This window comes from Thermoflexus hugenholtzii JAD2, from assembly GCF_900187885.1.
Lineage (GTDB): Bacteria > Chloroflexota > Anaerolineae > Thermoflexales > Thermoflexaceae > Thermoflexus > Thermoflexus hugenholtzii.
Window position 1 is genome coordinate 712 of the sequence record NZ_FYEK01000012.1, and the last position, 111089, is coordinate 111800.

Annotated in this window: 105 protein-coding genes, 1 tRNA gene and 1 pseudogene (1 of these 107 running past the window's edge); 52 read left to right on the forward strand and 55 right to left on the reverse strand. The window is 68.3% G+C overall.

Features of this window, described 5'->3' with window-relative positions; all coding sequences use genetic code 11:
• The 12 genes from CFB18_RS03180 to CFB18_RS03225 form a co-directional block, all read left to right on the forward strand.
• Positions 1 to 265, forward strand: a 265-nt coding sequence (locus CFB18_RS03180; protein ID WP_159461546.1) for a hypothetical protein, incomplete at its 5' end; no start/stop codon positions are given.
• Positions 266 to 407: 142 nt separating this feature from the next.
• Positions 408 to 854 carry a hypothetical protein gene (locus CFB18_RS03185; protein WP_088570364.1) on the forward strand — a complete coding sequence of 149 codons (447 nt, stop codon included), beginning with the start codon at positions 408 to 410 and terminating at the stop codon, positions 852 to 854.
• Between the two features lie 69 nt (positions 855 to 923).
• Positions 924 to 2483: a hypothetical protein gene (locus CFB18_RS15545; protein WP_200808059.1), complete on the forward strand. Its 1560-nt coding sequence runs from the start codon at positions 924 to 926 to the stop codon at positions 2481 to 2483.
• Positions 2480 to 3028 carry a hypothetical protein gene (locus tag CFB18_RS14895; protein ID WP_143597497.1) on the forward strand — a complete coding sequence of 183 codons (549 nt, stop codon included), beginning with the start codon at positions 2480 to 2482 and terminating at the stop codon, positions 3026 to 3028. The genes CFB18_RS15545 and CFB18_RS14895 overlap by 4 nt, the downstream gene beginning before the upstream one ends.
• Positions 3029 to 3044: 16 nt before the next feature.
• Positions 3045 to 6461, forward strand: a complete 3417-nt coding sequence (locus CFB18_RS16180; RefSeq protein ID WP_143597498.1) for an FtsK/SpoIIIE domain-containing protein — start codon at positions 3045 to 3047, stop codon at positions 6459 to 6461.
• 51 nt (positions 6462 to 6512) lie between these two features.
• Positions 6513 to 7466, forward strand: a complete 954-nt coding sequence (locus tag CFB18_RS15210) for an RcpC/CpaB family pilus assembly protein (RefSeq protein WP_159461547.1) — start codon at positions 6513 to 6515, stop codon at positions 7464 to 7466.
• A complete protein-coding gene (locus CFB18_RS03200; RefSeq protein ID WP_159461548.1) occupies positions 7463 to 8812 on the forward strand; it encodes a MinD/ParA family ATP-binding protein in 1350 nt (449 codons plus the stop codon). Before CFB18_RS15210 ends, CFB18_RS03200 begins: the two co-directional genes overlap by 4 nt.
• Positions 8813 to 8910: 98 nt before the next feature.
• The gene (locus CFB18_RS03205) at positions 8911 to 10209 is read left to right on the forward strand and encodes a BMP family lipoprotein (RefSeq protein ID WP_088570367.1); all 1299 of its coding nucleotides are present in this window, start codon (positions 8911 to 8913) and stop codon (positions 10207 to 10209) included.
• A 192-nt stretch (positions 10210 to 10401) separates the two neighbouring features.
• The gene (locus CFB18_RS03210) at positions 10402 to 11907 is read left to right on the forward strand and encodes an ABC transporter ATP-binding protein (RefSeq protein ID WP_200808060.1); all 1506 of its coding nucleotides are present in this window, start codon (positions 10402 to 10404) and stop codon (positions 11905 to 11907) included.
• Positions 11907 to 12938 carry an ABC transporter permease gene (locus tag CFB18_RS03215; protein WP_088570369.1) on the forward strand — a complete coding sequence of 344 codons (1032 nt, stop codon included), beginning with the start codon at positions 11907 to 11909 and terminating at the stop codon, positions 12936 to 12938. Before CFB18_RS03210 ends, CFB18_RS03215 begins: the two co-directional genes overlap by 1 nt.
• Positions 12935 to 13924 carry an ABC transporter permease gene (locus tag CFB18_RS03220; protein WP_088570370.1) on the forward strand — a complete coding sequence of 330 codons (990 nt, stop codon included), beginning with the start codon at positions 12935 to 12937 and terminating at the stop codon, positions 13922 to 13924. Before CFB18_RS03215 ends, CFB18_RS03220 begins: the two co-directional genes overlap by 4 nt.
• 103 nt (positions 13925 to 14027) lie before the next feature.
• Positions 14028 to 14924 carry a nucleoside hydrolase gene (locus tag CFB18_RS03225; protein ID WP_268808061.1) on the forward strand — a complete coding sequence of 299 codons (897 nt, stop codon included), beginning with the start codon at positions 14028 to 14030 and terminating at the stop codon, positions 14922 to 14924.
• A 12-nt stretch (positions 14925 to 14936) separates the two neighbouring features.
• Here the strand turns inward: CFB18_RS03225 and corA are convergent, their stop codons facing one another.
• The 6 genes from corA to CFB18_RS03255 form a co-directional block, all read right to left on the reverse strand.
• Entirely contained in the window at positions 14937 to 15899 is a 963-nt protein-coding gene (corA, locus tag CFB18_RS03230) for a magnesium/cobalt transporter CorA (protein WP_088570372.1), read from the reverse strand.
• A 40-nt stretch (positions 15900 to 15939) separates the two neighbouring features.
• Positions 15940 to 17010: a low-specificity L-threonine aldolase gene (gene ltaE, locus CFB18_RS03235; RefSeq protein WP_088570373.1), complete on the reverse strand. Its 1071-nt coding sequence runs from the start codon at positions 17008 to 17010 to the stop codon at positions 15940 to 15942.
• Between the two features lie 182 nt (positions 17011 to 17192).
• Positions 17193 to 17654: a KTSC domain-containing protein gene (locus tag CFB18_RS15550; protein WP_200808062.1), complete on the reverse strand. Its 462-nt coding sequence runs from the start codon at positions 17652 to 17654 to the stop codon at positions 17193 to 17195.
• Between the two features lie 18 nt (positions 17655 to 17672).
• Entirely contained in the window at positions 17673 to 18827 is a 1155-nt protein-coding gene (locus tag CFB18_RS03245; RefSeq protein WP_159461549.1) for a glycosyltransferase family 4 protein, read from the reverse strand.
• 46 nt (positions 18828 to 18873) lie between these two features.
• The gene (locus CFB18_RS03250) at positions 18874 to 19773 is read right to left on the reverse strand and encodes a lysophospholipid acyltransferase family protein (protein WP_159461550.1); all 900 of its coding nucleotides are present in this window, start codon (positions 19771 to 19773) and stop codon (positions 18874 to 18876) included.
• Positions 19754 to 20836, reverse strand: coding sequence for an inositol-3-phosphate synthase (locus CFB18_RS03255; protein ID WP_088570376.1), 1083 nt, complete (start codon positions 20834 to 20836; stop codon positions 19754 to 19756). The genes CFB18_RS03250 and CFB18_RS03255 overlap by 20 nt, the downstream gene beginning before the upstream one ends.
• 152 nt (positions 20837 to 20988) lie before the next feature.
• Here CFB18_RS03255 and CFB18_RS03260 point away from each other — a divergent pair, with 152 nt between their 5' ends.
• The 5 genes from CFB18_RS03260 to CFB18_RS03280 all read left to right on the forward strand — a co-directional run bounded on the left by CFB18_RS03260 (position 20989) and on the right by CFB18_RS03280 (position 25847).
• On the forward strand, positions 20989 to 21477 hold the full coding sequence (locus CFB18_RS03260; protein ID WP_088570377.1) for an EVE domain-containing protein: 489 nt from the start codon (positions 20989 to 20991) through the stop codon (positions 21475 to 21477).
• A 121-nt stretch (positions 21478 to 21598) separates the two neighbouring features.
• Positions 21599 to 22783 (forward strand): DNA double-strand break repair nuclease NurA, encoded by a 1185-nt coding sequence (locus CFB18_RS03265; protein WP_088570378.1) that lies wholly within the window; start codon positions 21599 to 21601, stop codon positions 22781 to 22783.
• Positions 22784 to 22795: 12 nt separating this feature from the next.
• Positions 22796 to 23434: a hypothetical protein gene (locus tag CFB18_RS03270; protein ID WP_088570379.1), complete on the forward strand. Its 639-nt coding sequence runs from the start codon at positions 22796 to 22798 to the stop codon at positions 23432 to 23434.
• A 160-nt stretch (positions 23435 to 23594) separates the two neighbouring features.
• On the forward strand, positions 23595 to 25301 hold the full coding sequence (locus tag CFB18_RS03275; RefSeq protein WP_088570380.1) for a helicase HerA domain-containing protein: 1707 nt from the start codon (positions 23595 to 23597) through the stop codon (positions 25299 to 25301).
• A gap of 93 nt (positions 25302 to 25394) precedes the next feature.
• On the forward strand, positions 25395 to 25847 hold the full coding sequence (locus CFB18_RS03280) for a DUF8738 domain-containing protein (RefSeq protein WP_088570381.1): 453 nt from the start codon (positions 25395 to 25397) through the stop codon (positions 25845 to 25847).
• A gap of 44 nt (positions 25848 to 25891) precedes the next feature.
• Here the strand turns inward: CFB18_RS03280 and CFB18_RS03285 are convergent, their stop codons facing one another.
• The 4 genes from CFB18_RS03285 to CFB18_RS03300 form a co-directional block, all read right to left on the reverse strand.
• Complete coding sequence (locus CFB18_RS03285) at positions 25892 to 26836, reverse strand: sugar ABC transporter permease (RefSeq protein WP_088570382.1); 945 nt, start codon at positions 26834 to 26836, stop codon at positions 25892 to 25894.
• Positions 26833 to 28197, reverse strand: coding sequence for a carbohydrate ABC transporter permease (locus tag CFB18_RS03290; RefSeq protein WP_200808063.1), 1365 nt, complete (start codon positions 28195 to 28197; stop codon positions 26833 to 26835). The genes CFB18_RS03285 and CFB18_RS03290 overlap by 4 nt, the downstream gene beginning before the upstream one ends.
• A gap of 85 nt (positions 28198 to 28282) precedes the next feature.
• Complete coding sequence (locus CFB18_RS03295; protein ID WP_088570383.1) at positions 28283 to 29602, reverse strand: extracellular solute-binding protein; 1320 nt, start codon at positions 29600 to 29602, stop codon at positions 28283 to 28285.
• A 72-nt stretch (positions 29603 to 29674) separates the two neighbouring features.
• Positions 29675 to 30685: a LacI family DNA-binding transcriptional regulator gene (locus CFB18_RS03300; RefSeq protein WP_088570384.1), complete on the reverse strand. Its 1011-nt coding sequence runs from the start codon at positions 30683 to 30685 to the stop codon at positions 29675 to 29677.
• A gap of 274 nt (positions 30686 to 30959) precedes the next feature.
• Between CFB18_RS03300 and CFB18_RS03305 the strand changes: the two genes are divergently transcribed.
• Positions 30960 to 31307 carry a hypothetical protein gene (locus CFB18_RS03305; protein WP_088570385.1) on the forward strand — a complete coding sequence of 116 codons (348 nt, stop codon included), beginning with the start codon at positions 30960 to 30962 and terminating at the stop codon, positions 31305 to 31307.
• A gap of 146 nt (positions 31308 to 31453) precedes the next feature.
• Here the strand turns inward: CFB18_RS03305 and CFB18_RS03310 are convergent, their stop codons facing one another.
• Complete coding sequence (locus tag CFB18_RS03310; protein ID WP_088570386.1) at positions 31454 to 31849, reverse strand: hypothetical protein; 396 nt, start codon at positions 31847 to 31849, stop codon at positions 31454 to 31456.
• 184 nt (positions 31850 to 32033) lie between these two features.
• On the opposite strand from CFB18_RS03310, the gene CFB18_RS03315 reads away from it, so the two are divergent.
• The 4 genes from CFB18_RS03315 to menC are packed head-to-tail and all read left to right on the forward strand — an operon-like array spanning position 32034 to position 35681.
• Entirely contained in the window at positions 32034 to 32435 is a 402-nt protein-coding gene (locus tag CFB18_RS03315) for a hypothetical protein (protein WP_088570387.1), read from the forward strand.
• A gap of 44 nt (positions 32436 to 32479) precedes the next feature.
• Positions 32480 to 32950 carry a D-aminoacyl-tRNA deacylase gene (dtd, locus tag CFB18_RS03320; protein WP_088570388.1) on the forward strand — a complete coding sequence of 157 codons (471 nt, stop codon included), beginning with the start codon at positions 32480 to 32482 and terminating at the stop codon, positions 32948 to 32950.
• A gap of 60 nt (positions 32951 to 33010) precedes the next feature.
• Positions 33011 to 34549, forward strand: a complete 1539-nt coding sequence (gene murJ / locus CFB18_RS03325) for a murein biosynthesis integral membrane protein MurJ (RefSeq protein ID WP_088570389.1) — start codon at positions 33011 to 33013, stop codon at positions 34547 to 34549.
• A gap of 22 nt (positions 34550 to 34571) precedes the next feature.
• Positions 34572 to 35681, forward strand: coding sequence for an o-succinylbenzoate synthase (gene menC / locus CFB18_RS03330; RefSeq protein WP_088570390.1), 1110 nt, complete (start codon positions 34572 to 34574; stop codon positions 35679 to 35681).
• Between the two features lie 7 nt (positions 35682 to 35688).
• Here the strand turns inward: menC and CFB18_RS03335 are convergent, their stop codons facing one another.
• Genes CFB18_RS03335 through CFB18_RS03350 form a run of 4 tightly spaced genes read right to left on the reverse strand, consistent with a single transcriptional unit; the run spans position 35689 to position 40973 of the window.
• Entirely contained in the window at positions 35689 to 37362 is a 1674-nt protein-coding gene (locus tag CFB18_RS03335) for an acyl-CoA mutase large subunit family protein (RefSeq protein WP_088570391.1), read from the reverse strand.
• 23 nt (positions 37363 to 37385) lie between these two features.
• Positions 37386 to 37883 carry an acyl-CoA carboxylase biotin carboxyl carrier protein subunit gene (locus tag CFB18_RS03340; RefSeq protein ID WP_088570392.1) on the reverse strand — a complete coding sequence of 166 codons (498 nt, stop codon included), beginning with the start codon at positions 37881 to 37883 and terminating at the stop codon, positions 37386 to 37388.
• On the reverse strand, positions 37880 to 39382 hold the full coding sequence (accC, locus tag CFB18_RS03345; RefSeq protein ID WP_088570393.1) for an acetyl-CoA carboxylase biotin carboxylase subunit: 1503 nt from the start codon (positions 39380 to 39382) through the stop codon (positions 37880 to 37882). Before accC ends, CFB18_RS03340 begins: the two co-directional genes overlap by 4 nt.
• A gap of 31 nt (positions 39383 to 39413) precedes the next feature.
• Positions 39414 to 40973: an acyl-CoA carboxylase subunit beta gene (locus CFB18_RS03350; RefSeq protein ID WP_088570394.1), complete on the reverse strand. Its 1560-nt coding sequence runs from the start codon at positions 40971 to 40973 to the stop codon at positions 39414 to 39416.
• A gap of 184 nt (positions 40974 to 41157) precedes the next feature.
• Between CFB18_RS03350 and uvrC the strand changes: the two genes are divergently transcribed.
• Both uvrC and hemW read left to right on the forward strand, forming a co-directional pair.
• Entirely contained in the window at positions 41158 to 43044 is a 1887-nt protein-coding gene (uvrC, locus tag CFB18_RS03355; RefSeq protein WP_088570395.1) for an excinuclease ABC subunit UvrC, read from the forward strand.
• Positions 43041 to 44225 carry a radical SAM family heme chaperone HemW gene (hemW, locus tag CFB18_RS03360; protein ID WP_088570396.1) on the forward strand — a complete coding sequence of 395 codons (1185 nt, stop codon included), beginning with the start codon at positions 43041 to 43043 and terminating at the stop codon, positions 44223 to 44225. Before uvrC ends, hemW begins: the two co-directional genes overlap by 4 nt.
• A 462-nt stretch (positions 44226 to 44687) precedes the next feature.
• On the opposite strand, the gene CFB18_RS03365 is transcribed toward hemW, so the two are convergent.
• Both CFB18_RS03365 and CFB18_RS03370 read right to left on the reverse strand, forming a co-directional pair.
• Positions 44688 to 44957, reverse strand: a complete 270-nt coding sequence (locus CFB18_RS03365; protein WP_200808064.1) for an anti-sigma factor family protein — start codon at positions 44955 to 44957, stop codon at positions 44688 to 44690.
• Between the two features lie 5 nt (positions 44958 to 44962).
• Positions 44963 to 45583, reverse strand: coding sequence for an RNA polymerase sigma factor (locus CFB18_RS03370; RefSeq protein ID WP_088570398.1), 621 nt, complete (start codon positions 45581 to 45583; stop codon positions 44963 to 44965).
• 367 nt (positions 45584 to 45950) lie between these two features.
• Here CFB18_RS03370 and CFB18_RS03375 point away from each other — a divergent pair, with 367 nt between their 5' ends.
• On the forward strand, positions 45951 to 48230 hold the full coding sequence (locus tag CFB18_RS03375; RefSeq protein WP_088570399.1) for a sensor histidine kinase: 2280 nt from the start codon (positions 45951 to 45953) through the stop codon (positions 48228 to 48230).
• Here CFB18_RS03375 and CFB18_RS03380 read toward each other — a convergent pair.
• The 20 genes from CFB18_RS03380 to CFB18_RS03475 all read right to left on the reverse strand — a co-directional run bounded on the left by CFB18_RS03380 (position 48199) and on the right by CFB18_RS03475 (position 67418).
• Positions 48199 to 49653 (reverse strand): lipid II flippase MurJ, encoded by a 1455-nt coding sequence (locus tag CFB18_RS03380; protein ID WP_088570400.1) that lies wholly within the window; start codon positions 49651 to 49653, stop codon positions 48199 to 48201. The genes CFB18_RS03375 and CFB18_RS03380 overlap by 32 nt on opposite strands.
• Positions 49654 to 49702: 49 nt before the next feature.
• Positions 49703 to 50533: an alpha/beta hydrolase gene (locus CFB18_RS03385; protein WP_143597499.1), complete on the reverse strand. Its 831-nt coding sequence runs from the start codon at positions 50531 to 50533 to the stop codon at positions 49703 to 49705.
• Between the two features lie 137 nt (positions 50534 to 50670).
• Positions 50671 to 51633 (reverse strand): NUDIX hydrolase, encoded by a 963-nt coding sequence (locus CFB18_RS03390; RefSeq protein ID WP_200808065.1) that lies wholly within the window; start codon positions 51631 to 51633, stop codon positions 50671 to 50673.
• Between the two features lie 62 nt (positions 51634 to 51695).
• A tRNA-Glu gene (locus CFB18_RS03395) sits at positions 51696 to 51771 on the reverse strand.
• Positions 51772 to 51791: 20 nt separating this feature from the next.
• Entirely contained in the window at positions 51792 to 52775 is a 984-nt protein-coding gene (locus tag CFB18_RS03400) for a metallophosphoesterase family protein (RefSeq protein WP_088570403.1), read from the reverse strand.
• A gap of 24 nt (positions 52776 to 52799) precedes the next feature.
• A complete protein-coding gene (locus CFB18_RS03405; protein ID WP_088570404.1) occupies positions 52800 to 54062 on the reverse strand; it encodes a T9SS type B sorting domain-containing protein in 1263 nt (420 codons plus the stop codon).
• Between the two features lie 39 nt (positions 54063 to 54101).
• Positions 54102 to 54368, reverse strand: a complete 267-nt coding sequence (locus CFB18_RS03410) for a YggT family protein (RefSeq protein WP_088570405.1) — start codon at positions 54366 to 54368, stop codon at positions 54102 to 54104.
• A gap of 124 nt (positions 54369 to 54492) precedes the next feature.
• The gene (locus CFB18_RS03415) at positions 54493 to 55236 is read right to left on the reverse strand and encodes a YggS family pyridoxal phosphate-dependent enzyme (RefSeq protein WP_088570406.1); all 744 of its coding nucleotides are present in this window, start codon (positions 55234 to 55236) and stop codon (positions 54493 to 54495) included.
• An 8-nt stretch (positions 55237 to 55244) separates the two neighbouring features.
• Positions 55245 to 56705 (reverse strand): RtcB family protein, encoded by a 1461-nt coding sequence (locus CFB18_RS03420; RefSeq protein WP_088570407.1) that lies wholly within the window; start codon positions 56703 to 56705, stop codon positions 55245 to 55247.
• Between the two features lie 58 nt (positions 56706 to 56763).
• On the reverse strand, positions 56764 to 57207 hold the full coding sequence (locus CFB18_RS03425; RefSeq protein ID WP_088570408.1) for an archease: 444 nt from the start codon (positions 57205 to 57207) through the stop codon (positions 56764 to 56766).
• Positions 57208 to 57257: 50 nt separating this feature from the next.
• On the reverse strand, positions 57258 to 58307 hold the full coding sequence (selD, locus tag CFB18_RS03430; RefSeq protein WP_268808062.1) for a selenide, water dikinase SelD: 1050 nt from the start codon (positions 58305 to 58307) through the stop codon (positions 57258 to 57260).
• Between the two features lie 109 nt (positions 58308 to 58416).
• Positions 58417 to 59235: an isopentenyl phosphate kinase gene (locus tag CFB18_RS03435; protein ID WP_088570410.1), complete on the reverse strand. Its 819-nt coding sequence runs from the start codon at positions 59233 to 59235 to the stop codon at positions 58417 to 58419.
• Positions 59236 to 59241: 6 nt separating this feature from the next.
• Positions 59242 to 60285 (reverse strand): histone deacetylase family protein, encoded by a 1044-nt coding sequence (locus CFB18_RS03440; protein WP_088570411.1) that lies wholly within the window; start codon positions 60283 to 60285, stop codon positions 59242 to 59244.
• A gap of 102 nt (positions 60286 to 60387) precedes the next feature.
• Positions 60388 to 61314 carry a ribokinase gene (gene rbsK, locus CFB18_RS03445; RefSeq protein WP_088570412.1) on the reverse strand — a complete coding sequence of 309 codons (927 nt, stop codon included), beginning with the start codon at positions 61312 to 61314 and terminating at the stop codon, positions 60388 to 60390.
• A complete protein-coding gene (locus CFB18_RS03450; protein ID WP_088570413.1) occupies positions 61311 to 62303 on the reverse strand; it encodes an ABC transporter permease in 993 nt (330 codons plus the stop codon). The genes rbsK and CFB18_RS03450 overlap by 4 nt, the downstream gene beginning before the upstream one ends.
• Complete coding sequence (locus CFB18_RS03455; RefSeq protein ID WP_088570414.1) at positions 62287 to 63789, reverse strand: sugar ABC transporter ATP-binding protein; 1503 nt, start codon at positions 63787 to 63789, stop codon at positions 62287 to 62289. The genes CFB18_RS03450 and CFB18_RS03455 overlap by 17 nt, the downstream gene beginning before the upstream one ends.
• Before the next feature lie 106 nt (positions 63790 to 63895).
• Positions 63896 to 64846 (reverse strand): ribose ABC transporter substrate-binding protein RbsB, encoded by a 951-nt coding sequence (gene rbsB / locus CFB18_RS03460; RefSeq protein WP_088570415.1) that lies wholly within the window; start codon positions 64844 to 64846, stop codon positions 63896 to 63898.
• Between the two features lie 116 nt (positions 64847 to 64962).
• On the reverse strand, positions 64963 to 65964 hold the full coding sequence (locus CFB18_RS03465; protein WP_088570416.1) for an ABC transporter permease: 1002 nt from the start codon (positions 65962 to 65964) through the stop codon (positions 64963 to 64965).
• A gap of 51 nt (positions 65965 to 66015) precedes the next feature.
• Positions 66016 to 66411 (reverse strand): D-ribose pyranase, encoded by a 396-nt coding sequence (gene rbsD / locus CFB18_RS03470; RefSeq protein WP_088570417.1) that lies wholly within the window; start codon positions 66409 to 66411, stop codon positions 66016 to 66018.
• A gap of 11 nt (positions 66412 to 66422) precedes the next feature.
• Positions 66423 to 67418 carry a LacI family DNA-binding transcriptional regulator gene (locus CFB18_RS03475; RefSeq protein ID WP_088570418.1) on the reverse strand — a complete coding sequence of 332 codons (996 nt, stop codon included), beginning with the start codon at positions 67416 to 67418 and terminating at the stop codon, positions 66423 to 66425.
• 128 nt (positions 67419 to 67546) lie between these two features.
• On the opposite strand from CFB18_RS03475, the gene CFB18_RS03480 reads away from it, so the two are divergent.
• Positions 67547 to 69202, forward strand: a complete 1656-nt coding sequence (locus CFB18_RS03480) for an OB-fold nucleic acid binding domain-containing protein (protein ID WP_088570419.1) — start codon at positions 67547 to 67549, stop codon at positions 69200 to 69202.
• Positions 69199 to 70512, forward strand: coding sequence for a DUF58 domain-containing protein (locus tag CFB18_RS03485; protein ID WP_088570420.1), 1314 nt, complete (start codon positions 69199 to 69201; stop codon positions 70510 to 70512). The genes CFB18_RS03480 and CFB18_RS03485 overlap by 4 nt, the downstream gene beginning before the upstream one ends.
• A 1-nt stretch (position 70513) precedes the next feature.
• On the opposite strand, the gene CFB18_RS03490 is transcribed toward CFB18_RS03485, so the two are convergent.
• The 4 genes from CFB18_RS03490 to CFB18_RS03505 all read right to left on the reverse strand — a co-directional run bounded on the left by CFB18_RS03490 (position 70514) and on the right by CFB18_RS03505 (position 75682).
• Positions 70514 to 71326 (reverse strand): ABC transporter permease, encoded by an 813-nt coding sequence (locus CFB18_RS03490; protein WP_088570421.1) that lies wholly within the window; start codon positions 71324 to 71326, stop codon positions 70514 to 70516.
• Entirely contained in the window at positions 71311 to 72642 is a 1332-nt protein-coding gene (locus tag CFB18_RS03495; RefSeq protein WP_088570422.1) for a glycosyltransferase family 4 protein, read from the reverse strand. The genes CFB18_RS03490 and CFB18_RS03495 overlap by 16 nt, the downstream gene beginning before the upstream one ends.
• 60 nt (positions 72643 to 72702) lie before the next feature.
• Positions 72703 to 73647: a prephenate dehydrogenase gene (locus CFB18_RS03500; protein ID WP_088570423.1), complete on the reverse strand. Its 945-nt coding sequence runs from the start codon at positions 73645 to 73647 to the stop codon at positions 72703 to 72705.
• Between the two features lie 145 nt (positions 73648 to 73792).
• Positions 73793 to 75682 (reverse strand): peptide ABC transporter substrate-binding protein, encoded by a 1890-nt coding sequence (locus tag CFB18_RS03505; RefSeq protein ID WP_088570424.1) that lies wholly within the window; start codon positions 75680 to 75682, stop codon positions 73793 to 73795.
• Positions 75683 to 76077: 395 nt separating this feature from the next.
• Here CFB18_RS03505 and CFB18_RS03510 point away from each other — a divergent pair, with 395 nt between their 5' ends.
• From CFB18_RS03510 to CFB18_RS03535, 6 genes are all read left to right on the forward strand, one after another.
• Entirely contained in the window at positions 76078 to 76566 is a 489-nt protein-coding gene (locus tag CFB18_RS03510; RefSeq protein WP_088570425.1) for an SH3 domain-containing protein, read from the forward strand.
• A gap of 36 nt (positions 76567 to 76602) precedes the next feature.
• Positions 76603 to 78003, forward strand: coding sequence for an MATE family efflux transporter (locus tag CFB18_RS03515; protein ID WP_088570426.1), 1401 nt, complete (start codon positions 76603 to 76605; stop codon positions 78001 to 78003).
• 22 nt (positions 78004 to 78025) lie between these two features.
• Positions 78026 to 78454 carry a tRNA (N6-threonylcarbamoyladenosine(37)-N6)-methyltransferase TrmO gene (gene tsaA / locus CFB18_RS03520; RefSeq protein WP_088570427.1) on the forward strand — a complete coding sequence of 143 codons (429 nt, stop codon included), beginning with the start codon at positions 78026 to 78028 and terminating at the stop codon, positions 78452 to 78454.
• 217 nt (positions 78455 to 78671) lie between these two features.
• Positions 78672 to 79175 (forward strand): MarR family winged helix-turn-helix transcriptional regulator, encoded by a 504-nt coding sequence (locus tag CFB18_RS03525; protein WP_088570428.1) that lies wholly within the window; start codon positions 78672 to 78674, stop codon positions 79173 to 79175.
• Positions 79176 to 79187: 12 nt separating this feature from the next.
• A complete protein-coding gene (locus CFB18_RS03530; protein WP_088570429.1) occupies positions 79188 to 80180 on the forward strand; it encodes an ATP-binding cassette domain-containing protein in 993 nt (330 codons plus the stop codon).
• A 3-nt stretch (positions 80181 to 80183) separates the two neighbouring features.
• Positions 80184 to 80966 (forward strand): ABC transporter permease, encoded by a 783-nt coding sequence (locus CFB18_RS03535; protein WP_088570430.1) that lies wholly within the window; start codon positions 80184 to 80186, stop codon positions 80964 to 80966.
• A 74-nt stretch (positions 80967 to 81040) separates the two neighbouring features.
• On the opposite strand, the gene CFB18_RS03540 is transcribed toward CFB18_RS03535, so the two are convergent.
• Positions 81041 to 82201, reverse strand: a complete 1161-nt coding sequence (locus CFB18_RS03540; protein WP_159461551.1) for a CPBP family intramembrane glutamic endopeptidase — start codon at positions 82199 to 82201, stop codon at positions 81041 to 81043.
• A gap of 237 nt (positions 82202 to 82438) precedes the next feature.
• Here CFB18_RS03540 and CFB18_RS16185 point away from each other — a divergent pair, with 237 nt between their 5' ends.
• The 8 genes from CFB18_RS16185 (at position 82439) to CFB18_RS03575 (ending at position 87857) form a co-directional block, all read left to right on the forward strand.
• Complete coding sequence (locus tag CFB18_RS16185) at positions 82439 to 82570, forward strand: hypothetical protein (RefSeq protein ID WP_268808063.1); 132 nt, start codon at positions 82439 to 82441, stop codon at positions 82568 to 82570.
• A 79-nt stretch (positions 82571 to 82649) separates the two neighbouring features.
• Positions 82650 to 83366: a hypothetical protein gene (locus CFB18_RS03545; protein WP_088570432.1), complete on the forward strand. Its 717-nt coding sequence runs from the start codon at positions 82650 to 82652 to the stop codon at positions 83364 to 83366.
• Positions 83367 to 83495: 129 nt separating this feature from the next.
• Positions 83496 to 84617 carry a threonine synthase gene (thrC, locus tag CFB18_RS03550; RefSeq protein WP_200808067.1) on the forward strand — a complete coding sequence of 374 codons (1122 nt, stop codon included), beginning with the start codon at positions 83496 to 83498 and terminating at the stop codon, positions 84615 to 84617.
• Between the two features lie 42 nt (positions 84618 to 84659).
• The gene (locus CFB18_RS03555; RefSeq protein WP_088570433.1) at positions 84660 to 85142 is read left to right on the forward strand and encodes a pyridoxamine 5'-phosphate oxidase family protein; all 483 of its coding nucleotides are present in this window, start codon (positions 84660 to 84662) and stop codon (positions 85140 to 85142) included.
• 1 nt (position 85143) lies between these two features.
• Positions 85144 to 86502, forward strand: a complete 1359-nt coding sequence (locus CFB18_RS03560) for a prenyltransferase (protein ID WP_088570434.1) — start codon at positions 85144 to 85146, stop codon at positions 86500 to 86502.
• 40 nt (positions 86503 to 86542) lie between these two features.
• Positions 86543 to 86962: an OsmC family protein gene (locus tag CFB18_RS03565; protein WP_088570435.1), complete on the forward strand. Its 420-nt coding sequence runs from the start codon at positions 86543 to 86545 to the stop codon at positions 86960 to 86962.
• A gap of 213 nt (positions 86963 to 87175) precedes the next feature.
• Entirely contained in the window at positions 87176 to 87445 is a 270-nt protein-coding gene (locus CFB18_RS03570) for a type II toxin-antitoxin system Phd/YefM family antitoxin (RefSeq protein ID WP_088570436.1), read from the forward strand.
• A 1-nt stretch (position 87446) separates the two neighbouring features.
• Complete coding sequence (locus CFB18_RS03575) at positions 87447 to 87857, forward strand: type II toxin-antitoxin system VapC family toxin (RefSeq protein ID WP_159461552.1); 411 nt, start codon at positions 87447 to 87449, stop codon at positions 87855 to 87857.
• Positions 87858 to 88226: 369 nt separating this feature from the next.
• Here CFB18_RS03575 and moeB read toward each other — a convergent pair whose 3' ends face one another.
• From moeB to CFB18_RS03605, 6 genes are all read right to left on the reverse strand, one after another.
• A complete protein-coding gene (moeB, locus tag CFB18_RS03580) occupies positions 88227 to 89384 on the reverse strand; it encodes a molybdopterin-synthase adenylyltransferase MoeB (protein WP_088570438.1) in 1158 nt (385 codons plus the stop codon).
• Positions 89368 to 89838: a thioredoxin family protein gene (locus tag CFB18_RS03585; protein WP_088570439.1), complete on the reverse strand. Its 471-nt coding sequence runs from the start codon at positions 89836 to 89838 to the stop codon at positions 89368 to 89370. The genes moeB and CFB18_RS03585 overlap by 17 nt, the downstream gene beginning before the upstream one ends.
• Positions 89835 to 90299, reverse strand: a complete 465-nt coding sequence (locus CFB18_RS03590) for a DUF4395 domain-containing protein (protein WP_088570440.1) — start codon at positions 90297 to 90299, stop codon at positions 89835 to 89837. The genes CFB18_RS03585 and CFB18_RS03590 overlap by 4 nt, the downstream gene beginning before the upstream one ends.
• 31 nt (positions 90300 to 90330) lie before the next feature.
• Complete coding sequence (locus CFB18_RS03595; RefSeq protein ID WP_088570441.1) at positions 90331 to 90621, reverse strand: MoaD/ThiS family protein; 291 nt, start codon at positions 90619 to 90621, stop codon at positions 90331 to 90333.
• A 75-nt stretch (positions 90622 to 90696) separates the two neighbouring features.
• The gene (locus CFB18_RS03600) at positions 90697 to 91128 is read right to left on the reverse strand and encodes a M67 family metallopeptidase (protein ID WP_088570442.1); all 432 of its coding nucleotides are present in this window, start codon (positions 91126 to 91128) and stop codon (positions 90697 to 90699) included.
• On the reverse strand, positions 91125 to 92081 hold the full coding sequence (locus tag CFB18_RS03605) for a PLP-dependent cysteine synthase family protein (RefSeq protein ID WP_088570443.1): 957 nt from the start codon (positions 92079 to 92081) through the stop codon (positions 91125 to 91127). Before CFB18_RS03605 ends, CFB18_RS03600 begins: the two co-directional genes overlap by 4 nt.
• 404 nt (positions 92082 to 92485) lie before the next feature.
• On the opposite strand from CFB18_RS03605, the gene CFB18_RS03610 reads away from it, so the two are divergent.
• The 10 genes from CFB18_RS03610 to CFB18_RS03655 all read left to right on the forward strand — a co-directional run bounded on the left by CFB18_RS03610 (position 92486) and on the right by CFB18_RS03655 (position 103007).
• Positions 92486 to 94075, forward strand: a complete 1590-nt coding sequence (locus tag CFB18_RS03610) for a hypothetical protein (protein WP_088570444.1) — start codon at positions 92486 to 92488, stop codon at positions 94073 to 94075.
• A 6-nt stretch (positions 94076 to 94081) separates the two neighbouring features.
• On the forward strand, positions 94082 to 96094 hold the full coding sequence (locus CFB18_RS03615; RefSeq protein WP_088570445.1) for a hypothetical protein: 2013 nt from the start codon (positions 94082 to 94084) through the stop codon (positions 96092 to 96094).
• Positions 96095 to 96133: 39 nt separating this feature from the next.
• Positions 96134 to 97018 (forward strand): NAD(P)-dependent oxidoreductase, encoded by an 885-nt coding sequence (locus CFB18_RS03620; protein ID WP_088570446.1) that lies wholly within the window; start codon positions 96134 to 96136, stop codon positions 97016 to 97018.
• A 40-nt stretch (positions 97019 to 97058) separates the two neighbouring features.
• Positions 97059 to 98474, forward strand: coding sequence for a helix-turn-helix domain-containing protein (locus CFB18_RS03625; RefSeq protein ID WP_159461553.1), 1416 nt, complete (start codon positions 97059 to 97061; stop codon positions 98472 to 98474).
• Between the two features lie 33 nt (positions 98475 to 98507).
• Positions 98508 to 99116: a 2-phospho-L-lactate guanylyltransferase gene (cofC, locus tag CFB18_RS03630; protein WP_088570448.1), complete on the forward strand. Its 609-nt coding sequence runs from the start codon at positions 98508 to 98510 to the stop codon at positions 99114 to 99116.
• Positions 99117 to 99712: 596 nt separating this feature from the next.
• On the forward strand, positions 99713 to 100033 hold the full coding sequence (locus tag CFB18_RS03635; protein WP_088570449.1) for a cyclic-di-AMP receptor: 321 nt from the start codon (positions 99713 to 99715) through the stop codon (positions 100031 to 100033).
• Between the two features lie 13 nt (positions 100034 to 100046).
• Positions 100047 to 100307: a cyclic-di-AMP receptor gene (locus tag CFB18_RS03640; RefSeq protein WP_088570450.1), complete on the forward strand. Its 261-nt coding sequence runs from the start codon at positions 100047 to 100049 to the stop codon at positions 100305 to 100307.
• 18 nt (positions 100308 to 100325) lie between these two features.
• Positions 100326 to 101330, forward strand: coding sequence for a trypsin-like serine protease (locus CFB18_RS03645; RefSeq protein ID WP_088570451.1), 1005 nt, complete (start codon positions 100326 to 100328; stop codon positions 101328 to 101330).
• 25 nt (positions 101331 to 101355) lie between these two features.
• Positions 101356 to 102660: an ammonium transporter gene (locus CFB18_RS03650; protein ID WP_088570452.1), complete on the forward strand. Its 1305-nt coding sequence runs from the start codon at positions 101356 to 101358 to the stop codon at positions 102658 to 102660.
• Positions 102661 to 102686: 26 nt separating this feature from the next.
• Positions 102687 to 103007, forward strand: a complete 321-nt coding sequence (locus CFB18_RS03655; RefSeq protein ID WP_088570453.1) for an EthD family reductase — start codon at positions 102687 to 102689, stop codon at positions 103005 to 103007.
• Between the two features lie 46 nt (positions 103008 to 103053).
• On the opposite strand, the pseudogene CFB18_RS16465 reads toward CFB18_RS03655, so the two are convergent.
• From CFB18_RS16465 to CFB18_RS03680, 5 genes and pseudogenes are all read right to left on the reverse strand, one after another.
• Positions 103054 to 103233, reverse strand: a pseudogene (locus CFB18_RS16465) (ribbon-helix-helix protein, CopG family); the annotation flags it as partial.
• A gap of 181 nt (positions 103234 to 103414) precedes the next feature.
• A complete protein-coding gene (locus CFB18_RS03665) occupies positions 103415 to 103708 on the reverse strand; it encodes a hypothetical protein (protein WP_088570455.1) in 294 nt (97 codons plus the stop codon).
• Positions 103659 to 104675, reverse strand: a complete 1017-nt coding sequence (locus CFB18_RS03670; RefSeq protein WP_088570456.1) for a ribonuclease Z — start codon at positions 104673 to 104675, stop codon at positions 103659 to 103661. The genes CFB18_RS03665 and CFB18_RS03670 overlap by 50 nt, the downstream gene beginning before the upstream one ends.
• Positions 104676 to 104678: 3 nt before the next feature.
• The gene (gene rtcA, locus CFB18_RS03675) at positions 104679 to 105758 is read right to left on the reverse strand and encodes an RNA 3'-terminal phosphate cyclase (RefSeq protein ID WP_407084001.1); all 1080 of its coding nucleotides are present in this window, start codon (positions 105756 to 105758) and stop codon (positions 104679 to 104681) included.
• A gap of 461 nt (positions 105759 to 106219) precedes the next feature.
• A complete protein-coding gene (locus tag CFB18_RS03680; protein ID WP_088570458.1) occupies positions 106220 to 108580 on the reverse strand; it encodes a penicillin acylase family protein in 2361 nt (786 codons plus the stop codon).
• A 115-nt stretch (positions 108581 to 108695) separates the two neighbouring features.
• Between CFB18_RS03680 and CFB18_RS03685 the strand changes: the two genes are divergently transcribed.
• Complete coding sequence (locus tag CFB18_RS03685) at positions 108696 to 109475, forward strand: ABC transporter ATP-binding protein (protein WP_088570459.1); 780 nt, start codon at positions 108696 to 108698, stop codon at positions 109473 to 109475.
• A gap of 11 nt (positions 109476 to 109486) precedes the next feature.
• Here CFB18_RS03685 and CFB18_RS03690 read toward each other — a convergent pair whose 3' ends face one another.
• Positions 109487 to 109966, reverse strand: coding sequence for an acyl-CoA thioesterase (locus CFB18_RS03690; protein ID WP_088570518.1), 480 nt, complete (start codon positions 109964 to 109966; stop codon positions 109487 to 109489).
• Between the two features lie 65 nt (positions 109967 to 110031).
• A protein-coding gene (gene tyrS / locus CFB18_RS03695; protein ID WP_088570519.1) for a tyrosine--tRNA ligase crosses the window boundary here: on the reverse strand, positions 110032 to 111089 show its 3' portion. It continues 163 nt past the right edge of the window; the window shows 1058 of its 1221 coding nt (coding positions 164–1221); its start codon lies off the right edge, out of view; it ends in the stop codon at positions 110032 to 110034.

Here is a 111089-nt window from a genome sequence, read left to right on the forward strand (position 1 = left end):
GATCGACAAAAAGACCGTGCGGGATGTCATCGGGACCCGGACGGATTGTGAGCCCCTGCCCCGGGAGCGGTGGGAGGAGTGGGACTGCTGGACAAGAACCCTTCGGCCGGGCAAGAGCCGGACGGAGACCTTCGTGGAGCGCAAGGAATGGGTGGCCGAGGAGCGGGAGGGGGTCCTGGATCTCACCCTGGATCCCTTCGGTCGACCCTATGCGTATCTGCATCCGGATCGGGGGCGGGTGCAGGGGCCGGAGGGGAAGGTGTAGTGGATTCCGCTGGTATGGCGGGGGAACATCCCCTGGCTGTGGCTGCCCCTGGCGATGCGGGAGGGCCAGGGGGTCGTCTGCTCCGACCCCACCTGCGGCGGCTACCTGAACGGGAACTCACCGTAAGCGGAGCTGTCCCCGGATGAGCGAGCTGAGCGAGAGCATACGCGTGGCGTTCCTCGCGGTGATGGTCCCCGGGATGCTCTGGGTGGATCGGCGGTGGGATCAGCCGGAGGGGCGGATCCCAGCCCCGATCGCCCTCACAGTGTTGGGGGTCGGGCTGGGATTGGCCCTGATGGCCCAGGATCTGACGGGCCTGATCCTGTGGCCGGCCTTCTTCCTGGGCTGGCGGGCCGGCGGGGTCGGCGCGGGGGACGCCAAGGTCTGGATGGGGCTGGCGGCGGCAGGAGGGATCGGGCCTTCGGCGGCGGGGCTGGCGGCCCTGGTGGTGCTGGCCCGCCTGCGGGCCTGGCGGATGGGCTGGGGATGGCAGGCGGGGCTCGCCCCACGCGTGCGCGTCCCGATGTCCGCCCCGACCGCCGGCTGGGCGCTGGCGGCTGCTCTAACTTGGATCGCCCTGGGGGGATAAAGGCCTCAGGACGGGTGGAGCGAACGGGAGATGTTTAGAGTCATTGCGCCCAGGAGGGTCTTCCTTTTTATGGCTGGGATCGGTGGGTTGCTCCTAGGATCCCTCTTCTCCGCCCGGGCCCAGTCGGGCTGGGTCGATGTGTTCTTTGACGACTTCGGCGGGAACACCGGGTGGAGCGTCTCGGCCTCCGGGGACGATCCGGACGCCTGCTACGGCCAGCCTCCCCTGGACGGCAACGCCTGGCCCGGAGAGATCCGCTTCGGCTTCGGCGACGGCGGCGCTTCCGTGCTGCGCCTGGCCCAGGACGGCGGGGTGACCTTCCCCCTGGTGGGGCGGGAGGGGCTGTTCGATGCGCTGCCCGCCGGCGCGCCCTGGGCCTTCGAGCTCCGCTTCCGGTTCCCCCAGTACACGGACTACGGGGTGTTCATCGGAATGGGGTCGGGAGCCTGGAGCGCGCAGCGCTTCATCGAATGCAAGCCGGAGCCCCATCCGGACTGGGGGGACGCCCTGGGGATCGGGGCGGGGGGCGGCGGGACCGTCCCGCCCCGGCTGGGGATCTCCGTCTTCGGGGTGGAGGTGTTTCGCGTGAACGCCGCGGACACCGGCTGGCACACGCTGCGGGTGGAGGTCCAGCCGGATGGGACCTGGACGGCCTTCGTGGACGGAAACCCTGTGGGAAGCGGGAGCGGGGCCTTCCGGCCGCGGCTGGTCTGGTTCGGCAACTACCGGGAGCAGCAGTTCTGGGGGAACTGGACGGATCTGCACGTGGACGACCTGCGGATCCAGACCTACGTGGCTCCCACACCCACCTTCACGCCCACGCCGTCGCCGACGCCGACCTTCACGCCCACCCCCACGGAGACGGCGACGCCCACGCCGACGAACACGCCTACCCCTACCCCCACGCCCACGGACACGCGGACTCCTACGCCGACCTTCACGCCCACGCCGACCGCTACGCCGACGCCTACGCCGACGAACACACCCACGCCCACACCCACACCGACGCCCACATCCACGCCGACGCCGATGCCAACCTCCACCGCGACGGCGATGCCGCCTCCGCCGCCTGCTCCCACGCCGACGGGGACGCCGACCTTCACGCCCACCGCCACCCGGATCCGGCCGACCCGCACGCCGACGCCTTCGCCTTCGCCGCCGACGGAGACGCCGGTCCCGACCGCCACGCCCACCCGGACGCCCGCTCCAACGCCCACGCCGACGCCTTCGCCGGCTCCCACCCCGACCCCGGCCTGGGTCTGGGGGATGGTCTTCCTGGACCGGGATGGGGACGGCCGCCCGGAGCCGGAGGAGCCCGGGATCCCGGGGGCCGTGGTGCAGGTGGGCGATCAGATCCGGGTCACCGGTCCCGATGGACGCTTCCCGCTGCCGCTTGCCTCAAAGGCCGCGCTGCTGCGCCTTCCGGTCCGGGGGCGGCTGACGGTGGCCGATGGGGTGGTGTTCGGGGTGCAGCCCCTGCGGCGGCCCCTGTGGCTGCTGGGGCTGGGGGTCGGGATGCTGCTTCTTTCGCTTTCCTGGGCCTTCAACCCCTGGGCGCGGGAGCTGCGGCGGCTGGCGGCGCGCCTGGAAGGGCTGGCGAAGTTTTTGGAGGAAGGAGGAGCGCGATGACCGAGGGAGATCTGATCCTGGGAACGATCCTGATCGCGGGCTTTGCCTGGTTGGGGCTGGTCACGACCTGGGGCTGGGCCCGGAACGCCCGGGAGACCCGACGGATCCGGGAGGCGCTGGAGGCCTGGGCGCTGCAGGAGCTGGCCCACCGCCGAGAAGCGGAGGCCCAGCAGATCCGACCGCCGGAGGACCTGCAGGCATATCTGGCGGATCTGCTGGCCCGGGCCGGGATGGAGGGGGTGCGGGTGCAGGAGGTGACGCCGCTTCCGGGAAGCCCCTCCTTCCGGGTGATCGCGGACGGGCGGGCCTGGATCCTTTCGCCGCATCTCCCGATGCGCGGGGAGGGGATCGCCCTGGATGCGCTCACCACCGGGGACCGGTGGGCGGCGGAGCGGCTGCGGCGGGCCCGGATGGCGGCGGAGCCGGGCCTGGCGGTCCCGCCCACGGAGCGCTGGTGGCTGGCACCGGAGATCCGAACCTTTGCGCCCCGGCGCGCCCCGCGGCGGTTTCCGATCCTCCTTCCGCTGCCGCGACGGACCTCCTGAGCGGAGCACGTTCCGAATGGGATGGATCGAGCGGGACGGGAAAGAGGTGCTGGACCCGGAGGCTCCGGTGCAGCGGATCTGGCCGGGGTTGCGGCGGCTGCCGGCGGCCCCGATGGGCCTCCCGGATCCTCCGGAGCTCCCTTCAGTGCCCCGGGCGCCCGAGCGGCCGCCTTTCTACCTCCACGCCCCCTGGGCGTTGATGGCCCTGGTTTACGGGCTGGTCGGCCCGCTGACCGGGATGCGATCGGGCTGGCTCTCGTTGCTCTTCCTTCCTCTGGCCCTGGGCTCCTCCTTCCTGGCCGCCGAGATCCAGCACCGGTGGAGCCTCTCCCGATACCGCCGGGAGCTTCAGGAGACTTTGGCTCGCTCCGAGCGTCGGCTCCGGCGTTTCCTCGAAGGGGTGGAGGCGTGGCGTCAGGCGATGGAGGCTTGGGAGCGCACGCTCTTCCCCCCATGGGAGGACCTAGAGGCCCGGCTGCGAAGCGGATCCGATCTCTGGTTCCGCCGGCCGGAGGATCCCGATTTCCTGCACGTTCGGCTGGGGCTTACGACCGAATCAATCCGTCCCCCTCAAGGGCGCTGGACCTTGCCCGACCCTGAGGAGGCGCCGCCACCGTTGCGAGGAGCCGCTCACGCTGTCCGGTCGGTCGCCGAAATGCACCGGGAGGTGCCTCTCGGGCTGGACTTGCGCCGTCCGGTGGTCCTTCGGGTTTTCCCGGGACAGGAGGGAACCCTCCGGCGGATCCTCCTGGAGGTGGCGCTTACCCATTCCCCCAGCGAGGTGGGGCTCTTCGCGGCCCTCGCCGATCCGGAGTGGTCCTTCCTGCGCTGGTTGCCCCACACGGGAGAGGAACGGGAGGGATGGGCGGATGGGCCCACCGCGGTCCGGGAGCGGATCTTCGAAGAGTTCTATCGCCGACGGGGACGGGGAGAAGGGATCCTCCCTCACATCTTTCTGTTGCTGGACGCGGACGCGCTGGGCGATCCCCGTTTGGGGGAGTTGCTCCGGGAGGGTCCTGTCCGGGGCATTCATCCGGTTTTGATCCTTTCGCCGGGGGAACCGGTTCCGGGGGAAGTGCGGACCGAGGCTGTCCTGTTCCCCGGGGGTGGGATCTGGATCTCCCGTCGGGATGGAGGGCCGCAGGAGGGGCGGGATCCAGGTCCTTTTCTGACCACGGAGCACGCGGAGGCCCTCGCCCAGCGGCTGGCCTCGCTGCGTCCGATGGGCATGCGCCCCTCGCCCCGTCCGGTGTCAGCCCCCGCCCTGTGGGGGATCCGGGAGCGGGAGACGGCGCCGGAGGACATCCGGCGCCTCCGAGTCCTTCACACAAAGACCCCCTCTCTGGCGGTCCCGCTCGGAACGGAGGAAAGCGGGGAGCCCTTCGTCCTGGATCTCCACGATCGCGCCCATGGCCCCCACGCGATGGTGATCGGGACCACCGGGTCCGGCAAAAGCGAGGCCCTGCGCACCCTGGCCCTGGCGCTGGCCCTCCACTTTCCTCCGGAGCGGGTGCAGCTGCTGTTCATCGACTTCAAAGGGGGCGGGGCCTTCGCGCCCCTGGAGCGGCTGCCCCACTGCGCGGGGCTGCTCTCCAACCTGGACGCCCGGGAGGCGGCCCGGGCGCTGCGGACCCTGGAGGGGGAGCTGGACCGGCGGCAGCGGCTCCTGGCGGCGCGGGGGGCGGACCACGCGGACCAGATCGGGCTGCCGCATCTGGTGGTGATGGCCGACGAGTTCGCCGAGATGCTGGAGGCGATCCCGGACGGGATGGCCCGCATGATCCGCCTGGCCCGGCTGGGCCGGAGTCTCGGGATGCACCTGGTGCTGGCCACCCAGCGGCTGGGGAGCGCGGTGCCCGCCGAGCTGCGGGCCAATCTTCGGGTGCGGATCGCCCTGCGCTGCGAAACCCCGGATGAATCCGCCGCGGTGATCGGGCGGCCGGACGCCGCCTATCTGGTCGGATCGGGGTGGGCCTTCGTCCAGGTGGGCCAAAATGAGGTGTTCCGGCGGATCCGGGTGGCCTACGCCTCCGGGCGCAGCCTGGGGGCCCAGGAGATCCTTTGGATGGACCCCGCCGATCCCGCCCGGCGGCTGCGTCGGGAGGTCCAGGGTGGGGACGGGCGGCGGGACCTGGACATCCTGGTGGAGGCGCTCGCCCGGATGGACCGTCCGGCCCCGCCACTTGCCCCGCCGCCGCTGCCGGCCGATCCGGGCTTCCCGGAGGGGGAAGGGGCCGATCGGATCGGGATCGGGGTGGCGGACTACCCGGAGGCCGGGGAGATCCGCTGGGTCTTCCTCACCCCTTCCGCGCCGGACTGGCGGCTGGTGGGGCAGGCGGGGACCGGGAAGACGGCGGCCCTGATGGCGGCGGCCGCGGCGGCGGCCCGGGCCGGCCGGCGGGTGGCGGTGGTGGATGGAGATGGCCGATGGAAGGAGTGTCCGTGGGCCCTTCGCGTTCTCCCGGAGGATCGGGAAGGGCTCCGCCGGCTGCTTCGAGGGCTCTCCATCGATCCCTCTCCGACTGTTCTCATCTTGGATGCCATGGAGCGGATCCCGGAGGCGGCGATGGGGGAACTGGAGCCGGGGCTGGAGGGCCTGACGGGACGGCCGGAGCTGTGGATCTGGACGGCCTCCCGCCGCGAGCTCCCCTTGCGTCCCTTGAGAGGCCGCCCGGCAGTGCGGGTGTTCCTCGCGCTGGATCCCCCAGAGTGGGAGGCCCTTGTGGGGCGACACCCAATCCCGGAGGGGCCCTTTCAGGGCTGGCTGGCCGATGGAGAGAGGGGACGGGAGATCCGGTTGCGACGGGCCATGGGACCGCCCCCTCCTCCCGCTCCGCCGCTGGCCCGCTCCTGGCCCGGGCGATGGTCAGAGCTCCCGCCTCCCACTCGGACGGAAGGCGGATGGTGGTGGCCCCTGGGCTGGCGCGATCTCGACCTGGAGCCCATAGGCGTCCTGCTCTCCAGCCGCCGCCCGGCGTTGCGCATCGCGCCCGAGCTGGTGGCGGCCCTGGATCTCTTGCGGCGTTCCCTGTCCCGCGTGGCGGGCGCCGGGATCGCCCTTCGGGCCTGGGATCCGGAGGGGGATCTGGAGGAGATCCCTGCGTTGAAGTGCCTCCAGGATCCGCAGAGTTTGCTGGAGGAGTTGGGGCGTCTGGAAGCGGAGGGGATCCCCTGGTTGGCGGTCCTTCCGGATACCGACGCCTTCCGGATGCGCCTGGGTTATACCGGGGAGATCCCGCCTGCCCTTCGTCGGCCCCGCTGGGGCGCTTACGTGCTGGTCGGGCGGGAGCGACTGGAGCTGCGGGCCTGGACGCTGAGCCGCTCCCCGGAGGAGCGCCCCTCCCAACCGCCCATTGCGGCGGATCATCCCGGACTGGCCTGGCTGAGCGCCCCCGGGGAGGGCGAATGGGTGTTGCTCCCATTGGGCGAATAGCAAGCGTTTGGAGTCCCCCCCGCCACGGAATTCGAGACCGTGGAGGAAACGATGCGAAGGATCCGACAGATGCTTCCCCTGTTAATCGGAGTCGGACTGGCCTTGTTCGTGGCGATGATCGCCCGCACGTTCGCGACCATGGGCGTCCCCCGGACGGTGTCGGTGGCGGTCGCCGCGATCCCTCTGCACCCAGGCCGGGTGATCCAGGAAGGGGATTTGCGGACGGTCACGGCCTATGAGAGCCCCGCCCTCTCCGGGATGATCCGCGAAGAGGAGATGCGGGGGCTGGTCGGAGGGATGGTGGTGATGTTCGTCCCGGCAGGGGCCATGGTCCCACGGACCGCCATCGTCCCGCCCCGCCAGATCACCGCGCCGGGCCGCCTCTCGACCATCCTCCAGGAGGGGGAGCGGCTCATGGTCCTGCCGGTTGGAGGGCGGATCAGCGGACCGCCTGTGGCTGCCTTGCGCCCTGGGGACTGCCTCGACCTCGTCGCTTTCTTCCGAGAGTCCAGCGAGGCCTCGGGCCGGGCGATCTCGCCGACCCCAGAGAGAGCCGAGGCGCCAGCTGAGATGGTCCCATCCGTGGTTCCTCTTACAGCCACGGTATCCATCACCACACCGACCCGTCCCCTGGCGAAATGGATCGCCCGGGTGGTGGTGCGCTCGGTGCTGGGGATCAGCGCACCGCCGGCGAGGCCGGAAGCGGGGGCCGTCGGCGGAGGCGGGGCGAGCGCTTCCGTATCCTCCGGCGGGTCCCCCCAGATGCTGGTCGCCATTCCGGAGACCGCGGCGGAAGGGATCGCTTACGCCCTGGGGTCCGCGGAGCAGGTGCATCTGCTGCTGGCGCCGCCGTGCGCCCGGGCGGAGATCCTCCCTTCCTCCGCCTTCTCCGAGTGGGACCTGGAGGAGTGGGTCCGATCCGGGCGGGCGGAGGCGGGGCCGCCGGCCTTCTTCCTCCCGATCTCCTCCACCCTGCCGACGAAGCCGAGCGGAGGTGCACCATGAAGGTCGTGGTGCTGGGGAACCTCACTGGGATCGCCGGTTCGATCGCCAACCGGCTCGCTGCCCTGGGCCACGAGGCGATCCCGTTGCCCGGTCAGCAACCCCCGGAGATCCTCATCGGGTTCCATCCCGAGCTGCTGGTGGTGGTGGCCTCGGAGACCGGGATGGAGATCATGACGGTGGAACGGGTGCTGAAAGACACCGGCGCCGCTGTGGTAGCGGTGGCCTCCGCAGGAGATCCGTGGTTCGCCTGGGCGGAGGCGCAGAAGTTCCCCATACTTTCCCCGGAGCGCGCGGCAGAGGAGCTCGCAAGCCGGCTGAGCCAGCTGGTGGAGCAAGCCCGGGCTGGGGATCGGGCGCGCTATCTGCAGCAGCTCTACCGGGGCCCGGTGATCGTGGGGACGGCCCCCCGGGTGATCGGCTTCGGCGGCCCCAAAGGAGGGACCGGGAAATCCTCCCTCGCCGCCAACGCCGCAGCCCTGCTGGCCGCCCTGGGCGTCCCCATCTGGGTGTTCGACGCGGAGTCCGACACCCGGGGCAACATGGTGGATTTCTTCCGTCTGGGGGAGGAGAGCACGGTCTACTCCGTGGTGGACCTGGCCGCGGCCGGGCCGCCGCCGGCGGCCTCCCCCGGGATCTTCCAGCCGGGCGCTCACGTGCCGACTTTCTGGACCTCGGTGCCTTCTCCGAAGGGTGTGCGCTGGGACCTTCGCCTGACGGCGGGGGTCCTGGTGGTGGACCAGATCCTGGGGGAGCGCTCCGGCCCGCTGATGGCCCGGGCGGCGGACTGGTTGGAGTTCGGGGTGCGCCGGGCGGCGAGCGAGGGCTACACGGTGATCCTGGACTCGGGCAACAACCTGTTGAGCCCCCTTTCCCTTCGCGCCCTCAACATCGCGGATGTACTGTTCATTGTCCTGGAGCCAGAGGACACCGGACTGATCGCCGGGGCCTCCTGGCTGGCGGCGGTGTATCGGATGGCCGGGCCTGCGGCCTTCGAGCGGATCCGCGTGGTGTTCAACAAGGTGCGCGCGGAGAGCGGGGATCTGCTGGTGAGCCGCCTGCGAGATCATGTGGAGGCCATCCTTCGTCAGCGGCTGCCCCGGGCGCTTCCCGTTCGGGTCCTGCCGCTGCTGGATGTGGACGTCGCCCGCGCTCAGGCCAACCTGAGGCTGGGGGTGGAGTTCCTGGCGGCGCTCCAGGCCCTCACCCAGGGCCGATACGCGGCGGAGACGGCTTCGTTCGCCGAGGCTTTGCGAGGCATGCTGGCGGAGTTCTTTCCGGCCATTGCCCAGGCCGCCTCCTCCCGCTCCGAGCCCCGCGGCGGCCTACGGCTCCCGTGGCGCCGGTGACGGTGGGTCGTTTGACAGAAATCGAGGTCCATAGATAATGAAACATGAAGCGTTAATTTGGTGCGCGGTTTTGCCCTTTAAAAGAAAGGAGCGCTGCCATGGGCCGTGGGCGTACCTTTCTGACGGCGCTGGGGCTCCTGGGGTTGGTTCTGGGGGCTTGTGCTCCGGCAGGGCCTGCTCCCACACCGGCGGCACCGACCCCTAAGCCCATCAAGATCGCCATCGTCTCCGACATCGGGGGGCGGGGGGATCTCAGCTTCAACGACATGGCCTTTAAGGGCGGCGACGATGCCAAGCGGGACTTCGGGATCGAAGTCGTCGAGGTGATCAGCAAGGTGGAAGCCGATTACGTCCCCAACCTGACCACCGCCGCCCGGGATCCCGATGTGCAGCTCATCGTGGGGGTGGGTTTCCTGCTGAGCGATGCCCTCGCGGAAGTCGCCCGTAAATTCCCCGACAAGAACTTCGTCGGCATCGATACCTTCGCTCAGTCCATCATCCAACAGAAATACCCCAATGAGTATCCGCTCCCTAATCTGATGGATGTGGTCTACGAGGAGCATAAGGGGAGCGCCCTGGTTGGTGCCCTGGCCACCTTCCTGGCTGCCGAATACAAGAAGCCGCACATCGGCGGGGTGTTCGGCATCGAGATCCCGGTCCTCTGGAAGTTCGAGATCGGCTACAAGTGGGGCGCGCGCTGGGCCACGGAGTGGCTGGCCCGGAACAAGCCGGACAAGGCCTTCCCCTACACTAAGGACTTCGTGCTCTGGACCTACACGGGCACCTTCAGCGACATCACCAAGGGCTATGAAGCCGCCAAGGCGATGTATGCCCGGGATGCCGTGGCGGTCTACAACATCGCCGGGCCGCTGGGCCTGGGCATCAACCAGGCTGTGGAGGAGATCGCCCGCGCCAAGGGCCTTCAGAGCGGCCCGCCTTTCTGGATTGGCGTCGATGCCAACCAGGACTGGATCAATCCGGGCTTTGTCATCGCCAGCATGATGAAGCGCGTCGACAAAGGTGTTTACTATGCCACCAAGCTGGTCCTGGATAAGAAGTTCCGGGACATCGTGCAGCGGAACAAAGGCGTCCTGGTCCTGGGCATCGGCACCCGGGTGGACGGCGAGCTGATGGAAGGGATCTCCGTCAGCACCCTGGCAGATCTGGACGAGTTTATCCGAATGGGGGAGACGGCGGAGAAGCTGACTGGGAAGAAAGTCCTCCCCGCGTCCCCGGATGAGATCCGCCGTCGGGTGAAGGCCATGCGGGACGCTCAGCCTGCCTGGATGTGGGAGGCCGTGGCGGAGCTGGAGCGGATGATCCGCAACGGCGAGGTCCAGGTTCCTATGGTGATGACGGAGGAGGAGATCAAGAAGTGGCGGGAGGAACTGGGGTGATCTTTCACCGGTGCTCCTGAAGTGAACCTGTGAATCGGGTGCGGGCCGGCCAGGGAGCTGCCCGCACCCCTTTTCCACAAGAATAGGAGGGTGTTCGAAGGTGTGGGGAGAGCTCTCCACACCCTCCGCGTGCAGGATGGCTCCTGATTCGATCCTCTGCGTTTCGGATCGCCGATGGAACCTTTCATTGAAATGAGGGGGATTCACAAAGTCTATCCCGATGGGACGGTGGCGCTACGAGGGGTGGACTTCCGTCTCTATCGGGGGGAGATCGTGGGGCTTCTGGGGGAGAACGGTGCTGGGAAAACCACTTTAATGAAAATCCTCTCCGGCCTCCTCCCCCCTACACAGGGGGAGATCCGGCTGGAGGGGCGCTCGGTTCGTTTCCGGAACCCCTCAGATGCCCTTCGGGCAGGCATCGGCATGGTCCATCAGATCTTCACCCTGGTCCCTCCCTACACCGCTTTGGAGAACATCCTCCTGGGCCAAGAAGGTTCGGCCCTCTGGCTTCGGAAAGAACAAGCCCGTCCCCGCGTGGAGCGCTTGCTTGAGGAAGTGGGATTATCCATCCCTCTGGATGTCCCGGTGGAGCTGCTCCCCATCGGTGTCCAGCAACGGGTGGAGATCCTGAAGGTGCTGTATCGAGGGACGAGGGTGTTGATCCTGGACGAGCCCACATCGGCCCTCACCCCTCTGGAGGTAGACGAGCTCTTCAAATTTATGAGGCGTCTGAAGGAGGATGGCCGTTCCATCGTCTTCATCACCCATAAACTCCGGGAGGTGCTGGAGATCTGCGATCGGATCGTGGTGTTGCGGAACGGCCTGGTGACCGGAGAGGTGCAGGCGGACAAGGCCACCCCTGAGCTGCTGGCCGAGCGCATGGTCGGTCACGCGGTTGTCCCCCGCGTGAGCCGCTCGCCCCGCCCGCCGGGCGAGCCCATCCTGGTTGTGCGGGATCTGGAGGTGATGGGCGACCTGGGGGTGCCGGCGGTGAGGGGCGTCTCCTTCGAGGTGCGGGCCGGGGAGATCTTCGGGATCGCGGGGGTGGAAGGAAACGGCCAGAGCGAGCTGGCCCAGGCCCTGGGCGGGCTGCGGCCGATCCGACGGGGAGAGATCCTCCTGGATGGGAAGCCGTTGCCACCGCTCGCCCCTATCGAGGCTTACCGGCAGGGGATCAGCCATATCCCTGAGGACCGCCTGCGGTTCGGGCTGGCCCTCCACTTCGACGTGGCGGAGAACAGCATCCTGAGTCGGCAATGGGAGGCCCTCTTCCTCCGGGGGTGGGGTCGTCTGGATTGGCCCCGGATCCTCGCCTTCGCAGCCGAACTGGTGCAGCGGTTCCAGGTGCTCACTCCAGGGGTGCGGGCGACCGCTCGCCACCTGAGCGGAGGCAATCAGCAGAAGCTGGTGGTCGGGCGGGAGCTCAGCAAAGAGCCCCGCCTGATCCTTGCTGTTCACCCCACGCGGGGTCTGGATGTGGCCTCCACCGCTTACATCCGGGAGCTGCTGATCCGGATGCGGGATCAGGGGAAGGCAGTGCTTCTGATCTCCGCGGATCTGGATGAGATCCTGGAACTGAGCGATCGGATCGCCGTGATGTATGAAGGGAAATTCCTCGGTGTAGGTCCTGCGGAAGCCTTCAGCCGAACAGAGATCGGCATGCTGATGGGGGGTATCCTTCCTCAGGAGCAGCGGTGATGGGCCGCGCACGGCCGTTGCTGGAATCCGCGCTGGCCATCCTGGTCGGGCTGATCGCCGGAGGCCTCCTGATGTTGCCCTTCCGGTATGATCCCCTGAGGGCCTACCAGGCTCTCTTCCAGGGCGCCTTCGGCACCACCCACGATATCCTCGAGACCCTGGCCTTCGCCACCCCGCTGATGCTCACCGCCCTCACTTTCGCTGTGGGCGTGCGGGCAGGTCTTTTCAACATCGGGGCGGAAGGCCAGATGTATGTGGGAGCCATCAGCGCGGTGTTCGCGGCCAGCCTCCTCCCCCTCCCTCCAGGGATCCACATCGCGGTGGCCACGCTGGCCGGGATGATCGGTGGCGCCCTGTGGTCCCTCGTCCCAGCCCTGCTGAAGATCTGGCGAGGGGTCCACGAGGTGATCTCCACCATCATGTTCAACTGGATCGCCTTCCATCTGGTCACTTACCTGGCCATTTACTATCTCGCCGAGCCCGGGCGAGCGGAGCGCACCCGGCCGGCGTTGCCCACCGCGCGCTACCCGGTGCTGGCCGAGGGATCCACTCTCACCACTGTGATCTTCGTCGCCGTTCTATTCTGCTTGGCGGTTTATTTCTTCCTCTGGGGAACACGCTTCGGGTATGAGCTGCGCCTGGTGGGCGAGAACCCGGATGCAGCCCGCTACGCAGGGGTGCGGATCGGTCAGGCCCTGCTGGGGAGCTTCCTGATCGGCGGCCTGGCTGCCGGCCTGGCCGGGGCCAGTCAGATCATCGGCCGCCCCCCCGCATGGTCCCTGTATGCCACACTGGGAAACGTGGCCACCCTGGGCTTCGACGGCATCGGCGTGGCCCTGGTCGGCCGCAATCATCCCCTGGGGGGGATCCTGGCCGCCATCCTGTTCGGAGCCCTTCAGCACGGCGGCCGGTTTATGGAATACCACGCCGGCGTGGTCTCCGAGCTGGTCCGTGCTGTGAACGGCCTGATCGTCATCACACTCTCCATCCCGGAGCTGTGGGCCATGCTCCGCAGGAGGCTGTCTCGATGAAAGCGAAGGGTCTCTGGCGGCGCATCGGATGGCTGGGCCTTGGCGTTCTGGCCCTAGGGATCCTGGGCTATGGGCTGGAGCATGTCGGGCTGGAGCCGCTTTCCCTGCTTGAGGCTGGCCTGCTGGCCATGACCCCTCTCGCCCTGGCGGCGATCGGGGAGTGCGTGAACGAGAAGGCAGGCGTGGTGAACATCGGTCTGGAGGGGATCCTGCTGATCTGCACCGTGGTTGGGGTGTGGGTGGCGGAACAGTTCGGAAGCGGGACGGCCGGGCTGCTGGGCGGGCTGATCGCAGGGGGGCTCATCGGCTTCATCCTGGGTTTGCTCAGCGTCTATGGGCGCGCGGATCAAATCATCGCCGGCATAGGCCTGAACCTGTTCGCCATGGGTTTCACTCCTTACCTCCTGATGAGCCTGTGGGCGTTCCCGGGAATTCATATCGTTCCCCGAGAGCTGATGGTCCCTCGCTGGATCACCCCTTTGGGACAGATCAGCCCGATCACTTTGCTCACTATCCTCCTCGCCTTCCTGGCGCACGTCCTGCTCCATCACACGGTCCTCGGCTTTCGCATCCGGGCGGTGGGTGAGCGGCCGGAGGCTGTGGACGTGGCCGGGGTGCGCGTGGATCGGCTCCGCCTGCTCACGAGCACCCTGGGCGGGGCGCTCTGCGGGCTGGGCGGTGCCTTCATGCCCCTGGCGTGGTTCGGCGGGGTGGTCAAGGAGATCTCCGCCGGGCGGGGCTTCATCGCCCTGGCCTGCGTGGTGTTCGCCGGCCTGGAGCCGCTGCTGGCGCTGGGGGCCGCTTTCCTCTTCGGCCTCACCGAGGGGATCGCCCACGCCGTGGCCATCACCCCCGGGGTGAAAGAGCGGATCCCCTTCTATTTCGTGAATATGCTCCCTTATCTCACCACCCTGCTCGTCGTCGCCCTGGTGATCGGACGCCGGCGGTTCCCCCGCACCATCGGACAGCCTTACCGGCGAGAATAGCTCTTTGACGTTCTCACGCTTGGCTTCCATCGGCGCGCGAACCAGAACCCCCAAAGGAGGCGCCCATGTCCCCTCCCAGCCGCCTGGTGCTTATGGAATGGATATGGATGGAGGGGTTGATGATCTCATGGCCCTGGCCCTTCTACTCACCATACCGAATGTGGAGGTCATCGGGGTCCTGGTCACGCCTGCGGATTGCTATCTCGAACCCGCCCTCTCGGCAACCCGAAAGCTCCTCGCTCTTCGACAGCGAACGGAGATCCCGGTGGCTGGAAGTCAGGTTCGGGGTCAGAACCCATTCCCGGCCCTCTTCCGGAAAGATGCTTTCATCCTCGATCTTCTTCCGGGTCTCAATGATCGGGATCGAGAGGGGCCCCCCCTCGCGTCCGAGGAGGGCTCTGCTTTCCTGATCCGGCGTCTACAGGAGGCTCGGCGCCCGGTGACCTTGCTGGTGACCGGCCCTCTCACCCATCTGGCCGAGGCGCTGGCCCAGGAGCCCGGGCTGGCCTATGCGGTGGAAGAGCTGCTCTGGATGGGCGGCGCGCTGGATGTGCCGGGGAATGTGGATCCCCTCCTGGAGCCGGGCCATGATGGGACCGCGGAGTGGAACGCCTACTGGGATCCGCCAGCTGTGCAAAAAGTGCTTCGCTCCTCTATCCCGATTCGTATGTTTCCGCTGGACGTAACGGAGAAAGTCCCGGTGACCCCCGACCTGGTGCGGCGTCTGGCCCGCCAGCGCCATTATCCTCTGTCTGACCTGGCCGCTCAGGCCTATGCGACGGTGGCCTGGTCTGGATATCGCATGTGGGATGTCCTGACCACGGCTTGGCTGGCCCGTCCGGAGCTGTTCACCTTTGAGGACATGGAGATCGAGGTGGAGCTCGAAGGCCGGAGTCAGGGCCGGATCCGACGCCGACCCGGTGGGCGCAGGGTTCAGGTCGCTACGCACGTGGATGTGGAGCGATTCTACGCCTTCGTGCTGGAGGCATGGGCGCGTTGACGCGTGATCTCATCACAGCCAGCCCCGCCGGCGGAAGAAGAGCGCCAGGCCGGCGCTGATCCCCGCCATCATCAGGAGGGCCATGGGATACCCCCATGGCCACTCCAGCTCTGGCATGTAGCGAAAGTTCATCCCGTAGATCCCGGCCACCAGGGCGTCGGCCATCAGGATGATGGAGGCGATGGTGAGGACCTTGACGATCTCGTTCAGGCGATTGGACTGGAGGGAGAGATAGCTCTCCAGAGCTCCTGAGAGCATATCCCGGTAAAGATCGATGCTCTCGATCAGCCGGACCAGCCGGTCGTAGAGGTCCTGGAAGTAGGCCATGTCCTCCGGGCGGAAGACGGGGAGCTCATGCCGCAGCAGAAGGTTGATCACCTCGCGCTCCGGGGCCACCACCCGGCGTAGCTCCAGCAGGGTCTTGCGCACCTGGAAGATCGCCTCCACCAGACGGCCGTCGCCTCCCGCAAACAGCCGCTCCTCCAGCTCCTCCACCTCCTCCGCGATCCGATCCAGGGCCGGGAAGTAACCGTCCACGACGGCATCGAGGAGATCATAGACCACGCTCCCGGACGTGGGCACCCGCTGTCGTTCCGGACCCTGCCAGCGAGCGATGACCTGCTCCACCTCCGGGATCGGCTGGGAGCGGATGGTGACCACATAGCGAGGGCCGGCGAAGATGTGGAGGGGGCGGAGGGACAGCCCGTCCTCCGTCTCATATCCCACCGCGTAAAAGGCGATGAAGTAGTGATCGGGGTAGGCATCGACCTTGGGCCGCTCCCGCGCCCGAAAGGCATCCTCCAGGGCCAGGGGATGGAACCCGAAGGCCTCCCGGAGCCGCTGGCGATCCGCCTCCTCCGGGGGGCATAGGTCCAACCAGAGGAAGCCGTCGGAGCGGGCGAGGAAGGCCGGGATGGCCTCCTCCCTCGTTGAAACCTCTGCGCCTCCCCCCGGGATCACCCAACGGATGCTCATGCGAGGATCCTCATCACGTTTCGGGCGTGAAGGGAGCCCTTCACGAGAGGTGAGGCCCACGCATCGCCTGGCCTACCACCTCCGCGATGGCCCGGAGGGCTTGATCGATGTCTGTGTCATCGATCCAGTAGTGGGTCACGGCCCGGAAGCGCCGGGGACCCCAGCGCAGGATCTTCACCCGGCGCTCGGCCAGGGCGGCGAGGAACGCCTCCTCTGGAAGCGGCAGCTGAGGGTCCAGCTCGAAGATCACGATGTTGGTCTGCACCCGATGGGCTTCGATGCGGATCCCGGGGATCTCCGCCAGGCCCTCGGCCAGGCGCCGGGCCCGCCGGTGATCCTCCGCCAGACGATCCACCATCGTCTCTAGGGCGACCAGGCCGGCGGCGGCCAGCACTCCGGCTTGCCGCATGCCTCCGCCCACCATCTTGCGCACCCGGCGGGCCTCCCGGATGAACGCGGCGGGCCCACAGATCAGCGAGCCCACCGGCGCGCATAGCCCCTTGCTGAGACAAAAAGTCACCGTGTCCGCGTGCCGGGCCAGCTCCGCCGCTGGCACCCTTAGCGCCACCGCCGCGTTGAAGATCCGGGCGCCGTCGATGTGGACGCGCAGCCCATGCCGGTCGGCCAGGGCCCGCACCGCCCGGAGATAATCCGGCGGCAGCGCCGCGCCCATGCAGCGGTTATGAGTGTTCTCCAGGGCGATCAGCCGGGTCCGCGGATGATGCACATCCTCCGTCCGGATGGCCGCCTCGATGTCCTCCAGGCGCAAGGTGCCGTCGGGCTGGTTGGGGACTGGGCGGGGATGGATGCCGCCCAGGGCGGCCATCCCGCCTACTTCGGAGAGGAACGTGTGGGCCTGATCTCCTACGATCACCTCGTCGCCCCGGCCGCAATGGGTGAGGAGGGAGACCAGGTTGGCCATGGTGCCGCTGGCGACGAAGAGGGCGGCCTCCTTCCCCATCCGCTCGGCGGCCACTTCCTCCAGCCGCCGCACCGTCGGGTCCTCCCCGAACACATCATCCCCCACCTCCGCCCGGGCCATGGCCTCCCGCATGGCTGGTGTGGGATGCGTCACCGTGTCGCTGCGCAAATCGATCCATCCGTCCAGCATCTTCCTCCTCATTCGCTTCGGGATGAGAGATCGTATCCGAGATGCTCAATCTCTCAAGGAACTCCTCCGATGACGCGAGAAGCCGCGGCTGAAGCCGCTCCGACAACAACGATTGTAGGCCGAAATTCATTTCGACCGCTATCCCGGCCGGTGAGGGGCTTTTGTCCCCAACCGCGATCTCTTCATGCGGATGGGGATCCCTCAGACCTCCGGGAGGCATCCGTCCGCTGGCGGGCCAGCAGACGGCTCTTTTTGATCCATGGATATCGATCGATGACATAGGCGCGCATGTAGCGCCCTTTGGATTCCGCCCGCAGGAGGCCTGCGAAGACCTCCGGCGGCACCCCGTAATAGAGATAAACCCCCTTGTTGAAAGCGACCTCCAGGATCCTCTCCTCAGGATGATAACGCACCGCGCTGATCATGCTGGAGTCCACACCGATCCATCCCGAAGGGAGGCGCTCCGCTTCGAGGGGAAGCCCCAGGGCCTCCAGCAACGGCCGCCACTTCCGCAACGGCGCGATAGAGAGCGTCCCCTCTCCTCCGCGCACCTCCAGGCGGACGGAGAGATCCGGCGATTCCCTCCACCGCAGACGGAGCGCGTCGGTCTCGGGATCGTATTCCACCCATTGCCCGGTCTCCATCTCCTCCCTCCTTTCGCCTCACACGCCGCGCATCCCCCGGCGGACCCGTTCCCGAACCTCTTCGTAGAACGCCACCACACGGCGGGCGATCTCGTCCCAATCATACTGGCGGGCGCGCTGGCGGCCGGCGGCGCTCATCCGCGCCCGCAGGGCGGGATCGCGCAGCAGCCGCAACAGGGCCTCCGCCAGGGCCTCCGGGTCCTCCGGGGGAACCAGGAAACCCTGCACGCCGTCCTCCACCACCTCGTTATAGCCCGGGATATCGGTGGCGACCACCGGCACCCCCGCCGCCATGGCCTCCAGGAGCACGATGCCGAAGCTCTCCATCCCAATGGAAGGGGCGCAGAACACGGTGGCCGCCCGATAGTAACGGGGCAGCTCGGCGTCCGGCACGTAGCCAATGAAGCGAACCTGGCGCAGGCGCAGCGCCCAGGCCTGGGCCACATAAGGCGCCTTCTCCGCCTTTCCGAAGGCCCCCACCACCAGCAGCCGGGCCTCTGGACATACGGCCTGCACCCGGGCGAAGGCCTCCAGGAGATAGCGCAATCCCTTGCGCCGCTCCAGACGCCCCACGAAGAGGACGGTGGGACGGCCGTCGTCGAAGGGCTCAGGGGGACGAAGGGCGGGATCGGCGAAGCGGGCATAGTCGATGCCGTTGGGGATGACGACGTAATCCGCCGGGAAGTAGCGCATGTGATACTGCCGCGCTGCCTCCGAGACCACGATGCAGCCGTCCAGCCGCTTGAAGAACCGCCGCAGCAGCGGCTTGCCGTAGTAATACGTCCGGCTCACCTCCCGATAGGCGTGGAACGTGCCCACGGCGATGGCCTGAGGGACCAGATCCCGGTGCCGCAGGACCGCGAGGGGGAGGGCGGGGGTGAGGGGTTCGTGCAGGTGCAGCACATCGTAGGCACCGGACTGCAGGATGCCTTTGATCCGGCGGTAAAGGCGCGGCGAGAGGGTGATCCGGGCGATGGAGCCGGCGAAGGGGAAAGCGATCACCGAGGCCGAGGCGTTGATGAACCCGTCCCCGCTGGACCGTCCGTCGGAGGCCGGCGCGATGATGTGGGCCTCATGGCCCAGGCGCTGCAGGCTCCGGGCCAGATGGGCGATGTGGTTGTTCACCCCGCCGGGCACGGCGAAATCGTAAGGGGACACCAGAGCGATGCGCATGGACGGCGGCCTCCAGCCCCGCCGGTCGGACGGCGGTCCCATCCCCTCAAGCGCGCCGTTCCCCCGGCCGGATCTGCCAGATGGGAGTGGTCAGCACCCACTGCTCGGGAGCCTCCCGCAGGACCCCGGCGAAGATCTCCAGGACCCGGGCGATGAGTTCATCCCGAGCCTCTGTGGACCTCCCGGATGGCCAGAGGGGAGGCCAGATCCGCAAAGAGACCCCCTGGGTCTCCCGCCGGGCGAAGGCGGGCAGCACCGGGGCGCCCTGGCGGACCGCCAGCTCGGCGTAGCCGTCCGGCAGCCATGCCTCCGCCCCAAAGAAAGCATACACCCGACCGCTCCCGGTGGTATCGCGGTCCAGGGCCAGGGCGACGATCCCCCCCTGTCGGAGGGTGCGGAAGACCTCCCGGAGGGCTCCATCCGCCGGGATCAACCGGAGGCCGTGGGCGCCCCGCAGCCGGCAGAGATAGCGGAACATCGCAGGCGGGCGCACCGCCTCCGCGACCGCGAGGGCCGGGAAGCCGCTGGCCCCCAGCAGCTGCAACCCCCACTCCACACAGCCATAGTGGGCGCTCACCACAATCCCGCCTCGACCTTCCCGTAGCGTCTCCTCCAGGTGCTCCCATCCTTCTATCCGGATGGAGGAGAACCAGGCCCTCGGCGGACGGTGGGGGGCCTGGAAGAGGTCCACGTAATTTTGCCAGAGGAGCCGGAAGGCCCGGCGGGCCGTCCGATGCACCGCCGGGGCCTCCGGCGAGACCCCCAGCACATGAGCCAGGTTGTCCCGCAGGCCGGCCGTGGCGGGCAGGATCGGATAGCACACGTCGGCCAGGCGTGCGGCCAGGTCATAGGCGAAACGGGGCGGCAGCCGCCCGGCCGCCGCCCCGAGCCCCCGAAAGAGGAGATACACCGCCCAGGCCAGCGCCTCAGACCCCGCGTCCCGCAATGAAATCCTCCACCATCTGCCGGGCGATGTGGTCGGGGAACTGGCGAGGAGGCGATTTCATGAAATACGCCGAGGGGCCGATCAGCGCCCCTTTGAACCCGCGGTCGAGGGCGATCTTGGCGCAGCGCACCGCATCGATCACCACCCCCGCCGAGTTCGGGCTGTCCCACACCTCCAGCTTCGCCTCGAGGGAAATGGGCGCCCCGCCGAAGGTGGTCCCCTCAATCCGGATGTAGCACCACTTGCGGTCCTGCAGCCAGGGGACGTAGTCGCTGGGGCCGATGTGGATGTTCTCCGGCGGGAGCTCGTAGGGGATCAAGCTGGTCACCGCGCTGGTCTTGGAGATCTTCTTGGACTCCAGCCGCTCCCGCTCCAGCATGTTCAGGAAGTCCGTGTTGCCTCCGAAGTTCAGCTGATAGGTCCGCTCCACCCGCACGCCTCGTTCGATGAAGAGCTGGGTGAGCACGCGGTGGAGGATCGTCGCCCCCACCTGGGACTTCACGTCATCGCCGATCACCGGGAGGCCAGCCTCCTCGAACCGTTGCTGCCAGTAGGGCTCCCGGGCGATGAACACCGGGATCCCGTTCACGAAGGCGCAGCCCGCGTCCAGCACCTGCTCCACATACCATTTGGTGGCCTCCTCGCTGCCCACCGGCAGGAAGTTCACCACCACGTCGGTGCCTGTGTCCTTGAGGATCTTGACGATGTTGTCCGTCGGGCCAGGGGCCTTGCGGATGATCCCGGAGAGATAGCGACCGATCCCATCGTGGGTCATGCCCCGATAGACCTTCACCCCCAGCCGGGGCACGTCGGCGAACTTCAGGGTGTTGTTGGGCGGGGTGAAGATGGCCTCCGAAAGATCTTTCCCCACCTTGTTGACGTCGATGTCGAAGGCCGCCGTGAACTCGATGTCCCCCACATGGTAGGGGCCCAGCCGCACGTGCATCAGGCCGGGGACGAAGGCGTCGTCGGGGGCGTTCCGGTAATACCACACGCCCTGGACCAGGGCGGAGGCGCAGTTCCCGACGCCGATGATGGCCACGCGCACCTTTCGATCCGCCACGGTGGAACCTCCCGCAGGTGAGGATGGCTCATTGGCATTACTTTAGCCGAGCTGTCTTCCCTCGCCAAAAGCAGCGCCCCGACGCGGGCTTGCCCCGGCGGCGGAGTTCCCCAATGATGAGAAGTCAGAAAGGGAAGGATGGGGGAGGTCCGATGCGATTGCCTCGCGCATGGTGGGTGGTCGCCAGCGCCGCGGCCAGCGACTGGCACTGGCGGGACTTCTTCCGGGATCCGGCCGAAGAAGGGCGCAACTGGGGCGGGCGGGGGTGGATCCGTTCGCCCCTCTCATGGGCCCGCATCCGCGAGATGCGTCGGGGGGATATCGTGGTGGCGTATCAGGCGGGAGAGGGAGTGATCGGGCTGGCCCGCCTGGCCTCGGACGGCTATCCGGAGGTCCCCGGCGGGCCTTACGACACCTTCGACCTGGCCCCCGCTCCTGTTCTCTTGCTCCACGAGCCCATTCCCCTCGCCCTGATCCGCCAGCTCCCCGGGGCCCGGTCCCACTTCGAGTTCCTTCGCCTCCATCACGGCACCGTCTTCCGGATCACACCCGAGGGACTGGAGGCTCTCCTCCGGCTGATCCGGGCCCTGAACCCCGAGCAGGCCGCGGATCTGGATACCTTCCTGCGAGGCTATAATTGAGGTGCTTCACGGATCATTCGTGTGAGCCTTCGCAAGGGAGGAAGAGCGCAACGATTCGAAGGGGGCCTCGGAGAGGGAGGGATGGGCTGCGGCCTCCAGTCCGGGAAGGGGGAGATCCCGTATGCTGGATTGGCGGCAAGTGAGCGTGTATGTGCAAGAGCTGGCGGATTACGCGGGAGAGCGCCTGCGCGCGCATCCCCCCACCCTGCGCTATGCGCTGAGCCTGCTCCACCGGTTCTCCGAGGATCTGGACCGGTTGGGGCGGCTGGCCCGGGAGGCCCAGCGATTCGGCTGGCGGGGCGCCTTCCCGGGAGGCGAGCCCCTCGCGGCCCGCTTCCCGCTGCCCCCGGAGCAGCCCCAGGCCCTGGTGATCGCCGCCGACGGCTCCCAGATTTACCCGGATCGCCACGGGACGGTGCCTTATTTCGTCCTCAACATCGGCCTGATTGAGATGCGCGCCGGCTCCGGGGCTCCCCCGCAGACCCGGCATCACCTGGTGTTCTGGTATCGGGAGGAAGAGCTCTTCACCGACGACGGGGAGATGCGGGCGCTGAACGACCTGGAGGCAGAACGGGACATCCAGGAGCTGGAGCAGCTGGCGGCGGCGATGGCCGCTCGGGCGGCGGATCCCTTCGGGCCGCCGGTCGGCTTGGCGGACGGCCTGTTGCTCCCCTGGGCCCTGGCCCGCGGTGAACCCTTCGCCGGGCTCCCCCTCGAGCGCTATCGGGAGCTCCTCGGCCGGGTCCTCCGCGCCCTGGAGACCGCGAAAGGGACGGGCGGCGCCATCGCCGGATATGTGGACCGGCCCACCGGCCATGCGGTGCTGCGGCTGCTGGCCCTCGGTCCCCTGGAAGAGCTCTCGCGGGAGAAGATCGCGGATTACCCCTTCGGGCAGCTGCGGGATCGCACCCTCTTCGCCGAGCTGTTGGAGCCTGGGGAGCGCTCCGCCCTCTTCGCCCTGAGCTGGCCCATCAACGAGCGCCTGGGCCAGGAGGGGCACCGCCTGCTCTTCTTCTACGTGAACGTGGGGACGCCCGGTCGGCCCCACTTGGCCCGGGTGGAGATCCCGGAATGGGTGGCTCAGGATCGGGGGCGGCTGGACCGGTTGCATCGGACGATCTGGGACCAGTGTCAGATCCTGGCGGAGGCGCCCTATCCCTATCTGCTGACCCGGGCTCACGAGCTGGCCCGCATCCGCTCGGAGGAGCGGGCGCGCCTGGAGCAGATGATCCAGGAGGCGCTTCTGCGCCGCGGACTCCGGCCCGTGATCTCCGCAAAAGCCCAGCAGAAAGAATGGCTACGGTGAGGAGGATCGGAGATGGCCAGCCCGGGAGCGCATCCGAGGAGCTCATCTGGCCCGGCTTTCATCGGCCGCGTCATCGAGGCCAGCGCCCGGGCCTTCCGGGTCGGCTGCCGGCTGACCGCCGATGACATCCCTGCCTTCGGCTCCTTCGTCCAGACCGCCCGGGGGGAGACCACCATCATCGGCGTGATCTACGACCTGGTCCTGCAGGGCGATGAGCTGACCCGCATGGTGGCCCTGCAGGAGATCCCGCCTCAGGAGATCCAGCAGGACATGATCGAAAACCGCAACATCCCGGTCCAAATCGGGGTGCTCATCCTGGGCTATCTGCGGGAGCGAGGGACCGCCTACGGGATCCCACCCCAGCCTCCCGCCTTGCTGGAGCCGGTTTACGCATGTCTTCCATCCCAGATCCATCGCTTCACCGAGCGGCCGGATTTCCTGCGCACCCTGGTGGAGGCCCGGGAGGCCTCCGACGACGTGGTGGCGGCGGTGATTCGCACGGCCGCCGAGGCGCGTTCCGGGCCCGCCCGGCGGGACTTCGTGATCCAGGCCGGCCAGGAGCTGGTGCGGTTGCTGGCCGACGAGCCGATCCGTCTGGCCCAGCTCCTGCGTCGCATCCGCGCCGCGGTGGAAATCGGAGCGCCTTCATAGCAGCCCACGAATCATTCGAGGAGCACCCGGATAAGCGCCCACGGTCTTCTCCGCTCCGGGGGGTTGACAGCTGCGAGCGTCTTCGTCTCTAAGGGGGAGGATCCCGGGGCATCCCAGTCGGTCGAAGACCGGCTGGGGACCCCGCAAGGAGGATCGGCGTATGGCCTGGCCACGCGAAGGGATGGAGCGTTCCCCAAATCGGCCCTCCGAGAAGGAGGCGCGCCGGCTGGGACGGGTGATCGGGGGCTCTCTCTCCGAGGGGCTGGTGGTGAAACTCGACCCCCGCATCGCCATCGAAGGGCTGGCGGTGGGACGCTACGTGGTGATCCACGGATACCGGCGACGTTTCTTCGGGATGATCACCGACATCCGGCTGGACAGCGCCAACCCGGATCTCGCCCGCATGCCCCCGGATCCCGATGATCCGCTGATCCGGGATATGGTCTCCGGGATCGGGGTGTTCGGGCAGATCCACGTGCAGCCCATGTTGCTTCTGGAGGAGGGGGATCCCCTCCCCCGGCCGGTGAAGACCGTCCCCGCTCACTTCGCCCCGGTCTATGAGGCCACCGAGGAGGAGGTGCACGCCATCTTTCGACCCCGTCGGGAGGAAGGGGAGGACCGCTATTTCGTGATCGGGGAGCCTCTAGACATGCCGGGGGTGCGCATCCCCCTGAACCTGGATCGCCTCGTCGAGCGCTCCAGCGGCGTCTTCGGGAAGAGCGGCACCGGGAAGACTTTCCTGGCCCGGCTGCTCCTGGCTGGGGTGATCTACCACAACGCCTCGGTGGCCTTGATCTTCGATATGCACAACGAATACGGATGGAGCGCGCCGGGGGAGGGCGGGCAGGTGCCGGGCCTGAAGCAGCTGCCCGGATGCTTCTCCCGCGTGGTCATCGCCACCCTCGACGAGGAGTCCTCCCGGCGTCGGAACAGCCGCTACGACCTGGTGATCCGCATCGGCTACGATCAAATCGAGCCGGAGGATGTCGAACTCCTGCGCGGCGTCATCGGCCTCTCCGAGGTCCAGATCGGCGCCCTGTATATGCTGCGGCGGCGGCTGGGCCGGGACTGGCTGCGCATCCTCCTGGAGGAAGAAGAGGCGCCGCCCGTAGAGGACGAGGAGGGAGGCGGAAGCCCTCTGGCCGAGCTGGTGGAGCGGGACCTGATCACCAGCAGCACCCTGGGAGCCCTCCAGCGCAAGCTGGGCCTCTTCCACCGGTTTCGGTTTCTGATCCCACGGGCTCCGGAGGACGCGGCCCAGGCGGTTCTCTCCCGATTGCTCCAGGGCCAGAGCGTGGTCCTGGAGTTCGGCCGCTACGGCAACGACATGGCGGCCTACGTGCTGGTGGCCAACTACCTCACCCGCCGCATCCACGCCGAATACGTCCGGCGGAAGGAGATGGCCTTGGGCGACCCGGGCCAGGAGCCCCCGCACCTGGTGATCGTCGTCGAAGAGGCCCATAAGTTCCTCCAGCCCGGCATCGCCGAGCACACCGTGTTCGGGACCATCGCCCGGGAGCTGCGCAAATACAACGTGACGCTGCTGATCGTCGACCAGCGGCCCAGCCAGATCGACGGCGAGGTCCTCTCCCAGATCGGCACGCGGGTGCTGTGTCTGCTGGACCACGAGGAGGATGTGCGGGCGGCCCTCTCCGGGATCTCGGGGGCCTCCCGGCTGCGGGAGGTGCTGGCCCGCCTGGAGACCAAGCAGCAGGCCCTGTTGCTGGGCCACGCCGTGCCGATGCCGGTGGTGGTGCGGACCCGCGACTACGATTCCTCCTTTGTGGAGGATCTGGCGCGGAGGGAGGGTGACAGGTCGCCGGATGTGGTCGAGAAATACTTCAGGGTGATGCGGGATGAAGACTGATCCCGCTGACCGAGGCGGAACCCTCACCTTCCAGGGGACGTCTCTTGGATGCCCGACATCAGGCGGGTGAACCTTTCCCCTGGGAGGTTTCGAATGAAGATGGGACAGAAGCGCTGGATGCTGCTCGCAGGGGTGCTGCTGGGGGCGCTGGGGGCGTGTGCGCCAGCCCGCCCGGGGATTTCTCCGCTGGAAGGCTTCTCGCCGCTTCCCGTGCCAGCTGGGCCGACGCCCGTTCTGGGCACCCCGGGAGGATCCATCGTGGAACCCGGCCTGGAGGCCCTGGTGGAGCAGGCCCGACAGGACCTGGCGGCCCGCCTGCGCCTGGATCCCAAGGAAATCCAGGTGGTCGAGGCGCGGGCGGTGACCTGGCCCGACAGCAGCCTGGGATGCCCGGAGCCCGGGCGGATGTATCTGCAGGTCCTCACGCCCGGCTATCGGATCGTCCTGGAAGCGCAGGGACGGCGATACGCCTATCACGCTGGTCGCGGAGGCCCGCCTTTCCTGTGCCCACCCGACCGGGCGCGGGAGCCCCTCGGGGGTGAATGATCCAGGTTAGAAGAGCGGGCGGACGCGGAAAGGGTCCGCCTGGTTTATTCTTTCACGCCTCCCAGGGTCAGGCCGGAGAGCAACCAGCGGGAGGAGTAAAGGAATAGCAAGGTCACCGGCACAGCCACCAGGATGGAGGCGGCGGCGAACTTCCCCCACAACACCGTGTATTGCTCGGTGAACGTCCACAGCCCCAGCGGCCAGGTGTACATCTCCCGCTTGTTCAGGATGATGCGGGCGACGATGTATTCGTTCCAGCTGCTCATAAAGTTGAAGAGGAAAGCGATGGCCAGGGCGGGCGTCGAGAGGGGGCGGATGATATGCCACAGGACTCCCAGGCGGGAGGCGCCGTCGATGAGCGCGGCCTCCTCCAGATCGCGGGGGATGGTGTCGTAGTAGCCTTTCAGCATCCAGATGCTGAAGGGGACGGCGGTCACCGAATAGGCGATCACGATCCCGAGGTAGGAGTTGATCAGCTTGAGACGGGCGATCATGATGAAGAGGGGCAGCAGGAGCATCGCCGCCGGGAACATCTGGGTGCTCAGCAGGAAGATCAGCCCGGCATCCCGCCCGGGGAAGCGGAAGCGCGAGAAGGCATAGGCGGCCGTGGCCGAGAGCAGAAGCCCCACGGTGGCCGTGGTCACCGTGATCAGCAGGCTGTTCCAGATCCAGAGGTAGAACTCCGTCGGACGCCCCGGACGCCCCACCAGCAGCTCGATATAGTTGGCCAGGGTGGCGTCCTCCGGGATGATGGCCAGGCTGGTGGTCAGCAGCTTGTTGGCCGGCCGCAGGGAGATGGTCACCACCCGCAGGACCGGATAGATGGCGACCAGGCAGGCGACCCAGAGGGCCATATGGATGAACAGGCGCTTGATCGGGCTGTCCCCCCGAGGACGCCGGAAGAGGGCCTGCACCCGGAGCCGGGGCCACGCTCGAGCCGGCGCTGCCGCCGCTTCGACGGCTGAAAGAGAGAACTCCTCTCGCTTCATTCGTAAACCCCCCGCAACCCCTTCGTGATCCGCAGGTAGAAGATCGACCACAGAAGCAGAATGAAGAAGATCACCAGGGCGAAGGCTGCGCTGAACCCGTAGCGGTAAAACTGGAAGATCGCCTTGTAAAGCGAGGAGACCAGGATGTCCGTCTTCTCCTGCGGCCCCCCCTGGGTCACCAGGAAGATCACCTCGAACCGGTTGAAGGTCCACACGGTTCCCAGGATGGTCGCTGGCACCAGGACCGGGCGCAGGAGCGGCAAGGTGATGTGGCGGAACTGCTGCCACTTGCTGGCGCCATCGATCTCCGCCGCCTCGTAATATTCCTGGGAGATGCTCTGCAAACCGCCCAGGATCACCACCATCATGAAGGGGATCCCCAGCCAGACATTCGTCATCACCACCGAGATGAACGCCCAGGTGGGATCCTGCCGCCACGGGACCGGATGGACGGCCTGGGAGAGCCAGGCGAAGAGGTTATAAATCAGCGGAAGGCTCTGGGTCTGGGCCGCCAGGTCCGTGAAGAACTGCTGCAGGTTCCGGAGCATGATGTTGAAGAACCCGTAGCGGTAATCGAACTCGTTGCGCCAGGCCATGGCGGTGATGGTCGAAGGGACGGCCCAGGGCAGGATCAGGATGGTCCGATACAGGCCCCTCAGCCGCATGGGGCGGTTCAGCAGGAGGGCCAAGATCAGACCCCCGGTGACGTGCAAGGAGACGTTGATCACCGTCCATAGCACGGTCCGCCCGAACACCTCGAAAAACGTGGCGTCCTTGGCCACCGGGCCGGTGAACACCTTCCTGAAGTTTTCGATGCCGTGGCGCAGCCCGAACTCGGGGTTCTGGGCGGTATACATCGCCATGTTGGAGAAGGCGAGCCGGACCTCATACAGGAAGGGGATCACGATCAGGAGGCTGATGCCCAGAAGGGCCGGCAAGATCAGCACGTAGGCCAGCCCCAGGCGTGAAGGGCGCGGCTCGCCGGTCAGGTAGATCAACGCCTCCAGTGCCAGCACCAGGGCCCCGGGGAGGAGGAAGCGCCATGGGTTGGGGACGGCCGCCGCCCAGGCGGCCCAGAGGCGCTCCGGGAGAGTGGTCAGCGGGGCGAGATGCAGGGCAGCCACCAGATCGGCGATCAGACCGATCTGCTCTAGGAAGCGAAGGATCACCAGGATCAGCAACCCGGCGAGGCCGATCTGGACGCTCCGGGCGAACACCGCAGCCGGGAGGGTTCGGGGCCGTCGGAAGAAGAGCAGATAGGCGTATCCTTCCAGAAGCAGAAGGACCAGGGCGATCGCCAGGATGAACCCCAGGACCTGGCTCAGGGAACGGATCATTATCTGAGGGGTCAGGGCCCCCATCGCTCCTTCCTCCCACGCCGGATCTCCACGGCGTCCGGCGAGAAAAGGGCGGGGGGGCCGGCCGGCTCCCCCGCCCCTGCAGGATTTACTTCTTCCCCAGCTCGGCTACGCACTGGTCGGCGGCCTGCTGCATCGCCTTGGCCGCGTCGGCCGGCTTGAGCGTCCCGGCCATCACTCCCTCCAGGTTCGGGCGCATCGCGTCCCAGGCGCAGCGCATCTCCGGGGCCGCCGGCATCGGCTTGCCCAGGAGCAGCTGCTCAAAGGAACCCTTCAGGATGGGATCCTTCTGGATGGCCGGATCGTCCTTGAGGGCCTTCAGGGAGGGCAGCCGCTTGAACTTCTCGATCCACTTCTTCTGAACATCAGCCGAGGTCATGTAGGTCACGAAGGTCCGCACCGCCTCCAGCTTGGCGGGGTCGTTCAGGACGGCCTTGGAGACCATCCAGTATTTCCCGCCGGTCATCGGGGTGGGGTATTTGCCGGTGGCGGTGACCTTCGGGATGGGCGCCACCCCCAGTTTGTCGCCCAGGACCTGCGCGTAGCCGCCCAGGGACCAGTCGCCGTTGATGATCATGGCCGCCTTGCCCTCCTTGAAGAGGGTGTCGGCGCAGTTGTAGTCGCACTCCTGGGGCACCACCTTGTGCTTGAACTTCAGGTCCTGCACGAACTGGAGGGCCCCCACCGTCCCTTCGTTATCGAAGGACGGCTTGTCGTTCTCATCCAGGGGCCAGGCCCCGAAGGCGCCCAGCCAGGGAGCCAGCCAGAAGGGCTCGTTCAGGTTGTAGGCGAAGCCCTGAACCTCGCCCTTGGTGAGCTCCTGGGCCAGTTTGATCAGCTCGTCCGTGTCTTTGGGGGGCTCCTTGACCAGGTCCTTGTTGTAGAGCAGCATCAGGTGGTTGCCGTAGTTGTCGGGCACCCCCCAGATCTCCCCCTTCACCCGGGTGGCGTTCAGGGCCTCGGGGATGAACTGGTCCAGGAAGGCCTTGTCGAAGACGTCGGTGGCCTTAGCGATGATCCCCAGGGCGCTGAAGGGCCCGGCGAAGTCGTTCGGCACCCGGACCAGCTCGGGGGCTGCCCCGGCCAGGCTGGCCGCCTGGAACTGATCGCGCAACTCCTCGTTGCCGTAGTGCACCCGCTCCACCGTGATGTTGGGATGGGCCTTCATGAAATCGGCGACCAGCTCGTCAAGGAAAGCATCCACCTCTTCGCTCTCCTGCTCCCAGAAGGTGATCTTCACCTTCGGGGCCGCAGTAGGGGTGGGGGCTGGCGCCTGGGTCGGCTGCGGGGGCTGTGTCGGCGCCGGCGCCGCCGTGGGGCTGGGGGTGGCCGCCGGCCCGCAGGCCGACAGCAGCAGGCCCGCCAGAACGAGAGCCGCCATCACCACGTAGAAACGTCGCGGAACCATCTTCCACCTCCCTGTGAAAATCTCCCGTCTCAGGGACACCCCGGAGGGCGCCCCTGGGGCCGGCTCCGGTCGTCAGCGATCGGATCCGTGTGGCGCGGGGCCGGTGGAGCCTCGCGCCACCAGCCGGGCGGGGATCAGGACCCGGACGGGCGGGGCCTCCGGCTCCTGCAGCCGGCGGGCCAGGGCCTCCGCCGCCGCCTCCGCGATCCGCTCCACATAAAGGTTGATGGTGGTCAGCGGGGGATCCGCCAGCGCCGCCAGCGGGGAATCCGAACACCCGATCACCGAGACGTCCTGCGGGATACGCAGGCCCCACTCCTTCAACACCCGCAGCACCGTGAGAGCCGGGATGTCATGGGTGATGATGGCCGTGATCCGGGGGAACCGCGTCCAGAGCGTTTCCAGCGCCCGCACCGTCCCGGCCTCCGTGCCATCGGTCTCCGCCACCCGCTCCGCGTTCTCCTCCAGGCCGTATTCCCGCAACAGCTTCAGGTAGGCGTTGAGACGAATGGCCGAGTAAGCGAAATCCAGGGGCTCGGCGATGTAAGCGATCCTCCGATGGCCGAGGGCAAGCAGATGCTCCAGGGCCAGCCGGGCCGTCTGCTCGAAATCGGTGTCCACCATATCCATATCCTCCGGCTCGTCCGGCCGCCCGATGGTCACCACCGGGATGCCCAGCTCCTGTAGAAGGGAGATCCGCTCGTCCCGGCGGCGGACCATCATCAACAACCATCCGTCGCAGAGACCCGCGGCGACGAAGCCCTCGAAGGAAGCCTGATCGTGGCTGATATGAAGGAGGAAGTTGAAGCCGGAGCGGCTGACCGCATGAGCGATGGCGCCGAAATACTGGAGGTTCAGGGGATCGAAGGATTCGGGGGTGAGCAACGCGGAGAGGGCGACGGTGTTCGTGCGGCGGGCGGCCAGGCTCTTGGCGGCGAAGTTCGGCCGATACTTGAGGCGCTCCACCGCCTCCAGCACCCGCGCCACGGTCTCCGGCTTGAACCGGCCCTTGTTGTTCAGGATGTTGGAGACCGTGGTGATGGAAACCCCTGCCTCCCGGGCGATGTCATAGATGTTGGGCATGCGCCCTCCTCCAGAGGCCTTGCCAACCCACTCCAACAGGCAGGAAAAACTTTAAGTAAAGCGCTTTACAAAAGCGCTTTCATTATATTCGGATTCGGAAACGATGTCAAGGGGGAGCCGGATGAAAGCGCCCTGCAGGTCCCTGGAGGGGACCGGGGTGGGGCATGTCCGGGGGATCCGCAGATCGCCCGCGGGCGGGGCGTCCGGACGGGAAGTTGTCGAGCCTCCGTGGATCGCGTATACTCGAGGGGACAATCCCGAGAGGGACGCGGCGATGGCGGAAGCGGCTTCTCGAAAAGGACGGCGGGGACGCCGGCGGAGCAATCCGCTGGAGCGCTACGCAGCGGATATCTTGGCCAAGCAGCTCTTCCTGGAGGACCTGGCGATGGCCGCGGTGGATTTCGACACTCTGGCGGCCTATTATCCGGAGCTCACCCCGGAGCAGCTGCGTGGGCGTCTGGGCATCGCCACCAAGCGGGCGCTGTTAGAGGACGTGGCGGACATCGTCCTGGAGCCCGCGGAGGATGAAGAAGGCAACGCGGAGCAGATGCGCCTGAACATCCTGGATCTGGAGCGCTTCGCAGAGATCGTTCACGAGGAGATGACCGTGGAGGTGATGTAGGAGGCGCCCGCTCTCCTCATCCTGCGGGTCATGGATCCTCCCCGTCACGGATCCCCGCCGACGGGATCGCCCCGCAAGCCCAGGAGAGCCGGCCGGGCATCCGGCCGGCTCTCTTCTCTCAAGGGGATCCGCCTCCCCCTGGCCTCTCATGGCAGGGTGATCTGAACCGAGGTGATCTGAGTGAGGTCGTTGTGTTGATACTGGATGTTCACTGTCAATCCATCTTTCTGGAAGAGCAGGTTCCCCACCTGGCCGTATTGGGCCGGCGCCCCCAGGACCTGCCATCCGTTCTCCTGCATCCGGCTTTTGTAGAACTCGATCAACTCCTGAACGCCCATCCGGGTATCAAAAGCGATCCGCGCGGAGGTCACATCCAGGTTGAAGGCATCCGGGGGAAGGGGAAGATCCGGCCGGATGGTCGGGGTGGGTCGCACCACCTCCCCCGGTGGGGCTGGGGTGGGAGAAACCGCCGGACGGGCGCAGGCGAGGACCCACCCCGAAAGCATGAGCATCAGTCCCAGAAGATATCCATGCCTACGCATATCTGCCTCCTGTGCGGGGATTTGAGATCCCCCGCGGACACGGCCTGGCCCTTCCGTGCCCTTGGGGAGCCCATGGGCTGAGGCCGCAATCTTCACGTAGAATAATAACTCAAGTTATTTCTGGGACGTGTGCTCTCGTGCGGAGCCCCCGGGTCTCTGATCCTCTGATGGGAGGACGCAAGGAATGCCTGTGCTGCTGATCCTGCACAGCGTCTGGCGATGGGCGGTCTTGATCGTCGCCCTCCTCGCCCTTTACGGGCTGATCCGCTCGCGGCGGGAAGATCCGATGCCCGTCCTTTTGGAACATGCTGTCCGCTGGTATCCTGTGATCCTGGACATCCAGGTGGCCCTGGGGATCGTGCTCTGGCTGGCCCAGCGGTGGGGCGCGGTACCCCTCACGTCGACCCAGGTGATCCATCCGGTCTGGGGGTTGCTGGCGGCGGGGGCAGCCCACGGGGCCGCGGCTTTCCGGGAACGGGAGAACCCGACCCGAGCCTTGGGGATGCTGGCTGCCTACGGCCTCTCGTTGCTCCTGGTGTTCATCGCCCTGGCCAGCGTGGGAGCCTTCCCCTTCGGGCGACGCTGAGGTGAGAACTCCTGCTGTCGACGGAGAACCCGGAGGAACCCCCCATGCGCGTCCTGGTCCAGCGCGTCCGTCAGGGAGCGGTCCACGTGGGCGGGGAGACGGTGGCCCGCATCGGCTCGGGAGTGGTGTTGCTGGTGGGCGTCACCCACACGGACACCCCCGCGGAGGCTGAATGGCTGGCCAAGAAGGTGGCCCACCTGCGGATCTTCGAGGACGAGGCCGGGAAGATGAACCGCTCGCTGAAGGATGTGGGCGGGGAGGCGCTGGTGGTCTCCCAGTTCACCCTTTATGCCGACCCGTATGAGGGACGCCGTCCCAGCTTCATCCACGCCGCCCCGCCGGAGCACGCCCGACCCCTCATCGAGCGCTTTGCCGATGCCCTCCGCGCCGAGGGTGTCCCGGTTCAGATGGGGGTTTTCGGGGCCCATATGTTGGTGGAGATCCACAACGATGGCCCGGTCACTATCTGGCTGGAGCGCGCCGCCCCGGAGCCCCCGGCATCCGGGCGCTCGTGAAGGACGGGCCTGGGTTGCCGGACGCCTCCGCATCCCCATCCCCCGGGGGGAGATATCCGGATGAGCGCCCTGTCTCGCATCGTCCGCGCAGCGGGCCTGCTGACCGTCGCCTATCTGGCGAACGGCCTGCTGGCCCTCCTCCGTCAGATCCTGATCTACGCAACGTTTGGCACCTCCCGGGAGCTGGATGCTTACTGGGCGGCCTTCCGGATCCCGGATCTCCTGTTCACGCTGCTGGCGGGGGGCGCGTTGCTCTCCGCCTTCCTGCCCGTCTTCACCACCCACCTCGCCCGGGGGCAGGAGGAGGCGGCCTGGCGGCTGGCCGACGCGGTGCTCACCAGCGTGGCCCTGGCCGTCAGCGGCCTCTCCGTGCTGGCCGGCCTGCTTGCCCCCACCCTGGTCCGCCTCCTGCTGGCCCCGGGGGTCCCGCCCGCGCAGCAACAGCTCACCGCCTCCCTGATGCGCGTGATGCTGATCACGCCAACGGTGTTCGGGGTGAGCGGGGTGGTGATGGGCATCCTGCAGGCCCATCAGCAGTTCCTCTGGATCGCCCTGGCCCCCCTGATGTATAACCTGGGCATCATCTTCGGGGTGCTGTTCCTGACGCCCGTCTGGGGGGTGCACGGGCTGGCCGGAGGGGTGGTGCTGGGCTCGGTGCTCCATCTCCTGGTCCAGGCGCCGGGATGGTGGCGGGTGTGCGGGCGTTACCGGCCCCGGCTGGGCTGGCGCGATCCGGATGTCCGCGAGGTGATGGTCCTGATGGCTCCCCGGATGCTGGGCCTGGCTGCGGTGCAGGTCAACTTCCTGGTCAACACGCGGCTGGTCTCCGGCCTGGGGGTGGGATATCTGGCGGCGCTGAACCTGGCCTGGCAGCTGATGTTGCAGCCGCAGATCGTGCTGGCCCAGGCGGTGGCCACGGCCGCCTTCCCCACCTTCTCGGCCCTGGCCGCCCGGGGCGAGCGGGCGGCCCTGCGCCGGACCCTGGCGGAGACCCTCGGGCTCCTGTTGGGGGCGACGCTTCCCATCGCGGCGGGGATGATCCTTCTGCGGCGGCCGCTGATCGCCGTCCTCTTCCAGCGAGGGGCTTTCGGGGAGGCCTCGACGGAGCTCACCGCCCAGGCGCTGCAGTTTTACGCCCTGGGCCTTCCGGCCCACGCGGCCGTGGAGGTGCTGGCGCGGGCCTTCTACGCCCTTCATGACACCCGCACGCCGGTGGGGATCGGGGTGGCCGCGATGGCCCTCAACGTCCTGCTCAGCCTGGCCTGGATCGGCCCCCTCCGGCATGGGGGGGTGGCCCTGGCCAACACGGTGGCCACCACCCTGGAGGGCGTGCTGCTGTTGGGGCTCCTGGCCCGGCGGCTGGAGGGAATGGAAGTCCACCGATGGGGGCGTTCGGTGGGGCCGGTGGCCATCGCGACGCTGGCGATGGGCTTGGTGCTGTGGCCGATGGCGCCGTGGGCGGCCCACCACGGATGGCTCGGGCTGGCGCTGGCCGGGCTCGCCGGCGCAGGGACCTACGGTCTGACCCTCCACAGCCTGGGCGTCCCCTGGGTGCGCTGGCTGCGCCACGGGCGCGCCCGGCCTGCCCACGATGCCTGAAATACTCCTGGAGGGAGGGAGCATGATCGTCGAGCGCGTGGAGCTCCGGGTGATCCAGATGCCCCTGAAGGAGCCTTTCGAGACCTCCTTCGGGCGGGAGCATCAGCGGGAGGCCATCCTGGTCACCGTGTATGCCGACGGCCTGGAGGGATGGGGCGAGGTGGTGGCTTCCCGCGATTTCGGGTATTCCTATGAGACCACGGAGACCGCCTGGTATGTGCTGCGGACCTTCCTGATCCCGGCGGTGCTGGGGCGGGAGATCCCGGATGTGGAGAGCGTAGCCCGCATCGGGGAGCGGCTCCGGGGACATCCCATGGCCCGGGCCGGGTTGGAGGCTGCCTTCTGGGATCTCTTCGCCCGCCAGGCGGGCCTGCCCCTCGCCCGTTACCTCGGCGGCGTTCGCGATCGGATCCCGGTGGGGGTGAGCATCGGGCTCCAGCCCGGCGACGCCGAGCTGCTGGAGAAGATCCGGGGCTATTTGGAAGAGGGATACCGCCGGATCAAGGTGAAGATCAAGCCGGGCCGCGATGTGGAGATGATCGCCGCCATCCGCCGGGCCTTCCCGGAGATCCCCCTCATGGCCGACGCCAACTCCGCCTACACCCTGGAGGACGCCGATCGCCTGGCCGCGCTGGACGAATTCGGGCTGATGATGATCGAGCAGCCCCTCCACTGGGATGACCTGTATGAGCACGCGCTCCTGCAGGCTCGCCTGCGCACGCCCCTCTGTCTGGACGAAAGTATCCACAGCGTCCGCCACGCCCGCGCGGCTCTGGAGCTGGGGTCCTGTCGGATCATCAACATCAAGCCCGGGCGGGTGGGCGGCCTGCTGGAGGCGCGGCGGATCCACGATCTCTGCCACGCCCGAGGCGTCCCGGTGTGGTGCGGGGGGATGCTGGAGACCGGCATCGGGCGGGCGGCCAACGTCGCCCTGGCCTCCCTCCCTGGTTTCACCCTCCCGGGAGATCTCTCGGCCAGCGACCGGTATTACCACGAGGATCTGATCGACCCGCCTTTCGTCCTTCAGCCCGATGGGACGCTGGCGGTGCCTACCGGGCCCGGCCTGGGGGTGGCCGTCGACCGCCGGCGGGTCGATCGGGCGACCATACGGATGGAGGCCTTCCGTCCTTGAGGCGCTTTTAAAGGACCTCGGGGGGCTGGTATTCTCCCCAGACCCGGCGCAGCACCCCGCAGATCTCCCCCAGGGTGGCGTCGGCGGCCACGGCCTCCACGAACAGCGGCATGAGGGGCTCCTCGGGCCGGCGGGCGGCCTCCTCGATGCGGCTCAAGAGGGCGGAGACCCGCTCCCCATCCCGGCGGGCCCGCAGCGCCTGCAGGCGGGCCCGCTGCGCCTCCTCGATGGCCGGGTCCACTTTCAGCCGCTCCAGCTCCGGGCGCTCCTCCTCGATCTGGAAGGCGTTCACGCCCACGATGATCTGCTCCCCAGATTCGATGGCCTGCTGGGCCTGGTAGGCCGATTCGGCGATGGCCCGCTGGATGTAGCCGGTCTCGATGGCCCGCAGGGCCCCGCCCATGGCCTCGATGCGGTCGATCTCCTCCCGGGCGCGGCGCTCGATCTCCGCCGTCAGGTGTTCGATGACGTAGCTGCCGGCCAGGGGGTCGATGGTGTCGGCCACCCCCGATTCGTAGGCCAGGATCTGCTGGGTGCGCAGGGCCACCCGGGCGGATTTCTCGGTGGGCAGCCAGAGGGCTTCGTCCATGGCGTTGGTGTGGAGGGACTGGCAGCCGCCCAGGATAGCAGCCAGGGCCTGGATCGTCACCCGGATGATGTTGTTCTCGGGCTGCTGGGCGGTGAGGGTGCTGCCGCCCGTTTGCACGTGGAAGCGGAGCATCATCGCCTCCGGGCGGGTGGCTCCCAGGCGATCCCGGGCCAGGCGGGCCCAGAGCCGACGGGCGGCACGGAACTTGGCCACTTCCTCCAGGAAGTGGTTGTGGGCGTTGAAGAAGAACGAAAGCTGGGGACCGATGTCGTCGATGGAGAGGCCGGTGCGGGCGGCGGCCCGCACATACTCCAAGGCATGGGCGAAGGTGAAGGCCACCTCCTGGACTGCCGTGGCGCCGGCCTCTCGGATGTGGTAGCCGCTGATGCTGATGGGGTTCCAGTTCGGCACGTGTCGGTGGCAGAAAGCCATCACGTCCACGGCCAGCCGCATGGAGGGCTCAGGCGGGAAGATGTAAAGGCCACGGGCCACATATTCTTTGAGGATGTCGTTCTGGACCGTGCCCCGCAACTGCTTCCAGTCCACGCCCTGCTCCCGGGCCAGGGCGAGGACCATGGCCAACAGGATCGCCGCTGGGGCGTTGATGGTCATGGAGAGGCTGACCCGGTCCAGGGGGATGCCGTCCAGCAGGCGCCGCATGTCCTCCAGGGAGCAGATGCTGACCCCCACCCGGCCGACTTCCCCGTGGGCCATCGGGTGATCGGCGTCGTAGCCCAGCTGGGTGGGGAGGTCGAAGGCCACCGAGAGGCCGGTCTGGCCCTGAGCCAGCAGGTAACGGTAGCGCCGGTTGGACTCCTCGGCGGTGGCGTAGCCGGCGTATTGGCGCATGGTCCACAGCCGCCCCCGATACATCGTCCGGTAGATCCCTCGGGTGAAGGGGAACTCCCCGGGGAACCCCAAATCCCGCAGGTAGTCGATCTCGACGTCCGCCGGGGTGTAGAGGGGCTCCAGGGGGATGCCCGAAGGGGTCTCGAAGCGAGGGCGGCGCTGCGGGGCGTCCCGGATGGCCTCCTGCCATCGCCGCTGGGCTTGCCGGATCTCCGCTTCCTGGATACGCACCTCGGCCGCCATATACGCCTCCGGGGATCTTCCCGCTATCCCAGCACCACCAGGATCTGGTTCTGCTCCACGCTCTGGCCGGGCCTCACCCGGACCGCTTTCACGACCCCGTCGCGGGGGGCCCGGATCTCGTTTTGCATCTTCATAGACTCCAGGAGGACCAGTTTCTCCCCTTTGCGGACGGGCTGTCCTTCCTGGACCGGCACGGCGACGATGAGGCCAGGCATGGGGGCTTTCACCGTTACCTCTCCGGCGGGGCCGGGGCGCCCGCCCGAGGCCTCCCGCAGGCGGCGCTCCCGCTCATCCTCCACCTGCACGGTGAAGAGGTAGCCCCGCAGGAAGACCCAGTATTCCCCTTCCCGCTCCTGGATCAGGGCTTCGTAGGAGGCGTTGTCGAGGAGCAGGGAGTAGACGTGCTGCTGGTCGATCAGGCGGAAGTCCACCGCCCGCTCGACGCCCTCGCACAGGATGCGATCCTCCCGGTTGATCTCGATGGTGTAGGTTTTCCCGTTCACCGTGGCGATGTATTTCATCCGCCCCTCCGCAGCTGCTCCCAGCGTCCGGCCCACTTCCAGCCGGGGATTTCCCGCGCGGCCCGCCGGGCCACGTGGGTGGCGGCCTGGCCCCGCCGGTGGGCCACCAGGGTGGCGATGATGGCCGCCACCTCCTCCAGCTCCGGCGGCGTCTCGTCGTCCATGGAGAAGCGCTCCTCCACGAACTTGGTGTCGAAGTGACCGGCCAGGAAGCGGGTGCTGTTCAGGATGGCCTGATGGAAGGGGATGGTGGTCTGGATGCCGATGATGCGGAACTCCTCCAGGGCCCGCCGCATGCGCAGGATGGCCTCGCCCCGGGTCTCGCCCCAGGCGATCACCTTGGCGATGAGGGAGTCGTAGTAGGGGGTGATCTCGCAGCCCTCATAGACCCCGCTGTCCACCCGGATCCCGGGGCCGGTGGGCTCGGCCAGGGTGATGATGCGGCCGGTGGAGGGCATGAAGCCGTTGAAGGGGTCCTCGGCGGTGATACGGCACTCGATGGCCCATCCGGTCTGGCGGATGTCCTCCTGGCGGTAGCGCAGCTTCCGCCCCCGGGCGATGCGGATCTGCTCCTTGACGATGTCCACCCCGGTCACCATCTCGGTCACCGGGTGTTCCACCTGGAGGCGGGTGTTCATCTCGATGAAGTAGAAGTTGCGGTCTTTGTCCACCAGGAACTCCACGGTGCCGGCGTTGACGTAGCCGATGGCCTGGGCGATGCGCACGGCCACCTCCCCCATGCGCCGGCGCATCTCCTCGTCGACGATGGGGGAGGGCGATTCCTCGATGAGTTTCTGATGGCGGCGTTGGATGGAGCATTCCCGCTCACCCAGGTGGATGACGTGGCCGTGCTGATCGGCCAGGATCTGGACCTCCACGTGGCGGGCGCCCTCGACCAGCTTCTCCAGGTAGACGTCGTCGTCCCCGAAGGCGGCCATGGCCTCGCGGCGGGCCGCCGCCAGGGCGTCGGGCATCTCCTCCGGGGAGCGGACGATGCGCATGCCCTTGCCGCCGCCGCCGGCGGAGGCCTTGATCAGAATGGGGAAGCCGATGCGCCGGGCGGCCTCCATCAGGTCTTCATCCGAGAGCCCGCCGTCGGTGCCGGGGACAATCGGGACGCCCAGGGCTTTGGCCATTTTGCGGGCGGTGGCCTTGTCGCCCATGGCCCCGATGGCCCGGGGAGGGGGGCCGATGAAGACGATGCCGGCTTCCTCGCAGGCCTCGGCGAAATCCGGCCGTTCCGCCAGGAACCCATAGCCCGGATGGATGGCGTCGGCGCCCGCCCATCGGGCGACGTCGATGATCTTGTCGATGCGCAGGTAGCTGTCGCGGGCCGGGGCCGGCCCGATGCAGTAGGCTTCATCGGCATACCGCACGTGCAGGGCGTTCCGGTCCACTTCGGAGAACACGGCCACAGTGCGGATGCCCAGCTCGCGGCAGGCCCGGATGATCCGCACGGCGATCTCGCCCCGGTTGGCGATCAGGACTTTGCGGAACATGGCCGGACTCCTTATGGGAAGCACCGGGGGATCACAGCGGGATGTTCCCGTGCTTCTTGGGCGGGTTCTGGTCCCGCTTGTTCTGGAGCATCTCCAGGGCGTTGATCAGGCGGGGGCGGGTCTCCTTCGGCTCGATGACGTCGTCCACGAAGCCGTAAGAGGCGGCCACGTAGGGGTTAGCGAAGCGGGCCCGATACTCCGCCACCAGCTCCGCCCGCCGGGCCTCGGGGTCCGGCGCCTCGGCGATCTCCCGCCGGAAGATGATGTTAACCGCCCCCTCGGGCCCCATCACCGCCAGCTCCGCCGTAGGCCAGGCCAGCACCAGATCCGCCCGCAGGTGCCGGGAGTTCATCACGCAGTAGGCGCCGCCGTAAGCCTTGCGGGTGATCACCGTGATCTTGGGGACGGTAGCCTCGGCGTAGGCGTAGAGGAGCTTGGCCCCCGCTTTGATGATGCCCCCATGCTCCTGGGCCACCCCCGGCAGGAAGCCCGGCACGTCCTCGAAGGTGATGATGGGGATGTTGAAGGCGTCGCAGAAGCGCACGAACCGGGCCGCCTTCTCGCTGGCCTTGATGTCCAGGGCCCCCGCCAGCACCGCCGGCTGGTTGGCCACGATCCCCACGCTGTGGCCGCCCAGCCGGGCGAAGCCGATGACGATGTTGGGGGCGTAATCCGGCTGGACCTCGAAGAAGTCCCCATTGTCCACGATCAGGCGGATCGCTTCTTTGATGTCGTAGGGGCGGGTGGGGTCGTCGGGGACGATGGTGTTGAGGCGCTCCTCCATGCGCAGGGGATCATCGCCGTTGGGGACGTAAGGGGGATCCTCCATGTTGTTGGAGGGCAGATACGAGAGGAGCTTGCGGATCATATAAAAGAGATCGGCCTCGGTGTCCGCGGCGAAGTGGGCCACGCCGCTGATGGTCGTGTGGACGTCCGCGCCGCCCAGCTGTTCGTGGGTGACCTCCTCGTGCATGACCGCCCGCACCACATCGGGGCCGGTGATATACATGTAGCTGGTCCGGCGGACCATGAAGATGAAATCCGTGAGGGCGGGGGAGTAAACCGCCCCCCCGGCGCACGGCCCCAGGATGGCGCTGATCTGCGGCACCACGCCGGAGAGCATGACGTTGCGCAGGAAGATGTCTGCGTAGCCGCCGAGGGAGAGGACCCCCTCCTGGATCCGGGCGCCGCCCGAGTCGTTGAGGCCGATGAGGGGGGCTCCGTTCTTCATAGCCATGTCCATGATCTTCACGATCTTGCGGGCATGGCCCTCCCCCAGGCTCCCCCCCAGGACGGTGAAATCCTGGGCGTAGACGTAGACCAGGCGGCCGTCGATGGTCCCCCACCCCGTCACCACACCATCCCCCAGGTAGCGGCGCTCGGCCAGCCCGAAATCGGTCACCCGGGTGGTGACGAAGGGGTCCAGCTCCCGGAAGGAGCCTTTGTCCAGCAGGAGCTCCAGCCGTTCGCGGGCCGTGAGCTTCCCCTTGGCGTGCTGCTGGGCGATCCGCTCCGGCCCCCCGCCGGCCTGAGCCTCCGCCCGCAACTGCCGCAACTGCTCCAGCCGATCCTCCAGGATCTCGATCTGCATAAGTCCGCTCCGGATGATAAATGAATGAAGGATAAGGCCCGACCAATGGGGACAGCACGCCTTCATTATAACTCAGACCACGGGCGGGACCCCGGCGGCCGGACCGGGGATGGGTCCGCCGCATGTAGCGATGGGGAGAGGGAAAGGGTAATAATTAACTCAGCGCAAGAGGGAGGTCCGGACGATGGGTTCGGCGCTGGGGACGGAGGAGCGGGCGGATCGGACGGCCCTGGAGGAAAAGCTGCGGGCCCTGCCCGCGCGGCCGGGGGTCTACATGTTCCGGAACGCCCACGGGGAGGTGATCTACGTGGGCAAGGCGGTCTCGCTCCGCCATCGGGTCCGCTCGTATTTCCAGAGCGGCGCCGACCTCTCCCCCCGCGTCCAGCGCATGGTCAGGGAGATCGCCGATCTGGACTTCATCGTCACGGATTCGGAGCTCGAAGCCCTCATCCTGGAAGCCAACCTGATCAAGAAGCACCGGCCGAAATACAACGTCCGCCTGAAGGACGACAAGCGCTATCCCTACATCCGGATCTCCGTCCAGGATCCCTACCCCAAAGTCACCATCACCCGGCGGATCGAGAACGACGGCGCCCGCTATTTCGGCCCCTACACCTCCGCCAGCGCCGTCTATCAGATGCTGGACGAGCTGCGGCGGATCTTCCCTTATCTGACCTGCGACCGGACGATCACCGGGCGGGATCCCCGGGCGTGCCTTTACTACGACCTGCGGCGGTGCCTGGGGCCCTGCATCGGGGCGGTGAGCCAGGCGGAATACCGGGCGATGATCGAGGGGTTGATCCGCTTCCTGGAAGGCTACACCGAGGAGGTGGTCCGGGATCTGGAGGCCCGGATGTGGGCGGCGGCGGAGGCCCTGCAGTTCGAGCGGGCGGCCCAGCTGCGGGACCGCCTGCGGGCGATCCGCCAGGTGATGGAACGCCAGAAGGTGGTCTCCACGGTGGCCACGGATCGGGACGTGATCGCCATGGCCCGGGCCGACGGGGAGGCCTGCGTGGAGGTGTTCTTCATCCGCCAGGGCCGCCTGATCGGCCGGGAGTATTTCGTCCTGGAGGGCCTGGAGGACGCCGACCTGCAGGAGGCCTTAGCCGGCTTCCTTAAGCAGTTCTATCAGGCCGCCGCCGAGGTGCCGCCGGAGATCGTGCTGCCGGAGCACATCGAGGAGGCGGCTATCATCGAGCAATGGCTCCGCCAGCGGCGGGGCGACGCCGTGACCCTCACCGTCCCCCGGGAGGGGGAGGCGGCGGAGCTGGTGCGCCTGGCGACGGAGAACGCCATGGAGACCCTGAACGCCCTGCGGGCCCGCTGGCTGGCCGACCGCCACCGGCAGGAGGCGGCCCTCCAGGAGCTGGCCACGGCCCTGGGCCTCCCGGCCCCGCCCGCCCGCATCGAGGGCTTCGATATCTCCAACACCCAGGGGACCGCCGTGGTCGGCAGCATGGTGGTCTTCATCCACGGCGTCCCCTTGAAGGCGCACTACCGCCGCTTCGTGGTGCGCACGGTGCAGGGGCGACCGGACGATTACGCCAGCATGCGGGAGGTGCTGACCCGGCGCTTCCGCCGTTGGCAGGAGGCGAACGCCTCGCAGCGGCTCCCGGGCCAAAGGCCGGATGAGAGCTTCGCTATGCTCCCCGACCTCCTGCTGGTGGACGGGGGGAAAGGCCAGCTGGGGGTCGCCCTGGAGGTCCTGGAGGCCTTCGGGCTCCGGGAGCGGGTCCCGGTGGCCGCCCTGGCCAAGGAGCGGGAGGAGCTCTTCCTGCCCGGCCGATCGGAGGGATGGCTGCTGCCGCGCTCCTCGCCGGCCCTCTTCCTGATCCAGCGCATCCGGGATGAGGCCCATCGCTTCGCCTTGAGCCATCACCGGGCCCGGCGGGAGCGCCGCTCCATGGCCTCGCTTCTGGAGGAGGTCCCGGGCATCGGGCCGAAGCGGCGGCGGGCGCTGCTGGAGCGCTTCGGCTCCCTGGAGGCCATCCGTCAGGCCCCGCTGGAGGCCCTGATCGAAGCCGGGCTCCCCCGGGCGGTGGCCGAACGGTTGAAAGAGGCCCTCGGATGAAAGCGTTCCCTCCGTCTCCCTGGCCCGCCCTCCCCGCCGGGCCGGAGGAGGCCCTGGCGGTTTATGTCCACATCCCCTTCTGCCGCTGGCGTTGCAGTTACTGTGACTTCAACGTCTATGCGGGGATGTCGCGCTGGTTCGCCCCCTACGTCGCGGCGCTGGAGCAGGAGATCCGGTGGTTCGGCCGGGTGGCCGGGCGGCCCCGCGCCTGCACGATTTACATCGGCGGAGGGACCCCCTCGTTGCTGCCCCTCCCGCTTCTCGAGCGCCTGTTCGAGGCGCTCCGGGAGGCCTTTGAGATCCCGCCCGGGATCGAGATCACCATGGAGGCGAACCCCAGTGGCCTCTCCGTGGCCTATCTCGAGGGCGTGCGGGCCCTGGGGGTCAACCGCCTGAGCTTCGGGGTGCAAAGCGCCCATCCAGAGGAGCTGCACCTGCTGCGCCGGGATCACACCTTTCACGAAGCCCATGACCATTTCGCGATGGCCCGCGCCGTCGGCTTCGCTAATCTGAACGTGGACCTCATCTACGGGCTGCCCGGCCAGACCCTGGGCCGCTGGCAGGAGACCCTGGAGGCCGTCCTGGCCTGGAGCCCGGAACACCTCTCGGCCTATGCGCTGATCGTGGAGGAACGCACGGCCCTCCACCGCTGGATCCGGGAGGGGCGGATCCCGGCGCCGGACCCGGATCTCGCGGCCGAGATGTATGAGTGGACGCGAGAGCGCCTGGCGCGGGCCGGCTACCGGCACTACGAGCTCTCCAACTGGGCGCGGCCGGGCTATGAAAGCCAGCATAACACCGTCTACTGGCGCTACGAGCCCTACATCGGTTTCGGTGCGGGAGCCTGGAGTTTCCTGAGGGATCGTCGCTGGATGAACGCGCGACATCCGAAGGACTACATCGGGCGGATCGAGCGGGGGGAGAGCCCGGTTGCCGAGGAGGAGATCCTCCCGCTGCCGGTGCAGATGGCGGAGATGGTCATCCTGGGCCTGCGCCGGGTGGAAGAGGGCGTCGAGGAGGCGTGCTTCCGCGCCCGTTTCGGCCAGGGCCTCATGGAGCGCTACGGGGCGGTCATCGCCGAGCTGGAAGATCTGGGGCTGGTCCGGTGGGACGGCGTCCGCCTGCGCCTGACCCCCCGGGGACAGTTACTGGGGAATCAGGTGTTCTGGCGCTTCTTATAGGCGAGTTGAGGGGCGGGGCACGGATCACCTCCCCCCACCGGGCCAGGAGGTCGAGGGGGCGCGCGATCCGCGGCAGCGTCTCCCGGCCCGCGAAGCGGGGCAGGTCCCGCGCCCCGACCATCGTGAGCCAGAGATCCCGCCGCATCGGCCTCACCTCCTTAGCCGGCCCGGTGTCGTGGTGGGCGCAGCCACTTTAATATTTATCAGCCAAATGTGAGCATTTCGTGAACATTTCGTTAACTCCCCCTGGGCAGGCCCCGCAGCGAGGACCTTAGGCTCAGGCTGCCGCGCTCTACTCATATGGCCGGTGTTCGAATCCTATGATCGGCGCGATTTCCATCGAGATGGGAACATTGGAGCCGTCAACCGCTCCAGGGACCCTAAGGGTGGCAGGCGGTTTCATCGGCATCTCGCTGGGTTGGAGAGCGGTATGCGGGTTCAACTTCAACCGCTGAACCGCGTTTACGGGGGGCCTTCGGGGGCCTGGTCAGCCTGGGGGAGAAGATCCTCCAGGCGCAGCACGCGGAAGAGGCGCTCGCGGGCCTCTGCGGGCATGGGGGTCCGCCCGTAGCGGCGGTAGAGCTCGATGGTGCGGCGGGTGGTGTGGAAGATGACGTGACAGTCGGGGCACTCCGCGAGATGCCGCTCCAGCTCCCGGCAGAGGTGCTCCGCCAGCTCCCCATCCAGATAGAGCGAGATCCGGCTCAGCCACTCCTCGCAACGCTTGCTCATCGAGTTCATCCCTCGTGGGCCTTTAAATCTTCCGCAAAGTAACGCGATAGATGTTCCCGCAGCCGCAGCCGGGCGCGGTGCAGACGGGTTTTCACCGCATCGGTGGAGATGCCCAGGATGCGAGCCACCTCCTCGGTGGAGAGGCCCTCCCCATCCCGGAGCAGAAACACCGTCCGCAGGCCCGGCGGCAGGCTGCGGATGGCCTCCTCCAGCACCGATCGCAGCTCCGCCCGCAGGAGCTCCTCCTCCGGCAGGCAGCACCAGTCGAACAGCTCCCGGGGGACCTCCTCATCATCGCCCAGGGTCAGCGGCTGGTCAATGGAGATCGTCTCCGGCTCCTTCCGCCGAAGCCGCATCAGGGCCAGGTTGTAGGCGATGCGATACAGCCAGGTACACAGCCGAGCCTCTCCTCGGAAATCCTTCAGGTGCTGGAAGGCCTGCAGGAACGTCTCCTGGAGCACATCCTCTGCTTCCTCCCGGCTCCCCAGCAGTCGGTAGGCCACATGGTAGACCGTGTCCCCACACCGGTCGATCACCGCCGTGAAGGCCTGCCGGTCTCCCCGCCGCAGCGCAGCGAGCAGATCCGCTTCCGAGAGATCTCCCGTAGATCGACGATCCGCAGCCATCTCGAAGGGACCTCGCCCTCAGGTTCGGCCCACCCCACTGATTCTGATTGTAAGAGCGCCCGCCTCGCTCGTCCAAAACCACCAGCCGGATGTTTGCCAGAATCCCGTTCTGTTCCATAAAATTTGAGCGCAGTTACATCTTGATTCTGGGTGCGTGGTCCTTCCACAGACCGCAGATGGGTGTTGAGCGGATCGGTAAGGCGGCTCCGGATCCCCGCTGAAGAGGTAGAACTGCGGGGCGCCCTTCTCGAATTCCTCCGCATCAGACCTCATCGGGGGAAGGCCCCTTTTGGGGATCAGGGAAGGCTTCCCGGTTCGGAGATCGCCGGAGCGCGATTCTTCCAGAGGCTTATCGCGAGTTAGGAGCATGTCTGAAGTAGAACGCCGCTGGACTCTGCAGCAAGCGCTGACCCGACTGTTCCTGGAGCTGACCCGAGCCCATCCTCGAATGGAACCGATGATGGCCGCCGGGCTGGAGATCGTGGTCGGCGCCCTGGATCTCCCAACAGGGATCCTGGAGTTCCGTCCCCACCCGGAAGGCCCTGTTCTCCGGATTTTCCGGGGACTCCCGGAGGAGTCCGCCGGCGCCCTCCTGGCGGCGCTCCGGGATCTCACCTCGGATCGGCCCGTGTGGGTGCGGGATGCGGAGGAGGCTCCCCCGATGTTCCGGGAGGCGCTACGCGCCGCCGGCCTGGGCGCGGCCGCGGGCCTCCCCCTGGGCGGGGGTCCGGGATGGGCCGGAGGCCTGATCCTCGGGAGCCCGAAGCCCCGGACCTGGGGGGCGGAGGAGCGGGAGTTCCTGGAAGGCGCGGTCCAGGCCATCGGGCTGGCCCTGGAGCGGGCGGCCCTGCATCAGGCCGCTGACCGCCAGGCGGAGGAGCTGGCTTTCCTGAACCGTTTGGCCCTCCGGGCCAACCGCGCTCAGGATCTCTACGAGCTGCTCGCGAGCGTCCTCCCCGAGCTGGTCCAGCTGATGAGTGCGGATCGGGGAGCCGTTGCCCTGATCGCCTCCTCCGGCAATCACCTCGTCGTGGTGACGGAATACAACCCCGTCGGCACGCCTTCCGGCCTGGGCGAGCGCATCCCCATCCCGGACAACCCTTCCATGGCCTGGATCCTGCAGGAGCGCCGTCCCCTTGCCATCGAGGATGTGCAGACGGATCCCCGCATCGCTCCCGTGCGCGCGATGCTGGGGCGCGTCGGGGTGCGCTCCATGCTTCTGGTCCCTTTGTGGATCGGGGAGTGGATCGTGGGCACCCTGGGGATCGACTACGTCCGCGAGCCGCACGTGTTCACCCCTGAGGAGATCCGCCTGGCGGAAACCGCCGCCCATCAGCTGGCAGACGCCCTCAAACGCTTCCGGATGATCCACATCCTGCAGGCTCAGGCGGATCGGCTACACGTGCTGTATCAGACCGCCCGGGCGCTGGCGGAGCTCCAGGACCTGCCCGCCCTCCTGACCCGGGCCCTGGAGGAGATCCTGGCTCACCTCCCGGCTGACGGCGCCAGCGTCTACGTGGCGGATCCGGCGGATCCGGATGTGTTGCGCGCGGTAGTCGCGCTCGGGTATTCCACCGTGCCGGTGGTTCGTCTCTCCTCTCAGGCGGCTGAGGAAACCATCACCGCCCAGATCGCGATCCGGGGCGAGCCGGTGTGGGTGGAGGAATGCGATCGATATCCTTACCCCCCGATCACCCGGCGGATCCTCATTCAGGAGGGGATCCGCAGCCACGCGGCCCTCCCGTTGCGGCGGGGCGCCACGCTCCTCGGAGTGCTCCACGTGGTGTGGCGAAGGCCGCGGGCCATGGATCCGGAGATCCGGGATCTGCTGGAGGGCCTGGCAGATTTGCTGGCGACAGGGATCCACAGCGCCCGTATGCTTGAGGCCCTGCAGCGAGCGCTGGCGCAGCGGGAAGCTCTCAATCGGGCTCTGGAGGAGGCGCTGGCGGCCCGGGAGCAGATGATCCAGAACGTCTCCCATGAGCTGCGCACTCCCCTCGCCGTGGCCCTGGGGTATCTGGAGCTGCTCGCGGAGGGCGCCCTCGGTCCGCTGAGCGCATCTCAGCAAGAAGCGGTGGCCATCGCCCGGGAGCGGCTGGGCCAGCTCCACCGCTATATTGAGCTCCTGCTCACCCTGCAAACCGTGCGGGGCGCCCCCCGGCCCCACCAGCCCCTGGATCTGCGCCGGCTGGTGGAGGCTGTCGCTCGTATGATCCGGGCGCGCCCGGATCCCGAAAAGAACCCCTTCGAAGTCCGACTCCCGGCCGAGGCGGTGTGGGTGATCGGGGACGCGGAAGCGCTGGCGCATGCGATCGGAGAACTGCTGGACAACGCCTTCAAGTTCTCCCCTCCAGGCGGACGGGTGGAACTGGAGCTGGCCTCAGAGGGTGGGATCGCCCGGGTGATCATACGGGATGAGGGGATCGGGATTCCGATCGAGTCCCTCTCGCGGGTGGGGGAGCCGTTCTATCAGGTGGATGGAGGGACCACCCGGCGGTTCGGAGGGATGGGCATCGGGCTGGCGGTGGCCCGGAGCGTGGCAGAAGCCCACGGCGGCCGCCTGCGCTTGCACCCCCGCGCGCCGCGGGGCGTGGAAGCCGTCCTGGAGATCCCCCTCAGCGGATCTCTGGAGGGATCTGCCGCATAAGAGGCGGGGAAGGGGGTGCCATCCGTATCCGACGGAGCCCGCGCAACAGCAGTAGACCCTCCAGCCCGATCGCCAGGCTGTTGGCGAGGGCGGGTCCGGAAGGACCCAGGGCATGGGCGAAAAGAGGGGCCATCCCGAGATAGGCCGCCGTCCCGATGGCAGCCGCCGCGAGAGGCCGGAGGAAATCATGTCGGGCGTAGAAGGCCCGGGCGGCCAGCTCGGCGATGGTGTAGGTCAGCAGCCCGGGAGCGAACATCCGCAGCGCCGCCCCCACGGCTTCCACCGACGCCTCGCCGAAGGCACCCCGGGCCAACATCGCCCGCACCAGGGTCTCTCCGCCGAACCCGAGGACCCCCCCGGCAAGGAGGCTGAGCCCCCCTGCGACCCTCAGGGTCCGCACCAGATCCTGCCACAGGGCCTCCGGGTCACCCCGGGCCACGTGAGCGGAGAGGGTCGGGAGGAGCACCGTGGCCAAGCTGGTGCTGATGAGGGTCTGAGGGACCTGCATCAGGCGCCAGGCGTAGGCGAGGGCGGCCACGGCTTCGGGTGCCATGCCACCCACCAGCCGATAGCCCCAGGCGATCTGAAAATACGCCAGAGCAACGATCAGGCCCCGCAGCAGGAGCAGGCGTCCCGCCTGCCGCAGGCCCGGATGCCGAAGGTCCACCGCCCAGGCCCAGGTCCAGCGGCGCAACCCCGGCAGCAGGCTGAGGTTATGAAGAAAGGCCCCCAGGATCACCCCCAAGGCCAGCCCGACGATGCCCAGGGGGCCGGCCAGGGCCAGCGTCCCCAGGATCGGCCCGGCGTCCGCCAGCACCGAGCCCAGGGCCGGCCATGCGAAGCGGCGGGCGGTGTGGAGCACCGCCGTCAGCACCCCGCTGAGCCCGAAGAGCACCGTCCCGATCCAGAGGATCCGCAGCAAACGAATGGCCACCTCCTGTCCCTCAGGGGGAAGGCCGGGTCCGAAGACCCGGTGGACCCAGAAGGGCGCGCTCCCGGCGATGAGCAGGCCGGCCAGGGTCAGACTGATCAGGGTGAGAAGGGCCGCCGTGGTGGCCAGGCGGGCGGCTTCATGGGGATCGCGCAGGGAGAGCGCTGTGAGCACCGGCACCAGAACCACCGCCAGGGTTCCCCCAGTGAACAGGAAGAGGAAGTCTGGCATCACCATGGCGACGTCGAAAGCGCTCTTCTCCAGCCCGGTCCCGAAGCGGGCGGCGACCACCATTTGAGCCAGGAAGCCGGTGAGCTTCCCCGCCAGGCCCAGGCCGGCCACCACGGCCGCCGGCTGCAGGATCTGACGAAGAAACCGGAGGGTGCCGGCATCCAAGAAAAGCGTGGTGCTCCATAGACCTTCCGTCCACTTCCCGAAGCCTTCCCGAGAGACCGGATCGCCCCGCCGTTCCGGCTCTCCTTCCGATCCCATTCCTCACCTCCCAGCACGATCCCGCGGGATCGATCCCCCTTGCCGCGCCTCACTTCCACGGCTCGGTGTAGAAGTCCAGATACGCCTCCAGCGCCCCGGCCCACAGGGCATCGTCGTGGCCACCCGGGCGGATCTCGAAGCGCACGGGGACCCTGCGCGCCTTCAGGATCTCCGCCAGCTGCCGGGCCCCCTCCAGCGCCCAATCCGCATCGCCGGCGTCCAGGTAGATCCGTAACCCCTTCAGATCGGCCTCTCGAGCCAGGACGAAGGGATCATATGCCGGCGGCGCCTTGTTCACGCTCAGGGCCGGGCTATGCCCCCCGACGCTGGCGAAGGTCTTAGGATGGCGCAGGGCGATCTCCAGGGCCCACACCCCGCCCCGCGAGATCCCCCCGATGGCCCGGGCCCACCGCGCCGGCATCGCCGGGTAGCGCGCCTCGATCTCCGTGATCAGCGCCTCCATCATCACGCTTTCCACTGAGCTGGGTCCGCCGCTGGTGCGAATATACAGATCGTCTGGGAAGCCTGGCAGCACGATCAGGAAAAGGGGCCAGCGCCCGGCGCGAACCCCTGCCGTCATCACCTCATCGATGCCCAGCTGGTCCCAGTGCCGGTGATCATAGGGATACCCATGCAGGAGATACAGGGTCGGATACCGGCGCCCGGGATCCAGGCAGGGAGGCAGGTAAACCTGATAAGGGATCTCCAGCCCCAGAGTGGGGATCGGAAGAGAAGCATGCTCCCAGCGGCCGGGCGCGCAGGTCGGCGTGGGCGTGGGCGTGAGGGTGGGTGTCGCCGTGGGCGTGGAGGTTGGAGTCGGCGACGGCGTCGCCGTGGGCGCAGAGGTAGGTGTGGGAGGCGGCCAGGTGGGGAGCGCCATCCGCGCCCGAGGCCCTCCGAGAAGCGCCAGGTTCAACAGGAGCAGTAATCCAACGAGCGCCAGCCAGGGATCTTTCCGCATTTCCTCTTTCCATCCGAGGCCGGGATCTTCTTTCAGGGGTTCGCGCGGCCCGCTCTTCAACGGACCACGGCGTCGGGGAGCCCGGCGCGCGCGTCCTCGATGCGGATCCGCCAGCGAGGATCCAGAGGCTCCGGCAGTCGATCCGGCGGGAAGAACCTCACCTCCAGGGATTCCGCTCCATCGGCCCGGAGGCGCCCTCCGATGATGCGCGCCTCGAAGCAGGCCACCACCGGCTGGGAGCGATCCCCGTTCGGGTAGGTGAACGTCCACGCCGGATCCGTATAGAGGCCGGTCAGGCGGAGGGGCTCCACCTCCAGGCCGGTCTCCTCCCACACCTCCCGGACCAGGGTCTGATCAATGCGCTCGCCGATCTCCATGATCCCCCCGGGGAAGCCCCATTCCCCATTGTCCTCGCGGCGCTGGAGGAGGATCTCCCCCCGATCGTTGAAGATCACCGCGCTGGTGGCGGGGACGACCAGGGGAGCAGCGCCCACCCGCGCCCGCAGGCGCCGGATGGTCTCACCCGGTCGTGAGGCGAGGCGGCCGGGGGCACCGGTCCGGAAGGCGGTGGCGGGATCGTGGCGGCGGTAATCCGCGATCATCGCCCCATACCAGGGGGGAAGGGGCGGCAGCTCCGCCAGGGACACCCAGTCCAGGGCCAGGGACTCTCGTCCATCCGGGCGCAAGGCGCCCTCCACGGGACGGGCCAGAAAGCAAGCGGTCACCGGATGGACGACGTCGCCGTTCGGATAGCACACTATGAACTCCGGGGAGGTGTAGAGGCCGATCAATCGCTCCACGCGGATGGAGAGGCCAGTCTCCTCCCGGACCTCCCGGTGGAGAGCCTGGAGGAGGGACTCGCCGGGCTCCATCACCCCGCCGGGGAGCCCCCAGGCTTCGAAGTCGGCCCGGCGCTGCAGCAGGATCCGTCCGGCCTCGTCGACGATGAGGGCGGTCGCGTAGACCAGCCAGACGGGCTCCGGGCCGATCCGCTCCCGCAGCCAGCGGATGTAATCCATTGGCGGCGCAGGCCTCCTCATTGAAAGCAAATCGGGCGCGGCAAAGGCCGCGCCCGGGATAGTGGCCCCGGCGGGATTTGAACCCGCGATCTCTGCCTTGAGAGGGCAGCGTCCTAGACCGGGCTAGACGACGGGGCCACGGTCCTTCTGCTTCAATCTTACCGTGGGAGCCTTTCTCCGTCAAGGCGAAGCGGCCCGGAGGCCCGGAGGGCCGCGCCCCCGCACGCCGGATGGAGACGGGTCACCGCATCGATGCGGCGGCCGTCCACCGCAATGAACTCAAACGTGATGTGGCACGCGTCGGCCTCCACGCGCATCGCCCCGTGCTGGTCCCGATAGCGAGCCCGACTGCCGGGGACCGGGGCGCGGAAAGGGTAACGAGCGGGATGGCCGCCCAGACCGTTGACGAAGTAGAGGACCCCATCCCGTTCGATGCGTTCGTAGACGTGGTCGTGCCCGGCGAGGACGGCGGTGACCCCCCAGGCGGCGAAGGGCCACTGGAGGGCGGGGGTGGAGCCGTGAGGACCTGAGGAGTAAGGGGGATGATGCATCACCACGAGGCGCCACGGCGCGTCGGAGGCCCCGAGCCGTGTTCGTAGCCACCGCGCCTGTCGGGAGTTCGCGGTGATCCCATCCGGCTCGTGTGGATCGCTGTCCACGAAGAACAGATGCACCGGGCCCCAGCGGACGTCGTAATAGCGCTCGTTGCCGGGCAGGTTGAAGTATTCGAGATAGGGCCGCGCGCCGGCGGCCGCCCAATCGTGGTTGCCCAGGACCGGGAAGAAGCGATTACGGTCGGCGCCCGGGCCGTAACGGCCCCGGTAGGGGGCCATGAACATGTGGTAATACTGCCCGATGTTCGCGTCGATGGTTCGGGCCTCCCCGCGCGGATAGTTGTTGTCCCCGGTGGTGACGATGAAATGGGGGTTCCAGCTGTGGACCAAGCGGGCCACGGCCTCGGCGGCCGGCCCGGCCTGCCCGTAGTCGCCGATCACGGCGAAGCGCACGGATGGAGTCGGCGTTGGGGCACGAGGCGCTTGATCCCCCGCAGAACCATGGGGATCGACGAAGGCCAGCGCCCCGAGCAGGAGAAGCCCCCATCCGACCCGTTTCGTCCATCGCCATAAACCCATCCGCCGCATGGATCGCCTGTTAGGAAGCAGCGCTCACGGGCCCTCGATGAGCACCCGGTGGGGATCCACCCGGTTGTTCAGCGGGGCGATCTCCACGTCCTCGTGGATCAGGCCAGCCCAGAAATACAGAGGGTTGCGGGGCGGCACGTAGGTGATCCGGATGCAGCCGGTCACGATGGCCGTTCGGCCCGCCGGCAGATAGTAATATGGCCGGCCGTCGATGATCCGCACCTCGAGATCCTCCGGGCGGCCCACCGCCCAGCGGAAGGGGTAGTTGCGCAGGGAGGTGTCGAAGTCGATGCCCACCCGCCAGGCCCCGGATTCCTCGGCCCAGCCCTCCGGGCGCCCCGGCCGCGGCGCGTTGAAGGTCTGATCCAGCTCATAGCAGGTCCCAGAGGGCGGCCCGCTGGTCCGAATCGGAACCGCGCCGTAGTTGTGCACCGTCAGCGTGAAGTAGAGGAAGCCGCCGAGGTTGACCGGGATGTAATCCCCGGTCCCTGCGGAGATGTCCGAACGGAACTCCACCCGTCCGTTGAGGATCTCCGCCCGCGGCACTCCACCCTCGCGGATGGTTAGGGTTCCGGTGACCACATCCCGAAGTCCCAGGGCGTCCTCCGCCACCGCGTAGACCGTGTAGGTTCCGTCGGGGGGCGGCTCCTGGCCTCGATCGACGCCGGCGTCGTAGTCGAAGATGTGGCATCCCTCCTCGCCGGGCTTGCGCAGCTGCACCTCCTTGCGGGGGACCGGATAACGGACGCCGTCGGGGCCCTCCAGGTAGACGAGGATCTGGGCCGGTCGGTTGATGCAGACGTTGATGGTCGCCCGGTCGCTCAACCCGTCCCGGTTGGGGGTGAACTCGGGGGGCGAGATGCTGAAGCCGGTGATGCGGAGCGCCTGAGGGTGCGATCCGCTCACGGTGAGGGTGCCGGTGATCTGCGCCGTCTCCGATCCGTCCCGGGCCTCCACCACCCAGGTGTAATGGCCGTCGGGGAGCAGCTGGTTCTCCACCACCCCGTTGAACAGGACCTCATATTCCCCTCGCGGTCGGGGCTGTTCCCGCCGGAAGTAGCGGGGGGTCCCGTCCGAGCCCACGAAATAGATGGAGACGATGGCGTTGCGGCCCAGCGCGTAACGGATCGCCACCACCTCGTTCCGGCCGTCCCCATCCGGGGTCAGCAGATCCGGCTGGATCGTGGCGGAGCGCAGCAAGGGGGCCGGCCGGCATGCAGCCAGGGCGAGCAACAGCCCGATCAGACCGAACCGCTGTCCGAAGCGCCGCCTCTCAGGAACGTGCATAGCCTCCGGTCCTCAATGAGGATCAATCCCGGGTGATGTTCAGAGCCCTCCGGCCAGCAGCGCCTTGAGGAGCCGGCCGGCCAGCTCGATGAGCAGGATGGCCACCAGGGGCGTGAAGTCCAGTCCGCCGATCGGGGGGATGTAACGCCGCAGCGGATTCAGCACCGGCTCCACCAGATTTCCCAGGAAACGGCGAGCCGGATGCCACGGGTCCATGCCGATCCACGAAGTGAACACGTAGACCACGATCAGCAGGACGTAGAGGTTGACCAGGGCGTCCACCAGTAAGATCCAGTTTCCGGACATCTCCGTCGGTTTCCTCCTGAGGGATCGGGGAGGGCGGCCTGCGCGCCCATCCGTCCCCCATCTTACCTCAAGGCGGTTCCCCGGGGTGGAGGGCAAGGACCAGGGGTCGGGGGCAGTGGGGACCTCAACGCACGGGGCGTTCTCCGAAGATGGCCCGTCCCAGGCGGATCATTGTGGCGCCTTCCTCGATGGCCACTTCGAAGTCATCGGTCATCCCCATGGAGAGATGGGCCCAGGAGGCTCGGGGGAACCGCTCGGCCAGAAAGTCCCGCAGGGCCCGCAACCGCCGAAACACCGGCCGCACCGTTTCCGGGTCGGAGGCCACGGGGGCGACGGTCATCAGCCCGCTCACCCGCAGGCCCGGCAAGTCCAGGATACGGGCCACCGCCTCCATGAACGCCTCGCGCTGGCCCGGGTCCTCTTCCCAGCGGTGCAGGGGGAAGCCGTATTTGGTGGCCTCGCCGGAGACGTTGCACTCCAGCAGGATCTCCACGACCCGCCCGCTTTCCACTGCGAGGCGGCTCAGCTTCTCGGCCAGGGGGAGCGAGTCCACGGAGTGGATCACCTCGAAGAGGCCCAGGGCCCGCCGCGCTTTCCGGCGCTGCAGGTGGCCCACCAGATGCCAGTGGACCTGGGCCTCGCTCCCCAGCCGGGCGTGCACCTGCGGGATCTTCTCCTCTGCCTCTTCCACCCGGTTCTCCCCGAAGATCCGCAGGCCGCAGGCATAAGCCTCGACGATGCGCTCCGGCGGCACCGTTTTGGTCACCGCCACCACCGTCACCTCAGCCGGATCCCGGCCCGCCCGGCGGGCGGCTCGGGCGATCCGCTCCTGCACCGCTGCCCAGCGTTCGGCGACGGAGGCTTCCATTGAAGTTCTTAACCCTTGATCACGGCGATCGGCCGCAGCCGGGCCACTTTCTTGGCGATCCCGGCGTGGTGGACCACCTCGACCACGCGGCTGACGTCCTTGTAGGCTCGGGGGGCCTCCTCGGCCAGGCCGGCCATGGAGCCGGCGCGGACCACAATGCCCTGGCTCTCCAGCTCCGCCTTGAGCTTCTCGCCGCGGATCTCCCGCTTGGCCTGGGCGCGGCTCATGACGCGGCCGGCCCCGTGGCAGGTGCTCCCGAAGGTCTGGGCCATGGAGCCGGGCGTCCCCAGCAGCACGTAGGAGGCGGTGCCCATGGAGCCGGGGATCAGGACCGGCTGACCGATGTCGGCGTATTTCTTCGGCAGGCCGGGAGAGCCCGGCCCCCAGGCACGGGTCGCCCCTTTGCGGTGCACGCACACCGTCATCCGCTGGCCGTCGATCTCGTGGGTCTCGATCTTGCCCATGTTGTGGGCGATGTCGTAGACCTGCCAGACATCGTGGGCGATGCCCTTCGGTTTGAGGACCTCCTCGAAGCTCTTGCGGATGTAGTGGGCCAGGATCTGGCGGTTGCAGAAGGCGAAGTTCGCCGCGCAGGCCATGGCCTGGATGTAGTCCTGGCCCTCGGGGCTGTCGATGGGGGCGCACATCAGCTCTTTATCCGGTAGCTTGATGCCGTATTTATGGATGACCCGTTCGAAGCGCTGCAGGTAATCGGTGCAGATCTGGTGGCCGAAGCCCCGCGAGCCACAGTGGATCTGCACGGCCACCTGCCCCTTGAAGAGCCCCATACGCTCTGCGGCTACCGAATCGAAGATCTCGTCTACCACATCCACTTCGATGAAGTGGTTTCCTGCGCCCAGGGTGCCCAGTTGATCCTTCCCCCGCTCCTTGGCCTTGGGGGTGGCCTTGTCGGGGTCGGCGTTGGGCATGCGGCCGAACTCCTCGGTGCACTCCAGGTCCTCGGGCCGGGCGTAGCCGTGACGAAGGGCCCAGCGGGCCCCCTCGGCGAGCACCTCATCCAGCTGCCGCGCCGTCAGTGGGACGTGGCCCTCGGAGCCCACGCCGCTGGGGCAGTTGTAGTAAATCCGGGTGGCCAGCTCCGCCAGATGGGGCGCGATCTGCTCCTCGGTCAGGTTGGTCGCCAGCAGACGAACGCCGCAGTTAATGTCATAGCCCACTGCCCCGGGAGAGATGATTCCGCCTGGGACCTTGCTGGCCATCACCCCACCCACCGGCATCCCATAGCCTTGATGAACATCTGGCATAACCACCACGTAACCTACCAGACCAGGCAGCGAAGCCACATTCACCGCCTGGTGGACCGAAAGGTCCCCCAGGGCGTCCTCCAGCAGCTCCTCGTCCGCGTAGATGCGGACGGGGACGTTCATCCGCGGGTCAAAGGACGTGGGCAGCTCCCAGAGATACTCATTGATCCGACGGAAATCCTGCTTGCGAATCTCCCGAGCCATCTCTCACCCCCTCTATTCCATCCACTGCCGGAACGCAGGACGCCTCCGGGCATTGTGTTCACACGTCGAACACCAGCTCCACCACGTAGAGGCCGTCCTCCTGCCGGATGGCCACGTTGTGATACGTGACCGCCTTAATATATTTTCGCACGGATTCCGGGCGCCCTCCATAGGCGGCGGCGCGGAGCCGGCCGATGGACTCCGGATCCTCGGGATCCGGAAGGTGGAGCTCCAGGATCTCGAAGCGCTTGAAGGCCAGCCCCTCGCGCTCCGTGAGGTAGACCAGCTCGTTCAGCCAGGCCACCAGCAGGCCTTCGGGGCTGGCGGCTTCGACCAGGGCCTCCCGCCGCTCCGCCTCGGGCACGGTTTCCAGGTCCGTGAGCAGGCTATACATCCCCAGGGCGGCGTGGGCGAACAGCTCCGGCAGCGTGCGTCCATAGGCCCGGATGGCCCAGTCCGCCGTGTGGGGGATCTCCTCAAAGGGCACCGTCAGCTCGGGCATCGGGTTCCCTCCCGGCAAAGGATGGAGGAGCGGGGGGACGCGGGGCCCGGCTACGGGATCACGAGGATCCCGGGCTCTCCTTCGAAGCGGCCGATCACCCATGCGGGCTCGCCGGCCTCAGCCATGCGGGCGAGGAAGGCCTCCGCATCCCGGGGCGCGAAGGCCAGCAGCAACCCGCCGGAGGTCTGGGGATCATACAGCAGGGCCTCTGTGCGTTCGTCGATGGAGGGATCCAGCGCGACATGGGGGCGATAAAAGTCCCGGTTGCGCCAGAGCCCGCCGGCGAAGGCCTCGGCCTCGGCGCAGCGCTGCGCACCCCGCATCCAGGGCAGCCGCCCGACCTCCAGGGTCAACCCCACCCCCGAGGCCTCGACCATCTCCCAGGCGTGGCCCAGCAGCCCGAACCCGGTGACATCGGTGGCGGCGTGGGCGTTGCTTTTGACCGCCAGCCGGGCCGCCGTCTTGTTCAGGCGCATCATCCAGGCCATGGCCTCCTCGACCTCCTCCGGCCGGGCCAGGTCCCGCTTGAGGGCGGTGGTGATCACCCCGCTGCCCAGGGGCTTGGTCAGCACCAGCACGTCCCCCGGCCGGGCCCCGGACTTCCGCAAGATGCGCTGGGGGTGGACGATGCCGGTGACCGCCAGCCCGAACTTGGGCTCGCGATCGCTGACCGTGTGGCCACCCAGGACCACCCCGCCTGCCTCCCGCACTTTCTCCGCAGCTCCCTTCAGGATCCGGACCAGGATCTCTGGATCCAGTCCCTCCGGGAAGGCCACCAGGTTCAGGGCGAAGCGGACCTCGCCGCCCATGGCGTAGATGTCGCTCATGGCGTTGGCGGCGGCGATGGCCCCATAGGCGTAAGGGTCGTCCACCACTGGCGGGAAAAAGTCCACCGACTGGACAAGGGCAGTCTCCTCATCCAGCTGGTAGACGGCCGCGTCATCCGGCGCCTCCAGCCCGACCAGGACCGCCGGATGCGGCCGGGATGGGAGCTCTTCATGGAGCCGGCGCAGCACGTGCGCCAGGGCCTCCGGGCCCATCTTGCTGGCTCAACCTGCGCACGAGGCGAGCGCCGTTAACCGAACGGTCTTGTTGTCCAACGCCTTGCTCCTCTCACGTCGTGTGGCGTTGCGCGCCGCGCAATGGATCCGCCAGCGCCGCTATGAAGTATATCCCGAGCCGGACGGAGGTTCCCATCCCTTTCAGGCCTCAGGCCCATGTGATCCGGGTCCCCTGGATGCGGAGGGGATCCCGGAGGGCGTCTCGGAGGGCGCCCGGACGTCGTCCCGAGAAGATCCAGACTTCCAGGCGGGGATCCCGTTCCACCCAGCGCAGGGCCATCTCCAGCTTGGCTCGCATCCCCCCGGTGACGTCGATCCCATGGGATCCCCCGACGGCGTGGAGGATCTCCCGAAACCGTGCGGGGGTGAGGTGGGGGATGACCTGGTGTCCTTCGGGCCCGTCGGCCAGCACCCCGGCCACCTCGCCGACCAGCAGGATGCGGGTGGGGCGGAGGACCTCCAGCAGGGCATCGAACACTGCCTCCGTGGAGAGGATCGTCGCTCCCCGCTCCCGATCGAAGACCACATCCCCGCCGGTCAGGGGGATCAGGCCGACCTCCCACGCCCGCTGGAAGGCCCGGGCCTCGAAGGCGATGGGGATCCCGCCGGCAGCCTCCGCGACGGCGGAGGGAGGGATGCTGAGGGTGGGCAGGCCGGCCGCGTGGAAGGCGCGGCGGACGTGCATGTGGAGCTCCGCGGCCGCCAGGGCCACCTCCGCGAACCCCCACCAGTCCTCCGGGCGGGAGATCCCTTCATAGATGCGGGTGCGGGCGGCGGCGGCGTGGCCGAAGGAGCCGCTGCCGTGGCCGACCAGGATCCGCAGCCCGGGCCGCTCCCCCAGGGCCTCGCGGATCTCCTCCGCCAGCCGGCGGATCACCCGCAGGCGCGCCCGCCGCTCCCGGCGCTTGTCGGTGATCAGGGAGCCGCCCAGCTTGATGAAGATCCGTTCTCCCGTTCCTTCACGCATGGGCGTTCATCCCTCCAGGCGGTGGAGGCGGCGGACCTGGGCGATCAGGTTCTCCACGGAGGGCTCATCGGCCCGAGGCGGAGGGCCCAGGGGATCCAGGACGTCCTCGTGTCCGAGCCAGAGGCGGAAGGCCGCCAGGACCCCGTAGGCCAGGGCATCCCGGTGGTAGCCCCCTTCCAGCACAAAGACGAGGCGTCCCTGGCAGAGGGCATCGGCCAGCTCGGTTAGCCCCCGGGTGAGGGCGGCGAACCCTTGCACCGTCATCGACAGCCCGCCCAGGGGATCTCCCCAGTGGGGGTCGTAGCCCGCGGAGACCAGCAGCAGCTCCGGCTGGAAGCGTCGCGCGGCGGGGGCGATCACCGCCTCAAAGAGGCGCTGGAAGCCGCGGTCGCCCACCCCTGCCGGCAGCGGGAGGTTGATGGTGGCTCCCTCCCCGGGCCCGGCCCCGATCTCCCGCCAGTGGCCGCTCCCCGGGTAGATCCCCCACTGGTGGGTGGAAAGATACAGCACGGTGGGATCCGTGTAGAAGATCGCCTGGGTGCCGTTGCCGTGGTGGAGGTCGAAGTCGACGATCATCACGCGGCGTGCGCCCAGCTCCTCGCGGGCGAAGCGGGCGCCGAGGGCGATGTTGTTGAAGAGACAGAAGCCCTCGCCGTGGTCCGGGAAGGCGTGATGGCCGGGGGGGCGGACCAGGGCGAAGGCCCGGCGGGCGCGGCCCTCCCACACGGCGGCGACGGCGGCCTCCACGGCCCCGGCGGCCCGCCGGGCGGCTTCAAAGGAATGGGGGGTCACGTAGGTCTCATCGCCGGGGAAGTTCAGGCCCCCGCCGCCCCGCTCGGCCAGGCGGCGCACCCGTTCCACGTAGGCGGGCTCATGCACCCGGGTGAGGCGCTCCATCAGGATGGGTTCGATGGGGAGCGGGGTGATCCGGTCCAAGACCCCGTGGGTCCGGAGGACCTCCAGGATGCGTTCCAGGCGGTCGCGGCGCTCGATGTGCTGGGGGTCATCGTGCTCGAGGAAAACGGGATCAAAAGCGTAGGCGATGGCCATCGCACTCCCCTCTGGGTAGAGCTCTCCAGAGGGGAGTTTAGTAGGGATTTGAGCGCCCTGCCATTTCGGTTTCAAGAGCGAGGCGATTTCTGCGGATGGGCCTCAGCGCGTTTCGGGATGTTGAGCGAGGAAAGCGAGGAGCTCTTCTCGGGTCGGCATGGAGGGCTGAGCGCCGTGTTTAGTGACGCTTAAAGCCCCGGCCGCGCTGGCCCAGCGGAGGGCTTCCTCGACGGACCGGCCCTCCCACAGCGCCGCCGCCAGCGCTCCGTTGAAGGCATCCCCTGCCGCCACTGTGTCCACCACCGGCACTCGATAGGCCGGCACCCAGCGTGTTCCCTTCTCATCCGCATACACGCATCCGCGTTCCCCCAGTGTGATCACCACGTGCCGGCATCCCCGTCCCACCAGCGTCCGTGCCGCCTCTTCGATGGCGTTCGCATCTCGCAGCGGGAAGCCCACCAATCCCTCCGCCTCCACCTCGTTCGGTGTCAGCCACGTGCACCATCGATAGATCTCCTCCGGCAGCTCCATCGCCGGCGCCGGGTTCAGGATCACCGTCACCCCGGCCCGGGCCGCCCGTTCCGCCGCCGCCGCCACCACCTCCAGTGGCACCTCCAGCTGCAGCAGCAGCACCCGGGCCTCGGCGAGGGCCTTCTCCAGCCGGTCCAGCTCCGGCTTTCCCACCCGGCCGTTTGCCCCCGGGATCACCACGATGGCGTTCTGCCCGTTTTCCTCCAGCACGATCAGCGCCGTCCCAGAGCTCGCCTCCGGGTCCACCATGACCCCGCTGATCTCCACTCCCGCCTCCGCCAGTGCCTGGCGCAGGGCCGGGCCGAACACATCGTTCCCCACCCGGCCGATCATCTGAGTCGGCACCCTCAGGCGGGCGGCGGCCACCGCTTGGTTGGCACCCTTGCCTCCCGGGGCGGTGAAGAACCGGTGCCCCCGCAGCGTCTCTCCAGGCCGTGGGAACCGTGGGGCCACCGCCACCAGATCCATGTTGATGCTCCCCAGCACCACCACGCTCATCCTTCGCTCCTCCTTCGGATCAAACGGGATGTTCGAGGGAGGCGTCCCCATTCAACGCCGGCCTGCAGGGCGCGATCCAGCCCGACTGCGAGGATGAACACCAGCCCCTTGATCACCTGCTGATGATAAGAAGGAACCTCCAGCAGATTGAGGCCGTTGCCCACGGTAGCCATCACCAGCGCTCCGATGAGCGTGCCCTCTACACGGCCGTAACCCCCGCTGAGGCGGGCGCCCCCCAGGACGGAAGCGGCGATGGCCTCCAGCTCCAGGCCGACGCCCACATTGGGTTGGGCGGACCAGAGGCGGGCGGTCAGCAGGATGCCTCCCAGCGCGGCCAGGAGGCCGCTCAGGGCGTAGACCATCCCCTTGACCCTCCGCACGCGAACGCCCGAAAGCCAGGCCAGCTCCTCCCCCCCGCCGATCGCATAAAGATGTAAGCCCCAGGCGGTGCGATGGAGCAGGAGGCGAACCACCAGGGCGACAAGGAGCATGATCAGGACAGGCATCGGGATGCCCGCCAGGTCCCCGGTGCCCAGAAAGGTGAAGGAGTCCGGCAGTCCGGAGATCGGATATCCGCGGGTATAAACCAGCGTGAGCCCGCGTGCGATGGCCATGGTGGAGAGCGTGGCGATGAACGGTGCCAGGCGGCCGTAGACCACCAGGGCTCCGTTCAACGCGCCCAGGATCAGCCCCACCCCCAGCGCGGCCGCGATGGCGATCTCCACCGGCCATCCGTCCCGGACCATCCAACCGGCCGCCAGGGCGCCCGTGAGGGCGACCACCGAGCCCACCGAGAGATCGATCCCTCCGCTGATGATGGCCATTGTCATCCCCATGGCTACCACGGCGAGGATGGAGGACTGAAGGGCCACGTTCAGCAGGTTGGAAGGGGTCAGGAACCGCGGGGTCAGCGCGGCCAGCGCCAACCAGAGCATCGCCAGAACCAGCGCCCCGCTCCATCGCCCGAGAAACTCACGCAGCCCGGACATCGCTTTCCCCCATCGCCAGGGCGAGGACACGGTCAGCGGTGGCCTCCTCCCGACTCAGCTCGCCGACGATCCGCCCCTCTCGCATCACCAGGATCCGGTCGCTCACGCCCAGGACCTCAGGGAGATCCGAGGAGATCATGAGGATGGCCATCCCCTCGCGGGCCATCTGATCCATGAGGGCGTGGATCTCCGCCTTGGCCCCCACATCGATCCCCCGCGTCGGCTCGTCCAGGATCATAATCTTCGGCCGGAGCATCAGCCACCGTGCGAGGACGGCCTTCTGCTGGTTCCCACCGGATAAATAACGGACCCGAAGGGCTGGGCGGGGCGGACGGATGTCCAGCGCGCGGATGTAAGGGACGCACGCCCGATCCAGCTGCGCAGGGAAGAGTAACCCCAGGCGAGCAAGGCGAGGAAGGGAGGAAATCGTGACGTTGGAGCGCAAGGCCATGCCCAGGAACAGCGCCTGCGCCTTGCGATCCTCCGGGACGAAGGCCATCCCCAGGCGGATGGCATCCGCAGGGGAACGAATGGTCACCGGCTGGCCCTCTATGCGCACCTCCCCGCCATCGAGGGGGTCCAGCCCGAACAGGGCGCGGGCCACCTCGGTGCGGCCGGCCCCCACCAGCCCGGCCAGCCCCACGATCTCCCCGCGGTGAACCTGAAACGAAACCTCGTGGAAGGCTCCCGCGCGGGTCAACCCTCGAACTTCCAGGACCACTTCCTGCCCGGGCGTTGCGGTTTTCACAAACATCTCTTTCAGCTCACGCCCGACCATCATGCGCACCACTGCGGAAGGTGTCACCTCCGAGATGGGGAAGGTCCCGATGTGTCGGCCGTCCCGCAGCACGGTGATCCGGTCGGCGATGCGGAACACCTCCTCCAGCCGGTGGGAGATGAAGAGGATCGCCACCCCCCGTCGCTTCAAGTCCGACAGCAGCTCGAACAGACGGTGGATCTCCCGCTCGCTGAGGGCGGAGGTAGGCTCGTCCATGATCAGCAAACGGGCGTCCTCGGAGAGCGCCCGGGCGATCTCAAGCATCTGGCGCTGGGCGAAGGGGAGGTTGCCGACCACAGCGCGGGGGTCTAGATCCAACCCCACCCCGTTCAGGATTCGCCGCGCCTGCTTCTCCATGGTCCGCGGATCTAATCCTCCCCAGAAGGTCCGGGGCTCCCGGCCCAGAAGGAGGTTCTGGGCGACGGTGAGGTTGGGCAGCAAGATGAGCTCCTGGTGGATCACAGCGATCCCCAGGCGGCGCGCGTGGCGGGGATCGGTGATCTCCACCGGCTGGCCCTTCCAGAGGATCCGGCCACTGTCCCGAGGGATGACCCCCGCGAGGATCCGGATGAGGGTGCTCTTGCCTGCGCCGTTCTCCCCCACCAACCCGTGGATCTCCCCGGGGAAGATCTCCAAGGAGACCCGGTCCAGGGCCTGAACGCCCGGGAAAGCTTTGGAGATCTCTTCGGCGCGCAGGAGGGGTTCCATCCTCTGCTCCAAAAGATGAGGGTGCGGGCGGGGGTCCCCCCGCCCGCATCAGCGATCACCGGGATGAGCGAGGAACCGGCTTGCCTGTCCCCCTTCTTAAGATTGCTTACTTAACGCTGTCCTTGGTCACCAGGGAGAGGGGGACAGGGATGAATTTCTCGACCTTCTCGCCCCGCAGATACTTGACCGCCATCTCCACAGCGAGCCGGCCCATCTCCGCCGGCTGCTGGGCCACCGTGGCCGCCAGCTTCCCTTCCTTCACCGCTTTGACAGCGTCGTCGATAGCGTCGAAGCCTACGAAGATGATCCCGGTGCGCCCGGCCGCCTCGGCCGCCTGGATGGCGCCCAGGACCATTTCATCGTTGTGGGCGAAGACGCCGTCGATCTGAGGCTGGGCCTGGAGGATGTTCTCGAAGACCTGCAGGCCCTTGGCGCGGTTGAAGTCGGCGGGTTGGCGGGCAACCACCTCAAGGCCCTGGCACTGCTCCTTCAGGTAGTCGTTGAAGCCTTTGCCCCGATCGCGGGCCGCGGAGGTGCCCGGGATGCCCTCCAGCTCCACCACCTTGCCCTTGCCATTCAGAGCCTTGCAGAGGAATTCGGCGGCCATCCGTCCCCCGGCCACGTTGTCCGAGGCGATGTGGGAGACGATCTCACCCCCCTCCGCGGCCCGGTCCACGGTGAAGACGGGGATCCCGGCCTGGTTCGCCTTCTGGATGCTGGGGACCACAGCCTTGGTGTCGGTGGGGTTGATCAGGAGGGCGGAGACCTTCTTCTGGATGAGGTCCTCGATGTTGGCCGCCTCCTTGGCGGGATCATCCTGGGCGTCCACCACGATGAGCTTCACCCCATACTGAGCGGCGGCACGCTCCGCACCCTCCTTCAGGGTGACGAAGAAGGGATTGTTCAAAGTGGAAAGGGAGAGACCCAGGACGATTTCCTGGGGTTGCGCCGCAGCAGGGGTCGCGGTGGCCGCAGGGGCCGCGGGTGTGGCCGGCGCGCAGGCGCCGGCGACCAGCACCAGAACCAGTCCCAGAAGCACAACAACACGGGCGCGCATGGCTTCTCCTCCTTTCGCTTGCTTAAGGTTTCAGAACCGGGACGCAGGGTCGATCGCTCATCCCGGGAACTCCCATCTCCGCACGATGTCCTCCCGAGTTTAACCGGGCGACGCCGCTACTCGCGCCGCAGGAGCCGGTGGAGCAGCAACGCGATGGCGATCACGCCCCCTTTGAACACCTGCTCGTAGAACGAGGGGATGTTAAGCAGGTTGATCCCGTTGTTCAGCATCCCGATGAGCAGGGCGCCGATCAGCGTGCCTCCCAGCCATCCCTCCCCACCGGCCAGGCTGGTCCCGCCGATGACCACGGCGGCGATGGCGTCGAACTCGTAGCCGATGCCCAGGGTAGGGGGCGCCGAATCCAGCCGACCGATCAGGATCAGGCCGGCCAGGGCAGCCAGCCCCCCGCTCAGGGCGTAGGTCAGCACCAAGCGCCGCGCGACCGGGATCCCGGCGGCGCGTGCGGCCGTCGGGTTGTTGCCGATGGCCAGCAAATGCTCTCCCCACACCGTGAACTGGAGCAGGATCCCTCCGAATCCGAACACCAGGGCCATCACCAGAACCGGAACCGGGAACGGCCCCACCCAGCCGGCCCCCAGCCACCGGAAGGCATCTGGGAACCCGGTGATGGGCCGGCCCTGGGTGTAGCTGAGAGCAAGCCCCCGGGCGATGGTCATCATCCCCAGGGTGGCGATGAAGGGCGGAATCCGGAGATAGGCCACGGCCATCCCGTTCAGGGCCCCCAGGGTGAAGCCCAGAGCCAGGGCGCTGAACATCGCCAGGGGCGGGGCCTGCCCGCTGGTCACCAGACTGGCCGCCACCACCCCCGTCAGGGCTAGGATTGAACCGACGGAAAGATCGATGCCCCCGGTGAGGATCACCAGGGTCATCCCCACCGCGATGATGCCGTTCACCGAGGTCTGGCGGACCACGTTGATCAGATTGCCCGGCGTGAGGAAACGCGGGGAGGCCAGGCTCAGCGCCAGGCCGAAAATGAGCAGCGTGAGCACCAGACCCCATCGGGTCCAGCGTTCCCGGGCCTCCAATGCGCTTCCCCATCGGGGAAGCCAGGCCGGCCGCCCCAGCGCCCTCGCGGGTTCCACGGAGGGACGATCCATCCCTTTACGCCTCCAGGGAGGTCACGAGAACCTCCGCCGTGTCATATCGGATCAGAAAATCACACCCGAGACCAGGATCACGTTCGCGTAAGGCGTGCATTCCCCGGTGCGGACCACCGCCCGGGCCCTGCTGGTCATCGCTTTGAAGGTCTCATGGGGCACGGGCTCGATCTCGACGGCGCGCAGCCGATCGCGCACGGCCTCATAAAGCTGCGGGCTGCGTTCTCTCATCTCCATGGCGACGATCGCTTTCTCCACGTGGAGCTCCTCCAGGACAGCATCGAGGACCTCCAGGAAGGGGGGCAGGCCGGGGCGGACAGCGAGATCGATCCGCGCAACGGTAAGGGGGATAGGCAGCCCGGCATCGGCGATAACCAGCAGATCCCCATGGCCCATCTCGGCGATCACCTGGCTCAGCGGCGCGTTGAGCAATCCCCGTTTTTTCATGGGCCTCGCTCCTAAGTGGACTGACGGACCACCAGGCGCACAGGGAGGATCAGGCGAGCCGGCGGGCGATCTGGCTCCCCCAGCCGGCGTAACAGGAGATCCCCCGCCATACGTCCCATCTCATAGGTGGGCTGGGCCACCGTGGTCAGGGGCGGGATCACATAGGACGCCAGGAGGATGTCGTCGAATCCCACTAAAGCAATGTCGTCTGGGATCGACAGGCCGGCCTCCCCGATCGCCCGCATCGCCCCGATGGCCATCAGATCATTGCAAGCGAAGATGGCCGTGGGGCGGAGCTTCGCGGGCAGGCTCAAGAAAAAGCGGGCCGCCTCGTAACCGCTTTCTGCCCGGAAATCGCCTCGCTGCACCCAGACCTCTCGCGGTCGGATCCCCGCCTCCTCCAGCGCCCTTCGATAGCCCCGCACGCGATCCGCGCTGGGGGTCAGCTCCGAGGGACCAGCGATGCAGGCGATCCGTCGATGTCCCCGCTCCAGGAGGTGGCGGGTTGCCAGATACCCACCTTGAAAGTTATCCGCCAACACGCAATCCGCCTCCAGGCCCGGCAGATCCCGATCGACCACCACGAAAGGAATCCTCCGCTGGCGCAGCATGGAAAGATGCGCCGGCGTGGCGTGGGCCGAAACCAGGGCGATCCCGTCCACCTGCTGCTCGATCAGAACCCCCAGGTAACGCTGCTCCTTGGCCGGATCCCCGTCGGAGTTGCAGAGGATCACGCTGTGATCGTGGGCGAAGCTTAGATCCTCCATCCCGCGGGCGATCTCCGCGAAGAACGGGTTGGCGCTGTCGGGGACAACGAGGCCGATCACATGGGTGCGCTTGCGTCGGAGCCCCCGGGCCAGCCGGTTAGGGCGATATTGCAAGGCACGGACAGCCTCCCGAACCCGAGCCTCTACCTCTGGACTCACCGACCGGGTCCCGTTCAGCACATACGAGACCGTGGCGATCGAAACCCCCGCCCGCCGGGCGACATCCCGAAGCGTCGCCATCGCTCTCGCTGGTTAAACGTTTAACTTCATGAAAGCATGAAGCCGGGAATTTGTCAAGTCGGGACCCCGTGGCGAGGTTATCCGGAGGCTATCATCTTTTACGAGGGATTCCCGTCTTGAGGAGTTCGATGCCGCGGTATTCCCCACCCCCCTTTCGGGTGGGGCCGGTGCTCGGAGCGCTGGCCCTCGCCCTGGCCGGATTGTTTTCGCTCTGGGTCCAGGCCCGTCTCCAGCCTGTGCCCGCCTTATCCCTTGCGGATCTGTCGGGGGGCGCGATCGCCGGCTACGTCCGCGTCCACGGGATCCTCCCGGAGCCTCCACGCTGGGAGCCGGAAGGCCCCCGCCTCCGCTTCCGCCTCCGCGACGGCACGGGTGAGCTCTGGGTCCTCGCCAATGGACCGGTCGCCGCCACCCTGGCCCAGGCGAACCGGATCCCCCGCGCCGGCGACGGGGTCACCGTGGAGGGACGTCTGCGGGCGGATCGGGATCCTCCCGCGCTGGAAATCGTTCACGCGGAGGCCCTGCGCATCGAGCGTCCAGAGCCTCTCCCCCTCTCCATCGGCGATCTCCCCTCCGCCCCGGTGGGAACCCGGGTGCAGATCACCGGGCAGATCCGAAGCGTCCGCCGCCCCTATGAGGGCCTCACCCTGATCCGCTTGCAGGATGAGACCGGGTCCATTGATGTGGCGTGGCACGAACCCCTGGTGGGGACGCGAGCGGAGCTGCCCCTGGGCGCGGGCCTTCGGATCACCGGGACCCTGACCCTGTATCGGGAAACCCCGCAGGTGGCGCTGGACGATCCAGAGGGCTGGGCCCGGATCCCCTGGACGCCGGCGCCTCAGCCCATCGCCCACGTCCGGGAGCGTCCCGACGGCGCCTGGGTTGGTGTGGAGGGGATCCTGGAGGAGCTCTCCGACACCCGCTGGACCCTCGCGGATGAGACGGGATCCCTCGAGGTGCGCCTCTCCCGGGGGCTGCGGGCGGCTCTTCCCGCCACCCCGCCGCCGGGGGCCCGGGTGCAGGTATGGGGGCACCTGCGCTCCAGCGCAGGGACCCCGGCGCTCTCTCCCGAGCTTTCGATCGACATCCGTTGGGAGCCTCCGGTGGCGACCCCCACGCCGGTCCCTCGCCCGACGGCTTCCCCCATCCCCACCCGATCGCCCACCCCCACGCCTCGGCCGCGGCCTTCCCCGACCGCCACGCCGTTCCCCCTGAGCGCCCTCGCGACCCTCGCCCCGGGTGCCTCCGTGACGGTGGCCGGCACGGTCGCGGAGTTGCAGGGGTTCTCCGCCGGGTGGGCGCTGATCCTGGAGCAGGAAGGGCACCGCCTTCGGATCTTCATCCCCAGCGAACAGATGGCGGGCGTCCCCGGCCGGGAAGGGATCTACCCGGGCGCGCGGATCCGAGCCACCGGTGTGCTGACCCTGTATCGGGGGGAGCTGGAGTTGCTCCCCCGTTCCGGCCGTGCCATCCTTGTAGAAAAGGGCGTTCGCCCGGATGCGCCGCCGCGGGCCATCGGGAGCCTGGGCCCCGCGGATCAGAACGCAACGGTGCGCATCGCCGGGCAGGTGGTGGAGCGCGCCCGCTTCTCCGCCGGGATCCGGCTGGTGGTGCGGGATGAGAGCGGGGCGCTTCCGGTGATCCTCTGGGAAAACGTCGCCGCCCTCATCCCGGAGCCCCTCCAAGAGCCGGGAGCGAACGTGGAGATCATCGGTCGGGTTCGCCTTTATCGAGGGGAGTTGCAGGTCATCCCCACGGTGCCGTGGGAGGTCCGTTCGCGATGACGTCGAGGTCGGTGTGGCTTCAATCGGCGTCTTCGCCGCCGCGGCCGGGCTTCCGGCTGGCTCTGCGGCCCCGAGCGCGCGGCCTTCTCCTCCTGACGGCCGTGGTCAGTCTGGCCGCCCTGATCACCGGTCGATCCATCCTTTACAACCTGGCCTACCTGTTGATCGCCCTCCTCCTTGTCTCCCTGGCCTGGGCGTGGAGCGCGGTGCGGGATCTGGAGATCCGCCGCATCCCCCGGGTTCGTCGTCAGCGCGTGGGCGGGTTCTTTGAGGAAACCCTGATCCTCCGCAACACCGGCTTCTTCCCCAAGGTATGGCTGGAGATCCGGGATGGATCCAATCTGCCGGGCCATCGGGCCAGCTTCGTCCTGGACAACCTCGGGCCCCAGCGGGAGCGGCTGTGGACGGCCCGGACCCGCTGCCGGCGGCGCGGGCTGTATCGCCTGGGCCCCCTGACGCTGATCGGCACGGACCCCTTCGGCCTGTTCGAAGCCACCCTGCAGCTCGCCGAGACCTCGGAGGTTCTGATCTACCCGCCGGTGCTCCCCCTCTGGCGGATCGGCCTTCCGGTTGGGCTCTGGCGAAGCAGCGAGGCTGCTCGGCGCCGCACCCCCGAGGTGACGCCGAGCGCCGGGGGGGTTCGGGAGTATCAGCCCGGGGATGCCTTCCACCGGATCCACTGGCCCTCCACCGCGCGGCGGGATCGCCTGATGGTGAAGGAGTTCGATCAGGACCCGGCGGCCGATCTCTGGATCGTGCTGGACATGATGGCGGAGGTTCACGTCCAGCGCCCGCTGCCCGAGGAGGAATGGGACCTCGGAGCTCCCCGTGGGCTCCTTCCTCCTTCGACAGAGGAGTATGCGGTCGCCGCGGCCGCGTCCCTGGCCGCCTATTTCCTGAAGCGGGAGCGCGCGGTGGGGCTGCTGGCTTACGGCTCCCAGCGCCTGCTCCTGCCGCCCCATCGGGGGGAGGCCCAGCTGGAGCGCATCCTGGAGGGGCTGGCGCTCCTGCGGGCCTATGGAGCCCAACCTTTCCATCAGGTGTTGCAAACGCATGCTCTCCGCATGGCCCGCGGCTCGACCCTGATCCTGATCACCCCCTCCGGGGATCCGCGCTGGGCGATCGTGGCCCGCAGCCTGGACGGGCACGGAATCCGAGTGGCAACGGTGGTGCTGGAGGCGTCCTCCTTTGGGGGAGCGGAGACCGGTCCCCGCGTCCTGCCCATCTTGCAGAGCGCCGGCATCCCGACTGCTGTGATCCGGTTCGGCGAAGCGCTTCCTCTCGCCCTGGAGGCGCTGGGAGCCCCGTAGGTCAGACTTCCTCAGCAAAGCGGGGGCTGAGGCGGCGGAAGAGGGCGTAGCCGAGGGCCAGGGTGAGGGCCGCCGTCACCCAGGTGCGCAGCAGGAACTCCGGCGCTGTGTAGATCCCGTAATAAAGCAGGTCGTGATACGAGGCGATGATCGAGGCCATGGGGTTCAGGCGGCGGGTCCAGAGCCAGACGTCCACGGAGAGCCCCAGGATCACCGCGTGGCGCGGCAGGACCGAGATCGGATAGAAGATGGGGGTGAGGAAGAACCAGGCCAGCAGCAACACCTGGAGGATGTGCGCGGTGTCTCGATAGAACACGTTCAGCGCCGCTACCGCCAAGGAAACCCCTGCCGTGAACATCAGATGGGCCATCAGGGTGATGGGAAGGAGCAGCAGCCAGGGGGTCGGGCGGATCCCGGAGATCCAGGCGATGGCGAAGTAGATGGGAAGCGAGATCAGGAAGTTGATGGCGTTGGAGAGGACCACGGCGAGGGGCAGCACCTCCCGGGGGAAATATACCTTGCGGACCAGGGGGGCGTTGGCGGTGACGCTCTCCGCCGCTCCCTGCACGGAGACCGCAAAGGCGTTCCAGGCCAGGATGCCGATTAACACGAAGGCGTGGAAATGAGGCAGGCTGGCCGGCCCCCGGTTCATGACCGTGAACACCAAGGTGAACACCGTCATCATCAACAGGGGGTTCATCCAGGACCAGGCGATCCCCAGGACGGAATTCCGATAGCGGACCTTCAGATCCCGTAGCGTCAGCAACCAGAGCAGATCCCGATATCCCCACAGTTCCTTCAACGCGCGCCCCATCCTCGGTGCTCCCCCGGATGGCGTTTCAGGCTTTCTGGGGTGGAGAGGAAAGGCTCATGCCCGGCGCGTTCCCGGGCCTCCGGGCCGGTCGTGGCGCGCCGAGGCGCTGAGGCGTATACCCGCCGTGGGAGCTTCCCCGCGCGAAGCGCCTCATAGAGGGCGAGGAGGGTTCGCCCCGCAGCTTCCCAGCTGTAATGGGCGACCGCGCGGGCGCGGAGCCGTCTGCCGCGCTCCCGGGACTCCTCGGGGTGCTGGAGGGCGTAACGGATCCAGGCCGCGAGGCTCTCCGCATCCCCCAGCCGGGCGTAATAGCCGGCCTCCCCCAGGAACTCCCGGCTTACCGGGGTGTCGAAGGCCACCACGGGCAGGCCGGTGGCCATGTAGTTGAGCAGCTTGCCGCTTCCCTCCGTGGCCGACATCTTGGGAGCCACCGCTACCTCCCCCAGGCGGAGGTAGAAGGGGGCCGCCTCATAGGGCACCTTCCCGGTGAAGGTCACATGGCCTCCGATCCCCAGGGCCTGCGCCCGGGCCGCATAGGTCGTTTCCCCCGGGAAGCCCATCACCAGGAAGTGAACTTGAGGATCGCTCGAAACCACGCGGGCGGCGGCCTCTAAGAGCAGGTCGGTCCCCTGATAAGGCGCCAGCAGCCCCAGATACACCACCACCCGGCGCTCCGATGGGATCCCCCACTGCGCCCGCAGGCGCTCCAACGCGGGCCCCTCCTCGGGCCGCGGAGGGCGGAAGACCTCGGTGTTCACCGCATCCGGGAAGGGGATCACCCGCTCCGGCCGCACGCCGAACGCTTCGATCAGCAGACGCGCCCCGTGGATGGAGCTGGTGAGGATGAGATCCGGCTGGCGGTCGATCCAGACCTCCAGCCGTCGCATGAAGGGATACCAGGGCCCTTCCGGGTTCAGGAAACGGTGATCGATCATCTCCCCGGTGAGGCTGCCCTGGAAATCGAAGATCAGCGGCGTCCGAAGCAGCGCCCGCAGGGCGGTCCCGATGAGGGCGCCCTCGTGCAGATGGGCGTGGATCAGATGCGGGCGCCACCGGAGGGCGGTGATCAGGGCCGTCGCCGAGAGATAGACGTCGAAGGCGATCTTGTGACGGGAGGATCCCACCTCATAGTGGGAGCGCCAGGGCAGGGGCGGGGTGCGCACGATCTCCAACCCGGGCAGGTCACGGCCCTTGTAATACGTCACGATTCGGACCCGGAGGCCCAGGGCCTGGAGCGCCCGGGCCTCCTCCAGGATGCGGACGTGGCATCCGTAGTCGTTGAAGAACGAGGTCGGCGCGATCATCAACACCCGCATCGGGCGTGCCTGTCCTTCTCCGGTGTGAGCCGCGCTCCGCTTTCGATCCGCCATGGGCGCTCAGCGCTTGCGGGTGGGGCGAAGGCGATGGAGGCCCAGCAAGGCCTCCAACGGGCGGGTCCCCTCGAGCGGGATGGAGGGACCGAGCGGGCTTTCCCGACGGGTCTTCAGCCAGTCGCTTCGGGTTTGGGTCGCCGTCTGGAAAAGGTCCTCCAGCTCTGTGGCGCTTTCGGCGCTGGCCAGAGCGCCGCGCAGCTGACCCAGGGTCTCCAGCAGACGATCCAGCCAGTAGAGCAGAGCGTCCCGGTTGGCCACCGCGGCCAGCCGCGCGCTGGGGGCGTCCGGGAGGTCGGCGGTGATCCGGGCGAAGCGCGCCCCGACGGCCTGGGGCAGCTCCCGCCGGGCCGGCGCGGCGGACCACAGTGTCAGGAGGGCGGCCCCGAGGAGGGCCGGCAGCTGCTCCAGGGCCGCCATCCAGCCGTCGTGCTCGACAGGGTCCATGAAGAACGGCCGGGCGCCCAGGCGCTGGGCCAGCCCCGCCGCCGCTTCCACCGCCCAGGCGGGCGATTGGGCGGAAGGGGTCAGGCAGAACAGGGCATCCCGGAAAAGATCGGCTGCGGGCTCCTCCCCCGCGTCCGGCTGAAGGATGGGATGGCCGCCCACGAAGGGCGTGGCAGGGGGGAGATGTTGCCGGGCCCAGGCCATGACCGGCGCCTTCAGCTCCGCGGTGTCCATCACCAGGGCGCCCTCGGCCAGGACCGGGGCGATGGCCTGCAGGGTTCGCTCGATCTCCGCCAAGGGAAGCGCGAGGAGGACCAGGTCGGCTCCTTCGCAGGCCCCCGGCAGGTTCCAGTCCGTGCGGTCCACGGCCCCTCGTCGCAGCGCCTCCCGCGCCTGCGCCGGGTCCGGATCATGACCCACCCGCTGGGCCTGGGGCACCGCCTCCCGCAGCGCCAGTCCCAGGGAGATCCCGATCTTCCTTAACCCCACGATCGCGATCCGCATGCGGCTCCTGATCTCGCCAAAAGGTTCAACCTTTGTGCCTGCCGCTTCGAGTATACCACCTCTCCTGAGGAGGGAGATCTCCTCGTAGAAAAAAACCGGGCGGGTGGAGGCCCACCCGCCCGGTGATGGATGGCGGCTTCCCGCCTTACTGCTCGATGTCGAACTCCTCGATGTTCCACATCTCGGAGTTCGCCGTGGGGTCGACGATGAAGTTCTTCACCTTCGGCGAGGCCACGGCGATCTTCAGCCGCACGAAGAGCGGCAGCGCCGGCAGGTCCTCGCTGAAGATCCGCTGGGCCTCGGCGTGCCACTTCTGCTTCTCGTCGGGATCCAGGGTGCCCAGGGCGCGTTGGCAGGCCTCATCATACGCCGGGTTGCTGTAGCCGGTATTGTTCTGGCCGCCGGGGTTCTCGTCCGACGGGATCTGAGCGCTTATGTAGAGCTCGCACGGCGGCTCCACACCGGTCAACCAGGCGTATTCGGCCAGATCGAACTTGCGCCCGAACACCGGGCCGTCCGGCCAGTCGGCGAAGAACTCGCGGGCCGGCTTGTAGTAGAGGTTGACCTCGATCTGGCAGTTGTCCTTGAGCTGTTGCTGGATGATCTGCGTGACCTGCTCCCGCAGCCGGTTGCCCGCCGTGGTCCCGTAGGTCACGCTGAACTTCCTGCCGTCTTTGTCCCGGATCCCGTCGCCGTCTGTGTCCTTCCAGCCCGCCTCCTCTAAGAGGGCGCGGCCCTTCTCCGGGTTGAACTCGTAGACCGTCACCACATCCTTGGCGTAGAGCGGGTGGATGGAAGGCATGTAGACGGCGGGGGCCTCGCTGCGGCCGAAGAGCACCTTGTCGATGATGGCCTTGCGGTCGATGCAGTAGGCGAAGGCCTGGCGCACCCGCTTGTCCTGGAACACATCGTTGCCGGCCGCGATCTCGTAGCCCGGCGCCGGCTGGATGTTGAAGTCCAGGTGCTCGAAGGCGGTGCCCAGGACGAACTGCGGCTTCAGCAGCCCCTCGGCCTCCGCCTGCTTGAGGAACTCGGCCTGCGCGTCGAAGGCGGCGTCCTGCGTGCCGATGTCGCAGTCGCCGGAGAGCAGCTGGGCCAGCAGCTGGTTGGTGTCCTGCACGATGCGGAAGATCACCGTGTCGATCCGCGGCAGGCCCTCCTTCGCCCGCCAGTAATTGGGGTTCTTCACCACCGTGATGTGATCCCCCGCCACCCACTCCTTCATCATGAAGGCGCCCCAGCCCAGCGGGTTGCGGTTCACATCCGGATCCTCGTTCATCTGGGCCGGGGTCAGCTGGCCGTACTTGTGCTTGGGCAGCGGGGTCCAGAAGTTGATGAAGTACGTGGCATCGATCCAGCCGGGGATCCCCACCCACTGGGTGGTGCGGGCGTCCAGGGCCTTGTATTCAGCGGTGCGCTCGATGGTGAACTTGGAGACCTTGGTCTCGGGGGCCTTGGCCACCTCGAAGGAGAAGACCGAGTCCTCCGCCGTCACCGGCTGGCCATCCGACCACAGGACTCCCTCCTTGATCTTGAAGGTGACCTTCATGACGGGCAGCTTGATGGAGCCGCCCTCAAATGTGCGGTCCTCTGTCTTCCCCGTCTGGGGGTCGACCAGGACCTTCACTGTGACCCCTTTGGTGAGGGTGACCACGTTCCCCGCTGCATCGGCGATGGGGTAGGCCCCTTCCTGGACCTCGACCTCCTCGACCACTGCGTCCCCATCCTTGATGCTGGGCAGTTTCTCCAGGATGACCGGCTGATAGGCGAAGGTGCGGCTGTCAATGGGGCCATCCATGATCGCTTCGAGGACGTGGGACTTCACCAGCATTGCCTCGGAATAGAGGTAGAGGCTGGGCGGCTCCTGGGCCATGCAGACCACCAGGGTCTTCGGGGCCGGGGTGGGGGTGGGTGGTGGTGGGGGGGTTGGCTGCGCCGGAGCCGGGGTGGGGGTCGCAGCGGGCGCACACGCTCCGGCCACCAGGGCCAGGAGCATCAAAAAGGTCATGCCCCATCCAAGCTTTTTAGGAACCATCGCTTCTCCTCCTTGCTGAAAATGAGGGGGGAAGCTGCTACCCAGACGACGCGGGGCCAGCGCCTAGCCGAATCTATCGGCCCGTCCCTCCTTTGTCGCATATCTGTACCGAGATCACACCCCAAATTATATAAAAGATGCGTGCTTTCCCGCAAGGCCCTCCTGAAACCCCAGGGATGCCGGCTTGAACGTCCTCTGGAGGTCTGAGATGCCCAGCGTCAGCAGCCGGAGGATCTTCACCAGATCAGATAGTGTGAAGGGTCTCCTCATTAAGGGCCGAGTGTGGAGGGAGCGTGCCGCGATCCTGTCGGCGGAGGCGGCTTCAAATCGAGGGTGAGAGATCCAGTAAAATGGGGCTGGCCGCGGTTGGACATGCTGTTTGTGGAGAGGCAGAGATGCAACGGCCGATTCGCATCCGGCCCCGACCCGGAGAGGGCGAGTTGCGACCTGGGGAATGGCTTCTTCTGCTGAGCGCCCTGCTCATGGCCGCCCTGCTCTGCACAGGGGGCTTTCGATATCTGCAGCGCTCCCTCGCCGCGGGCCTGAGGGGAGCGCCCACGGCGACGCCCCGACCGACCTGGACGCCCGCTCCCTCGCCGACGCCCACACCTCCGGAGCCTACCCCCACACCGACCCTCCCTGCCGCCGTTCAGGTGGGGATCTTCGTGAAAGTGAGCGGCGCCGGCGACCAGGGGCTCAGCTTCCGCAAGGCCCCCGGCCTGCAGGCGGAGCGGATCCGCTTCCTCCCTGAGGGGACGGTGATGCGAGTGATCGGCGGCCCCACAGAGGTGGACGGCCTGACCTGGTGGCAGCTGGAGGATCCCCGCACGGGGGAGCAAGGCTGGGCCGCCGGCGCGTATCTGGTGCCTTCCTACGGACCGTAGGGTGGATCCCCGCCGCGAAAGCCTGGAGGGAAGGGGATGCCTCATCGGGATGTGAAACGCGCCCCCAGCGCGCTGGGGATTTCCTGGAAGGCCCGCATCCATCCGTGCGCCCCAGGGACGCAGACCATCCGGGTGGTCCTTCGGCTGGCTGGCCCCGCGGCCCTGGAGCAGCTGCTCAACATCGTGGTGGACTGGACGGATGCCTACCTGGCCGGGCACCTGGGGACAGTGGCCCTGGCGGCGGTGGGGCTGAGCGGCCAGGTGATCTACCTGGTGGCCGCCTTCTTCGGCGCCCTGGGGGTGGGCGCGACCGCCCTGGTGGCCCGGGCCATCGGCGCCCGGGACCCTGAACAGGCCGGCCGGATCACCGTCCAGGCCCTCCTCAGCGCAGGGCTCCTCGGCATCGGCGGGGCCCTTTTCGCCCTTCTGAGCGGACCGGCCCTTTTCCGCGGGCTGGGCGCGGAGCCTGCGGTGGAACATGCCGCGGCCACGTATCTGGGCTGGGTCGCCCCCTCCTTTCCGGCCATGGCCGTGCTCTTCGTAGGGAACGCAGCCCTCCGCGGCGCCGGTGATACCCTCACGCCGATGCGCACCTGGGCCGTGGTGGTTTTCACCAACGCCCTTCTGGCCTGGGCGCTGGTCGGCCCGTGGAGCCCATGGCATGTGGGCGTGGCCGGGCTGGGCATGGCAGCCGCCTGCGCCCGCGCCCTGGGGGCAGGCCTGGTGCTGATCCGACTGTGGCAAGGGACCTCTGTGCTTCGCCTGCCGCATCGCTGGCCGGGCCTGGAGTGGGGGCTGGTGCGACGGATCCTGAACGTGGGGTTGCCCACCGGCCTGGAGCAGCTCCTCCTCCAGCTCGCCCTGCTGCAGCTAACCGGGGTGATCACCGGCCTGGGCACGGCGGCTTACGCCGCCCATCAGGTCGGCCTGCGGGTGATGTCGCTCTCTTTTCTGCCCGGATGGGGGTTCGCAGTAGCCGCCTCCACCCTCACCGGCCAGGCCCTTGGGGCCCGGCGGCCGGAGGAGGGGAAGCGGGCTGTCCTCGTTGCCCTCCTCCTGGCCCTGGGGCTGATGGGCTCGCTGGGGCTGACCCTGGCCCTCGCCGGGCCGTTGCTCGTCGCGTGGTTCACAGAGGACCCGGCGGTCATCGCCCAGGGCACGGCGGCCCTGCGCATCACCGCGCTGATCCAGCCGGTGATGGCTGTCAGCTTCGTGTTCTCGGGAGCCCTGCGCGGCGCAGGAGACACGCGCTACACGCTGCTGGTTACCGCCGCCTCCATCTGGATGGTTCGACTCCCGGTCGCAGTGCTCCTCGCCCATGGCCTGGGCTGGGGACTGCCCGGGGCCTGGCTGGGGATGTTCGCCGACTTCGCCGTGCGGGCGCTGCTGTTCGGCTACCGCTTCCGCAGCGGGGCCTGGCAACGCATCCGGGTTTGAAGGAAACCTGCGGGGGTCTGGGATGGAGCGGAAAGAGTGGACCTTCCGGGCCATCGGTTATGTGCGGAGCCGCTTCACGGAGTGGACCGAGGCGGACGTGATGCGGCAGGAGGAAAGCGAGCTGGTCCTCGACCCCGAGTTCACTGAGGGGCTGGAGGGCCTGCAGCCCGGCGACATCCTGATGGTGCTCTACGTCCTGGACCGCGTGAAGGAACCCCGGCTGAAGGTTCATCCCCGAGGGGATCCGACCAAGCCCATGAAAGGGGTCTTCGCCACGCGCTCCCAGTATCGGCCCAACCCGATCGGGCTGACCGGCGTGCGGGTGCTGGCTATCGAGGGCAACGTGGTGCGGGTGTGGGGCTTGGACGCCCTGGACGGCTCCCCCATCCTAGACCTCAAGATCGCCTCCGACCTGGATCGTCCGCCCGACCCTCCGGAGCCTGCCCCCTGATGCTTCCTCATCGCCTGGGCACCGCGTCCGCCCTGTCGGTTTTCCGCCAGGGCAACAAGGACGGCGCGGAGGTTGCCCGCACGGAAGCTTGCAGCTCCATCGATGACGGGAGCCGAAAAACCGCCCCGGCCGGGTTTTTTGACAGGCCGGCCCCTAAGATTTATAATACGCCTCGCTAACTTTTAGCCAGGGCAACAATCCGAGCAGGAGTCGGCCTGTGGTGACCCGGGGTTCCATGAGCGAGGGCCAGCTGGCCCGTGTGGTGCTGGAGACCCTGCATCGCGTGATGCGCCAAATCTGGGCGGAGGTGAAAGGGGAGGCCGGGGAGCTCTTCCCGGCCCAGTCCTATCGCATGCTGGGCATGCTGGCCCAGCGGCCCTACACCCTCACGGAGCTGGCCCGCGCCCAGGCCGTCCGCCCCTCCACGGTCTCCCGCGCCATCCGGACCCTCTCCGAGCAGGGTTGGGTGAGGGTGGAGCGGGATCCCTCGGACCGGCGCCGGGTGTGGATCCGGCTGACTCCCCAGGGGCGACGGGCCCTGCGGCGGCTTCAGGCCCGGGCGGCGGCCCGTCTGGGGCGCCGCCTGCGCCCGCTGGGCCCGGAGGAGCGGGCGCTGCTGGCCCAAGCGATGGCGTTGTTGCAGCGGACCCTCGGGCCGGCGGAGCCCTCTCCGCAGCAGGGGCCGCGGGAAGCTCAGCGCGCTCGCCGTCCCATACCGTGAGGAGGTGAAGGAATGAACGCGATCGAGGCGGAGCGTCTCACCCGACGGTTCGGCGATTTCACGGCCGTGCGGGAGGTCTCCTTCGAGGTCCGGGAAGGGGAGCTCTTCGCCTTCCTGGGCCCGAACGGCGCCGGCAAGACCACCACCATCAACATGCTCTGCACATTGCTGCGCCCCACCGCCGGGACCGCCCGGGTGGGCGGCCACGACATCGTGCGGGAGCCCCACGCGGTGCGCCGTCGCATCGGATTGGTCTTCCAGGATCCCAGCCTGGACGATCGTCTGACGGCGTGGCAGAACCTGGCGTTCCACGCCATGCTCTATGACGTCCCCCGGCGGGTTTTCGAGGAGCGGGCGAAGCGTCTGCTGGAGCTGGTGGACCTTCAGGATCACGCCCATCAGGAGGTGCGCACGTTCTCCGGCGGGATGAAGCGCCGGCTGGAGCTGGCCCGCGGCCTGTTGCATCAGCCGAAGGTCCTCTTCTTGGACGAGCCCACCCTGGGGCTGGACCCTCAGACCCGTCGCCATATCTGGGATTACATCCTCCGCCTGCGGGACACCGAGGGGACCACGGTCTTCTTCACCACGCACTATATGGATGAGGCGGAGCGGGCGGATCGCATCGCCATCATCGACCACGGGCGCATCATCGCCCTGGACACCCCGGACAATCTGAAAGCCATGATCGGCGGGGATGTGATCCTGGTGCGGACCAGCGACGACGCCCGGGCGGTGGAGCGCCTGCGGGAGGCCCTGGGGCTGGATCCCCGGCCCACGGCGGAGGGAGTTCTGGTGGAAGCCCCACGGGGCGATCAGCTGATCCCCCGCCTGCTGGGGGTCCTCCAGAACGGCGCGGAGCCCCCCCTGATCGTCCACAGCATCAGCCTGCGCCGGCCGAGCCTGGAGGATGTCTTCATCAAGCTGACCGGACGCGCCATCCGGGACGAGGAGGCCTCGCCCCTGGAGCGGATGCGCCTGAGCCGTCGACTCTGGGATCGGAGGTGATCCATGGCTTTTCTCAAAACGGTCTACACCATCTGGTATCGGGATCTCCTGCGGTTCCTGCGAGACCGCGCGCGGATCATCAGCTCCCTGGGGCAGCCCTTGCTGTTCCTGATCGTGTTCGGGAACGGGCTCGCCCCCGCCGTAGCCGCGGGAATGGGCGGGGTGGACTTCCGAGCCTTCCTCTTCCCGGGCATCCTGAGCATGGCCGTGCTGTTCACCGCCGTCTTCTCCGCCGTCTCCATCGTCTGGGACCGGGAGTTCGGCTTCCTGAAGGAGGTGCTGGTGGCCCCGGTCTCGCGGACCGCCGTGGCCCTGGGGAAGGTGGCCGGCGGCAGCACCACCGCCCTGATCCAGGGGTCGCTGATCATGCTCCTGGCCCCTCTGGTCGGCGTGCGGTTCACCCTCCCCCAGGTTCTCACCCTGGTGGTGATGATGATCCTGGTGGCGGCCACCATGACCTCCTTCGGCATCCTGATCGCCGCCCGCATGCGGTCGATGGAAGGCTTCCATATGATGATGAACTTCCTGCTGATGCCCATGTTCTTCGTCAGCGGGGCTTTCTTCCCCCTGCGCCAGGTGCCGCTCTGGATGGAGTGGCTGGCCCGCGTGGACCCGGTCACCTACGGGGTGGACGCCATGCGCCAGACGGCGCTGCAAGGCCTGGTTCCGGAGCCGATCCTGCGGATGTTAATCCTCCATCCACTGGAGGTCAACCTGATCGCCCTCATCGCCTTTTGGGCTCTCTTCCTGATCCCCGCGGTGTGGCTGTTCAGCAGGACCGAATAAGCCCATTCGAAAAAGGGGGGACGCAGCGACGCTGCGTCCCCCATCCTAACCGCAACGATGAAGGGGCGTCCCCTCTACCTCGAAAACAGAAGGCCCCACACCCAGTCCACCAGGGCATGCACCATCGCCGCCGCGGTCACCTTCCCGGTTTGCAAATATGTTCGCCCGTAGAAGAAGCCGGCCACGGTGGCCAGGACGGCGTAAAGCCCTACCTTCGGGGGGTTGTTCAGATGGGCGAGGCCGAATAGGAGAGAGGATAACAGCAGGGTGCGCAGCGGCGGCCATCCCAGGGCCCGCTGCAGGTGGACATGCAGCGCGCCCCGGAAGAGGATCTCCTCCGGAAGGGCGATGAAAAGATAGATGGCCAGCAGGCGGAGGAGGGCCTCCGGCAGGCCCGGATGGGTCGACGCCGGGGTCAGGAAGCCGGTGAGCCACCCGAAGGGGAGGGCGAAGGCCGCGAACCCGGCCAGATGGACCAAGATGGCGAGGAGATCCCGCCCCGTCCAGCGGAAGGTCAACCCCAGGTCGGGGAAGCGCCCGCTCAGGAGCATCAGCCACAGGAACAGCGGGATGGCCGCGAGGTGGAAATATGAGGGCCCACCGCGCAGCAGGGGCAGCGCCGGGAGGCGGTTGAACTCCACGGCATACCACACGAACAGGATCGCGCCGAAGTAGAGCAGATGGGCCCGCGGGCGGGCTGCGGCGGGCCATCCGAGGATCAGCGGGAGGGGCCAGAGCCCGGCCCCGATCCGAAAGGCCCAGCCCACCGGATCCCCGGGGAGGGGACCGGGGATCAGGATCAGGGCCAGGGTGCCCAGGACCACCAGAGCGGGGATCGGACCCCAGGCGGCCCGGTTGTGGAGGACGAGGACCGCCGGCCAGACCAGGAAGGCCAAACCCCCGAGAAGGGCCCATGGATCCGTGGGAAGCCCCCGCAGGATCCCCAACAGGCCGCCGGCGAACCAGAGCGCGAAGGGAATCCCGTAAACCCGCCGGATGTCCTCTCCGGCCCAGCGCCGCGCGGCCTCGACGGGCAGGAAGGCGCTTCCCATATAGGCTGCCATCAGCAGTGCGAAGGCCACCAAGGCAGGGAGTCCCTGCCCGGCTCCTTCTTGGGAGAGGGCCTGCCACCCGAAGCCAAGAACGGCCAGGATCCAGATCCCCAGCGCCGGCCACTCCCGAACGATGGCCTCCCGAAACGGTGTTGCTGCAGGCCTTTCAGCGGGAGCGGTCATCCATGGCCTCCCATAAGGGATCATTCCGCCCTCGAACGTCTTGCCCCCAATCTAATGGCTCCGGATCTGGAGTGCAATCCCCCGGGCGTATGCTCCTCGATTCCTGCCTGGGGGAGAAGGACAGGACGCCTCTCCACGCCGGTCTGGGACCGCGAGATTGCCATCCTCCTCAGATTGCAATAAAATCAACCTGCACATTTTTATTTGCAGATTTGTGAAGATTCGGAGGAACATCGGATGGGAGGCTCGGGGGGCTCCGGGTGGATGCGCTGGGGGATGCCGGCCCTGCTGATCCTACTGGGGGCGGTCCTGTTGCTTCTGATCGGGATCGCCGTCGGGATCGCGGCGGGTTGGATCCCGTGGGTGTAGAGGGTGAGCGCGAGGGCTCCTCCAGGCTCGCCCGGCGATCCCCGGGGGTATCCTGCGATTTCTCTTGAGGAGGCGAGCGATGTCGGTGCAGCAGATCCTCCCCTTCCTGTCCACTGTGGTGATGGCCGCCTTCGTGGTGGCGGTGTTCCGGCGATATGCGGAGCGGCGCGGGACGCATCTTCTGCTCTGGGGCATCGGGCTAACTATGTTCGGGCTGGGCAGCTTCGCCGAGGCGTATCTGGCCGTGGGCTGGAACCCATGGATCTTCCGCGCCTGGTATCTCTTCGGCGCAGCGCTGAACGCCGCCTGGCTGGGCCAGGGGACGGTTTATCTGCTGGTCCGTCGGCGGGAGATCGCCCACGGGTTGCTGGCAGTCCTGATCTTAGGGAGCCTCTTCGCCGGATATCTGATGCTGACCACCCCCTTGGATTCTTCCGCTTACACCCCTGCTCGTCCCATCAGCGAGCAATATCGCGAGATCATGCCGCCACGAGCGCCGGTCCGCCTGACTACGCCCTTCTTTAACATCTACGGTCTGATCACCCTCGTGGGGGGTGCGCTCTATTCGGCGTATCTGCTGTGGCGCCGACAGATGTTCCCCCAGCGGGTGATCGGGAACATCCTGATCGCCGCAGGCGCCCTCTCGGTGGCGGCGGCGAGCACCCTGACCCGCCTGGGGGCCGGGCAGTATCTGTATCTGGGGGAGCTGCTGGCGGCCACGTTGATGTTCGCTGGCTTCCTCCTGGCCACCCAGCGCCCGGCTGTGTCCACCGCCCCACAGGGGGCCGGTCGCTGAAGAAGCCCCATCGAAGGTCCTGTTCGTCCTTGCAGGGGCCACGCGCCGTCCGGAAACCCCGGGGTGCTCGAGTTAAAATGGAGCCACATCCCGGAGGTGGGGAGCGAGGACCTCATGGCGGAAGGATCGATGTGGCGCGGCATCATCCATGCGTATCGCCCGTTTCTGCGCGTGGCCTCGATCGATCCCATCACCCTCCACGAAGGCAACACCCCGCTCGTGCCCGCTCTCCGTCTGGCGCAGGCCATCGGCTTCCCCGGTTCCCTCTATCTGAAATACGAAGGCCTGAACCCCACGGGCTCTTTCAAGGACCGGGGGATGACCACGGCGCTGACCCAGGCGGTCGCGGAGGGCGCACAGGCGGTGATCTGCGCCAGCACAGGGAACACCGCCGCCTCCGCGGCTGCTTATGCGGCCCGCGCCGGCCTGCGGGCCATCGTCCTGGTCCCGGCCGGGAAGATCGCCCTGGGGAAGCTCGTGGCGGCGATGGCCTACGGCGCCACCGTCCTGGCGGTGGAGGGGAACTTCGATGCAGCGCTGGCGCTGGTGCGGCGCGCCGTGGAGGTCTATCCCATCGCCCTGGTGAACTCCCTCAATCCCTACCGGCTCGAGGGCCAGCAGACCGCCGCCTTCGAGATTTGCGATCAGTTGGGCCGGGCGCCCGACTGGCTGGCGATCCCGGTGGGGAACGCCGGGAACATCACCGCTTACTGGAAGGGGTTCCGCGCTTACCATCAGGCTGGCCGCATCGCCGCGCTGCCTCGTCTCCTGGGCGTTCAAGCGGAGGGCGCGGCGCCGCTGGTGCGGGGCCATCCCATCGATCAGCCGGAGACGGTGGCCACGGCGATCCGCATCGGGCGGCCAGCTCGCGGGGCCGAGGCCGCGCAGGCCGTCCGGGAGTCCGGTGGGCGGTTCCTCGCAGTCTCGGATGAGGAGATCCTGGAGGCGTGGCGGATGCTGGCGGCCCTGGAGGGCCTTTTCGTGGAGCCGGCCTCAGCCGCCGCGGTGGCCGGGCTGCGCCGGGCGCTGGCCGAGGGACTGATCCCGCGCCGGGAGGAGCTCCAGGTGGTGGCGGTGCTGACCGGCCACGGCCTGAAAGATCCCGAGGTTGCCCTGCGGATCCTGCCGGCGCCCGCCCGGGTCCCAGCGGATTGGGAGGCCTTCCGTCGGACCCTGGAGCCGTTGCTGGAGCGCCCGCCTGAGCCCCGGGCGGAAACCGAAGCGCCCCTCCCTCGCCCGAGCGTTCCCTGAGCCGTTCGTTCCCTCGCTGGATTCCGATCCGGAGGTGAACAGATGAACCGCTTGCCGGAAGCGGTGGAGGCCTTGCTGGAGGCCGCCCTGGTGGCGGAGTTCACGGTGCTGGATGGTCGGAACCGTCCCGTGGTCCATCCCATGCTCCCCCTTTACGTCGGGGATGGACGGATCTATCTCACCTCCAGTGTGCTGTTCTCCCGCAAGCTCTTTCACATCCGACGGAACCCACGGGTGGCGCTGAGCATCACGGACCCCGTGGCGGCGCCGGTGGCGCGCTGGGGCGCGGTGACGATCCAGGGGGAGGCCACGATCGATGACGCGGACCCCCACTCCGGATGGCTGTGGTTGTTGCCGGCTTGGGCGCGGAAGGAGCCGGATATCCCCCGCTTGGTGAAAAACCGGTGGATGCTCCCGCTGTTCTGGGAGCGTGTGGTGATCGCCATCACCCCTCGCCGGATCTTCCACTGGCCCCCCGGTGGGACTGGGGAGCCGGTGGTTTACGATCTCTCGGAGGGTGGCTGAGATGTCCCAGCCTGCGATGCGCGAGATCCTGTCGGAGGCGCAGCGACGGACGGCGGAGCATCCCTTCGCCGTTCTGGTTTGGGTGGACGAGGCGGGCTATCCGATGCATCGCCCGGGGCCTTTTGAGGTAGAGGAGGATGGGATCCGGTTGCGGATCTCCGATGAGCCCCTGCCACCGGATGGCGCCCCGGTCGCGGTGATCCTGAGCCGGATCCGGCCGCGGCCTCAGGGAGGCTACGAGGGGCGACGATACTGGACCTTCCACGGTTCTGCGCACCGTCGCGCCGATGGCGTAGCCGTGCGGCCCCATCGGGTCTCCGGATGGCGGGAGGATGAGCGGCCGTTCCTGGCGTTGTGCGAGGGGGCAGTGCCGCAAGCGCAGCGCTATTTCGCCTTTCTGAGCCGGATCCACGGCCGTCCGATCCGTCCGCGCCTGCCGCTTGCCGGGCTGCTCCTCCGGGCGACGCGAGCGCCGTTCCTGACGGCCACCGTGATCCCGGTGCTCCTGGGGGCGGCGGTGGCCTTCTACGAGGGGTCCTTCTCGTTGCCCTGGCTGGTCCTCACCCTGGCCGCCGCGGCATTGGTGCACCTGGGGCTCAACGTGTGCAACGACATCTTCGACGCGCTCTCCGGGGCGGACGCGGTCAACCCGAGCCCCACGCCGTTCAGCGGCGGCTCGCGGGTGATCCAATATGGCCTCCTGGGGATCCGGGAGATGGCCCTCCTGTGCGCAGCCCTGTATGGAGGTGGGGCTCTCCTCGGCCTGTTGATGGTGATCTTCCGCGCCGGGGTGCCGCTTCTCGTCCTGGGGGCCTCCGGCCTTCTGCTCAGCATCGCGTATACGGCCCCTCCGCTGCGGCTGGCCTATCGGGGGCTGGGGGAGCTGGCGGTGGCCTTGGGCTTCGGCCCCCTGATGACCATAGGTGCCTATACGGTCCAGACCGGCCGCATCGGGTGGTCCCCGCTGATCGCCTCTGTGCCCGTCGCCCTCTTGATCGCGCTGGTGCTTTATGTCAACGAGGTGCCGGACCGGGCGGGGGATGCGGCGGCTGGGAAGCGCACTTTGGCCGTTCGCCTCTCCGGGCGGTGGCGGGCGAGGATCTACGGGATCGGGGTGGCGGCTGCTTATCTCTTTGTCGGGATCGCGGTGATCCTGAGGTGGATGCCCCCCTGGGCCGTCGCGGTCGGGGTGACCCTCCCCATGGCCGTCTCCGTCGGCCGTTCCCTTGCCCGTTTCGCCGAGCAGCCTTACGCCCTGATCCCGGCGATGGCCACACAGATCCGTCTGCATCTTTACGCCGGGCTGTTGCTCGCCGCCAGCTATCTGGTGAGCCGATGGCTGGGGCCTGGAGGATCCTGAGCCCGGGCGGGGGCGAACCCAGAGATGAGGTGGAACGCGCATGGCTGAGGTGCAGATCAAGTGGGTGGAGAAGCGCCAGTTCGTGGGGATCGACAGCACGCGGCACAGCGTGGTGATCTCCGGCACCGGGCCGGAGGACGGGGTGGGGATGAAGCCGGCGGAGCTGTTGCTGATCGCCCTGGGGGCGTGCTCCGCCTTCGACGTGTTAGACATCCTGGAGAAGAAACGGCAGAAGGTCACCGGCCTGGAGGTCCGGGTGCACGGCGAGCAGGATCCGGAGCCGCCGTGGGCCTTCCGTCGCATCCACGTGACGTATCGGGTCCGGGGCCGCGGCATCTCCCCGAAGGCGGTGGAGGATGCGGTGCGCCTTTCCGAGGAGAAATACTGCTCCGTCAGCGCCACGGTCCGCGGGGTGGCCGCGCTCACCCACACCATCGAGCTCGTGGAGGAGGAGGGATGAGGGCCACATCCCGAGCGCAACTTCGAAGGTAGGAGCTCGTCTTCTGAGGTCTCCGGCGCGTTCGGAGGATCCGTAAAGGCTGAGGTTCGCACAAGGGGAGCCCATCCTGGCGAAGCGGAGGCGAGCCATGCACAAAGGAGATTTTGCGCAAATCAGAGCGGCCTGGGTATAATGTGGCCACAAATGTAGCCACATTTATGCCGGAGGCGAGGCATGCCTTACGTCAGTGTGCGTGAACTCAAGGGACAACTTAGCCGGATCTTGCGGGCCGTGCGGGAGGGGCGGAAAGAGTATCTGGTTACATACCGTGGCCGCGTGGTGGCGCGCATCTCGCCCGTTGTGCCACCGAAGCAGCGGGTGGGAATGAAAAAGGTGCGGAAAGTGATGCGCGATCTGGAGCAGCTGGCCGCGGAGATCGGCAAGAAGTGGCCAGCGGGTGTGTCCGCGGTTGAGGCGGTCCGGGAAGAGCGGAGGGACCTCTGACGTGGTGGTCGATGCCAGCGTGTGGGTCAGCGCCCTGGTGCCTTCGGATGTGCATCACGCGGCCAGCCGTCGGTGGTTGGAGGCGCGCCTGCGGGAGGGGATGCCCCTGGTTGCACCGGTCATCCTGCTGGCGGAGGTGGGTGGAGCCATTGCCCGGCGCACGGGCGACACGAGGCTGGGCCGGCAGGCTATAGACATGTTGCTGGCCTTTCCCACTCTGCGTTTGACTCCTATAGATGACAATCTGGGTGGTGAGGCGGCGCTTTTGGCCGCGCGGCTGCGCCTGCGAGGGGTGGACGCGGTGTACGTGGCCACCGCCGTCCTGGTGGGGGCGCCCCTTGTGACCTGGGACGTGGAACAGCGAAAGCGGGCTGTTTCAGTTATACAAGCGCACGCCCCCGACGCACCTTGAGTCGAGAGAGAGTGCGGTGGGAAAGGTTAGCGCGAAGAAGCGCTGGGATCGATTGGCTCTATCGAGAAGAATGAGGTCGTCGTTCATACAGGACAACGGAATCCGGAATGGCTCTCCTATTGCCGGGAGGCGCGGGAGGGGGACGAGCACCACCCTCCACGGGGGATCTCTACGGATTGGAGAGACTTGAGCCCCGACTTGATGTTGCCGCTGAAGTGGCTCCTACTTGGCATCCCTCTCATCCCCTCCAAGCAGCCGGGGGCCCGGCGAAGATCGCCGGGCCCCCGGCCCTTAGGGGGTGCGCGCTTCCGGAATCCAGGGCGCCGGTGTATGGAGCGGGTGATCGGCCGCCTGGTATTTCCCCCAATTTTAATAGAGGGGCACGTTGGGGTCAACTTCCCGCGACCAGGCGTTGATGCCCCCCCGCAGGTTGCGGACCCGCAGGCCGGCCGCCTGCATGATCCGGGCCGCCTGGGCGCTGCGGGCGCCGGTCTTGCAGTAGACCACGTATTCCCGGGTGGGGTCCAGCCGGTTCAGGTGCGCCGGCAGCTCGCGGAGTGGGATGAGGATGGCCCCCTCCAGGCGGCAGATCTCCCACTCGTGGGGCTCCCGCACGTCCAACAGCACGATCCCCCGGCCGTCCCGCTCCAGCATGGCCTTGAGCTCCTGCGGGGTGATGTCGAACTCCGTGCGCACCTCATGCTCATGGATGGGCACGCCGCAGAAGGCCTCGTAGTCGATCAGCTCCCGGATGGTGGGGTTCTCCCCACAGACGGGGCATGCCGGGTTCTTGCGCAGCTTGAGCTCCCGGAAACGCATGCTCAGGGCGTCGTAAAGCAGCAACCGGCCGATCAGCGGCTCGCCCTGGCCGATGATCAGCTTGATGGCTTCGGTGGCCTGGATGGCCCCGATCACCCCGGGCAGCACGCCGAAGACCCCGCCCTCGGCGCAGGAGGGCACCAGGCCGGGCGGCGGCGGCTCGGGGTAAAGGCAGCGATAGCAGGGCCCCACCCGGGCGTCGAAGACGGTGGCCTGCCCCTCGAACCGGAAGATGCTGCCGTAGACCAGGGGCTTCCCCAGGAACACACAGGCGTCGTTGACCAGGTAGCGAGTGGGGAAGTTATCCGTGCCGTCGATGATGATGTCGTAGTCTTTGAGGATCTCCAGGGCGTTGGCGCTGGTCAGCACCGTCTCGTGGGTCTCCACCGTGATGTCCGGGTTGAGGTCCAGCAGGCGCGCTTTCGCCGAGGCCAGCTTGGGCTTGCCCACCCAGGAGGTGCCGTGCAGGATCTGGCGCTGCAGGTTGCTCTCGTCGACCACGTCGAAATCCACCAGGCCGATGCGCCCCACCCCGGCGGCGGCCAGGTAGAGAGCGGCGGGGGAGCCCAGCCCGCCCGCCCCGATGATGAGGACGCTGGCGGCCTTCAGTTTCTTCTGGCCGGTCAGGCCCACCTCCGGCATCAGGAGATGCCGGCTGTAGCGGCGGATCTCCTCGTTCGTCAGGATCACCTCATTCACGTTTAACATCCCGACCTCCCGAAGGGCGAAGGATAGCGATTCGGGAAGGCTGGCGAGGGGCGGATGCGTCGGACTCCCTTCGAAGCTGGAGCCACTGCCGGCGCAGCGTCTCCGCCGTCGCCACCCCGTTGTTGACCGCCCGCACCGTCCCCGAGGCGTCCACCCACATGGTGGTCGGCACCGTCCAGACCCGGTAGCGGGTTGCAGCCTCCGGCTCCGCGGTGACGTCCACCGCTCGCACCCGCACAGCCTCCCGCCACTCCGCCACAAGGGTCTCGAGGATCGGCGTCTGGATCAGACGGCACGGGCCGCAGGAGGGCGTGTAGAAATACAGGAGGGTCAGCGGACCCTCCAGGTCCTCCGCTCGGGGCCGGGCCAGCCGGCGCTGGGCGCAGGCGATGAGACACCAGGCCAGCCAGAGGCCCAGCAGCACCCCAAGGGCCATCAGGGCCCGCTCGATCATCCCTCCACCTCCCGACGCTCGATGGGCCGGGCGGTGAAGCCGGGGACGCCCAGGCGGCTCAGCTGGTAATACACGAAGCAGCCGGCGCAGAACCCGAAGAAGAGGTTCAGGGCGGCCAGGACGATCACCAGCCAGGCCAGGGCCCAGCCGATTGGGGTGTAGCCCAGGAAAAGCGCCACCGCCCCCAGGGCCAGGAAGGTCCCGCCCAGCCCCTGGGCGAACCGGTGAGGCTCCGGGTTGTCCGTCAGCACCCGGGGCCGCAGCCACCCCCGGGGCTTCAGAATCCGAAAGTAGATCTGCTGGAACAGGGCGGCCGCGGGGAAGGCGGTTCCCACCAGCATCACGAGGGCCACGAAGGCCACCAGCGCCGGCAGGTTGAACACGAAGGCCAGCAGGTTCAGGGTGATGATGCTGGCCTGATTGAACTTCAACGCCGTGTGATCCACCCGTCGTTCCACCATCTCTCACCTCCATCGGCGATCCGGTGCCGGTTCAGGACCCGGGCGACCTTCCGCCGGCGATGGAGGGCACGATGCTGAGGGTCTGCCCATCCGGGATCGGGGTCTCCTCTCCCTGCAGATAGCGGACGTCCTCATCGCCCAGGTAAAGATTCACGAAGGAGCGCAGGCGCCCCTCCTCGGTGAATAGGTGCCGCTTGAGCTCCGGAAACTGGTCCGTCAGCGCCCGCAGGGCTTCCCCCACTGTGCGGGCCTCCACGGTCACCACTTTCTCCCCGCGGGTGTAGACGCGCAGCGGGGTTGGGATCAGGATCTGCACCGCCATCGGTTTCACCTCCCGACGAAGGATGGAGGATTAGGTCCGCCGCTTGCGGCCCCGGCCGCTGCGGCAAGTTTCCGCTCAGCCCGTGACCTCCAGGGGTCGCTCGACGAAGGCGGAGCGATCCTCCCGGAGCTCCCAGACTCGCCAGTCGATGGCCCGGCCGCCCTCCACCGAGACGATCAGGTAGGCATACCAGGGCCAGGCGTGCTCTCGATCGAAGGCGGAGGGCCGGGCCGGGTGATCCGGGTGGGAATGGAAGAACCCGATGATCTCCAGCCCCGCCGCCGCGGCGGCCCGCTCCGCCGCCCGCACCTCCTCCGGCGGGATCAGGAAGCGATGGGTCTGCTCCGCCGGGTTCTCCCAGCGGTTGTCGACCAGCCGCAGGTCCTCCACGACCTTGATCCCGTCGACCTCCCGGCCCAGGAGGATCCCGCAAGCTTCCGCCGGATAGCCCGCTTCGACATGGGCCCGAATCCGGTCCCGCTGTGAGACGGACAGCCGCAACGTCATCGATTACCTCCCGGAGGATCGGCCTCGAACCAGAAGGACTCGCTGAGATATTTGTATCCGGCGTCCGGAAACAGGGTCACCACCACCCCCTCCCGCAGGCGGGCGGCGACCTGGAGGGCGGCCGCCATCGCTGCCCCGGCGGAGATGCCCACGAACAGGCCCTCCTCCCGGGCCAGCCGCCGCGCCATCGCGTAGGCCTCCTCGGTGGAGACCGTCAGGATCTCATCCAGGAGCTCCGGTTCGTAAATGCCCGGACGGATCGCGGTTTCCATGTGTTTGAGCCCCTCCAAGCCATGGAAGGGCCCGTCGGGTTGCACGCCGATCAGGCGGATCTCCGGGTTCTGTTCTTTCAGGTAGCGGCCCACCCCCATCATCGTCCCGCTGGTCCCCAGGCCGGCGACGAAGTGGGTGATCCGCCCCTCCGTCTGGGCCCAGATCTCCGGCCCCGTGGTGCGGTAGTGGGCCTTCCAGTTGGCCGGGTTGTTGTATTGATCGGCGTAGAAATACCGCTCGGGGTCGGCCTCGTAGCGACGGCGGGCCTCCAGGATCGCCCCATCGGTCCCCTCCAGGGGATCCGTGAGGATGAGCTCGGCGCCGTAGGCCCGCAGGATGCGCAGCCGCTCGGGGCTGGCGTTGGCCGGGATGCAAAGGGTGACCGGGTAACCCCGGGCAGCCCCCAGCATCGCGTAGGCGATCCCCATGTTGCCGGAGGTGGCGTCCAGGATGACCTTGCCCGGCCGCAGCCGGCCCTCCCGCTCCGCCGTCAGGATGATCTCCCGGGCCGGGCGATCCTTCACGGATCCCCCCGGGTTATACCATTCCGCCTTGGCGTAGATCTCCACCGGCGCGAAGGGCGCGGTGATCCGCCGGAACCGGATCAGCGGCGTGTGGCCGATGAGCTCGAACAGGTCTTTCGCTTCCACCACCCGGGCTCGGGCGATCGTGGGCACCATCGAACCCCCCTTGATCCTGCGGCAAATAAAAAGGACCAACACGATTCGGCGGGCCGGGAACGGGCCAGCGACCTCGACACCCTCAGGGCGCGGGGGCGTTGGCCACCCACCGATCGGTTGGTCCGCGATCAGGCGGGAAAAGGGCTCTCGCGGAGCCCTCATCCCAGGCGGGTGGCGTTAACGCCCCCGCCCAGGACAGATGCAACGCACAGGCTTCATGCCGGTTCGCATTTTGGGTCCACCGGATCAGCGTTTCTTTTCCATCTTACGGTGTGCGTCGGTCGTTGTCAAATTCGGGGTGTTGTCGGGGGGGCCGGCGCCGTTGACGGGATGGGCGGAAGAGGCCATCCTAAACCGGCGAGGCCGTTCAGGTGATTCGAAGAGCTGCCGTAAGGAAACCGCATATGGCGCGCATCCGTCGATGGGCCTTCGCCGGGGTTTTGCTGCTGATCCTCTGGCTGCTCGGGGCCCGGCCTCCTGAAGCCGTCCTCCTTCGTCCGATGGCGGGGACGCCCTCGCCGGCGCTCCCTACCCTTACACCCTCTGCTGTTCCCACCGCCTCGCCTCCGACGCCGGGCTCGCGTTACGGGCTGGCCATCGTGGACTTCCGGCTGCATCCAGACGGACCGCTCTACGCCGGGGATCGGCTCAGCTTCGAGGTGGAGGTCCGGAACGTCGGCCGCGCCCCTCTTGCGGGAGGCCGGGTGGAGATCCGGCGCGGGGGACCGGAGGGCGAGGAGGTCCTGGCGGAGGCCGCGTTGCCCGAGCTGGCGCCCGGTGCCTCCCATCGTGTGGTGTGGACCTGGGTCTGGCAGGCCCCCGGGTCAGGGACTTTCCCTCTGATTGGGATCGCCCGGGGCGAGGGCGCAGGCGGTGCAACAGAGGCCCGGTGGGCGCAGCCGGTGACCCTGGGCCCGCAAGAGGCGCTCCCGGAGACGGAGCGCCGGGCCCGCTGGGCTCAGGCCCGCAGCCGGTGCTGCACCCACGTCTATCTCACGGGCACCGCGGCGGAGGCGGACCTCGCGCGGTTGATGGCGTGGGCGGATGAGGCGGAGGCGACGGTGCGGGCTCGCATGGGCCTTTCCACCCCACTTCCCATCTCCGTGGTCTGGATCCCCCGCCTCTTGGGCCACGGCGGGTTTGCTGTGGGAGATAGCTTGATCCTGACCTACCCGGTGGCGGATCGCCTGCCGGTGGATCTCCCCACCATCCTGCGTCACGAAATGGTCCACCGGATGACATGCGCGGGGATCGGCCGCGAGGACTGTCTGGGGCATCTCCCGGCGCTGATCACGGAGGGGCTGGCGGTCTTCATCGCCGGGGGGCATTACCGTCCGGAGCCGCTGACCCAACGGGCCGCAGCCCTTCTCCGGATGGGCGGCTGGATCCCGCTGGAGGAGCTGGTCGAGGACTTTTATGCCCATCCTCACGAGATCGGCTACCTGGAAGCGGGCGCCTTCGTGGAGGAGCTGGTCCGGAAGGGTGGATGGCCTCGCTTCCTGGACTTCCTCCGATCCCTGGAACGCCGGCCCGGGGAGTCCGATCGAACCGTCCTTGACCGGGCCCTCCGGGATGTCTATCATCAAGATATCCGGGGGATCGAATCCCGCTGGCGGGAGGCCCTGGAGCGGCTGCCGCCGGATCCGGAGCAGGCGGCGGACCTGCGATTCGTGTGGACCTTCTTCGAGGCCTTGCGGGCCTACCAGCGCAAATACGATCCCTCGGCGTATTTCCTGCGAGCGTGGCTGCCGGACTGGCGTCAGGCGGTCCGCGAGGGGATTGTGGCGGATTTCATGCGGGCGCCGGATTCCCCGGAGGGGAGGCGGGCGTGGCAGGACCTGCAGGCGGCGCGGGCGCAGGCGGCCCGCGGCGATATCGCGGCGGCGCTGGCTGCCCTCCAGGCGCTCTGCCGGGCCCTGGGTTGCTCCGACGTTGCCGAGCCCGTTCTGGAGCGTCCGGGCCTTCCGGTCCCAGACGGACGGGCGAAAGGGTAGAAGGCGATGCGCGCGGCGTATGGGGGCTGGTATAGAGGCGCCCCGCTCTCCGGCCTGGTGCTCGCGCTGCCGCCGCGCGGCCGCGGGCGGCGGGAACCGCTCTACGCGGTCCTGACCGTGCACGGGGATCCGGGGACGCTCCCCTTCGAAGAGATCGCCCGGTGTTTGCGGGACGCCTTCGATCGGCAAGCCGGCAGCCTGACCGGCGCGCTCCGGGAGGCCGTGCTGGCTTTCCATCGCTGGCTTCTGGAGCAAAACCGGAACGCGCCGCCCGGGGAGCGCTGGGAGGTCGGCCTGACCCTCCTGGCGTTGCGGGAGGAGACGGCCTTCCTGGTGCAGGCCGGCCCGGCCTGGGCGGCCCATGTGACCCGGGAGGGCGTTCGTGTGTTCGCCCCGGAAGGGGAGCCGCCGGCCACCCTGGGAGCCGCCCGGGCGGTCTCGCTCCATTATGGGATGGCTTTCCTTCGCCCGGAGGATCGGTTGATCGTGACGGATGGGGTCACGGGCCCTCTGCTGGACCCCGGGGCGTTGATCCCCCTCACGCGCATTCAGAACCTGCCTCTGATCCTGGAGGCCATCGAGGCTCAGGTGGCCCGCACAGTGGAGCATCCGGTGGCCTTCCTGATCATGGCAGGGGAGCCCGGCCGGGCCGCCGCTGTTTCCCGGCCTCGTCCTCCAGAGCCGGCCCCGTTGGCTTCGACGGCCGCTCTTTCTGCGCTTCCTTCAACGGTTCAGACCGCTCGAGGCGGGCGCTGGAGGCTCCCGCGACCGCCGGGCATCGGGTTGCCCTTTTCTGTTCCCCGGGTTCGGTGGCGGGGATGGCCGCGGGTCTCGCTCCCGGCTTCCCCGGGATGGGTGCGGACGCTGGCGATGGCCCTCCCCTGGCTGCTCCTCCTCCTCACACTGGGGGTTTACATTCATCAGCGGAGCATCCTGATCGCCAGCCGGTTGCTGGCCCAGGCGCGGGCCGAGGCGGAGCGGGGGGCGCAGGCTCAGGCGCCCGGGGAGGCGCGCCGACACTGGGAGGCCGCCCGGGATCTCGCGCGGGCCGCTCAGGGATACGCCTCGCTGCCGGAGGCGGCGGCGCTGCAGGCCACCGCGCAGGCGCGGCTGGATCAGCTGGATCAGGCGGTGCAGCCTCTCCACCCAACTCGTCTGAGCTCCCTCCCCTCCGGCCGTCTGCGCCGGATGATCCTGCGGGATGTGGAGCTCTACGTGCTGGATCGGGAGGGGCGTTGTCGGGCGGAGGCCCCCCACCCCGGCGGGTGCGTGCTCTGGCTGGGCTACGACGAGATCCATCGGGGGCTGCTCAACGAATCCCCGCGGGAGCTGTTGTGGAGCGGGATGATCCTCCAGGGTTATCCCGTGAAGGAGCTGCTCGACCTGGCCTGGGTGGAGGCGGCGGGGGAGCGCACGGCCGGCGGGCTGATCGTCCTCCACGCCCAGGGCCTGGCGGAGAGCCGGAACCAGAGCCCGCGCTGGGTGGCCAGCCGCCTGACCCCGCTGGCGGATGGGTTGTTGCGCGCCTATCAGGGCAACCTCTACGTGCTGGATCGCGGGAACGGTCAGATCTGGCGGCTGCGTCCGGCAGAGGAGGATTACTCCCGGGAGCCCGAGCCGTATTTCTCATCGCCCCGCCCGGACCTGAGCGAGGCGGTGGATTTCTTGGTCTACCAGAACGTCTACGTCCTGTATCGGGACGGGCGGATGCGGATGTTCGTGAGGGGGCAAGAGGACGAAGGGTTCCCGCTGCGGGAGCTGCCTTCCCCGGCGTTGCCGAGCCCAGTGCGCCAGCCGATCGGCCTGATGATGGACGCCACGGCCCCGCGCCCATGGCTTTACATCCTGGAGCCGGATCGCCTGATCCAGCTCGGCCTGCGGGGCGATTTCGTCCGACAGATTCGGGGGGAGAAACTGCAGGATGTGATCGCCGCTGCCGTCGACGAGCGGCGGCACCGGCTCTTCTTCCTGCGCGGCGATGGGTCCCTGTGGGTGGCGGATCTCCCGCCGGTGGAGTAAGCGCTCGGATGCCGTTGATCGCTGGACGGAGGTGAACCGATGCGGTCATTGGGGTTCATCGGTCTGGGGCGCATGGGAACTCCCATGGCGCGTCGTCTGCTTCAAGCCGGGCACCGGCTCACGGTTCACAACCGCACCCGGTCGAAGGCGGAGGCGCTGGTGGCCGAGGGAGCGCAGTGGGCGGATTCCCCTCGTGCGGTCGCGCAGGCCAGCGAGGTGGTTTTCATGATGTTGGCGGATTCCCAGGCCAGCGAGGCCGTGCTGACGGGACCGGAGGGGGTGCTGGCGGGCGCCCGGGAGGGGCTGATCGTGGTGGATATGAGCACCATCGCGCCTGCGGTTTCCCGGCGCCTCGCTGAGCAAGCGGCGCGTCAAGGGGTGACGATGCTGGACGCGCCGGTATCCGGCAGCGTGGGCCCGGCGACGGAGGGAACGCTCACGATCTTCGTGGGAGGGCCTCGGGAGGCCTTCGAGGCGGTCCGGGATCTGCTCGGGATCCTGGGGCGGGATATCCATTACGTGGGGGAGAACGGGATGGGGTGCGCAGTGAAGCTGGCCGTGAACCTCATCCTCGGCATCTCGATCCAGGCGCTGGGGGAGGCCTTCGCCCTGGGGGCCCGGGCAGGGATCCCGCCGGCCCGGTTGTGGGAGATCCTGTCGGATCTGGCGGTGATCTCTCCATCGCTTCGCAACAAGGGTGGGAAGATCGTCCAGGGGGATTTCGCACCCTCTTTCGCCCTCCGGCTGATGGAGAAAGACCTGGGCTTGATCGTCGAGTTCGGCCGCCAGGTGGGCGCCTCGACGCCTCTGGCCGCCGTCGCCCAGCAGACGTTCCTGGCGGCCCGGGAGCACGGATGGGCGGAGGCGGATTACTCCGCCATCGCGGCATGGTTGCTGGATCAGCGGCCGCCGAATGCGGGATGATCCGTCGCCTCCGAATCCTGGCCGGGAAGGCAGGTCGGAGATGTGGGAGTCGGATCCGCAAGCCCGATGGATCTCGCCGGAGGAGGCTGGGCTGACCGAGCGGGAGCAGGAGATCCTCCGCCTGGTGGCGCAGGGCCTGGCCAACAAGGAGATCGCTTACCGGCTCGGCATCAGCCAGAACACGGTGAAGGTCCACCTCCGGAACATCTTCTCCAAGACCAACCTCCAGTCCCGGACCGAGGCGGCGATGTATGCGGTCCGCTTCGGCCTGGCCGACATCCGTCCCTCGCTTCCGGAGGCGGTGGAGGCTCCCGCAAGCGCCTTCCCCGAGGCGCTTTCCTCCGGGGAGGCCGTCGCCGGGCCGGAGGAACCCACAACGCTCCCGGAGCCGATCCCGGCGGAGCCGGCGGGATCGGCCTTCGCGGTTTTCCCGCTCTGGAAGGCGGCGGTGCTGATGGCCGGGATGATCATGGGGATCCTCTGGGCGCTGACGCCCATCTCGGCCCGGACGGAGGCCCCGGCGGTGAGCTTCACAGGGGATCAGCCGGGCCAGGGGGTGGAGCGCGCCGGGACCCTCCCCCGCTGGAAGCTGGTGAGCCAGATGCCGGCCCCCCGCGCGCGCTTCGCCCTGGTCCGATGGGGAGAGGAGCTGATCGCCATCGCCGGGGAGGCGCCGGAGGGGATCACGGATCGGGTGGAGCGCTTCGATCTCCGACAGGAGGTATGGCGCCGCGGAGCTCCCAAGCCTCATCCGGTGGCGGCCGTCGCGGCGGGGGTGATCGGCGGGCGCGTTTATGTGCCGGGCGGGGTGAATCCCCAGGGTCAGCCCATCGATCGACTGGAGATCTACGATCCCGTATCGGATCGATGGTCGGAGGGACCGGCGCTCCCCTCCCCGCTGGCGGCATATGCGCTGGCCGTGGCGGAGGATCGCCTTTACCTGTTCGGAGGATGGGACGGCCGTCGCCTGCGCGGGGAGGTGTGGATGCTGGACCCCGCCCGCGGCCTCTGGCAACCCCGCGCGCCGATGCCCACGCCTCGCGCCTTCGCCGCCGCGGCGGCCCTCGGCGATGCGATCTATGTGGTGGGCGGTTACGACGGGCAGCGGGAGCTGGCCGTCTGCGAACGCTATCGGGTGGAGGCCGACCGCTGGGAGCCGTGCCCGCCGTTGAACGTGGGGCGGGGCGGGCTGGCGCTGGCGGCCAGCGACGGATACCTCTTCGCCCTCGGAGGCGGATGGCGGATCCCCCTGGCATTCAACGAGCGCTATCAGCCCGGCGAGACCGGATGGGTGCCTCTGGAAACCCCCATTGTGGGGACATGGCGGAACCTGGCCGCCGTCGCCGCCGACGGGGCGATCTGGATCCTGGGAGGCTGGAGCGGGGAGCTGCGGGCCGGGCTCTGGCGCTTCACTCCTTTCCCCTTCCGGCTCTTCCTGCCGGCCACGCAACGCTGAAGGCCGAGTTTCGATTCCGGATCGAGATCCTCGATGTCCATCTGGCTGCTGATCCCGATCAAGCGCCTGGAGCGCTCCAAGTCGCGGATGGCCTCTGCTCTCCCTCCCTCCGCGCGGCAGCGCCTGGCCTGGCGTCTGGCGCGACGGACCCTGCGGGTGGTCGCCCGCGTGCCGGAGGCGCACTCGCTGGTGATCAGCGCGGACCTGCGGGCGCTGGCCCTGGCGCGCGGCCTGGGGCTGGATACGTATTTCGATGTCTGGGAGGATCTCAACCGGGCCCTCACGGCCGCCCGCCGCTACGCGGTCCGTCACGGCGCGGAGGCCATCGGCGTGCTCCCGGTGGATCTGCCCGGGCTGACGGCGGAGGCCGTCCGCGACCTGCTCCGGGCCGGGTTCTCCGATCGCGGTTTGGTTCTGGTTCCGGATCGCTGGGGGCAGGGGACCAACGCCCTGCTGGTTCGCCCGCCGGAGGCGATCCCCTTTCGGTTCGGGCCGGGGAGCCTGGAGGCCTTCCGGGCCCAGGCGGAGGCCATCGGCCTCCCGGTGCGCATCCTTCCCCATGAGGTCCTGGCTTACGATCTCGACACCCCTGCGGACTGGGCGGCGTGGCGCGCCCGGCGCGCGGCGCAGAGGGCGGGCTGAAATCGCCCTGCGCGTCGAATGAATTCGACCTTCGAAGGCCTTCGGCCGACGGTCGGCCTGCGCGCCGAATGAATTCGGCCTCAAGAGGCCTTCGGCCAACGGTCGGCCTGCGCCGACCGGAAGAGTGTTCTTTACGTCGGCGAAGGCCGACGCTGGGCGCGCAGCGCCTTGGAGGGCCGATTTCAATCGGCTTGAAGGCCTTCGGCCGACGGTCGGCCTGCGCCGACCAAACAATATCTCTCGCGTCGGCGAAGGCCGACGCTGCGCGGAGCACGCCGAACGAATTCGGCCTGGAAAGGCCTACGGCTGATGGTCGGCCTACGCCGGCTGAAAAGGCATTCCTTAAGTCGGCGAAGGCCGCCGCCCGGCGTGCAAGCGCCAATGAAGGCCGATTCCAATCGACGCCAAGGCCCTTCAGCCGACGGCCGGCCTGCGCCGACCGAACAACCATCCTTTGCATCGGCGAAGGCCGACGCCCGGCGTAGAGCGCTGATGAAGGCTGATTCCCATCGGTGCCAACGCGCCGGCCATCCATCGCCCCTGAGCACCAGCCCTTATGCTACAATGGGCTGCAACCGTGCGCGGGAGCGGGCCGGATGAAACTGATCCTCGCCATCATCCAGGACGAAGACGCCCCTTCCACCGTCCAGGCCCTGGTGGAGCGCGGCTACCGGGTGACCCGCATCGCCTCGACAGGGGGCTTTCTGCGCCAGGGGAACACCACCCTGCTCATCGGGGTGGAGGATCCCCGGGTGGAGGAGGTGGTGGAGATCTTCCGGCGGTGCTGCCGGACCCGCACGGCCTACCTGCCGGTGGCGGTGGAGGCCACGGGACTGCTCCAGGCCCACATGATCGAGGTGGAGATCGGGGGCGCCACGCTCTTCGTCCTGGACGTCGAGCGCTTTGAGTCCCTCTGAGGGGGGAAGGGGCGTGAAGCTGATCCTGGCGGTGCTGCCGGAGCGGGCCGCGACCCTGGCCTCCGATCGGCTGGTGGCCCAGGGGTATCGAGTGACCCGCCTGGCCTCCACGGGCGGTTTCCTGCGTCGGGGCAACGTCACCCTGCTCATCGGCGCGGAGGAGCATCAGGTGGAGACAGCCTTGCGACTCCTGCGGGAGGCCCGACAGCAGGCCCGCGGGGAGCCGGGAGGGATCGCCATCGTGCTGAACGTCTCCGGCTTCGAACGATTTTAGCCGTCCAGGAGCGCGCCCATGGGATCCGAATGGCAGTCGCTGGCGCAGGTGAAAGCCTCCCATCTCCCCCGATTGCTGACCCGCCGCCACGTCGTCGGGGTGGGGATCGGCTATAAAGTGAAGGGCGGACAGACCCTCGATGTCCTCAGCGTAGTGGTCTCGGTGGAGCGGAAGGTCCCTGCCGCCCAGCTGGCCCCCTCGGACCGGATCCCCCCGACGCTGGATGGGATCCCCACCGACGTGGTGGAGACGGGGCGGTTCCGGGCCTTCCAGGATCCGACCCGCCGCTACCGCCCGGCCCCGCCCGGCGTCTCCATCGGCCATCCCCTGGTCACCGCCGGGACCTTCGGCTGCGTCGTGCGGCGAGGGAGCGAGGTCTTCATCCTGAGCAACAACCACGTGCTGGCGGCCACCAACCGAGGGCGGCCCGGAGATCGGATCCGGCAGCCGGGCCCGGTGGATGGGGGGACGGTGGCGGACGAGATCGCCGAGCTGGTGGAGTTCATCCCCATCCGGTTCGGGGATGAACCGACCACCTGCCCATGGGCGGAGTGGTTCGTGCGATGGCTGAACGAGCTGTTGCGCTGGATCGGCTCCTCCCATCGCTTACAGGCCGTGCGGACCGCGGCGGCCTTCAACGAGGTGGACGCGGCCATCGCCCGCCCGCTGAACCCGAACGACATCACCCCGGCCATTCTGCAGATCGGGATCCCGAAAGGCGTGGCGGATCCCACGCTGGGCATGGAGGTGCAGAAGTTCGGGCGGACGACCCGCTACACCCGCGGACGGATCCTCCAGGTGGACGTCACGGCCAACGTGGATTACGACGGGCGCATCGCCACGTTCCAGGGCCAGGTCATGGCGGGGGCGATGAGCGCCCCCGGGGACTCCGGGTCCGCCATCCTGGACATGAACGGTCGCCTGGTGGGGTTGCTGTTTGCGGGCTCCGAGACCACAACCCTGATCCACCCCATCGGGCGGGTCCTCCAGGCCCTGCGGGTGGAGGCGGTGGTGGAAGGCTGAGGAGGTTGCAGGAGGCGCATCGGCAATGGACGGCTTCGCGTGGGGGTGGCCTCTGGGGATCATGGGGGTGCTGTGGGCTGGGATGAGCGAGGAGGAGGCCCGCCGGGCGCTGGTGCGAGGGCTCTCCGCCGGGGTGGCGGCGTTGCTGATGTGGGCTCTGGGGGGCTTCGGCTTCGCCTACGGGGGCCTCGGCCTGTGGGTGGAGGAGCCGGGGTTCGCGGCGCTGCGCCGGGTTTACACCCTGGGGGCGGACCCTCAACCCCTCTGGAGCCTGATGGGGCTCAGCGGGTTTCTCTTCCGGGGCGTGGAGGGATCGCCCCAAGCCGCGACCCTATGGGGCCACGCCGCCCTGGCCGTGCTCTCCGCGGCTCTCCTGTTGGGCATGGGCATGGAGGGCTTCTCTCCGCTCATCGCCGCTGCGGCGGGGGCCTGGCTGGGAGGCTTCTTGTTGCCGCTGGGCATCCACTGGGTGTGGGGGAACGGATGGCTCAGCCGCCTAGGGCTCACCCTGAGCCTGGGTCACGGAGTGGTGGATCCAGCGGGGTCCGGTGTTCTGTTCGCCCTCGCCGGCGGGGCGCTCCTCGGGCTGCTTCTCCCATGGGGCCGGCGGACCCCGCAGCCGGAGCACGCTTTCCCTCCGGTGCACCTCCCGCTGCTGGGTGGGTGGGGAAGCCTGCTGATCGGTGGGGGCTGGCTGGCTTGGCTGCGCGCAGATCCCCTCACCGTGGCCCATCCGGGTCTGGAGAGCTCCTTGCTTGCCCGGAACGCCAGCTTGGTGGCGATGGGCGCGGCCCTCGGGGCTGGGGTCTACACGGCCCTCGTCGCTCGCGAGGTGGATCCCCTGATGCTGATCCGGGCCATCGCCGTGGGGTGGATCGCCGGGATGGCCGCAGCGCCTTTCACCGGTCCCTGGCAGGCGATGGGCTGGGGGATCCTGGTGGGCCTGGCCACGCCCGGGATGATCTACGTCCTGCGCCGCGGGGGGATGGCCGTCCAGAGCCTGGCGCTGCTCTACGGGGCGGCAGGGGTCCTGGGGTTGCTGGCCGTGGGGCTCCTGGCCGATGGCCGGGCCGGAGCTGGCTGGAACGAGGTGGGGAAGTCCGACTTCATGGGGTATCCGGGCCTGGGCGTGGTGGGGGTTCCCGGCTGGGGGCAGCCGGCGGATCCGGGCCAGCTCACCGCCCAGGTCGTCGGGGCCCTCGTGCTGGTCCTGTGGGGGTTCCTCGGCATGGGCGGCCCCGCGGCGCTGCTGCGCTGGGGATGGCGGCGGTGGGCCCGGCATCGAGGCCCGCTTCCGGCCTCCGGGGAGACCTCCGAAAACCGGGGATGAGCCGCTCGACGGTCGGGAGCTTCGCAATGGTCAAGGTGATCGCCCTCTACCGTGTGCCTCTGGATCCGGAGGCCTTTGAGCGCTGGTATGTGCAGCATCTGGCGCGGATCGAGCGCATCCCGCATCTGCGGCGGGTGGAGGTCTCCCGCATCTGGGGGACGCCGGCGGGGGCCTCTCCCTTCCATCTGATGGTGGAGATGTACTTCGAGGACCGGGCGGCCCTGGAGGCCGCCCTGCGCTCCCCGGAGGCCGCGGAGGCGTCCGCCGATCTGGCGCGGGCCATGGCCGGCCAGGTGCTGGTGATGTTCGCGGACGCTTTCGAGGAGGAGCGGTCAGTGGGGGGATAGCCAAGATTCTTATCCGGTGAAGTCCTCGTAGCTTTGAATCAGATACTCATCGGGCTTCTCCGCCAGATCGCCCAGGCCGCTCTCGAAGCGGCCGGCTGCGGCGATGGCCCGCCGGCGGCGTTCTTCCTTCGGAATCCATGTCAGAGGTTTCCAGCAGGTTCCGCACGGCCTGACGGATCAACTCTGCCATCGAGACCTGCGGTTGGGCAGCCAGCTCCTTCAAGGCGTGATATTCCTTACTCCTCCAGACGGACCTGTATGCGCACCATTTGAACTCCCCTTCCCTAACCGCTCTGGAGGAATCAACCGCATTCTGTCAGGAGGCTCCGGTTCGGGCGCCGCTGCGTCTGCGGCCTGTGAGGATGCAATGGCTTCATCAAGCATGATCACGCAGCGCAGAGGTGGCCTCATCGTCCTCGCAGGCGACGGCGGACCTCGCGGCAGTGGGGGCAATCCCAGCCCACGTATTCCCGGCCGCAGGTGCGGCAGACCCGGGTCGGCAGCGGGGCGTCCTCGGAGAGGGAGGCCAGGATCAGGACGGCTTCATGGCCTTCATAAGCGGAGAGCCACTCCTCCAACGGGGTCTCGCCCATCCACCAGCGCCCCTCGGGATCCCGGCGCAGGAGGCCTCGCAGGACCCGGGCCTCCAGCTCATAGGCCGCCGTGGCCAGCTCCAGCACGCTCGCTTTCCGCAAGGACATCCCGTTCCTCCTCGATTTCGTGGACCTCCGCCCGCTCCACCTCCAGCTGGCCGTCTTTCAGGATCCGATAACGATCGAAGTCCCGGGCCACCCACACCCGGGGGAAGAGGGCCATCGCCTCCTGCCGGATCTCGCGCTCCCGATAGCGCCGGGAGACGTGGGTCAGGATCAGATGCCCCACCCCAGCCGCGCGGGCCAGCCCGGCCGCCTCGGCGGCGGTGAGATGGTCGTGGCGACGGGCCAGGTCCCGGTCCGCCTCCAGATAGGTGGCCTCGATCACCAGCGCCCCCACTCCCCGGACGGCCTCCACCAGATCATCCACCCGCCCGGCGTCCCCCACCAGGGCCAGGGACGCTCCCTCCACCGGCGGCCCCAGCACGTCGTCCGGCCTCACCACCCGCCCGTCGGGCAGGGTCACCGGTTCCCCCTGCACCAGGCGCCGACGCTCCGGACCCGGAGGGATCCCCAGGGCCTCGGCCTTCTCCACCAGGAAGGGCCGCCGCGGCTTCTCCCGGAAGAGATACCCCAGGCTGTCCCCGCCGCGATGGGTGACTGGGAAGGCGTAGACGCTGAACTTCTCATCCTCGAAGAGCAGTCCGGGCTCGATGACGTGGAAGGAGATCTCAATGGAGGGCCGCACCCCGCGCAGGACCACCCGGTAGATCAGATCCTTCACCCGCTCGATGGTCCCGCGACGACCGTAGATGGCCACGCGGGGGAGGATCTCCCAGCGCATCACCGTCGACAGAAACCCTGCCAGCCCCAGGATGTGGTCCAGATGGGCGTGGGTGAGCAGGATGGTCTCCAGACGGCGGAAGCCCAGGCCGCTCTTCAGCAGCTGCCGCTGGGTTCCCTCCCCGCAATCCACCAGGAAGCGGCGGTCCTCGAACATCACCACGTGGGCGGGCAGCCCGCGCCGGATCGAAGGGGCGGAGGCGGAGGTGCCCAGGAAGACGATCTCGATCATCCCTCATCCCTCCACCGGGCGGACGCGCACCTCGCCGGGGTCGCCCTCTTCCCCGATGACTTCAAAACGGTCCCCGACGAAGTGGCAGGCCACCCAGATGCTAGTCAGCAGATGGGCGGTGATGCAGGAAGTGGTGAACCGGGAGGTCCCGGGCGAGAGGGCGAGCGGCAGGATCAGCTGATCGGCCAGATGCGGATCCACCGCCGCGCCGGAGCGATGGAAGGCGAGGAAGCCGGACACTGCTTCCTCGGCCACCCGCTCGGCCGGGAGGCCCTTCTTGCCGTAGGCGGAGGCCCCCGCCCGGATGTTCGCATATTCCGCGATCAGGAAGATCCCGGCCCCCGGCCCCGGGCTCTCCGCCAGGATCGCCTCCACCTCATCCGGAAGGCCGGCCTCCCGCAGCAGGCGGTTGGCCCGCCCGGCCATCCGCTTGGCGATCTCCAGGGGCAGATTGGAGACCGCCGCCCATCCCCACAGCCGGCGCAGCGGCCCCCGCTCGGTCAGGGTCAGCGGCTTCAGGCGATAGAGCCCCTCTCCCTCCAGCGGGCCGTGGACGTAAAGATGGATCTCGCCACCTCCTACGGGATACCAGCCCCAGCGCTCCAGATGGACTTCGGCGTGCAGGCCCATGCGGCTCAGGGTCGGCAGCAGCACGTCGCGCACGTAATGGAAGGGCGGGCTCCACGGCACATGGGTTCCTCCCCGCAGGGTGACCCGGGAGGATCCGGAGGCGTAGGCCAGGGGGAGCAGGATGGCCTGCAGGATCAGGGTGACCGAGCCGGCGCTCCCGCCGGCCCGCGCCGCTCCCACGTCAACGGTGTAAGCCCCCGGGGCGGGCGGCGATTGGGGGATGAAGGTGAGGGCGGTGGAGCCTAAGGCAGCCCCCTGGACTTGGGCATGGCAGAGCGCAGCGGCGGCCTTCACCGCGCTGAGGTGCTGCGCCTGAAGGCCGGGGTTGGGGCGTCGGGCCCGGATGTTCTCCACCCGCACCGGCCGCCCGGTGATCGCCGAGAGGGCCAGCGCCGAGCGCAGGATCTGCCCGCCGCCCTCGCCGTAGCTGCCATCCAAGACGATCATCGACAACGCCGCCGAAGACCTCCCCCGGGATGCCGGCCCTGTCATGGCTTCCCTCGTCCGTCCCACAGGATGACGGTGGAGGGATCGGATGGATGCCCAGCGGTCGAGCCTCCCTTACGCGATCCGAATCGCCCGCAGACCGGCCACGCGTTGGAACGCCTCCGGGTTCGCCGGGATCAGAGCGGAGGCCTCGCTCATGGTTCGACGCGCCCCGTCCCCCATCCCTTCCGCAGATCGGAGACCGCCTGCTTCTCCTTTTCAGATCCTATGGAAGTGTTCCGAAGCAGCTCGCCGGCGCGCTGGAACCCTCTCCGGCCGTTCCGTCCGCGCTCGCTCCACCGCTTCCGGGGAGCTCGAAGCGCCCGCGTGGATCATCCCCCGTTCCGACCCCTCTTTCGGAGCCTCCTCCCGTGGGGTTCAGGCCTGCGCGAGCGACCCCGCGGGCCCCGTCGAGAAGTCTTCCCTCATTATAGCCCAGAGGGAGAGCCCGACAGACGGTCCGGCGGTGTCGGGGCGACCGGCTCCAGGGTCCAGATCCGCCGGGTGTGGGCCCGCACGGCCTCCGGGCTCCAGGGCATCGGCCGGGCCCGGCCCGCATGCCAGAGGGGGAACTGATCGAAGTAATGCCGCGAGGTCGGGGATCCCCCTTGCCCGCCCGGGAGCACCGCCAGACAGCGGTCCCAGTCGCTCAGATCGGCGACGAAACGCCACGAGGGCAGCGCCCCCAGGGGGCCGCCGAGCTGATTGCCCTGGAAGCCCGCCTGCAGGGGGGTATCCCCATCCCCGCCGAGGGGGAAGGGCCCCCGGTTGAACAAGGGCGCCAGCGCCGGCACCTGGCCCAGGACGTGGCGGAGCGTCACCCGGTGGATCCGCCCCCACGTCCACCGGGCGGGGTCCTGCCCCAGTCGCTTCCGGAGCCAGCGGACGGCTTCCCGAAAGGCCTCTGCCACCCATTCGACGGCTGAGCGCTCCCCCAGCCAGAAGGGATCTCCGCGGCGGAGGAGGGCTCGCAGGGCATGGGGAGCGGTGCGATAGAACGAGTGGCCCGGCAGGAAGACGTTGAGGGACTCTCCCAGATACCGGCGCCATGCCGAGCGGAGCCGGGGCTCCAGAAGGCGGCGGAGCAGCATCCACTCGACGGTGGCTACGATGGTCGGTGCCACCGCCTCTGCCTCCATCCGTCCATCCCAGGCCTTGACCTGGGCCAGCAGCCACGCCTCGTCCGCATCCCCCGGCTCCACCTGCGCCAGCCAGGGCTTCCACTCCAGGGCTCCCAGGGAGACCACATCCGTCTGGATGGTCAGGCAATCCGCCGCCGTGAGGGCCGGCGTGGATTCCAGGCGCTCCCGGATCCGCCGCGCCCGGTGGTCCGGCATCCACTCCGCGCTGATGAAATACGGATAGCGCGGGCCCACGATGCGATGGTTGGCGGTGACCACCAGGCCCTCTGGGGGATCGAAAGCGAAGGGAAGCGCTTCAAAGGGGATCTCCCCCGCCCAATCGAACTCCCCGCTCCAGCCCGGGACCGGAACCAGGCCGTGGCCCTGACGCCGGATGGGGATGCGGCCGGCCATCTGATAGCCGATGTGTCCTTCCCGATCTGCGTAGACGAAGTTGAGGACCGGGGCCGGCCAGCGACGCAGGGCCTCCCGGAACTCCTCCCAGTTGGAAGCGCGGTTCAATCGAAGGAGTGCTTCCCACCACGTCTCGGCCTGCGCCCCCGCCCAGGCCAGGGCCAGGCCGACCTGGGGCCAGGGGATCCCCTCCGGCTCATACTCCGGGAGGAGATCGGTGAGCACCGGCCCGTGACGGGTGACTCGCATCCGGAAGCGCTCTGGAGCGCGCGCGCCGCGCACCCGGATCTCGATCTCCCGCACCTCCGCCTCCGCCCATCCCTCGGGGGTCTCATACCGCAGGGGGTTCTCCGGATCGAAGCGCTCGATGAACCAGTCCTGGGTGTCGGCGATGACCGCCGTGGCCCCCCAGGCGATGGCCGCGTTATGCCCCAGCACCACGCCGGGCAGGCCCGGGACGGTCACCCCGGCGACGGCGAACCCCTCCGGCTCGCAGACCAGATGCTGCTCATACCACAGGCTGGGCAGAGAGAGGGGAAGATGCGGATCGTTGGCCAGCAGCGGCCGTCCGGTGGCGGTGCGGGAGCCGGCCACCACCCAATTGTTGCTGCCGATCCCTTCCCGAGGGCCGAGCCAGCGGGCCAGGGCGCCATACATCGAAAGCAGTCTCTCGGCCATCGGTTCGACTCCCATCGTCTCGGGGAAGAGGGCCGTCTCTCCGAAGACGGCCTCAGGCTCCAGATCCGCCGCCCGCTCCCCCAGGGCCCGGGCCATCGCCACCCGGCACAGCTCGCTGTCCCAGTTCCACGAGAGGGACCAGGCCACCACCAGCCCCCATGCTGCGCTGTGCAGCGGGGTCCAGGGGAAATCCGGGAGGGGGACCAGGCGGTCCTCGAGGCCGGATGGGCCGCACCGGAACGCAGCGCTCACCCCAGCCGCGTAGGCCTCGAGAAGTGATCGGAGCGGCGGCGGGATCCGCTCCAGGCCGGCCCGGGCGTGCTCGGCCCAGCCCACCCCCCGGGCGAAGCGGTCCATCTCCAGCCCCATCGGGCCGAAGACCTCGCTCAGACGGCCCAGGGCCACCAGGCGGTTGAAGCGCATCTGCCATCCTCGATCCCGCCCGTGGACGAACCCCTGGGCGAAGAAGAGATCGGCCAGCGTGCGGGCCTCGATATGGGGGATCCCCCAGTCATCGAACCGGATCTCCACCCGATCCTTCAGACCTTCCAGCCGGAACGAACGGGCTCGAGCCATCGGTGACCTCCGGGATTCGGGTCCGGGAAGGACGGTGCGGCTATCATGATGACGGATCTTCCAGAAAGGGGAAGGATCTCCTCGAGGTCGGGAACACGCATGGAGCGGATGGGCGATGATTGAGATGCGGGGGGTTTGGTTCGGATATGGGGGGCGGTGGCTTTTTCAGGATTTCTCGTGGTCGGTGAGGCGGGGGGAGGCCTGGGCGATCATCGGCCCCTCCGGGTGCGGGAAGACGACGTTGCTTTACCTGCTGGCCGGGTTGCGCCGGCCCCAGCGGGGGGAGATCCAGATCGACGGACAGCCCTTGCGACGGCCGCGCCCGCGCACCGGCCTGATCCTTCAGGATTACGGGCTCCTGCCCTGGGCCACGGTGTGGGAGAACGTCGCCCTGGGCCTGCGCATCCGTCGCTTCTACGGGCCGGACGGGCGTCACGCGCCGGCGGACGCGCCGGTGGGGGAGATCGAGGGGCCGGTGAACGCCTGGCTGGAGCGCCTGGGGCTGGCCGCCGTGCGGGAGCATTACCCGGGGCAGATCTCGGGGGGGCAACGCCAGCGGACGGCCATCGCCCGGGCCCTGGTGCTGAAGCCCGACCTGCTGCTGATGGACGAGCCCTTCGCCTCGCTGGACGCGCCCACCCGGGAGGACCTGCAGGAGCTGACCTGGCGTTTGAAGGAAGAAGAGGCCCTGACCCTGATCCTGGTCACCCACAACATTGAGGAGGCCGTCTTCATGGGTCAGCGGATCATGGTCCTGGGCCAGCCGCCCCATACGGCGCCGGTCATCGTGGAGAACCCCGGGGCGGGGGATCCGGCCTTCCGCCGGACGGCGGCTTACTCGGAGCAGGTGGAGCGGCTGCGCCGGGCCCTGCGGGCCCCGGCCGGCTCCCGATGACCCGGGCGTCCTCACTGGGTTCCCCGGGCCTCGCGGCGGGCCAGCCGTTCCGCCCGGCGCTGGTCGGCTTCCTCCGCCTTCCGTCGTTCCTCCTCGGTCTCCAGGATCAGCGGGGGCACCGGGGCGGGCCGGCCGTCGCGGTCCAGAGCCACGTAGACGAAGTAGGCGGTGGCGGTCAGCCGGCGCTCGCCGGTCAGCAGGTCCTCCGCCTCCACCCGGATCTCCACTTCCATCGAGGTCCGCCAGGCCTGGGTCATGCGCGCCCGCACGTGCACCAGGTCTCCCACGTGGACCGGGGCGCAGAACTGGATGGAGTCCACCACCACGGTCACCGTGGGCCGGCGGGCGTGGCGGGAGGCGACGATGGCCCCCGCCTCGTCCATGAGCTTCATGATCCAGCCGCCGTGGACGTTGCCCAGGATGTTGGCGGATTCCGGCTGCATGATCTGGGCCAGCACCACCTCGCTGTCCTGCACGCGCTTCCCTTCCATGGCGAAGGCTCCGGCCGAACGGTGGATGGAGATCCGGGCGGCGCGGCGTCCCGGCGTGGTCCGGTTCACTCTGGCTCCGCGGGCACCAGGCGCATGAAGCGCCGGCGGCCGACCTGGAGCACCCGCGGCCGATCCACCTGGATGATCGTCTCCACCTCCGAGAGGGTCTCCCCATCCAGGCGCACGCCGCCCTGGCGGATCAGGCGGCGGGCCTCGCTCCGGCTGGGGGCCATCCCCGTGAGGACCAGGAGGTCGACCAGCGGCTGTGGCCGGGAGAGTGGGAAGGTGGGCATCTCCTCCGGATAGGCCCGCTCCTGGAACACGGTGCGGAAGTGGGCCTCCGCCCGCTCCGCCGCCTCCTCCCCGAAGAAAATCGAAACGATCTCCCGGGCGAGCTCCATCTTCACATCCCGAGGATGGAGGGTTCCCTCCCGCAGCCCTTGCTCGATGGCGGCGATCCGCTGCGGCGGATATCGGGTGAGCAGCTTGAAGTAGGTCGGCATCACCTCGTCCGGGATGCTCATCACCTTGCCGAACATGTCCTCTGGGGTGGTGTTCAGCGGGATGTGGTTGCCCAGGGATTTGGACATCTTGCGCACCCCGTCGGTGCCCGGCAGCAGCGGAAGCAGGATGGCCACCTGAGGCCGCTGGCCGAAGGCCTCCTGGAGCTTCCGCCCCGCGACCACGATGTTAAACAGCTGATCGGTTCCGCCGATCTGCACGTCGGCCTGCAGGGCCACCGCGTCGTAGCCCTGCATCAGCGGATAGAACAGCTCGTGCAGGAAGATAGGATCCCCGATGTCCAGCCGCGCGGAGAAGGACTCGCGGGCCAGGAACTGCTGCACCGTGAAGTGGGAGGCCAGGCGGATGAGGTCCCCGAAGGTCAGGCGGGAGAGCCATTCCGCGTTGTAGCGGATGATGGTCTTCTCCGGATCCAGCACGCGGAAGGCCTGCTCGGCGTAGGTGCGGGCGTTGGCCTCCACCTCCTCGGGGGACATCAGGGCGCGCCCCATCAGGTGGCCGGAGGGATCCCCCACCAGGGCCGTGAAGGTGCCGATGACCAGGATGGTCTCGTGGCCGAGATCCTGGAACTGGCGGAGCTTGCGCAGGGGCACTGTGTGCC

What these genes read in the sequence shown, in the direction of transcription:
- CFB18_RS03465 (WP_088570416.1), bottom strand. Translation starts at nt 65,964, where the DNA reads ATGGATCGTCCCTCCGTGGAACCCGCGAGGGCGCTGGGGCGGCCGGCC.
- CFB18_RS03340 (WP_088570392.1), bottom strand. Translation starts at nt 37,883, where the DNA reads ATGAAATACATCGCCACGGTGAACGGGAAAACCTACACCATCGAGATC.
- accC (WP_088570393.1), bottom strand. Translation starts at nt 39,382, where the DNA reads ATGTTCCGCAAAGTCCTGATCGCCAACCGGGGCGAGATCGCCGTGCGG.
- CFB18_RS03380 (WP_088570400.1), bottom strand. Translation starts at nt 49,653, where the DNA reads ATGGGATCGGAAGGAGAGCCGGAACGGCGGGGCGATCCGGTCTCTCGG.
- CFB18_RS03295 (WP_088570383.1), bottom strand. Translation starts at nt 29,602, where the DNA reads ATGGTTCCGCGACGTTTCTACGTGGTGATGGCGGCTCTCGTTCTGGCG.
- CFB18_RS03220 (WP_088570370.1), top strand. Translation starts at nt 12,935, where the DNA reads ATGAAAGCGAAGGGTCTCTGGCGGCGCATCGGATGGCTGGGCCTTGGC.
- hemW (WP_088570396.1), top strand. Translation starts at nt 43,041, where the DNA reads ATGAAAGCGTTCCCTCCGTCTCCCTGGCCCGCCCTCCCCGCCGGGCCG.
- CFB18_RS03290 (WP_200808063.1), bottom strand. Translation starts at nt 28,197, where the DNA reads ATGGGGGCCCTGACCCCTCAGATAATGATCCGTTCCCTGAGCCAGGTC.
- CFB18_RS03450 (WP_088570413.1), bottom strand. Translation starts at nt 62,303, where the DNA reads ATGTCCGGGCTGCGTGAGTTTCTCGGGCGATGGAGCGGGGCGCTGGTT.
- CFB18_RS03210 (WP_200808060.1), top strand. Translation starts at nt 10,402, where the DNA reads ATGAGGGGGATTCACAAAGTCTATCCCGATGGGACGGTGGCGCTACGA.
- CFB18_RS03655 (WP_088570453.1), top strand. Translation starts at nt 102,687, where the DNA reads ATGGTCAAGGTGATCGCCCTCTACCGTGTGCCTCTGGATCCGGAGGCC.
- CFB18_RS03215 (WP_088570369.1), top strand. Translation starts at nt 11,907, where the DNA reads ATGGGCCGCGCACGGCCGTTGCTGGAATCCGCGCTGGCCATCCTGGTC.
- CFB18_RS03555 (WP_088570433.1), top strand. Translation starts at nt 84,660, where the DNA reads ATGAACCGCTTGCCGGAAGCGGTGGAGGCCTTGCTGGAGGCCGCCCTG.
- CFB18_RS03670 (WP_088570456.1), bottom strand. Translation starts at nt 104,675, where the DNA reads ATGATCGAGATCGTCTTCCTGGGCACCTCCGCCTCCGCCCCTTCGATC.
- CFB18_RS03625 (WP_159461553.1), top strand. Translation starts at nt 97,059, where the DNA reads ATGTGGGAGTCGGATCCGCAAGCCCGATGGATCTCGCCGGAGGAGGCT.
- CFB18_RS03400 (WP_088570403.1), bottom strand. Translation starts at nt 52,775, where the DNA reads ATGCGGCGGATGGGTTTATGGCGATGGACGAAACGGGTCGGATGGGGG.
- CFB18_RS03650 (WP_088570452.1), top strand. Translation starts at nt 101,356, where the DNA reads ATGGACGGCTTCGCGTGGGGGTGGCCTCTGGGGATCATGGGGGTGCTG.
- CFB18_RS03390 (WP_200808065.1), bottom strand. Translation starts at nt 51,633, where the DNA reads ATGGATTACATCCGCTGGCTGCGGGAGCGGATCGGCCCGGAGCCCGTC.
- CFB18_RS03635 (WP_088570449.1), top strand. Translation starts at nt 99,713, where the DNA reads ATGAAACTGATCCTCGCCATCATCCAGGACGAAGACGCCCCTTCCACC.
- CFB18_RS03280 (WP_088570381.1), top strand. Translation starts at nt 25,395, where the DNA reads ATGAAGATGGGACAGAAGCGCTGGATGCTGCTCGCAGGGGTGCTGCTG.
- CFB18_RS03590 (WP_088570440.1), bottom strand. Translation starts at nt 90,299, where the DNA reads ATGGTGGAACGACGGGTGGATCACACGGCGTTGAAGTTCAATCAGGCC.
- CFB18_RS03605 (WP_088570443.1), bottom strand. Translation starts at nt 92,081, where the DNA reads ATGGTGCCCACGATCGCCCGAGCCCGGGTGGTGGAAGCGAAAGACCTG.
- rbsB (WP_088570415.1), bottom strand. Translation starts at nt 64,846, where the DNA reads ATGCGCGCCCGTGTTGTTGTGCTTCTGGGACTGGTTCTGGTGCTGGTC.
- CFB18_RS03545 (WP_088570432.1), top strand. Translation starts at nt 82,650, where the DNA reads ATGTCGGTGCAGCAGATCCTCCCCTTCCTGTCCACTGTGGTGATGGCC.
- murJ (WP_088570389.1), top strand. Translation starts at nt 33,011, where the DNA reads ATGAGCGCCCTGTCTCGCATCGTCCGCGCAGCGGGCCTGCTGACCGTC.
- CFB18_RS03245 (WP_159461549.1), bottom strand. Translation starts at nt 18,827, where the DNA reads ATGCGCATCGCTCTGGTGTCCCCTTACGATTTCGCCGTGCCCGGCGGG.
- CFB18_RS03410 (WP_088570405.1), bottom strand. Translation starts at nt 54,368, where the DNA reads ATGTCCGGAAACTGGATCTTACTGGTGGACGCCCTGGTCAACCTCTAC.
- CFB18_RS03690 (WP_088570518.1), bottom strand. Translation starts at nt 109,966, where the DNA reads ATGGAAGGGAAGCGCGTGCAGGACAGCGAGGTGGTGCTGGCCCAGATC.
- CFB18_RS03405 (WP_088570404.1), bottom strand. Translation starts at nt 54,062, where the DNA reads ATGCACGTTCCTGAGAGGCGGCGCTTCGGACAGCGGTTCGGTCTGATC.
- CFB18_RS03645 (WP_088570451.1), top strand. Translation starts at nt 100,326, where the DNA reads ATGGGATCCGAATGGCAGTCGCTGGCGCAGGTGAAAGCCTCCCATCTC.
- CFB18_RS03495 (WP_088570422.1), bottom strand. Translation starts at nt 72,642, where the DNA reads ATGCGGGTGTTGATGATCGCGCCGACCTCGTTCTTCAACGACTACGGA.
- CFB18_RS03225 (WP_268808061.1), top strand. Translation starts at nt 14,028, where the DNA reads ATGGATGGAGGGGTTGATGATCTCATGGCCCTGGCCCTTCTACTCACC.
- CFB18_RS03615 (WP_088570445.1), top strand. Translation starts at nt 94,082, where the DNA reads ATGCGCGCGGCGTATGGGGGCTGGTATAGAGGCGCCCCGCTCTCCGGC.
- CFB18_RS03310 (WP_088570386.1), bottom strand. Translation starts at nt 31,849, where the DNA reads ATGCGTAGGCATGGATATCTTCTGGGACTGATGCTCATGCTTTCGGGG.
- CFB18_RS03490 (WP_088570421.1), bottom strand. Translation starts at nt 71,326, where the DNA reads ATGGGGCGCGCGTTGAAGGAACTGTGGGGATATCGGGATCTGCTCTGG.
- CFB18_RS03435 (WP_088570410.1), bottom strand. Translation starts at nt 59,235, where the DNA reads ATGCGTGAAGGAACGGGAGAACGGATCTTCATCAAGCTGGGCGGCTCC.
- CFB18_RS03385 (WP_143597499.1), bottom strand. Translation starts at nt 50,533, where the DNA reads ATGGCGCTCCCCACCTGGCCGCCTCCCACACCTACCTCTGCGCCCACG.
- CFB18_RS03540 (WP_159461551.1), bottom strand. Translation starts at nt 82,201, where the DNA reads ATGACCGCTCCCGCTGAAAGGCCTGCAGCAACACCGTTTCGGGAGGCC.
- CFB18_RS03440 (WP_088570411.1), bottom strand. Translation starts at nt 60,285, where the DNA reads ATGGCCATCGCCTACGCTTTTGATCCCGTTTTCCTCGAGCACGATGAC.
- CFB18_RS03305 (WP_088570385.1), top strand. Translation starts at nt 30,960, where the DNA reads ATGGCGGAAGCGGCTTCTCGAAAAGGACGGCGGGGACGCCGGCGGAGC.
- CFB18_RS03620 (WP_088570446.1), top strand. Translation starts at nt 96,134, where the DNA reads ATGCGGTCATTGGGGTTCATCGGTCTGGGGCGCATGGGAACTCCCATG.
- CFB18_RS15550 (WP_200808062.1), bottom strand. Translation starts at nt 17,654, where the DNA reads ATGGAGACCGGGCAATGGGTGGAATACGATCCCGAGACCGACGCGCTC.
- CFB18_RS03265 (WP_088570378.1), top strand. Translation starts at nt 21,599, where the DNA reads ATGCTGGATTGGCGGCAAGTGAGCGTGTATGTGCAAGAGCTGGCGGAT.
- CFB18_RS03560 (WP_088570434.1), top strand. Translation starts at nt 85,144, where the DNA reads ATGTCCCAGCCTGCGATGCGCGAGATCCTGTCGGAGGCGCAGCGACGG.
- CFB18_RS14895 (WP_143597497.1), top strand. Translation starts at nt 2,480, where the DNA reads ATGACCGAGGGAGATCTGATCCTGGGAACGATCCTGATCGCGGGCTTT.
- CFB18_RS03335 (WP_088570391.1), bottom strand. Translation starts at nt 37,362, where the DNA reads ATGGCGGCCGAGGTGCGTATCCAGGAAGCGGAGATCCGGCAAGCCCAG.
- CFB18_RS03565 (WP_088570435.1), top strand. Translation starts at nt 86,543, where the DNA reads ATGGCTGAGGTGCAGATCAAGTGGGTGGAGAAGCGCCAGTTCGTGGGG.
- thrC (WP_200808067.1), top strand. Translation starts at nt 83,496, where the DNA reads ATGTGGCGCGGCATCATCCATGCGTATCGCCCGTTTCTGCGCGTGGCC.
- CFB18_RS03510 (WP_088570425.1), top strand. Translation starts at nt 76,078, where the DNA reads ATGCAACGGCCGATTCGCATCCGGCCCCGACCCGGAGAGGGCGAGTTG.
- CFB18_RS03595 (WP_088570441.1), bottom strand. Translation starts at nt 90,621, where the DNA reads ATGGCGGTGCAGATCCTGATCCCAACCCCGCTGCGCGTCTACACCCGC.
- CFB18_RS03260 (WP_088570377.1), top strand. Translation starts at nt 20,989, where the DNA reads ATGCGATTGCCTCGCGCATGGTGGGTGGTCGCCAGCGCCGCGGCCAGC.
- CFB18_RS03185 (WP_088570364.1), top strand. Translation starts at nt 408, where the DNA reads ATGAGCGAGCTGAGCGAGAGCATACGCGTGGCGTTCCTCGCGGTGATG.
- CFB18_RS03375 (WP_088570399.1), top strand. Translation starts at nt 45,951, where the DNA reads ATGTCTGAAGTAGAACGCCGCTGGACTCTGCAGCAAGCGCTGACCCGA.
- CFB18_RS03475 (WP_088570418.1), bottom strand. Translation starts at nt 67,418, where the DNA reads ATGGCGACGCTTCGGGATGTCGCCCGGCGGGCGGGGGTTTCGATCGCC.
- CFB18_RS03585 (WP_088570439.1), bottom strand. Translation starts at nt 89,838, where the DNA reads ATGATCGAGCGGGCCCTGATGGCCCTTGGGGTGCTGCTGGGCCTCTGG.
- CFB18_RS03275 (WP_088570380.1), top strand. Translation starts at nt 23,595, where the DNA reads ATGGCCTGGCCACGCGAAGGGATGGAGCGTTCCCCAAATCGGCCCTCC.
- CFB18_RS03515 (WP_088570426.1), top strand. Translation starts at nt 76,603, where the DNA reads ATGCCTCATCGGGATGTGAAACGCGCCCCCAGCGCGCTGGGGATTTCC.
- rbsD (WP_088570417.1), bottom strand. Translation starts at nt 66,411, where the DNA reads ATGAAAAAACGGGGATTGCTCAACGCGCCGCTGAGCCAGGTGATCGCC.
- CFB18_RS03270 (WP_088570379.1), top strand. Translation starts at nt 22,796, where the DNA reads ATGGCCAGCCCGGGAGCGCATCCGAGGAGCTCATCTGGCCCGGCTTTC.
- uvrC (WP_088570395.1), top strand. Translation starts at nt 41,158, where the DNA reads ATGGGTTCGGCGCTGGGGACGGAGGAGCGGGCGGATCGGACGGCCCTG.
- ltaE (WP_088570373.1), bottom strand. Translation starts at nt 17,010, where the DNA reads ATGCTGGACGGATGGATCGATTTGCGCAGCGACACGGTGACGCATCCC.
- dtd (WP_088570388.1), top strand. Translation starts at nt 32,480, where the DNA reads ATGCGCGTCCTGGTCCAGCGCGTCCGTCAGGGAGCGGTCCACGTGGGC.
- CFB18_RS03365 (WP_200808064.1), bottom strand. Translation starts at nt 44,957, where the DNA reads ATGAGCAAGCGTTGCGAGGAGTGGCTGAGCCGGATCTCGCTCTATCTG.
- CFB18_RS03315 (WP_088570387.1), top strand. Translation starts at nt 32,034, where the DNA reads ATGCCTGTGCTGCTGATCCTGCACAGCGTCTGGCGATGGGCGGTCTTG.
- CFB18_RS03480 (WP_088570419.1), top strand. Translation starts at nt 67,547, where the DNA reads ATGCCGCGGTATTCCCCACCCCCCTTTCGGGTGGGGCCGGTGCTCGGA.
- CFB18_RS03610 (WP_088570444.1), top strand. Translation starts at nt 92,486, where the DNA reads ATGGCGCGCATCCGTCGATGGGCCTTCGCCGGGGTTTTGCTGCTGATC.
- CFB18_RS16180 (WP_143597498.1), top strand. Translation starts at nt 3,045, where the DNA reads ATGGGATGGATCGAGCGGGACGGGAAAGAGGTGCTGGACCCGGAGGCT.
- CFB18_RS03680 (WP_088570458.1), bottom strand. Translation starts at nt 108,580, where the DNA reads ATGGCTCGAGCCCGTTCGTTCCGGCTGGAAGGTCTGAAGGATCGGGTG.
- CFB18_RS03285 (WP_088570382.1), bottom strand. Translation starts at nt 26,836, where the DNA reads ATGAAGCGAGAGGAGTTCTCTCTTTCAGCCGTCGAAGCGGCGGCAGCG.
- CFB18_RS03485 (WP_088570420.1), top strand. Translation starts at nt 69,199, where the DNA reads ATGACGTCGAGGTCGGTGTGGCTTCAATCGGCGTCTTCGCCGCCGCGG.
- CFB18_RS16185 (WP_268808063.1), top strand. Translation starts at nt 82,439, where the DNA reads ATGGGAGGCTCGGGGGGCTCCGGGTGGATGCGCTGGGGGATGCCGGCC.
- CFB18_RS03455 (WP_088570414.1), bottom strand. Translation starts at nt 63,789, where the DNA reads ATGGAACCCCTCCTGCGCGCCGAAGAGATCTCCAAAGCTTTCCCGGGC.
- tsaA (WP_088570427.1), top strand. Translation starts at nt 78,026, where the DNA reads ATGGAGCGGAAAGAGTGGACCTTCCGGGCCATCGGTTATGTGCGGAGC.
- moeB (WP_088570438.1), bottom strand. Translation starts at nt 89,384, where the DNA reads ATGTTAAACGTGAATGAGGTGATCCTGACGAACGAGGAGATCCGCCGC.
- CFB18_RS15210 (WP_159461547.1), top strand. Translation starts at nt 6,513, where the DNA reads ATGCGAAGGATCCGACAGATGCTTCCCCTGTTAATCGGAGTCGGACTG.
- CFB18_RS03530 (WP_088570429.1), top strand. Translation starts at nt 79,188, where the DNA reads ATGAACGCGATCGAGGCGGAGCGTCTCACCCGACGGTTCGGCGATTTC.
- corA (WP_088570372.1), bottom strand. Translation starts at nt 15,899, where the DNA reads ATGAGCATCCGTTGGGTGATCCCGGGGGGAGGCGCAGAGGTTTCAACG.
- CFB18_RS03665 (WP_088570455.1), bottom strand. Translation starts at nt 103,708, where the DNA reads ATGTCCTTGCGGAAAGCGAGCGTGCTGGAGCTGGCCACGGCGGCCTAT.
- CFB18_RS03205 (WP_088570367.1), top strand. Translation starts at nt 8,911, where the DNA reads ATGGGCCGTGGGCGTACCTTTCTGACGGCGCTGGGGCTCCTGGGGTTG.
- CFB18_RS03415 (WP_088570406.1), bottom strand. Translation starts at nt 55,236, where the DNA reads ATGGAAGCCTCCGTCGCCGAACGCTGGGCAGCGGTGCAGGAGCGGATC.
- CFB18_RS03200 (WP_159461548.1), top strand. Translation starts at nt 7,463, where the DNA reads ATGAAGGTCGTGGTGCTGGGGAACCTCACTGGGATCGCCGGTTCGATC.
- CFB18_RS03350 (WP_088570394.1), bottom strand. Translation starts at nt 40,973, where the DNA reads ATGCAGATCGAGATCCTGGAGGATCGGCTGGAGCAGTTGCGGCAGTTG.
- CFB18_RS03300 (WP_088570384.1), bottom strand. Translation starts at nt 30,685, where the DNA reads ATGCCCAACATCTATGACATCGCCCGGGAGGCAGGGGTTTCCATCACC.
- CFB18_RS03535 (WP_088570430.1), top strand. Translation starts at nt 80,184, where the DNA reads ATGGCTTTTCTCAAAACGGTCTACACCATCTGGTATCGGGATCTCCTG.
- CFB18_RS15545 (WP_200808059.1), top strand. Translation starts at nt 924, where the DNA reads ATGGCTGGGATCGGTGGGTTGCTCCTAGGATCCCTCTTCTCCGCCCGG.
- menC (WP_088570390.1), top strand. Translation starts at nt 34,572, where the DNA reads ATGATCGTCGAGCGCGTGGAGCTCCGGGTGATCCAGATGCCCCTGAAG.
- CFB18_RS03505 (WP_088570424.1), bottom strand. Translation starts at nt 75,682, where the DNA reads ATGGTTCCTAAAAAGCTTGGATGGGGCATGACCTTTTTGATGCTCCTG.
- CFB18_RS03500 (WP_088570423.1), bottom strand. Translation starts at nt 73,647, where the DNA reads ATGCGGATCGCGATCGTGGGGTTAAGGAAGATCGGGATCTCCCTGGGA.
- CFB18_RS03425 (WP_088570408.1), bottom strand. Translation starts at nt 57,207, where the DNA reads ATGCCCGAGCTGACGGTGCCCTTTGAGGAGATCCCCCACACGGCGGAC.
- CFB18_RS03420 (WP_088570407.1), bottom strand. Translation starts at nt 56,705, where the DNA reads ATGGCTCGGGAGATTCGCAAGCAGGATTTCCGTCGGATCAATGAGTAT.
- CFB18_RS03370 (WP_088570398.1), bottom strand. Translation starts at nt 45,583, where the DNA reads ATGGCTGCGGATCGTCGATCTACGGGAGATCTCTCGGAAGCGGATCTG.
- CFB18_RS03600 (WP_088570442.1), bottom strand. Translation starts at nt 91,128, where the DNA reads ATGACGTTGCGGCTGTCCGTCTCACAGCGGGACCGGATTCGGGCCCAT.
- CFB18_RS03685 (WP_088570459.1), top strand. Translation starts at nt 108,696, where the DNA reads ATGATTGAGATGCGGGGGGTTTGGTTCGGATATGGGGGGCGGTGGCTT.
- rbsK (WP_088570412.1), bottom strand. Translation starts at nt 61,314, where the DNA reads ATGAGCGTGGTGGTGCTGGGGAGCATCAACATGGATCTGGTGGCGGTG.
- CFB18_RS03570 (WP_088570436.1), top strand. Translation starts at nt 87,176, where the DNA reads ATGCCTTACGTCAGTGTGCGTGAACTCAAGGGACAACTTAGCCGGATC.
- cofC (WP_088570448.1), top strand. Translation starts at nt 98,508, where the DNA reads ATGTCCATCTGGCTGCTGATCCCGATCAAGCGCCTGGAGCGCTCCAAG.